Here is a 115,343-nt window from a genome sequence, read left to right on the forward strand (position 1 = left end):
AGCTGGTCGTCATCGACGAGACGGATGCCGCGGCCGGGCTCTGGCGCGTCGAGCAGGTCATCGACGATCCCGCGGGCGACCACGACTGGCGCATCCGCGCCGAGGTCGATCTCGAGGCCTCGGCGGAGGAGGGCACGGCCGTCCTGCGCGTGACCGAGGTCGTGCGGCTCTAGGCCAGCGCGAGCATGGCCGCCGCGGTGAGCGCCAGCACGAGGCCCGCCCACTGCACGGGTGCGATGCGCTCGCGCAGCACGAGGGCCGCGAGCAGGATCGTGCCGGCCGGATACATCGCCCCGAGCACGGCCGCGATCGAGAGGTCCCCTGCCCGGATACCGAACAGCAGCAGCGCGTTCGCCGTCGCGTCGACCAGGCCGCAGGCCACGGCGAGGCGGATGCCGGTGGCGGTCGCTGAGCGATCGGCCCGCGGCATCCGCTCGCCTTCGAGCCCGTCGGCACCCGCTTCGACGCCTCCGCCGGAACGCCCGTCGGCAGACTCGCCTGCGGGGTTGGCGGCGAGCGACTGGATCACGCTGCCCGCGTCGACTCCGACGACGTCGCGGGCGCGCCGCGCACGCAGCGCAGCGAGAATCGCCACGACGGCGACCGCCATGAACATGAGCGCCGCGTTGACGCCGCGGTTCAGGATGAGGGGCACGATGCCCGACTCGTCGCTCGTCTGGTCGATCGCGATGTAGAAGCCGCCGATGGCCGCACCCGAGCCGACCGCCATGACGATGCCGCGAAGCGACGGTCGAACCGCCCCGCGCTCGGGCACGAACCCCACGAGCACGACGGCGACGAGCGCGAGGCCGAGCCCCCAGTACCCGGTCGGGTCGAATCGCTCGCCGGCGAAGACGAGCCCGTAGAGCACGGGCACGATCGCCGAGACCACGGCCGTCGTCGGCGAGAGGATGCTCATCGGCCCGATCGCGAGGCACGCGTAGAGCAGCGCGATGCCGATGCACCCGACCACGCCTGAGATCGCGCCCCACAGCACGTCGTGAACGCTCCACTCGCCGCCGAGCAGCGGCAGCGCGAGGAACAGCAGCACGACCCCCGCCAGCGCGGCGACGGCGGTCGCGAGCAACGCGCTGATGCGCTTCGCGGCGAGCCCGCCCAGGAAGTCGGCGGCGCCGAACACGAGCGCGCCCGTGAGCGAGAAGACGGCGGTGAGCATGAGGCTCCATCGTAGCGACGGACGAGTCGCCGATCGCGGGCGGATGCCCGGCCGAGGGGCACGCCGAGGACACGGCGAAGGCACGGCGACGGCACGCCGAGGGCACACCCCGAGGGAACGGCCTCGGCACGCCGAGGGAACCTCGGTCTTCCGCCCGGGCCGCCCGCGCCGGTAGCGTCGGTCGGGGTTCGACGACGCTCTGGGGGATGGACGACATGACCGATTCGCACGAGACCGCGGTGCCCGCCGGCGCCGCCCTGGTGACCGAGGCCTACCTGTACGGGTTCCCGCTGGTCTTCAACCTCGATCAGGTCGCCCGATACGTCGAGACCGGCGTCGGTGCGAACCCGGCCGCCCCGTTCAACTCGTTCAGCCACGCGCGCACGCTCGCCGGGCCGGAGGACACGTTCGTCACGATCAACAACGACACCGTCTACTCGATGGCCTCGCTCGACCTCAGCGTGGGCCCGGTCGCCCTGCACGTGCCCGACACCGCCGGGCGCTACTACGTGCTGCAGTTCGTCGACGCGTGGACCGACAACTTCGCGTACGTGGGGCATCGCGCGACGGGCACGGGCGAGGGGGACTTCCTGCTCGTACCGCCGGGCTGGCAGGGCGAGGCGCCCACGGGGCACGCCGTGATCCGGTTCCCGACGGTCGTCGCCTCGATCGTCGGTCGATGGGCGGTGGCGGGTGACGACGACCTCCCGACCGTGCATGCGCTGCAGGATGCCACCACGCTCACGCCGCTGGACCCCGCTGCGACGCCGGTCGGGCTGGCGCCGGTGGACCCGACCGTCCCCGACGAGCTCGTCTTCCTCGAGAAGCTCCGCATCTGGTCGCAGCAGTTCCCTCCGGCCGAGCGGGACGTGCCGGTGCAGCATGCGTTCGCCCCGCTCGGGCTGACCGCCGATGGGGCCTCGCCGTTCGCCGCGCTTCCGGCGGACGAGGTGTCGGCGCTCGCTTCGGAGCTCGAGCACGCGCGCGGCGTGCTCGAGCAGGGACTGCGATCGGGCAGCAGCCCGACGCAGAACGGCTGGAAGCTCACCTTCCATGCCTTCGACTACAACCTCGACTTCTTCGAGGTGGGCGCGCTCGACGACCGGCGATTCAAGATCGCCGACCCGAAGCAGCGCATCGTCGAGCGCGCGGCTGCGGCGCTCGGCGGGCTCTGGGGCAACCACGCCTACGAGGCGGCGTACATCATGACCTTCCTCGATGATCGCGGTGACCGACTGACCGGGTCGAACACGTACACCCTGCGACTGCATCCGACTCCGCCCGTCTCCGCCTTCTGGTCGTTGACGATGTACTCGGTGCCCGAGTACTACCTCGTCGCCAATCCGATCGATCGCTACTCGATCGGCGACCGCACCCCGGGCGTGGTGCTCGACGACGACGGCGGGCTCACGATCACGATCAGTCACGAGCGCCCGACCGATGCCGAGGCCGCTGCGAACTGGCTGCCGTGCCCGGCCGGCGAGTTCCGGCCGGTCCTGCGCATGTACGAGCCGGATCCGACGATTCTCGAGGGTGGATACGAGTTCCCGGCAATCATGCGCACTTCCTGAGCGCCGGTCCGCGAGCGCGATCATACCCTGCCGAATCTCGCAAGAGCTTCCTGCGAATCTGCTCATCTGAGCACCCGGAATCGGGCTGACCGCTCGCATGCGCGGCCATCTGTGAACTGCACGTGAAATCGGACGAATGGCTCGCCCCAACCCCTTGGCAGAGCCCTCAGCCGCCTCATAGGCTCGCGCCGTATGCCCCCGACCCAGGGGACATGCTGACGCGTCGTCAGCCGCGGCGCGACACGACTCAGGGGAGTGTCATGCAGGGTGATCGAAGGATCCATCGCCTGTCTGCCGCCGCGGTGACCGCCGCGGGTGCATTGCTCGTCGGGATGCTGGGGGCGCCGCCGGCGTTCGCCGCGACCGACGGCTCGGGCGTCGTCATCAACGAGGTCTACGCGCGGGGCGGCAGTGCCAACCAGCCGTTCGCGAACAAGTTCGTCGAGCTGTACAACCCGACGGACTCCGCGGTCTCGCTCGCGGGCTGGTCGCTGCAATACCGTTCGGCGACGGGCACCGGCGCGGCGTCCGGCGTCGGGGCGCTGAGCGGCTCGATCCCGGCCAAGGGGTACTTCCTGGTCGGCATGAACAGCAACGGACCCACGGGCGCAGCCCTGCCCACCCCCGACGTCACGACGACCCTCGCTCCGAGCGGAACGACCGGCTCGATCTTCCTCGCGAACGTCGCCACCGCCGTCAACCCCGGCACCGGTTCGATCGTGAACGCCCCGAACGTCGTCGACTTCGTCGGCTACGGCGGGTCGAACAGCTTCGAGGGCGCGCTGGTCGTCTACGGCGACGGCGTGGTCGCGCCCGCGAACAACGTTGCCGGCAGCATCAGCCGCACGGGCGGCGTCGACACCGACAGCAATGCGGCCGACTTCGCCTTCAGCGCCACCCCCACCCCGCAGAACTCGGGCGGCGGGTCCGTCGACCCCGAGCCCGAGCCGCTCGAGGCGACCATCGCCGAGGTGCAGGGCGACGCGGCCGACAGCCCCCTCGTCGGCGAGACCGTGACCGTGCAGGGCGTCATCACCGCCGACTACCGCACCGGCGGGTACAACGGCGTGACCATCCAGACCCCCGGCCCCGACACGACGCCCGGCGTCTCCGACGGCGTCTTCGTCTTCGGCATGCCCGCGGTCGGCGCGGTCGGCGACCTGGTGCAGGTCACCGGCGAGGTCAGCGAGTACTTCGGCCTCACCGAGATCACGGTGACGGATGCCGCGGACGCCGAGGTCGTGGCGGCCGGCGCCGGCGTGCCCGACGCCCAGCCGCTGCCCGACACGCTCGTCGGCTCCGACCGCGAGGCGCTCGAGAGCATGCTCGTCGCACCGAGCGGCACCTACCTGCTGTCGAGCACGCACGAGGTCTACAACTACGGCTCGCTGTGGATGGCCGCCGGCAGCTCGCTGCCGGTCAAGAGCACCGAGCAGGTCGACGCCGGCGCCGACGCGAATGCCATCGCCGCAGCCAACCGCGGCAAGCTGCTGATCCTCGACGACGGATGGAACGCCGCCGTGACCTCTGCAGGGCACCCGGCCGACCAGCCGTACCTGACGAAGGACCAGGTCGTGCGCAACGGCGACCGCGTGATCCTGCCCACGACGCCGTACGTGCTGAGCTACGGCTTCGACGCGTGGCGCCTGCAGCCGACCGCTCCGATCGACAGCACCAGCCCGGCCTCGGTGAAGCCGACGTTCGAGACGCTCAACCCCCGTGTCGAGACCGCGCCCGAGGTGGGCGGCGACATCCAGGTCGGCGTCTTCAACGTGCTGAACTACTTCACGACCCTCTCGAGCGAGAACTCCAACGCCCGCGGCGCAGCCACGGCCGAGGAGTTCGCACTGCAGGAGACGAAGATCGTGAAGGCGATCACGGCGCTGAACGCCGAGGTCGTCGCCCTCCAGGAGATCGAGAACTCGTTCAAGCTGGGCGAGGCCCGCGACGAGGCGACCGCGACGCTCGTGGCCGCGCTCAACGAGGCCGAGGGCTCCGACGTGTGGGCGTTCGTCCCGACGCCGGCCGTGCTCACCGCAGCCACGACCGACTTCATCCAGAGCGCCATCATCTACCGCACCGATGCCGTCACCCCCAAGGGCGACGCGCAGACCGTGGTCGACGAGAGCGTCTGGGGCAACGCCCGCGAGCCGATCGGCCAGGTCTTCGAGCTGCCGAACGGCAACGACTTCTCGGTCGTCGCCAACCACTTCAAGTCGAAGAGCGGATCGGGCACGCAGCCCGCAGACGGCCAGGGCTTCTTCAACGCCGACCGCGTCGCGCAGGCGCAGTCGCTCCTGACGCTCGCCGACTCGCTCGCCGACGAGGCGGGCGAGGTGTTCCTGCTCGGCGACTTCAACTCGTACGCCGAAGAGGACCCGATCCAGGTGCTCACCGAGGCCGGCTACAGCGACCTGCTGCCCGACCTCACCGACGACCAGTACACCTACACGTTCGACGGCGAGCTCGGCTCGCTCGACCACGCGCTCGGCAACGCCGCGGCCGTGCAGGGCGTGACCGGCATCGGCCGCTGGGCGATCAACTCGCCCGAGTGGAGCGACCGCCAGTACGAGAACGGCTCGCCCGACGACTCGGTCTTCCGCTCGAGCGACCACGACCCCCAGGTCATCGGCCTCGACAGCTCGAAGCTCACCGACGTGGTCGACATCAGCGTGATGACGATCAACGACTTCCACGGTCGCATCGAGCAGGCCTTCCCGTCGGGAGGTGCTGCAGTGCTCGCGGGCGCAGCCGACTGGGTGCGCGCGCAGAACCCGAACACGGTCTTCGCGGCCGCCGGCGACCTCATCGGCGCCTCGACGTTCACGTCGTTCATCCAGCAGGACACGCCGACGATCGAGTCGTTGAACGCGGCGGGCCTCGACGTGAGCGCCGCGGGCAACCACGAGTTCGACCGCGGATGGGCCGACCTGCGCGACCGCGTGCAGAGCGAGGCGGACTTCGAGTACATCAGCTCGAACGTCTTCCTCAAGGGCACGAACACCACCGCGCTCGCGCCGTACTACACGAAGGAGCTCGAGGGCGTGACCGTCGGCTTCATCGGCGCCGTCACCGAGGACCTGCCGTCGCTCGTGAGCCCCGGCGGCATCACCGAGCTCGACGTGCGACCCATCGTGGAGTCGGTGAACACGCAGGCCGAGAACCTCACCGACGGCGACCCCGCCAACGGCGAGGCCGACGTGCTGATCCTGCTGGTGCACGAGGGCGCCGCGACCGTCGCGATCGACGCCGCGACCGACAACTCGGTGTTCGGCAAGCTCGTCGCGGGCATCGACCCCTCGGTCGACGCGATCGTCTCGGCGCACACCCACCTTGCGTACAACCACGTCGTCGACGGCCGCCCGGTCGTCTCCGCGGGGCAGTACGGCGAGCAGTTCGGGCTCATGCAGATCCGCTTCGACCCGACCACCGATGAGCTCGTCTCGATCTCGAACGAGCTGAAGCCGCTCACCACGCCGGCGCAGGTCGGGCCGCCTCCGGTTCCGGCGAAGGCCAACTACCCTGCCGACCCCGAGGTCGCAGCCATCGTCGCGAAGGCGAAGGCGGATGCCGCGGGTCCGGGTTCGGTCAAGCTCGGCGACATCACGGCCGACTTCAACCGGGCGCGCGAGGCGAACAACGCCGAGGCGCGCGGTGCGGAGTCCACGCTCGGCAACTTCGTCGCCGACGTGCAGCTCTGGGCCGCCAAGCAGGACGGCGCCGCCGACATCGCGTTCATGAACCCGGGCGGCCTCCGCACCGACCTCAAGTTCGCGACGAACACCGACGGCACGCCGAAGGCCCAGCCGGGCGCGGTCACGTACGCCGAGGCGGCGTCCGTGCAGCCGTTCGCGAACACGCTGTTCACGCAGACCCTCACGGGCGCGCAGATCAAGCAGGTGTTCGAGGAGCAGTGGCAGCCGGCCGGGGCGGCGCGACCGTTCCTGAAGCTCGGAGTCAGCAAGGGTCTCGAGGTCGTCTACGACCCCACGGCCGCTGCGGGGTCGCGAGTCGCCCACATCTCGCTCGACGGGGTCGAACTCGACCCGGCCGGCGAGTACCGGGTGGTCGTGAACTCGTTCCTCGCCACGGGTGGAGACAACTTCTTCACCCTCGGCAAGGGCACCGGGCGTGTCGACACCGGCAAGGTCGACCTCCAGGCGATGGTCGACTGGTTCGCGGCGAACAAGACCGCGACTCCCGATGTCGCCCAGCGCTCGGTCGGCCTGGTGCTGCCCGCGCCCGCCGACGGCACCGCGTACCAGCGCGGCGAGTCGTTCGACATCGCGATGAGCTCGCTCGACTTCAGCACCAACGAGGTCGCGGCGGGCCAGGTCACGGTCTCGATCGGCGGCATCGCCGTCGGCACCGCGCCCGTCGACCGCACGCCGGTCGCCACGACCGACGAGGGCGGCCGCGCCACGCTCACGGTCACGGTTCCCGAGGGCGTCAGCGGTGCGACGGCGCTCGAGATCGCGGTGGCGTCGACCGGCACCAGCGTGAGCGTGCCGATCACGGTCGAAGACGAGGAGGTGCCGCCCACGCCGGTCTCGACGATCACCGTCGGCGCACCTACCTCGCTCCTCGTCCGTGCCGGCGGCTCGGTCACGTACAAGGCGCAGGTGTTCGCCACCGACGGGTCGAAGCCGGTCGGCACGGTCTCGGTGTTCGACGGGTCGAAGCTCGTCGCCACGGTCGACCTCACGGCGGCGAAGAACGGTCGCGTGAGCGTCACCGTTCCGAAGCTGTCGCGCGGCCCGCACCTGCTGCGTGCCGAGTTCGACGGAACCGAGCCGTACACCGACTCGCGGATGTTCTCGATCCCCGTTCTGGCCTGGTGAACCGACGGAGGGCGGCGGGCCTCGTGCCCGCCGCCCTTCGGCGTGCCGGGGGCCGTTCCTCGCGGCGGCCCTCGTCTAGGCTGGTGCGCATGACTTCGAGATGGGGCCGCGTCGCGCGCGGCGGCGTGATCGCCGCGTTCGCGACCTTCGTGGCCGCCGTCTCGCACACGGTCGGCGGCGGTGAGGCGCCCGGTGCGCTCGCCGTCGGACTGTCGTTCGCCTTCTCGCTCCTGCTCTGCATCGGCGTCGTCGGCACCCGGCTGTCGACGGGGCGCACGATCGTCGCGGTCTCGATCGCGCAGTTCGCACTGCACGCGCTCTACTCGGTGCAGGGCGCGAGCGGCGCCGGCGGCGCGGCGGCCCAGGGCGCCGCTGGCGGCATGCACCACCACGCATCGCTCGAGCTCGCGGTCGGCGCGGCATCCGTCTCGCCCTTCTCCTACGACCCGTCGATGCTGGCCACCCACGTGGTCGCCGTGGTCGTCACGGTGCTGGCGATCCGCCGCGGCGATGCAGCGCTCCGGGCGGCGTTCCGTGCGGGCGCGCTGGCCGTGGCCTCCGTGCTCCCCTCGATGCCGGCGCTCGAGGTGCACGCACCGCGTGCAGGCGCCGACCGAGTCGCGCGCTTCATCGAGCCGCGCCCGCTCGCCGGGCTGCTCCTCCTCTCCGTGATGCGGCACCGCGGGCCGCCGCAGGGGTTCGTCGTCGCCTGACGCCGTCCGGCGTCTCGACGTCTCCTTTCGGCGTCCCAGACGCCCCGACGTCGCGCGACGCCGTCGGCACGGCCTGCACACCGCATCCGCCGGGCTCGACGGCTCCGAACCACACCTGTACCGCGCCCGCCGTGATCGGCGTACCGGCGCACCCCACGAAGAGGAATCCCCTGCCATGACCATCCGTACCGCACGCACCGTCGCCGTCACCTCGACCGCCCTCGCCGCAGGCGCCCTGCTCGCGCTCGGCGCGCCCCTGGCCGCGAGCGCCCACGTCACGGTGACCCCGACCGACACCGCCGCCGGCAGTTACAGCGTGCTGACCTTCTCGGTCGGCCACGGCTGCGACGGCTCGCCCACCACGAGCCTCACGGTCGACATCCCCGACGAGATCGAGTCGGTCACGCCCACCGTCAACCCGAACTGGACCATCGAGAAGGTCGCCGACGGCGAGCGCACGAGCCAGGTCGTCTACACGGCGATCACCCCGCTCGCCGACGGCTACCGCGACACCATCGCGCTGCAGATGCCGCTGCCGGAGGATGCCGCGGGCACGACGCTCGTGTTCCCGGTGCTCCAGACCTGCGAGACCGGCGAGACGGACTGGAGCGAGCCGATGGTCGAGGGCGAGGCAGAACCCGAGCACCCCGCGCCGAGCATCACGGTGACCGAGGCGGTCGCGGGCGGCCACCACGGCGGCTCGGCCGACGAGGCTGCCGAGGGCGACGAGCACGAGCACGAGGCGGATGCCGCGGCCGACGCGGACTCGAGCGACACCGTCGCCCGCGTGCTCGGCATCGGCGGCCTCGCGGTCGGCGTCGTCGGACTCGTCGTCGCCCTGACCGCTCGCCGCCCCCGCAAGGACGCGTGATGCGGGCCGTGCGCCGCACTCGCGGCGTGCTCGGCGCGGCGCTCGTCGTCGCGGCCTCCGCGCTGTTCGTGACGGCGCCGGCCCTGTCGGCGTCGGCGCACAACTCGGTCGTCTCGACGACGCCCGCCGAGGGCGAGGTCGTCACTGCGCAGCCCGGCGAGGTGTCGCTCACGACGAACGACGCGCTGCTCGACCTCGGCACGGGCGCCGCCCTGCTCGTCGAGGGGCCCGACGGCCTCTTCTACGGCGACGGCTGCGCGGCGATCGACGGGGCGACGGCGTCGTCGTCGGTCGTGCTGGGCGAGGCGGGCACGTACACCGTGATCTGGCAGGTCGTCTCGACCGACGGCCACCCGATCTCGGGGGAGTGGACCTTCGACTGGCAACCGGCCGACGGCACCGAGCTCGGCACCGGCACCGACGCCCCGGCGTGCGGCGGCGACGCCTCCGGTGCTGCCGACCCCGCGGCCGGCGAGTCGTCCGACGAGGCGCAGACCGACGGGGCGGATGCCGCGGCATCCGGTTCGACCGACCTGCTCTGGCTCGGGGCCGGCGTCGTCGTGGCGCTCGTGGCGGGCGTCGCAACGTGGCTCGTGGTGCGCCGCAGGCACGGCGACGACCAGGACTGACGGCACGGCCGCGGACCAGGCATCCGGTGCCGGGTCCGCGGCCTGAGGACGGATCGGCTCACCCGTCGGGGGTGCTCGTTACACTCGACGGGTGAGCCGCAACCCCGAACCCGACCCCTACGACGGCGTGCCCTGGCCGCTCGACGAGCTCGCACCGCCGGCCGACGAGTGGGCCCCGCCGGCCGACGACGACTGGGCGCCTCCGGTCGACGAGGGGTTCCGTGCCGCAGGCGGTTCCCCAGCGGCGTCCGCTCGGCACGCCTCCGCTCGGCCGGTCTCGGTCGGGGCGGGCCCGCGCGGCACGGCGCCCGCGCGGTTCGCGAGCGCCGAGGAGGCGCTCCACACGGTCTTCGGCTACGACAGCTTCCGCGGCGAGCAGGCCGACATCATCGCGCAGGTCGCGGGCGGCGGTGATGCGGTCGTGCTCATGCCCACCGGTGGCGGCAAGAGCCTCTGCTACCAGATCCCCGCGCTGCTGCGCGAGGGCACGGGCATCGTCGTGTCGCCGCTCATCGCGCTCATGCACGACCAGGTCGACGCCCTGCAGCGCAACGGCGTGCGGGCGGCCTACCTCAACTCGAGCCAGCAGTCGTTCGAGCGAGCCGAGGTCGAGCGGGCCTACCTCGCGGGCGAGCTCGACTTGCTGTACATCGCACCAGAGCGGCTGAGCTCCGAGCCGGTCAAGCGGTTCCTCCAGCAGGGCACGGTCGCGCTGTTCGCCATCGACGAGGCGCACTGCGTGGCCCAGTGGGGGCACGACTTCCGCCCCGACTACCTCGCGCTCTCCGAGCTGGTCGAGCGGTGGCCCGACGTGCCGCGAATCGCGCTCACCGCGACCGCCACCGAGACGACCCACCGCGAGATCACCTCGCGGCTGTCGCTCGAGGGCGCGAGGCACTTCGTCTCGAGCTTCGACCGGCCCAACATCCAGTACCGCATCGCCCCCAAGTCCGAGGTGCGCAAGCAGCTGCTCGACTTCGTGCGCACCGAGGGCGTCGACGCCGACGGCACGCCGGTCGCGGGCATCGTCTACGCGCTCTCGCGGGCGAGCACCGAGAAGATCGCGGGGTTCCTCGCCCAGAACGGCGTCAACGCCCTGCCGTACCACGCAGGTCTCGATGCCGAGGTCCGTCGCCGCACGCAGGAGCGCTTCCTCCGCGAAGACGGCGTCGTCGTGGTGGCGACGATCGCGTTCGGCATGGGCATCGACAAGCCCGACGTGCGCTTCGTCGCCCACGTCGACCTGCCGAAGTCGGTCGAGGGGTACTACCAGGAGACGGGGCGCGCGGGCCGCGACGGCCGCCCGGCCACGACGTGGCTGGCCTACGGGCTGCAAGACGTCGTGCAGCAGCGGCGCATGATCGACGAGAGCCCCGGCGACCTCGCGCACCGGCGGCGCATGGCGGCGCACCTCGACGCGATGCTCGCGCTCTGCGAGACCGTGCAATGTCGCAGGCAGAACCTGCTCGCCTACTTCGGCGAGCCGAGCTCGCCGTGCGGCAACTGCGACACGTGCCTCGAACCGCCGACGGCGCTCGACGGCACGGTGCCCGCGCAGAAGCTCATGTCGACGATCGTGCGGCTCGAGCGCGAACGACGCCAGCGCTACGGCGCCGGCCACCTCATCGACATCCTCCGCGGCAAGCCGACGCCTCGGGTCACGCAGTACGGCCACGATTCGCTCACGACCTGGGGCATCGGCGCCGACGTCTCCGAGCAGCAGTGGCGCGGCATCGTGCGCCAGCTGCTCGCGCAGGGGCTGCTCGCGACCCACGGCGAATACGGCACGCTCACCGTGACCGAGTCGGGCAACGAGGTGCTCGCGGGCACGCGTGCGGTGATGCTGCGGGCCGAGCCCGAGCGGGCCGGTTCGCGACGCGGACCCAAGGCCGCCTCGGCCGCCGCCGACCTCAGCCCCGACGACGCCGAGCTGTTCGAGGCGCTGCGCGCCTGGCGCGGCGCCGAGGCCCGAGAGCAGGGCGTGCCCGCGTACATCGTCTTCGGCGATGCGACGCTGCGTGCCGTCGCCACCGAGCGCCCCCGCTCGGTCGCCGGCCTCGACGGCATCTCGGGCATCGGCGCGAAGAAGCGCGAAGCCTACGGCGAGGCGCTCGTCGCCGTCGTCGACGCGCACCTCTCGCGCTGACCCGGCCGCCCGCGGGCGCCGCGTCCACGACATCCGCCCGTTCGCGTCGTCGGCTCGCTACGATCATCGTGGAGCCGGGTCCTCGACCTGCGGCCTGGCGGAGGGGGTCCACCATGTCGCAGCACACCGCTCGCCCGGCCGGCGTCACGATCGTCGCCGTCATCGCCTGGATCTCGGGGGCGATCGACATCGTCGTCGGCACGATCCTGTTCTTCCAGGCCAGTGCCATCGCGATCGCCCCGCAGTGGGGCGGTGCGGGCACCGTCTACACGTCGGCGATCGTGTCGATCATCCTCGGCCTGATCACGGTGATCGTCGCGGGCGGCCTGCTCCGCGGCAACACCGCCGCCCGGCTCATCATCACGGTCGTGCAGGTGCTCTCGATCATCTCGTCGCTGTTCGTCGCAGTCGCCAACATGGGCAACCCGGTCGGCGAGTGGCTGAGCATCCTCGTGTCGTTCATCGCCCTGATGTTCCTCTGGTCGAAGCGCGCGAGTGCCTTCTTCAACAGCTGACTCGGGCCGCCACGACCGGGCTGCCCTTGTCAGCATCGCATAGGCCCGCGGCATCCGATTTGTAGCAATCGCACATGCGCCGTCGAGCACGCTCGACGCCGCTTTGTCGCCGTCGGCATCCCCGCTTCCGCGCTCCGGAACCCGGTCATACCGTGGAATGAGCTGATCCGCCGCGACTGAAGGACGAGACCGACGATGGTTGACACGGCATCCCGCACCACGAAGACCGAGGGCACGAAGCCCGCCGCGACCGTGCCGGCAACGCCCGCGCGCGATGACGTCGCGGCCCCGATCCAGGCCCCCGCGGCGAACGCGCGGCCGACCGGCCCGCGCATCGACGTCGAGTCGCTCGGTCGGCAGCTGCTCGGCACCTGGGGCGACATCCGCCTCGAGGCGCGGAAGCGGGCCGGGCAGCCCGACCTGCAGCGCATCGAGGGCCAGTCGATGGACGAGCACCGGGAGCGCGTGCTCGGGCAGCTGAAGATCCTCGTCGAGCAGGGCGCCGTGCACCGCGCGTTCCCGAAGTCCGTCGGCGGGCAGGACGACCACGGCGGCAACATCGCCGCGTTCGAGGAGCTCGTGCTGGCCGACCCGAGCCTGCAGATCAAGTCGGGCGTGCAGTGGGGGCTCTTCGGCGCTGCGGTGCTGCACCTCGGCACCGAGTACCACCACCAGACCTTCCTACCCGACATCATGTCGCTGAAGGTGCCCGGCGCCTTCGCCATGACCGAGACCGGCCACGGGTCGGATGTCGCGGCCATCGGCACGACGGCGACCTACGACGAGCAGAAGCAGCAGTTCGTCATCGACACCCCGTTCCGCGGGGCGTGGAAGGACTACCTCGGCAACGCGGCCGTGCACGGCACCGCCGCCGTCGTGTTCGCGCAGCTCATCACGAAGGGCGTCAACCACGGCGTGCACGCGTTCTACGTGCCGCTGCGCAACGCCAAGGGCGGGTTCCTCAAGGGCATCGGCGGTGAGGACGACGGCCTGAAGGGCGGCCTCAACGGCATCGACAACGGCCGCCTGCACTTCACCGGCGTCCGGGTGCCGCGCGAGAACCTGCTGAACCGCTACGGCGCGGTCGCCGAGGACGGCACGTACTCGAGCCCGATCTCGAGCCCCGGACGTCGCTTCTTCACGATGCTCGGGACGCTCGTGCAGGGCCGGGTCTCGCTCGACGGAGCTGCGACCGCAGCATCCGCCGCGGCTCTCGCGATCGCCGTGACCTACGGCAACCAGCGCCGCCAGTTCAACGCGGCCAGCGAGACCGACGAAGAGGTGCTGCTCGACTACCAGCGGCACCAGCGCCGCCTGATCCCGAAGCTCGCGACGACGTACGCCCAGGTCTTCGCGCACGACGAGTTCCTCGTGAAGTTCGACGCCGTGTTCTCGGGCAAGGCCGACACCGACGACGACCGTCAGGACCTCGAGACCATCGCGGCGTCGCTCAAACCCCTGTCGACCTGGCACGCGCTCGAGACCCTGCAGGAGGCCCGCGAGGCGTGCGGCGGCTCCGGATTCCTCGCCGAGAACCGCCTGGTCGGGCTTCGTCAGGACCTCGACATCTACGTCACGTTCGAGGGCGACAACAACGTGCTGCTCCAGCTCGTCGCCAAGCGCCTGCTCACCGACTACTCGAAGCAGTTCGCGAAGGCGGATGTCGGGGCCATGGCCCGCTACGTCGTGACCCAGACGGCCGACCGCGCCTACCACGGCACCGGCCTGCGCCGCCTCGGGCAGAACATCGCCGACCTCGGCTCGACCGCCCGCTCGGTCGCCGAGCTGCGCGACGCCGACACGCAGCGCTCGCTCCTGACGGACCGGGTCGAGACGATGATCTCCGAGATCGCCGGCCGCCTCCGCGAGGCCCGCAAGCTCTCGAAGGTCGAGGGTGCCGCGCTCTTCAACCGCAACCAGAACGAGCTCATCGAGGCGGCGCGTGCGCACGCCGAGCTGCTGCAGTGGGAGGCGTTCACGCGCGGACTCGCGCAGGTCACCGACCCCGGTACCAAGCAGGTGCTCACGTGGGTGCGCGACCTGTTCGGGCTCGGCCTCGTCGAGAAGCACGCCGCCTGGTACCTCATCAACGGCCGCCTCTCGCCGAAGCGCGCGCAGTCGGTGAGCGCGTACATCGACCGCCTGATCGAGCGGCTCCGCCCGCACGCGCAGGACCTCGTCGACGCGTTCGGCTACGGCCCCGAGCACCTGCGCGCGAAGATCGCGTCGGGCGCCGAGCAGGAGCGCCAAGACGAGGCGCGTGCGTACTACGCCGCCAAGCGCGCCGACGGCACGCTGCCGGTTCCGGAGAAGAGCAAGAAGTAGCGGCATCCGTCGCGGCGAAGGCCGGGTTCCCGAATCGGGGCCCGGCCTTCGCCATGCGCAGGTGCGGCGGGGTCACCTGCGCAGGTGCCGATAGCCCGTCGCCGCGAGCGGCACGAAGACGAGCGTGATCGCCAGCGGCCACACGGATGCCGCGAGCACGGCGTGCTCGGCGAGCCACCCGCCGGTCGTGCCGGTGGGGTTGCCGAACAGTTCCCGTGCCGCCGTCGCGGTGGCCGAGACCGGGTTCCAGGCGGCGACGACGCCGAGCCAGCCCGGCATCGTCTCGGCCGAGACGAACACGGTCGAGAGGAACCCGAACGGCCAGACGAGCACCTGCACGGCGGTCGTCGCGCCCGTGCCGCGGAACCTCAGGCCGAGGTACACGCCGACCCAGAGCAGGGCGAAGCGCAGCCAGAGCAGCAGCGCGACGCCCGCGGCGATCTCGAGCGGGCCGGTGGTCGGGCGCCAGCCGATGAGCAGGCCGCCGGCCATGAGCACGCCGAGGCTGAGCGCCGAGTTCGCGAGGTCGGCCGCCGCCCGCCCGAGCGCGACCGCGCTGCTCGAGATCGGCAGCGAGCGGAACCGATCGGTGATGCCGCGCTTGGCGTCCTCGGCCATCGCGGTCATGGTGCCCTCGAGGCCGAACAGCATCGTGAGGGCGAACATGCCCGGCAGGAGGTAGGCGATGTAGTCGCCTCCGCCGGGCACCTCGATCGCGCCGCCGAAGAGGAACCCGAACAGCAGGATGAGCATGATGTTGAACGCGAGGCCGAACACGAGGCCCCACGGTTCGCGCACCCAGTGCAGCAGGTCGCGGCCGGCGATGAGCAGCCCCTCGCGGATCGCGTTCGGGCGGCGGTCGCGGAGCTCCGTGGGTGCGGCGATCGGGGAGTGGGCGGGTGCGGTCGTCATCGTGCCTCCTGGTCTTCGGCCGCGCGGTGCGCGGGGGTCTCGGCGGTGAGGTGCAGGAACACCTCGTCGAGCGTCGGGCGACGCAGGGCGAGGTCGTCGACCGGCAGGTCGGCGGCGTCGAGAGCGCGCACGATCGGTGCGAGTGCGGCGGCACCGTCGCTCACCTCCACGGTCACGGTGCGTGCGTCCGGGTCGACGGATGCCTCGGAGCCGACGGCGCCGGCGACGGTCGCCGCCGCGCGCTCGAGGTCGGCGGCGGCGAACCCGGCGATGACGCGGTCGCCGCCGAGCCGTCGCTTCAGCTCGGTGGGGGTGCCTTCGGCGATCACCCGGCCGTGGTCCATGACGCTCACCCGGTCGGCGAGCTGATCGGCCTCGTCGAGCAGCTGGGTGGTGAGCAGCACGGTCGTGCCCGTCGCGGCGACCTCGCGAACGGCCTGCCACACCGTGGCGCGACCCCGCGGATCCAGGCCGGTCGTCGGCTCGTCGAGGAAGAGGATCGCGGGGGTGAGCACGAGGCTCGCCGAGATGTCGAGCCGTCGTCGCATGCCGCCCGAGAATCCGGAGACCGGGCGGTCCGCGGCATCCGCCAGTCCGAACGCCTCGAGCAGCGCGTCGGTGCGCGTGCGGGCCCGGCCCCTGGACAGGCCGCTCAGCCTGGCGAAGAGCATCAGGTTCTGGCGGGCGGTGAGCGCGTCGTCGACGGCGTGGAACTGGCCGACGAGACCGATGCGCTCGCGTACCCCTGCCGGGTCGCGGCGCACGTCGAGGCCGTCGATGCGCGCGGTGCCCTCGTCGAGGTCGGTGAGCGTGGTGAGGCAGCGGACCGCGGTGGTCTTGCCTGCGCCGTTCGGGCCGAGCAGGCCGTGCACGGTGCCCGGTTCGACGCGCAGGTCGAAGCCGTCGAGCGCGAGGCCCCCGCGGTAGCGCTTGCGCAGGCCGACGGCCTCGAGGGCCGGCCTCGGCTCGTGCCCCGAGGAGGGAGTCGGTACTGGTCTGGATCGCATCGGGACCTCTTTCGGCGTACTTCGTACGGAGTTGTGGGGATTAACCGTACACCATACGGAGAATGTAGGCTGGCGTGCATGGCGACCGAATCGACCGGGCGCGGCGAACCCGACCGCACGCTTCGCCTGCTCTGGCGGCATCGACTCGGCGAGCCCGTCGGCTCACGCGGACCGAAGCAGCGCACGAGCGTCGACGCCGTGGTCGACGCCGCGATCGCGCTCGCCGACGAAGAGGGCATCGAGTCGCTCTCGATGCGCCGCGTCGCCGAACGCCTGGGCCTCAAGCCCATGTCGGTCTACACCTACGTGCCCGGCAAGGCCGAGCTCGTCGACCTCATGGTCGACCGGGTCGCCGGCGAACAACCGCTTCCAGACCTCGACGGCGACCTGCGCGCCCGCCTCCGCCGGATCGCCGAGCTCGCGTGGAACGAGTACCTGCGGCATCCGTGGCTGCTCGCGATCGACACGAGCCGCCCGCCGCTCGGGCCCAACGTCTCCGACCGGTGGGAGTGGAGCCTGCGCGCCATCGACGGCCTCGGCCTCGGCGACCTCGACATGGACCACGTCATCACGCTGATCACCGGGTACGTGTCCGCCCCGGCCAGGGCGCACCTCGACGCCGAGCGCCTGCGCCGCACCGTCGCCGAGACCGACGAGGAGTGGTGGCAGCGCAATGCGCCGATCCTCGAGGAGATCATGGACGCCGAGCGCTATCCGGTGTCGGGCCGGGTGGGCAGCGCGGCCGGCGCCGAGTACAACGCCGCGGCCGACCCGCAGCGCTCGTTCGCGTTCGGCCTCGAGCGCGTCATCGACGGCATCGAGGCCTACGTGCGGTCGGCGGCTACTCCGCCGGCGGCTTCATGATCGCGCCGGTGGCGAGGCCCATGACCACGCCCGCCGCGAGCCACAGCCAGAAGCCCGTGACGAAGCTGATCACGAGGCCCACGATGACGCCCATGACGAGTCCGACGATGAGCTGCTTGCGACGCGCGGGCGTGATCGGCTTGGCCATGCCGACCAGCCTACGTCGCCGAGTCTGCGCGTCCGCTAGATGAGGCCGAGCGCGCGCACCGCCTCGCGCTCCTCGACGAGCTCGGAGACGGATGCCGCGATGCGATGCTCGGCGAAGGCGTCGACCTCGAGCCCCTGCACGATGCGCCACGCGCCGTCGACGGACTCGACCGGGAACGACGACACGAGCCCCTCGGGCACGCCGTAGGACCCGTCGGAGACGACGGCGGCGCTCGTCCACCCTGCATCGGTGCCGTGCACCCAGTCGCGCACGTGGTCGATCGCCGCGCTCGCCGCGGAGGCCACCGACGACGACCCGCGCACCTCGATGATCTCGGCACCGCGCTTGGCGACCCGCGGGATGAACGTGTCGACGAGCCACTCCTTGGCCGTGTCGAACCCGCCGAGTCGGGCGGCGAGCAGGTGCGGCACGGGCTCGCCGTCGACGGTCGCGTGCGAGACATCCGGGAACTGGGTCGCCGAGTGGTTGCCCCAGATCGTGACGTCGCGCAGCGACCCGACCTGCGCCCCGAGCGTCGCCGCGAGTTGGCCCAGCGCGCGGTTGTGGTCGAGGCGCGTGAGGGCCGTGAACCGGTCGGACGGGACATCCGGAGCATGCGAGGCCGCGATGAGCGCGTTCGTGTTGGCCGGGTTGCCCACCACGACGACCCGCACGGAATCGGCCGCGCCGGCGTTGATGGCTGCGCCCTGGGGCCCGAAGATGCCGCCGTTCGCCGCGAGCAGGTCGCCGCGCTCCATGCCCGCGGTGCGCGGACGGGCGCCCACGAGCATCGCCACCTCGGTGCCGTCGAACGCCGGCTTCGGGTCGTCGAAGACCTCGACGCCGTGCAGCAGCGGGAACGCGGCATCCTGCAGCTCGAGTGCCGCGCCCTCGGCCGCCCGAACACCCTGCGGGATCTCGAGCAGATGCAGTCGCACCGGGATGTCGGCACCGAGCATCGCTCCCGACGCGATGCGGAACAGCAGCGCGTAGCCGATCTGGCCCCCCGCGCCCGTGATGGTGATGGTGACCGGTTTCACGCTCATGAGCCGAGCCTACGCCGCACTCGGGCGGGTGCTCGCTACCGTTGGGACATGAGAGACCTGTATCCGGAGATCGAGCCGCTCGAGACGGGCATGCTCGATGTGGGGGACGGACAGCACATCTACTGGGAGATCTCGGGCAACCGGGAGGGCAAGCCCGTGGTGTTCCTGCACGGCGGCCCCGGGGCCGGCACCAGCCCGACCCATCGCCGCCTCTTCGACCCCGAGAAGTACCGGATCGTGCTCTTCGACCAGCGCGGATGCGGCCTCTCGATCCCGCACGCGAGCGAGCCGGGCGCCGACCTGTCGGCGAACACGACGTGGCACCTCGTGGCAGACATGGAGCGGCTGCGCGTGCACCTCGGAGTCGACCGCTGGCAGGTGTTCGGCGGTTCGTGGGGCAGCGCGCTGGCCCTCGCGTACGCCGAGACGCACCCCGAGCGCGTGACCGAGCTCGTGCTGCGCGGCATCTTCACCCTGCGCAGGCAGGAGCTCGACTGGTTCTACGAGGGCGGCGCGTCGGCCGTCTTCCCCGATCTGTGGGAGGACTTCCTCGCTCCCGTGCCGCCGATCGAACGGGCCCACCTCATCGAGGCCTACAGCCGCCTGCTGGCCGACCCCGACCCGGCCGTGCACCAGCCGGCCGCGGTCGCCTGGTCGCGATGGGAGGGCACGACGATCACCCTGCTGCCGCAGATCGAGACGATCTCGAAATTCGTCGCGCCCGAGTACGCGACCGCGTTCGCCCGCATCGAGAACCACTACTTCCGGCACGGCGGATGGTGGGAGGAGGGGCAGCTGATCCGCGACGCGCACCGGCTCGCCGACATCCCGACGGTCATCGTGCAGGGCAGGTACGACATGTGCACGCCCGTCATGACCGCGTGGGACCTGCACCGGGCGCTGCCCGGCGCGGAGCTGCGGATCATCGGCGACGCCGGGCACGCCTTCGACGAGCCCGGCATCCTCGATGCGCTCATCGATGCGACCGACCGGTTCGCCGGCGAACGGTACGACCGCGGCACGGCCGGCGGCCCGGGTGCGGACGACGGATTCGCGGGTGCAGGGGTTTCGGGTGACGAGGTCGTGGACGTGGATGACGGCGGGCTCGCCGACGAGGACCTCATCGACGACGTCGACGAGGACGCGTTCGGCGAAGCCGGGCGTGAGGCCGAAGCCGATGCCGATGCCGATGCCGAACTCGAAGTCGAAGCCGAAGCCGACGACGAGGCTGACGGCGACAGTGAGGCGGAGGCCGACGACGAGGCTGACGGCGACGATGAGGCTGAAGGCGACGATGCGTCGGGCGCCGAGGCCGACGGCGATTCGGGCGAGGAAGCCGATGGTGACGGCGTCTCGGGCGACACCGATGACGGCGACGGAAGATCGGGTCGAGAACCCGCGTCATGATCGGGCGTCGGTCGCGTCTCTCGAGTGAAGGGCACGCGGCGGGCGTGCCACGACCGGCAGGAGCCCCTGATGCGTCCGACCTCGAACCCGACCATGCACCGCGAACTCTTCCAGGCCGTCGGCCTCCAGGAGACCGTCGAGATGGCCTGCAGCTGCAGTCGCGGCGCAGACCACTGGTACTCGCGGCCCGGCGGACAGATCACGGCGCCCGGTTCGGATTCCCGGACGCCGGCGCAGCGCACGCGCACCAGCCCGGCATCCGCTTCGCGCCCCGCGATCTGAGCGCGTCGCGCCGGCTCCGTCCCTCGGAGGTGGGACGGCGTGGACCGCGCGGGTATGGCAGCATGTCCCCACGGTCTCCACTCCGTCACGAGAGGACGTTCCCGTTGGACCCCTTCCCGACTCCCGGCCCGGCGCAGCCCACTGCATGAACAGCCGGCTCTCCAAGATCGCGCGCCGTGTGCAGCGCGCACTCGTGCGCGGCATCATGGCGGTGGCGCCGAAGCGGCCGCACCTCGTCATCAACGGGTTCCCCGTCGACGAGGGCAACGCGGTCGAGATGCTGCGCGCGAGCGCCGAACGCTACCCGGGCACGGTCTACTGGCTGGTGCCAGAGGTCGACGAGGCCCACGGCGTGCTCGAGGCGTCGGGCGCCGATCCCGACCGCCGGGTCGTGATCGTGCCGCACCGCTCGTTCGTCGGACTCTGGCGCTTCGCCACGGCGGAGGTGTCGATGTTCACGCACGGGCTCTTCGGCAACCCCGGCCGGGTTCCCCGCAAGACGATGGTCAACCTCTGGCACGGCGGCGGGTTCAAGGGCAACATCATGAGCGACGAACGCGGTCGCCCCACGATCTCGTCCGACTACCTCGTGGCCAGCACTCGCAAGTTCGGAGTCGCCCGGGCACGCGAGTGCCGTCTTCCCGCCGACGGACTCCTCGTGACCGGCAACCCGCGGATCGACCAGTTCGCCCGATCGGGGTCCGCGGCGCTCGACCGGCTCGGCATCGACCGCGCGCGGCCGTTCGTGCTCTGGATGCCGACCTTCCGACGCAACAAGGGCCGTGGGCTCACGGCGGGTTGGTCCGACGTCGCCGGCGGCTCCGCGGTCGACGTCAACGCCGTCATGGCCGGATGCGTGGAGCTCCTGGCCCGCGAGTACGATCTCGCGGTCGTCGTGAAGCCGCATCCGCAAGACGGCGAGAGCCGCTCGATCCCCGGTGCGATCGTCGTCACCAACGAGTCGCTCCGCGACGCGGGCGTGCAGCTCTACGAGCTCATCGGCGAGGCATCCGGTCTCCTGACCGACTACTCGAGTGTCTGGATCGACTTCCTCGCGCTCGATCGCCCGATCGCCTTCGTCGTGCCCGACGAGGCCGGGTACGCGGCGGGGCGCGGGTTCGACCCGCCCGACGCGCTCGACTGGCTTCCCGGGCCGAAGGTCGCCGACGAGGCCGCCGTGCGGGCGTTCGCTGACGACGTGCTGGCGGGCGGTCGCGCATCGGCCGACCGTCGCCGCGAGGTCGCCGACGAGATCGGGCATGCCGGCGGGCCGGGCGTCGCCCACCGTATCCTCGACGAGCTGCAGGCCCGCGGCGTCTTCATCCGGCCGATCCGGCCGCGGGCGTCGACCGTAGCGGACGACGGCGACTGACGGACGACGGCGACTGACGGTCGCCGGCGACTGACCGTCGACGGCGACTGGCCGTCGGGGTCAGCGGGTCGTGGTGACGTCGTGCCCCGCTGATGCGGTCGGGGCGGTATGTCGCCCCTCGGGTGCCGTCGCGGCGGCCGGCCGAACGTCGGATGCCGTCGTGGCGGTGTGCCGCCCCTCGGATGCCGTCGCCGGGGCCTGCCGTTCCTCGAGCGCTCGGAGCAACTGATACCTCGGCTGTCGCGGCGGGCGCGGATAGATCGTGCCCGGCTCCAGGACGAGCGAGATCGTGAGGAAGAGCGCGAAGATCGCACTGGACTCGATGAGCCCGTTCTCGAGGAAGCTGCGCGCGATGACGAGCACCAGCAGCGGCACGGTGAGCGTGCGCAGCATCCGATCGGACCGAATGGCGTCGACCGCGGTCGACAGCACCCAGACGACGAGCAGCAGCGTGCCGATGATGCCCGCCTGCGCGAGCACCGACACCCAGCTGCTGTCGAGCACCTGGGAGTCCCACCAGCGCTGGTTCACGGCGACGGTCTTCTGCGCGAGACCGTCGCCGATCCACTTCGCCCAGGTGTCGAACGGCACGTCGAGCACCGCCGTCCAGGCGATGGTCCGCGAACTCAGGCTGGCGAGCTCCGACGCGCTCTGCCCGCGGATCGCGACCTGTTCGATGAAGTCGGTGAAGGTCGCGATGACGTAGACGATCGGCATGAGCGCGAGCAGGCCGATCGAGGTCGAACGGGGGAGCGGCGCAGCGAGCAGCAGTGCGAGCACCACCGCGATCCCGACCACGAGCAGGGTGGTGCGCGAGCCCGTGGCGAAGACGATCGCCGCGAACGTGATGAAGCCGATCGAGTTGGCCGGCCTGAGGCCCCGGCGCCCCACGTCGACCGCGAGCGCGACCGCCGCCGGACCGGCGAGACCGGCCACCTCGTTCGGCGCCATGTCGGGGATCCCCCCGCCCAGGCGCCCGTCGGCGAGGAATTCGGGGATGCCGGTGATCGCCGAGAGCAGTCCCACCGCGCCGAGGGCGAAGAGGAGGGTCGACAGCACCAGCATCGGGGGCCCGGACGCCACCAGCAGCACGACCGTCGTGGCGACGAGGATGATGCGTGCCGTGAGCACCAGCGACGGCGTCGCGTCTCCGGCGGCCAACGCACCGACGCTCGACGCGCCCACCAGCAGGAACAGCAGCAGCAGCGATCGCGCGCCGACCCGACCGTGGCGGCGCGAGGCCCTGGAGAGGATGGCTGCGCCGATGAAGGCCGCGAACCCGACGAGGGCCTTCGAGATCACGACCGGGTCGACCCCGCCCGTGAAGAGCACGCCCGGTCGCCACGACACGACGCTGAACACGAGGAGGAGCCAGACCGCGAAGAACGCCGCCTGCCTCCCGCTCACCGGTGCGCGGACGCGCATGGCCTCAGATCCGTGCCCGGTCCTGCGAGGCCTTCGTTCCGCCGGTCGACTCCGTCGACCCGCGTGCGGGCGCCTGGGGCTGCTCCGGCTCGGGGCGCATGGGCACCCGTCGAGGCTCGCTCGTGAAATCGTCGGCGTGCCAGTCGGCAGCGAGATCGGCGTGATGGCGACGCGGCACGTCGGCGAAGACCACGCCGATCGGAGGGACGCCCTCGAGCCGGAGGTCGGTCACCATGCGGGCGAGGTCGGCCTCGGTCGTCTTGCCGTGGCGCGCGACGATGACGACCACGTCGGCCACCGGGACGACGGCGTGCAACGTGAGCGGACGGCTCTGCGCCGTCAGCTGGACGATCGTGAGATCGGCGCGGTCGGCGATCGCGAACGCGAGCGGCGGGAAGTGCGCCTCGGCGACCAGTTCGGAGGGCTCGTCGACGCCGTTCGGGATCGCCCACACCTCGCCCGGGCCCTCGACGTGCACGGGGCGGAGCAGGTTGGTCGGATCGGTGCTGCCCGAGGCGAGCAGTTCGCCGACGCCCGGCCGTTCGGCCAAGTCGGAGATGCCGGGCACCGGGGAAGCGGGCTCTGCGGAGGTCTCGAGGAGGACCACCTCGCGTCCGGCCTCGGCATAGGCCTGCGCGAGCCCCACGCGGACGTGATCGGGGGCGGAGTCGCGCGTGGGCGCTGCGAGCAGCAGGAGCGTGGGCACCACGCCGCCGTTCGCCTGTCGGAGGTTCAGCACGGCCTCGACGTACCCGTCGCCCTCTGCGTCGATCACGAGAGCACCGCCGACGCGACGCGGTCGGCGGAGACGGCCGAAGACGGGGAGACCGGCGACGCGCCGAACGTCGTGGCCGGTACGGAGGCGCGTGTCGAGCTGGGCGAGCAGGAGCGCGAGGGCGGCACCGATGGCGAGGCCGCCGACGAGCCCGAGCCCGAGGATGACGACCCGCTGCGGGGCGCTCGGCGACGCGGGAGGATCGGCGGGGATCCGCACGTCGAGATCGACCGTGTAGGTCGAGCCCGGCGAGTTCTCGATGTCGGCCACCTCGGCCGACAGGCCCGCTGCGACCGCGTTGGCGAGGTCGGCTGCGCCGTCGGCGGTTCGGGCCTCGGCGGTGACCTCGACGAGCACGGTGCCGTTCGGGTTGGCGGCCGACACCCGTGAGGCGACCTGGCTCTTGGTGGCGTCGGTGCCGAGGGCGTCGATCGCGTCGGTGAGCACGTCGTCGCTGTAGACCAGGTCGGGGTACGACCCGACGCGGGCGAGGCTGAACTGCGAGAGCTCGGCGAGCGACGCGGTCGGCGACTTCACGCTCAGGAACAGCGTCGCCTTGGCCGTGTAGGTCGACGGGAGCACGACGGAGACCACGGCGGCGAGCAGCAGGCAGGCGGCCACCGAGGTCGCGATGACGACCCAGCGCTGCTGGAACACCTGAAGATAGCCCGGAGCCGCCATTGGGTTCCCTCTGTCGGGTTGAAATCGAAAGATCAGTCGAATCTACCAGCGCGTGCACGTGGCGGTCCCCCGAATCGTCCGGGAGAATCGATTCGGCGGGGCGCATGCCGACCGCACCGAAGCGAGGAGACGGCCATGGTCCCGGCCGAGGAGCAGCCGACCGGGAGCGGTCGCAGACGCTCCCGCGTCTGGATCGCCGGTCTCGCGTGCCTCGCCGGAGTGCTCGTGCTCGTGCTCGCCGCGGTGGCCCTCGTGTTCGCCTTCTCGCCTCCCGACGCCGGACCCCTGCAGGCCATCCCCGACGGACTGGCGGCCGGAGCGTCCGCACCGCCGGACGACCTCGGGGCGCAGGCGGGGGCGGTCGAACCCGGCGGCACCGACTACCCGATCCCCGACGGCGCGCTGTACGTCGACGCGGAGGCGCGGACCGCGGGCGTCGGCACCGAGCACGCCCCGTTCCGCACCATCCAGGGGGCGGTTGACGCGGCATCCGACGACGACACGATCGTGATCCGCGGCGGCGAGTACCACGAGTCGGTCGTGGTGGCCGACACCGACGGGCTCACGCTCCAGGCGTACCCCCACGAGGCCGTCTGGCTCGACGGCAGCGCGGTCGTCGACGGCTGGGTGCAGGACGGATCGCGGTGGCGTCATGACGACTGGTCGGTCGTGCTCGACGCGAGCCCCACGTACGAACGGGGCGCCCCCGACAACGTCGAGGAGCGATGGGCCTTCATCGACGACCGGTTCCCGATGGCGGCCCACCCCGACCAGGTCTGGATCGGCGACGAGCGCCTCGAGCAGGTCGCCCGGCAGAGCGAGGTCGGCCCCGGCCGGTTCGCCGTCGACCACGAGAGCCGCTCGCTCGTGATCGGGTCGGATCCGACGGGTCGGGAGGTCCGCGCGAGCGTGCTCCCGCGCGCCATGCAGCTGCAGGGCGATGACGTGACCGTCCGGGGGATCGGAGTGCGGCGGTACGCGACATCCGTGCCCGACATGGGCGCCGTCACCCTCGAGCGCGACGGGGCGCTGCTCGAGCAGGTCGTCGTCCGCGACGGGGCGACGGGCGGCATCTTCGTCGGTGCGGCGGACGCGACGCTGCGCTCGGTCACCGCCGAGGGCAACGGCATGATCGGCGTGGCCGCCAACTTCGCCGACGACCTGCTGATCGATCGGCTCGCGTCGCGCGACAACAACACCGAGCACTTCAACCGGGCGCCGGTCGCCGGCGGGATGAAGCTCACGCGCTCGCGCGGGGTGACCGTGACCTCGTCGGTGTTCGCCGACAACCTCGGCACCGGCCTCTGGTTCGACCAGTCCTGCCTCGGGATCCGGGTGACCGCGAGCAGGCTCGACCGCAACACGGGGCACGGACTCTTCCTCGAGCTCTCCGGACGCGCGGTCGTCGACGGCAACGTCATCACGCAGAACGACCGGTATGGCGTCAAGGTCAACGACACGAGCGAGGTCGTGCTGCGCGACAACGTGCTGAACGCGAACGCGTCGGGCATCGCCGTGCTGCAGGACGAGCGCAGGCCCGACGCCCCCGACGCCCGCGGTCTCGACCGTCGGATGCCCCAGCCCGACCCCGACCTGCCGTGGGTCGTCTCCGACGTCGTCGTCGTCGGGAACACGCTGGCCGGCGGCGGCAGCGACGAGTTGCTGACCGTGGAGGACTACACCGGCGTCACGGACGCGGACTCCCTCCGGACGATCGTCGACGCGAACCTCTACGTCCGCGACGACGAACAGGCCCCCGAGACCCTCGCGCGCTGGCAGGTCGCGCCGGGGCGGATCGCGACGTTCGCCGCGCTCGCCGAGCTGCAGGAGGAGACCGGTCGGGAGACGCACGGCATCGAGGTGACCGCCGGGCGGACGATCGGCGGGTCGCCGGCCGCGTCGGAGGAGTTCAGCTGGCCCGGGTGGGCGCTGCGGATGTGGCCGGATCTGCCGCAGTAGGCGCGGCGTCGCGCTCGGACCCGATGGCGGGCACCAGGAGGAACCGACGGACGACGAGCCCGCCGATCACGGGGGCGATCGCGATCAGCGCCGGCACGTAGGCCGGTTCTCCGCCTGCGACGAGGAAGCCGACGGCCAGCGCCACGGCGAGGAGCGTGTCGGCCGCACGGACCGCGAACAGCTTGCCCTGCGCGCCCGCCACCGAGGCGAGCGAGCCGTACGGCGCGACGGCGGCGATCGCCGTGGAGAAGACGATCCACCCCGCCACGGCGATGAGGTCGAGCGGCTCGTCGAAGAGCAGCGGGCCGAGCCACGGTGCGAGCGCCAGCATCACCGCGCCGACGACGACCACGAGGCCCACGAGGGCGAGCACGGCCCGGTCGGCGCTGCGGAGCTTGCCCGCGAGGCCGGCCTCGCGGTCGTGCGCGAAATGCACGAACAGGAAGGAGCCGAGCCCGCTGACCATGAGCGTGGCGGGAGCGACGTAGGTGCGTGCCGCCTCGATCATGCCGACCGCGGCGAGCGACGCGGTCATGACGACCACGACGCGGATCACCGTGAGCATGGCCGGACGGAGCACCTGCTGGGCGGCCCGCCAGACGCCGTACCGGAGCACCTCGCGGTGCCCGCCCCGCATGATGCCGACCACGCCGCGTTCCGAGGCGGGCAGCAGCGCGAGACCGACCACGGCGCCCACGAGCTGTCCGGCGGCGACCGCGGCGATGAAGCCGGCCAGGCTCGGCGTCGACCAGAGCCAGATGCCGAGCACCACGCCCATCGAGACGGCGAACGCCGCCGCGTCGACCGTCACCACCCGCCAGAAGGTCAACGACGCCATGAGCATGCGCCGCACGACCTCCTCGACGGCGAACAGGAACGTCGCGAAGGCGAGGGCGATCGTCTCGGGCCCGTCGATGAGCCCGGTGAGCGCGAAGGCGCCCGCCGTGGCCGCGGCGAGCACGAACGGGATCAGCACGCCGAACTGCTCGAGCGCCGAACGCACGCGTGGGTTGCGGCGGTCGAGCACCGCGTAGGCATCTCCGACGAACCCGCCGGTCACCGCCGAGACGATCTGCATGGTGCCGTAGACCACGGCGAAGGCGCCGAGCCCGTCGAGACCGAGCGTACGGGCGACGAGCACCTGGATCGTGAAGCTCGCGAGCGCCTGCATGCCCTGCGACGCCACCGCGCCGACGGCGGAGGACTTCCGCGACCCGCTCGGGCGATCCGTCGGAGCAACGGAACGGCCGTGACCGCGCCGCCCGAGGGCAGCGCGGTCACGGTCGGTGGAACGGCTCATCGGACCGCCTACTCGGACGCGCGGCTGACGAAGTCGTCGTACCTGACCGAGATCGGGATGTTGGTGGCCGAGGCCGAGATGTAGCTCTCGAGCCCGATCGAACCCGGAGCCTGGAGCCCGGCGGTCGTGTCGGTCGTAGTCGCCTGCCAGACGGCGGGCTCCGGGGAACCGGCCTTCCAGATCTTCCCGGAGATCGTCGTCGGGCTCGTGCCGGTGACCGCGACCTTGATCAGGAAGGTGTCGCCCGCCGCGAACGAGACGCCGCCGAGCGTCGTGTTGGTGAGGATCACGGAGGAGCCGCGCACCAGCTGCAGGCCGACGGATCCTCCGGGCTGGAGCCGGATGCGCCCCTGGTAGAAGTCGCCGCCGACCTGACGCCCGACGACGCCCGCGACGATCTGGCCCGCCGAGACATCCTTGTCGACCGTGACTGCGACCTGCGTGACCGAACTGGTCACGCTCACTCCGCCGAGCAGGGCGCGGCGCGTCGAGCCGGTCGCCCCGTGGAGGAACAGGCCCTTGCCGTTCGACACCGTGTAGTTCGCGTTCACCGTCGACTGCCAGGCGCCGCCGGTGGTGGCCGTGCCCCAGCCGGCGCCGACCGTGCGCTCGAAGTCATCGGTGGCGATGGCTGCGGGGACGACCGGGGGTGCGGTGACGGTGACGACGGACGAAGCGGTCGCCGTGGCGCCCTCGTCGTCGGTCACCGTGAGCGAGACGGTGAAGTCCCCGCCCGCGGCGTACGTGTGGCTCGCCGTCACGCCGGTGCCGGTGGCGCCGTCGCCGAAGTCCCACGCATAGGAGGCGATGGTGCCGTCGGAGTCCTCCGAGTCGCCCGCATCGACGCCGACGTCGAGGTCGTCGACCGTGCTCGTGAACGAGGCGGTCGGCGCCGCGTTGGGGATCTCGGGCTCCTCCTGCAGGCCGAGCGTGTAGTGCGACTGGACCGTCTGCGCGTCGAGCGCCGATCCGTACACCGCGAACTCGTCGATGACGCCGTTGAACCACGGGCTCGAGGAACCCCACGTCACGTCGCCGCCTGCCTTCCAGTAGCCGTCGTAGCCCTGCGCCTGCGTCTGCGGGTTGGTGCCCGCCAGCACGCCGTCGACGTAGAGCTTCATGCCGGCCGACGACTGGGTGGCGACGACCTGGTGCCAGTTCCCGTCGTTGTACGGCTGGTCGGTCGTGATCGTGTTCGTGAACCCGGTCCACGTGCCGAAGACGAGCCTGCCGTCGTCCTGCATGTAGACGTGGCGGTCGTAGTTGTCCGACAGCCCGGTGCGGTTGTTGCCGAACCCGGTGATCTTGCCGCCCTGCGTCGTCGTGGTCTTGAACCACGCCTCCGTCGAGTACGTGGTCGGGCCCGAGACGGGTGCCGGCGTCGTGACGAAGCCCGACGTGAACCCGGCCGCGGTGTTCGCGACGTCGACGAGGGCGCCGGCGGCTCCGGTCGTGTACGCGCCGACGTAGCTTCCGTCGGCTCCGGCGGCGCTCGTGTCCTTCGCCACCGCGCTGCCGACCGCGTCTCCGAGCCGGTAGTACACCACCGGGTCCTTCGAGAACACGGCCGCGCCGTACGCGTCGGCGGGCGGGGTCGGGAGGGCCGCGGGCTCGCGGCCGGACTCGGTGTAGTGCTCGACCACCTGGGCCTCGGTCAGCGGGGCCGGGTAGACGGCGACCTCGTCGATCGAGCCGTTGAAGTTCTTGCTGCCGTCCCAGGTGTTGTCACCGCCGATCCGCCAGTATCCCCAGTAGGGCTGGGCCCACGTGACGTCGGGGTTGGATCCGGCGCGGCGGCCGTCGACGTAGAGCTTCATGCCGTCGGAGCCGAGCGTGCCCACGACGTGGTGCCACTCTCCGTCGTTGAAGCTCTTCGACGTCTGCAGCGTCTGCATGCCGCCCGGGTACACGCCGAACGTGACCTTGCCCTGCGGCGTCATGTAGATGTGCCGGTCGTACGAGCCGGAGTCGCCTGCGGCCTCGGATCCGAATCCGACGATCTTGCCGCCGGAGGTCGAGGTGGTCTTGAACCAGGCCTCGACGGCGAAGGTGTCGTCGCGCCACACCCGCTCCTGCGAGATCGCACGGCCCGAGTCGGTTCCGTCGAAGGTCGCCGCGGAGTCCGCGTCGCCGATCACGGCACCGGATGCCCCGAACGTCACGCCCGAGCCCTTCGAGGCGTTCGAGCGGCCCACGCTGTCGCGCGTGCTCGTCGCCGCAGGGCTGTCTCCGAGTCGCCAGTAGTACGTCGGATCGTCGTCGATGACGGTCGAGGCGTAGTCGCTGAGCGTCCCGGTCGTCGACGCCGTCACGGAGAGGGTCGAACCCCATCCGCTGTTGCCGAGCGGGTCGATCGCGCGGAGCCGGTAGGTGTACGTCTGTCCGGGCGTGAGGCCGGTGTCGACGAACGTCATGGTCGGGCGGTCGTAGAACCGCGAGTCCTGCTCGGTGACGTAGACCGGGGTGGCCGTCTTGCCGTCGCGGATCACCTGGTAGGTGAGGCGCTCGTTGTCACGGTCGTAGTTCGCGGGCCAGCTCGCCGTGACGACGCCGCGCGCCGGCGACGCGAGCGTCGGCACGAAGTTGTCGCCGGTGAGGCGCGGGCCGTCGAGGTTCGGGGCGAGCGAGCGCGTCGCGAACCGCACGAGGCCCTGGAACGCCTTGTTGTTGACCGTGGTGAACTCCCCGCCGTAGACCACGTAGCGGCTGTCTGCCGCGACATCCCACGGGCCCTGTCCCTGGCCGGTGAACGTACCGGCGTTGATGGAGGGGAAGAAGTTCAGCAGCTCGGGCGCCGGGGTCCCGGACCACGACGCGTACCCGTAGGGGTCGGGGCGGTTGGTGCCGGTCGCCGCCTTGCTGTAGGCGATGCCGCGGTAGAAGGTCCACGGGTCGGTCTGGGGGTAGCCGCCCATGTTGCCGCAGTAGTGGGCGTGGCCGGCGGTGTAGACGCTGCCGGCGGTCGCCGCCACCGAGTAGGTGTCGCCGTGGCAGTCCGCGACCCACTGCACGCTGCCGGTGGCCCAGTCGCCGCGGAACGTGCCCTCGAGGTTGCCGCCGGAGCCGAAGACGTACCCCGTGCCGTAGAAGCTGTCGGAGTCGGAGTCGAGGCTGTAGATGGCCGCGTCGAGGCCCGCGTTGCGCACCTGTCCGTTCGCACCCCACGGCAGGACGGTCGCGCCGGCGCCGGTGTCGAACGCGGCGAGGCCGTATCCGGGGTTGTCGGTGCCGTTGGCCGTCGTGAAGTCGCCGCCGATGATGACCTTGGAGGCGTCGGGCGCGACCACGAGGTCGTATGCGCGGCCTCCGGCCAGCGCGGGGGCCCACGGGAGGATCGCGCCGTTCGAGGCGTTCGCCGCTGCGGCGAAGCCCGGTCGGGAGTTGCCGCTCACCGAGTTGAAGTGGCCGCTGAAGAACACCGTCGAGTTCGTCGCGTCGAGGGCGTAGACGCGGTTGTTCGCGCTGACGCCGAAGGCCGTGGCGACGTTGCCGCTGGCCGTGTCGAAGGCGACGATCCGGTTGCGGGTGGCGCCGTTCACCTGGGTGAAGTCGCCGCCGGCGTAGAGGCGGGTGCCGTTGGGCGAGGCCGCGATCGTGCGGACCTGCGCGTTGACGGTCGGCGCCCACGGGAGCAGGTTGCCGGTGGTGATGTCGTAGGCCAGCAGGTAGCTGCGGTTCACCTCGTTCACCCCCGCCGCCGAGCCGGCCGGTCGGGCCTTGGTGAAGTTGCCGGCGACGTACACGGTGTTGCCGACGATCTCCTGGTCCCACACGACGCCGTTGATCTGCGGGGCGGGCAGGGGATCGGTCGACACCGTCGTCGACGTGGCCGGGTTGCCCGGCGCGGTATCCGCCGCGGCGGGACCGGCGACGGTCGCCACGGACAGTCCTGAAACGATGACAGCGGCGATCGCCGCGCTCGCGAGGAGACGCAGACGAGACGTCGCGGGGTCGGGTGCACCCATCGGGTCCTCATTCGATCTGGTGAATGGGTCGGCCGGGCTGCCGCCCCTCTGTGGGCAAGGGTAAGTCCGAGGATGCCTCGACTGCGGCCCCAGTGAGGGGGGTACCCGACTCCCAGTTCAGGGGCCAGTCGAGTGGGCCGCCGCGCAGCACGGCGCGCCGCCGGATGCTCGGAGCGCACACCGCGGTGCACGACGCGTCCGGGCGCCCTGGGGGGTGGGCGCCCGGACTCTCCGCTGCAGGGCCGATCCGGTCAGTGCGCCTCTCTGGTGATGAAGTCGTCGAAGGCGACCGTGATCGGCACGTTCGTCGCAGAGCCCGAGATGTAGCTCTCGAGGCCCACGCTGCCGGCGGCCTGCATCGCGGCCGTCGCATCGGTGACGGTGCTCTGCCAGTCGATCGGCTCGGGCGTGCCGGCCTTCCAGATGCGTCCGGAGATGGTCGTCGGGTTGGTGCCGACGACGCTGACCTTGAGCATCAGCGTGTCGCCGGCTGCGAAGGTCAGCCCGCTGACGGTCGTGTTCGTGAGCACGGTCGACGCCCCGCGCATGAGCTGCAGCGAGACCGACCCGCCCGGCTGCACGCGGATGCGGCCCTGGTAGAAGTCCGTCCCGACCTGGCGGCCGACGATTCCGGCCACGGTCTGACCGACCGCGACGTCCTTGTCGATCGTCACGGCGACCTGCGAGGTGGTGCCCGTGGCGGAGACGCCCGGCAGCACGGCGTGCCGCGTGGTGCCCGCCGTCCCGTGCAGGAAGATCCCGCGACCCCCGGTGACGTTGTAGCTCGAGCTCACCGTGGACTGCCAGGCGCCGCCGATCGCTGCCGAACCCCATCCGGCCGCGACCGACCGGGCGAAGTCGTCGGAGGCGAGCACGACGGGCTCGGGCGCGCTCGTCGTGACGGTCGCCGTCTTCGTCGCGGTCGCGCCGTCGTCGTCGGTCACGGTGAGCTTCACCGTGTAGTCGCCGGGGTCGGCGTAGGTGTGCGACGCGGTCGCGCCCGAGCCCGTCTGCCCGTCGCCGAAGTCCCAGGCGTGAGTCGCGATGGTGCCGTCGGAGTCGGCCGACGTCGATCCGTCGAACTGCACGGCCAGGTGGTCGACGGTGCTCGTGAACGCCGCGGTCGGCGGCACGTTCGGCGGGGGCACGTTGCCGTCGCCGGTCGCCACGCGGTAGTGGTCGAGCGACACGGCGAGCGGCACGCTCGTGACCGCGCTCGACACGTACCCGGTGACGCCCACCTTGCCCGCCGTCTGCAGGCCCGCGGCCTGCGAAGTGGTCGTGATCGCCCACGCGGCGGGTTCCGCGGTGCCGGCCGTCCAGGCCTTCGCCTGGATCGTGGTCGGCGACGTCCCGCTGATCTGCACCTTCATCGACACCGCTTGTCCAGCCGTGTAGGTGAGCGGCAGGTTCGCGTTGGCGATCAACGTCGAGTCCCCCTGCATGACCTGGAGGGCGAGCACGCCGCCGGCCTGGAACCGCAGACGTGCCTGGTAGTAGTCGGTGCCGACCTGGCGCACGTTCAGGCCCGCGTAGGCGCTGCCGCCCACGACGGCCTTGTCGACGGCGAAGTCGCCGATGACGGTCACGTCCTTCACGCTCAGGCCGTCGAGGGTCGTCTTGCGCGTCGCGTTCGCGTTGTGGACCAGGATCGCGGTGCCGCCGCTCACCGAGGAGTTGGCGGCGCTCGAGACCGTCCACGCACCGCCGACCGGTGCAGTGCCCCAGCCTCCGGTCACCGAACGCTCGAACTCGTCGCTCGCGAGCTCGATCGACACGGGCGATGCGGTGACGGTGACCTGCGCGGTCTTCGTCGCGACCGCTCCCCGGTTGTCGGTGACGGTGAGGGTCACGTCGTACGTGCCCGCCGCGCCGTACAGGTGCGAGACGTTCGCGCCGGTGCCGGTCTTGCCGTCGCCGAAGTCCCATGCCGAGTCGACGATCGTGCCGTCGGAGTCGGTCGACGTCGACGAGTCGAAGGTGACGGTCTGAGCGGCCACCGTGGCCGTGAAGCCCGCGACGGGCGGGACGTTCGCGTTCACCGCGACGACGGAGTGGGAGGCGGTGCCCGTCGCGCCGTCGTCGTCGGTGACCGTCAGCGTCACGAGGTAGGAGCCGGGTGCCGCGTACTCGTGCGTGGGGTTCGCGCCGGAGCCGGTCTGGCCGTCGCCGAAGTCCCAGGCGAACGAGGCGATCGTGCCGTCGGCATCGCCCGACGCGGAGGCGTCGAACGACGAGGTCCGATCGACCGACGATGCGGTGAACGAGGCCGTCGGGGCGATGTTGGGCACGATGTCGAGTCCGACCTGGTAGTGCGAGCGCACCGTGGTCGGCTCGAGGGCGTACTGGTACACGGCGAACTCGTCGACGGTGCCGTCGAGGTACGAGTTCGTCGAGCCGCCGCCCGTGCGGTCGCCGCCGGCCCGCCAGTAGCCGTTGTACGACTGGGCCGCCGCCACGGTGTTGCTGCCGGCGAGCTCGCCGTCGACGTACAGGCGCATGCCCGCGGAGGACTGCGTGGCGACGACCTGGTGCCAGTTGCCGTCGTTGTACGCGCTCGTGGTCTTGATCGTCGTCGTGGTGCTGCCGTTCTTCGTGCCGAACACGAGCAGGCCGTTGTCCTGCAGGTAGACGTGCCGGTCGTAGGTGGTCGACAGCCCGGTGCGGCTGTCGCCGAACCCGGTGATCTTGCCGCCCTTCGTCGTCGTGGTCTTGAACCACGCCTCGGTCGAGTACGTCGTCACCGACGCCTGCTGCGTCGTGGCGGCGGCGAAGCCCGCGGTGAACTTCGTCGAGGTGTCGGCCACCCCGACGAGCGCGCCCGCCGCACCTCGGGTGTACGTGCCGACGAGGCTGCCGCCCAGCCCCTGCGTGCCGGAGTCGCTCGCGGTCGACCCGCTCGCCTCGCCGAGGCGCCAGTACATGAGCGGACCGGCCCCGTAGACCGCGGCGCCGTAGGCGTCGGCCGGCGCGGACGGCACGGTCGCGACGGTGCGACCCGAGTCGACGTAGTGCTTCTGCACCTGCGCCGCCGTCAGCGGCTTCGGATAGACCGCCACGTCGTCGATGGTGCCCGAGAAGTTCTTGGCTGCCGACCAGGTGTTGTCGCCGCCGATGCGCCAGTAGCCCCAGTACGCCTGCGCGGTCGTGACGCTCGGGTTCAGGGCGACGCGCAGGCCGTCGAGGTAGAGCGCGGTTCCGCCGGAGCCGAGGGTCGCCACCACGTGGTGCCACTGGTTGTCGTTGTAGGCCTTCGGCGACTGCAGGGTCTGCCGGACGTCGGGGTTGACGCCGAAGAGCACGCGGCCCGAAGTGTCCATCCAGACGTGCCGGTCGTAGTTCGACGAGTCGCCCGAAGCCGACGATCCGAAGCCGACGATCTTGCCGCCGAGCGAGGAGTTGGTCTTGAACCAGGCCTCGACCGCGAACGTCTGGTCGCGCCAGACCTTGTCCTGCGAGATCGCACGTCCGCTGCTCGTGCCGCTGAAGCGGGCTGCGGTGTCGGGGTCGCCGACGATGGCGCCGGACTGGGCGAAGGTGACGCCGGAACCGCGCGTCGCGTTCGAGCGACCGAGGGTGTCGGAGACGCTCGTCGCACCGACCGGCTCACCCAGGCGCCAGAAGTTCGTGGGCTGGTCGCCCATCACGGTGGCCGCGTAGGGGCTGAGCGTCCCGGAGGCCGCCGCGGTGATGGTCAGCGTCGAGCCCCATGCGCTGTTGCCCAGCGCGTCGATCGCGCGCAACCGGTAGGTGTAGGCCTGCCCGGGGGTGAGGCCCGAGTCGACGAACGACATCGTGGGGCGCTCGTAGTAGCGGGACTTCTGCTGCGTGACGTAGACCGGAGTGGCGGTCTTGCCGTCGCGGATGACCTGGTAGGTGAGCGCCTCGTTGTCGCGATCCCAGTTCGCGATCCAGCTGGCGGTGACGACGCCGGCCGCGGGGGAGGCCAGCTTCGGCACGAAGTTGTCGCCGGTGAGCCGGGGGCCGTCGGCGTTCGGGGCGATCGCGCGAGTCGCGAACCGGGCGAGGCCCTGGAAGGCCTTGTTGTTGATGTTCTGGAACTCGCCGCCGTAGACGACGTACCGGCCGTCGGTGTCGACGTTCCACGGTCCCTGTCCCTGCCCGGTGTAGGTGCCGGCATCCATCGACGGATACCAGTTGAGCTCGCTCGGCGCGGGCGTTCCCGTCCAGCTCGGGTAGCCGTAGATGTCGGCCGTGTTGGTGCCGCCGACGGACTTCGAGAACGCCATCGCGCGCTGGAAGTCCCACGGGTCGGTCTGCGGGAACCCGCCCATGTTGCCGCAGTAGTGGGAGTGCCCGGCGATGTAGATCACGTCGCCGGCGGCCGCGACCGAGTACGTGTCGCCGTGGCAGTCGGCCACCCACTCGATGGCGCCGGTGTCCCAGCTCGCGCGGAACGTGTTCTCGAGGGTGCCGTTGCCGAACACGTACCCGGACCCGTAGAGGCTGTCGCCGTCGGTCTCGAGGCTGTAGATCGCCGAGTCGAGCCCGCCGTTCCTGACCGAGTCGTTCACGGCGAACGGCAGGATGCTGCTGCCGACCGTCGCGTCGACCGCGCCGAGTCCGTACCCGGGGCGGTCCGAGCCGTTCAGGCTGGTGAAGTCCCCGCCGATCGCGACCTTGGTCTCGTCGGGCGAGACGACCATCGAGTAGGCACGGCCTCCGGCGAGCACCGGCGCCCACGGCAGGATCGCGCCGTTCGCGGCGCTCGCGGCCGCCGTGAACCCGGGTCGCGCGTTGCTGCTCACCGAGGTGAAGTGGCCGCTGAAGTAGACCGTCGTGTTCGTGGCATCCATCGCGTAGACGCGGTTGTTGGCCCCGACGCCGAACCCGGTGGCGACGGCGCCCGTCGCGGTGTCGAACGCGACGATGCGGTTGCGGGTCTCGCTGTTGACCAGCGTGAAGTCGCCGCCCGCGTAGAGCCGCGTGCCGTCGGGCGAGGCGGCGAGCACCCGGACCTGGGCATTGAGCACCGGCGCCCATGGCAGCAGGTCGCCCGTGGTGACGTCGTACGCCAGCAGGTAGGTGCGGTCGACCTCGCTCACGCCGGCGGCCACACCCGTGGGCCTGGCCTTCGTGAAGTCGCCGGCGACGTAGACGACGTTCCCGATGATCTCCTGGTCCCAGACGACGCCGTTGATCTGCGGCGCGGGCAGCGGATCGGACGAGACCGTCGTCGGGACGCCGGTGTCGACCGGGAGTGTGTCCGCCGTGGCGGGTGCGGCGAACGCACCGATCGTCATTCCGGCGGCGAGCAGAGCAAAGGTCGAAATACCGGCGGCGAAGCGCGCTCGCCACGACCTGGGTTCGGGTGTACCCATCGTGTCCTCAATCGGTCGGCGGAGGGGCGACATTGCCCTCCGACAGGCACCGAATATACGACTGGAGCGGGCTGGCCGATGCTCCCCAGTCCGGGGGCCGTCGGTGCATAGGCCGCCCGGAAGTGCCGGTCAGGGCAGGATCGTCGCCACGAGATCGTCGTAACGGACCGCGTTCGGCGCGTTCGTCGCGGCGCCGGAGAGGTAGCCCTCGATGCCGACGACGCCGGCCGACTGCAGCGCTGCGGCGTTCGAGTTCGCGGTGAGCTGCCAGGCCGCCGGCTCGGCGGAGCCGGCCTGCCAGGCCTTGGCCCGGAGCGTGGTCGGGTTCGTGCCCGACGCCTGCACGCGGAGCATCACCTGCTGCCCGCCCGCGCAGCTCAACCCGGCGATGTCGGCGTTCGCGAGCACGACGGTCGAACCCTCGTTGAGCTGGAGCGTGCACGCGCCGTTCGTGAGGAACCTGATCCGCGCCTGGTAGAACGACGAGCCCACCTGCCTGACGACCGTGCCGGCCGTGGCCGCCCCGCCTGCGGCGGTCTTCTCGAGCGACATCCGCACCACGACGTCGACCGAGGCGGTCGGGCTGATCGGGAGCGTCGCGTGCCGCGTGAGACCGGGCGCGTAGGTCGTGATGCCGGCTCCGCCGCCGACCTGGAACCCCGACGAGTCGTTGACCGACCACGAGCCGCCGATCGGCGCGGTGCCCCAACTCCCGCTCAGCGTCCGGGCGAAGTCGTCCTGGGCGACGACGCCGGCGGGCGGCGGCGTGTCGTCGTCGATCACGACCTGACGCGTCGCGACCGCGGTGGCGCCGTCGTCGTCGGTCACCGTCAGGGTCACGGTGTAGGTGCCGGGATTCGCGTACGTGCGGCTCGCGGTCAGGCCCGACCCGGTTGCGCCGTCGCCGAACTGCCAGGCGTACGACTGGATCGTGCCGTCGCCGTCGGAGGAGGCGGTCGCGTCGACCGAGACGGTGGACTCGTCGATCGTCGCGCTGAACGCGGCCGTCGGCGACTGGTTCACGGGCCCGCCGCCCCCGCTGGTGCGCCCGACCTGGTAGTGCTGGGCGATGCGCGACGGAGCCAGCACGGTCTTGTACATCGCCACCTCGTCGAGGTCGCCCGAGAAGTTCTGGTTGCCTCCCGGCGTCGCGTCGCCGCCGATCTTCCAGTAGCCGGGGAAGTTGCGGCCGTAGATCGTCTCGACCCGGTTCGCGACCTGCTGGCCGTCGACGTAGAGGCGCATCCCGTCGGGACCGAGCGTCGCGACGGCGTGGTGCCAGTTGCCGTCGTTGTAGCCGGCCCCGCTCTGCAGCGTGCGGTTCTGGGTGTCGAAGACGGTCCACGACACGCGCCCGCCGTTCAGGTACAGCGATCGGTTGTGCGTGCCCGACGTGCCCGTCGCCGACCCGTTGTCACCGAAGCCGAGGATCTTGCCGCTGCTCGAGGTGGTGCGGAACCAGGCCTCCGCAGTCATCGAGTCGTCGGGCCAGACCGGCACGGTCGTCGCGGCCCGCCCGTTCGAGGTGCCGTCGAATCTCGCGGCGGTGTTCGGGTCGCCGGCGATGCCTCCGGCCACGCCCTCGGTCACGCCGGAGCCGCTCGAGGCGTTGAGCTGGTTGAGCGTGCCGAACGAGAGGGTGGTGTTGGCGGTGGGCCCGGCGGCGTTGACCAGGGTCGACCCCGTGCCGTCGCCCATGCGGTAGTACCACGTCGGGCTATCGGCGAAGACGGAGAGAGCGTAGGCGCTCGGCGCGGCCCCGGTGCCCGCGCTGGTCGAGACGGACTGCGACCACGCCACGTTGCCGAACGGATCCGTCGCGCTCACTCGATACGAGACCCCGGCGCCCGGAGTCCGACCGGTGTCGACGAAGGTGACGGTGGGGCGGTCCCAGAACTGCGAGAAGCCGGGGATCGTCGCGATCGGGCTGGTGGTGTCGCCGTTCCGGTACACGCGGTACACGAGGCGCTCGTTGTCGCGGTCGTGGTTCGACGGCCAGCTCACGCGCACGGCGCCCGATCCGGCCGCCGTCGCGTTCACGGGCCAGCCGGAGCTCTCCCGCGGGCCGTCGGTGTCGGGAGCGACCGCCGAGATCGCGAAGCGGGACAGGCCCTGCTGGCCGACGCCGTTCACCTGCGTGAACTCGCCGGCATAGGCGACGTACTGGTCGTTCGCCTGCACGGTCCACGGGCCCTGGTACTGCCCGGTGAAGTTGCCGAGGTTGATGTCGGGGAAGAACGCCAGGGGCCGCGTCGCGGGCTTGCCGTAGTTGATGTTCTCCCTGACCACGCTGAACGGGGCCTTCGTGAAGGCCAGCGCGCGCTGGAACGTGCGGGGGTCGCGTTCCGGGAAAGACCCGACCCATTCGCACTGGTGCGGGTGGCCTGCGACGTAGACGACGCCGCCCTGCGAGGCCGACCCGTACTCGTCACCACGGCAGTCCGCCATCCAGATGAGGTTCAGGGTGGCCCAGTCCATGCGGAACGTGCCCTCGGTGTTGCCGGTCCCGCTCGACGAGAGCAGCACGTAGCCCGAGCCGTAGACGCTGTCGCCGTCGGAGCTCATCCCGTAGATGGCGGCCGAGTTGCCCGCGTTCCTGATGATGTTGTTGGCCGGGGTCGGCACCGTGGACCCGGTGGTCGAGTTCACGCCGACGAGCCCGAAGCCGGGGTTCGCGCTGCCGTTGGCCGAGAGGAAGCTGCCGCCGATGACGACCTTCGAGCCGTCGGGGGAGACCTCCATCGCATAGGCGCGTCCGTCGGAGAGCACCGGGGCCCATGCGGTGGTCGCGCCGTTCGATGCGGATGCCGCTGCCGCGCGTCCCGGGCGGGACACTCCGCCGGCGCTGGTCAGGTTGCCCGCGAAGAAGGCGGTGGTGCTCGACGCCGCCACCGCGAAGAGCTCGCCGTTCGCCGAGGCGTTGAACCCCGGGATCACGGCCCCCGTCGCGGTGTCGAAGGCGACGATGCGACTGCGCGAGGCGCCGTTGACCGTCGTGAACGCCCCGACCACGTAGAGGATGCTCCCGTCGGGCGACGTGTCCATCGCCCGCACCTGGCCGTTCAGGTTCGGCGCCCACGAGGTGAGCTGGCCGGTGCTCAGGCGGTAGGAGAGCAGGTGCGTCCGCCCCACGGTGCTCGCGCCGGGCGCCGCGCCGGCCGGGCGCGCGGCGGTGAAGTTGCCGCCCACGAACACGGTGTCGCCGACGATCGCCTGATCCCACGCGACGCCGTTCATCTGCGCGGTGGGCAGCGAGTCGCTCGAGACGGTGGCCGGAAGGCCGGGTTCGGGCGCCGTGTCCGCGTGCGCCGGTGAGGCGAAGAACACCGCGGCCAAGGTCGCGATCGTCGCTGCGATCGCGAGTGATGGGGTTCCGAGTCTGCTGCGCATGGGCCAACCTCGATCCGTCGTGACGGGTCCTCGAGAGTAGGGGCGAGTATTCCTCGAATCTAACCGCGGGGTCGGCGAGCCACCTCCCCCCGTAAGAGGGGGACGGATGCGCCGGCGAAGGGAAGCGGGGCCCGAACCGGGCGCGCCGCGGGCCGTCGACAGCGGGCTAGCGCGGCACGGAACCGTGGAACTGGAGCGGCGCGACCTCGAGCGCGTAGTCGACCATGATCGTCACGTCGTCCCGCTCGGACTCCGGCACCGAGAAGATGAACACGGCCTCGGCCGTCTTGCCCGCGGGCACCTCCGCCGGGAACGTCGTGCCGCCGGGCTCCCGCAGCTCGGGCGCCGGCGTCAGGTCCTCGCCGAAGTAGGCGGTGATGGAGGCGTTGGCGAGCGACGACGCGGCATCGGTGTCGTTGGCGATCTCCACGGTCACGCGGATCGACGGCGCCGCCACCTCGCCCGGGCCCTGGGCCTCGCCCTCGACGGCCTCGATCGAGGCGATCCGTGCCGTGAGGTCGGGCGCGATCTCGGCCGGCTCGTCGATCGGCACCGGGTCGGCGGGCGGCGGCTGCTCCACCGGCGACGGGTCCACGGAGGGCACGGTCGGCAGCGGCGCCTTCGTCGGCGGCGCGGTCGTCGCCGGGGCCGGCGAGGCGGAGGCCGTGGCCGAGGCATCCGTCGAGGAGACGACCGGGGCCTTCGGCGAGCCGCCGAGCAGGGGGATCACCACGAAGGCGATCAGGATGATCGCGACGATGATCCCGGCGACGACGAGCACGGTGCGGCGGCTGCCGCCTCCGGTCGGCTGCTCGTCGTCATCGTCGTCGATTCCGATTCGGGGGTCGGTGTTCGGCATCTCGGGCTCCGGGGTTCAGGGATGAGGTAGGGCTCGGGCGATCCGATCGCGGAGCAGGGGTCCGCGACCGGGATCGGTCACTCGGGATCGCCGACGGCGGCCGCGGGTCTGGACGAGACGGCGTCGAGCGCGAGGCGGAGCGCCGTGCTCGACGTGTGGACGGTGTAGGGGAAGTAGACGACCTCGACGCCGACCGCCGAGAACTCCTGTTCGAGCCTCAGGCCCTCCTCGGTGCCGCGCCAGTCGTCGCCCTTGAAGAACCGGTCGAAGCGGAGCTCCCGCCACGTGTCGAGCTTGTCGGGCAGCACCTCGGCGTGCACCCGGTCGACGAAGTCGATGTGGCGCACGATCTCCATGCGCTCGGGGAGCGGCACGATCGGCTTCCGTCCCTTGCGGACCTCGAGCAGCTCGTCGGAGACGACGCCCGCGATCAGGTAGTCGCACTCGCTGCGCGCGTGCTTGAGGATGTTGAGGTGGCCGACGTGGAACAGGTCGAACGCCCCCGCCGCGTACCCGACTCTCATGGACATCCGATCGCCTCCCTGGTTCGGAACGGGTCGGCTTCGACGCCGACGTGCCCGTGCATGCGATGAATGTAGACGATCGCCGAGCCGGGCTGCAGCCCCAGCTCGGGGTACGCGGGGCGACCCCCGCCGCTCGCCGTTCACGAGCCGGCCACCCTCTGTTTGGGGGGGAGCCGGGCGGGCGTCCGGAACCTAGACTCGCAGCACCGATCACCGCGGGTGCCGAACGGCGCCCACTACCCGAATGGTGTCAGGGGAGCTTTCGATGCATGCCGATGAGGTCACCGCCGACCGTCGTCCCGTCGTGCGCATTCTCGGCACGCACGGCATTCCCGCGGCCTACGGCGGCTTCGAGACGGCGGCCGAGAACGTGGCCATCCACCTCCGCGACCACGGCTGGCGACCGGTCGTGTACTGCCAGGCCGACGGAGACGGGCCGATCGTCGAAGACGTCTGGAACGGCATCGACCGGGTCACCATCCCGGTCGGCCGCGACGGATGGCTCGGCACCTCGCTCTTCGACCTGCGCTCGATCCGGCACGCCTGCCGGTTCCGCGACCCGTGCATCACCTTCGGCTACAACACCGCGGTGTTCAACGTCGCGCAGGCGATGCTCGGCATCACCAACGTCATCAACATGGACGGCATCGAGTGGTCGCGTGCGCGCTGGGGATGGCCGAGGCAGGCGATCCTCTACGTCAACGAGCGGATCGCGTGCTGGGTGGGCGATGCCCTCATCGCCGACCACCCGGTGATCGAGGAGTACCTCGCCCGCAAGGCCCGTCGCAGCAAGCTGCACACCATCACCTACGGGGCCCACGCCGTCGCCGAGGCGCCCACCGAGCCGGTGACGGCGCTCGGCCTCGAGCCGGGCGGATACCTCACGATCATCTGCCGTCCCATTCCCGAGAACTCGATCCTCGAGCTCGTGACGGCGTTCTCGCGCCGGCCGCGGGGGGTCAAGCTCGCCGTGCTCGGCACGTACCTCGACGACGACCCGTTCCACCGGGCCGTCCGCGAGGCCGCGAGCGACGAGGTCGCGTTCGTCGGCTCGGTCTACGACCCGGCGGCGCTCGCCGCGGTGCGGTTCCATTCGCTCGCCTACCTGCACGGTCACACGGTCGGAGGCACGAACCCGTCGCTCGTCGAGGCGATGGCCGCAGGCAACCCGGTGCTGGCGCACGACAACCCGTACAACCGGTGGGTCGCGGCCGACGGGGCGCTGGTCTTCTCGACGGTCGACGAGGCCGCCGACCGCCTGGACGACCTGCTCGGCTCGGCCGAGCTCCGGTCGACGCTCAGCGCGAGGGTCCGTGCCCGGCACGCGGCCGAGTTCACCTGGGAGCACGTCGCCGGCCAGTACCAGGACCTGCTCGAAACAGCGTCGGGCATCGCGCCCGAAGATCGCGCCCCAGCAGCGCTGACAGGAGGCATCGCATGATCAGGGTCGGCATCGTCGGTCTCGGCAAGATGGGGTTGTCGCACCTCGCGATGATCAACGCCCACCCCGACGTCTCCGTGGAGGCGGTCGTCGACTCGACCGGCTACATCCTCGACGTGCTCGGCAAGTACACGGGGTTGCCGACCTTCTCCGACTCCGAGCGGATGCTCGACGAGGTCGAACTCGACGCGGTGCTCATCGCGACGCCCACGAGGTTCCATGCGCCGATGGTGCGGTCGGTCCTCGAGCGCGGCATCCACGTCTTCTGCGAGAAGCCGCTGTGCCTCACCTCGGCCGAATCCGTCGAGCTCGCGGCGCTCGCCGCCGAGCGCGGGCTGGTCACGCAGGTCGGCTACCACAACCGCTTCGTCGGGGCGTTCCGCGAGGTCAAGCGCCTGCTCGACCTGGGCGCCATCGGCAAGGTCACCCACCTGCAGGCCGAGGCGTACGGCCCGGTCGTGCTCCGTCCGAAGGGGTCGACCTGGCGCACCCAGCGCACCGAGGGCGGCGGCGCGCTCTACGACTACGCGGCGCATCCGATCGATCTCCTGACCTGGTACGCCGGAGCGCCGATCGGGGTCGGCGGCACGGTGCTCGGCAGCGTCTTCTCGGCCGACACCGAAGACGAGGTGTTCGGCACCCTCTACTTCGAGGACTCGGTCTCGGCGCAGATCTCGGTCAACTGGTCGGATGAGTCGTTCCGCAAGATGACGACCCGCATCACGGTGATCGGCACGGCCGGGCGAATCCAGGCCGACCGGCAGGAGGTGCAGACCTACCTGCGGTCGACCGCACCCGAGATCGAGGGCTACGACCCCGGATGGAACGTCCGCTACACGACCGAGCTCACCGACCCCGTCTGGTACTACCTCCGCGGCGAGGAGTACAGCGCGCAGTTGGACCACTTCGTGCGACGGGTGCACGACCGGTCGGTCGAACCCGCGAACGACTTCGCGAGCGCGGTCGCGACCGACCGCATCATCGAGATGATGACGGCCGATGCCGCGCGAGGCCCGGTCGTGCTCGCAGCCGAGGCGCCGGCTCGGCCGACCGCGGGCGGAACACTGCGACAGCTGCTGAGGAGGCGGGCATGACGATCGAACAGCCGCTGGCGATCCCCGACAGAGTGCGGCCGCTGGACCGCGTGCTCTTCGGCGACAACCAGTTCTTCGGCGTGAACCACATGTCGGAGGAGCGGGCGCGCGCCCAGGCGATGCGCTTCCAGACCACCGACGCGATCATGGAGGTACTCGACGACGCGATCGACGCCGGCATCACGTCGTTCATGTGCACGACCCACGATCGCATCTCCGAGATCGCCGATCGGGTGCGAGCCGATCCGAAGCGCTACGACGGGTTCTCGTTCCTCCCGTGCATGCCGTACGCCCACAAGTACGCCGACGCCGTGACCGAGCTCGGCATGCTGGGCGCGCTGCGGCGGTTCCTTCCCGAGGAGGGCGCGCTCAACGCGATGCTCCGCGGCGGCAAGTCCATCGCGAAGAAAGACGTGGCGGGGCTCGTGACGCTGCTCGTCGACGCCGAGATGGCGATGTTCCGCGGCACGCGCACGCCGGTCGTCTGGCTCCAGAACGTCGTCACCGACCTGCTGCTCGGCCTCGGCTTCGTCGACGCGTTCGCGATGTTCGCGGACCACGTGCGCAGCCGCTACGACGCCGAACCCGGGTTCATCACGATGAACCTCCCGATGCTGCTGCCCGTGCTGGAGCGGGCCGGCATCGAGAACCCGCTCGTGTGCGCGAACATCAACAAGATCGGCTTCCGGATGTCGGGAGGCATGGACGCCTACCACGACGCGCTTGAGCAGCGGCCGTTCCGGGCGGTCGCGATGTCGGTGTTCGCCTCCGGGGCGATCGCCCCGGGCGAGGCCATCGAGTGGATCTTCGAGCAGCCGAACATCGAGTCGATCGTGTTCGGCGCCTCGAGCCGCCGTCACATCGACGACACCGTCTCGCTCGTGCGCAGATACGCCGGGTGACGTTCGATGCGCGTGCTCTTCGACGGCTTCTGGTGGGGCACGGGCCCGCTCTCGAACCGGCAGGTGCTCCGCGAGTTCGTGTTCGCCTGGATCGCGACGTTCCCGGCCGACCAGGTCGCGGTGGCGGTGCGCCGGCGAGACCTGCGGCAGGCCAGGGCCGAACTGCCCGAGCGCGTGGTGGTCGTGCCGACGCGGTTGGCGCCGCAGGGCATCAGCGCCATCGTCGAGCTGCCGTTCCTCGCGAAGCGGATCGGGGCGGACGTCACGATCACGCACAACTTCACGCCGGCCTTCGGCCGCTCGGCGGTCTTCATCCACGACTTCATGTTCCTGACGAGGCCCGAGTGGTTCACCTCGCGCGAGCGCTGGTACTACTCGCTCATGCCGGCCACCGTGCACCTGAGCGAGGTCGTCTTCACCTCCTCCGAGACTGAGGCGGCGCGCATCGCCGCGTTCGCGCGCTCCCGCCCCGTGGTGCCCGTCGGGCTGGCCGTCGGCGGGAGCCTGCTGGGGGCGCCGCTGGTGCGTCCGGAAGGCCTCGACGGCGTGGTGGGGTTCCACCTCACCGTGGGGCGCCTCAACGCGCGCAAGAACCTCGCGAACACCATCATCGGCGCCGTCGAGTCGGGCGTGATCGACCGGCGCTCTCCGCTCATCGTGGTGGGGGAGCCCGGCGGGCGGGCGGCGAAGTTCCCTCCCGCCGTCGCCGAGGCGGTCCGGCACGGCGTGGTCCGCTTCCTCGGTCGCATCGACGACGGCGAGCTGGCGTGGCTCTACGCCCACGCCGACGGGCTGCTGTTCCTGAGCCTCGACGAGGGCTTCGGCATGCCCACGCTCGAGGCGCAGGCCTTCGACGCCCCGATCCTCGCGAGCGACATCCCCGTCTTCCGAGAGATCCTCGGCGACGCCGGTGCGATGTACGTGGATCCGCACGATCCGGCCGCGATCGCCGACGGCCTGCGCCGGCTTCCGCATCGAGGCGCACCCGAGATCGTGCGTCGCGACCACGAGTACTCGTGGGAGCAGAGCGTGCGCACGATGCGCGACACGATCCGCGGAACGCGCACCGCGACGCGGCGCACGGTGTCATCGCACCGGCGTTGACGCGTCGGCCCGTCCGTCCGCCCGGCTGATGCCTCCGCCCGGCTGACGCTTCCACGCCCGGCCGATGCCCGAGTGCCGCCCTCGCGTCACCGCGCGGCCCGAGCGCTCAGTACGCCCCGTCGGCCTTGACGACGCTGCGGACGGTGCGCCAGATGATCATGAGGTCGCCCGTCATCGACCAGTTCTCGACGTAGTAGAGGTCGAGCCTGACGCTCTCCTCCCAATCGAGGTCGCTCCGGCCGCTGATCTGCCAGAGTCCGGTGAGCCCGGGCTTGATCATCAGGCGTCGCGAGACCACTCCGTCGTAGGCCGCGGCCTCCACCTGGAGGGGCGGGCGAGGGCCGACGACGCTCATCTCGCCGATCAGGATGTTCCAGAACTGCGGCAGCTCGTCGAGCGAGTGGGCCCGGAGCAGCCGGCCGATGCGGGTCACCCGCGGGTCGTCGCGCAGCTTGAACAGCAGCCCGGCGCCTTCGTTGTGCGCCTGCAGCTCGGCGAGCCGGTCTTCGGCGTCGATGCACATCGAGCGGAACTTCAGCATGTCGAAGGTGCGGCCGTCGCGCCCGCACCGGGTCTGCCGGAAGAAGACGGGGCCGCCGTCCTCGAGGCGGATCGCGATCGCGATCACGAGCACCAGCGGGGCGATCAGCAGGAGCGCAGCACCGGCGAACAGGATGTCGAATCCGCGCTTCGCGACGTGCCGCACCCCGTCGAAGGCCGGGATCTCGACGTGGAGGAGGGGCAGCCCCTCGACCGGACGGAAGTGGATGCGCGGGCCGGCGACGTCGGTGAGGCGCGACGAGAGCACGAGTTCGGCGTTGGTGCCCTCGAGGTCCCAGCCGAGCCTGCGCAGCCGGTCGCCGTCGTCGCCGAGGTCTCCGGTGACGATGACCGCGTCGGCGCGCGCCGACGTGGCCGCGGGGGCGGCTTCGGCCAGGCCGCCGAGCACGGGCAGCTCACGGGCGCCGAGTTCGAGGCTCGCGGTCGGGGCGTCGTCGGAGATGATGCCGACGACCTCGTAGCCCGCCGCGGCGTTGCGTTCGACCTGCCGCACGACGTAGACGACGTCGGCGAGCGATCCGATCACGATCGCGCGCGACAGGTAGCGGCCGCGGCGGCGCTGCGCGAGCAGCCAGCGTCGCCAGAGCCACCGGGTGAGGAGCAGGCTCACGCCTCCGGCGGGGAGCGCCACGAGGAAGTACCAGCGAGGCGCATCGGCGCCGACCAGGAGCAGCACGAACGCGAGGATGCCGAACGCCGCCGCGGTGGCGTTCGCGACCCGCTTGTACTCGAGGGCGCCTGCGCCCATGAGGAGCACGTCTCGGGTGCGGAACACCGTCAGCGCGATCATCCAGGTCAGGGCGATGAGCACCGGAACGCCGAAGTACTGCAGCGTCGGCTCGGCCATGACTGCCTGCCCCTCGACGAGGAGGCGGACCCAGACCGCGGCCAGCACGGAGCCGGCGATCGCGAGCGAGTCGGTGAACCTGAGCCGGTCGCGGTAGTGCTGGAGCGCCTTCGCTCCAGTCGCGCGCGGAATCGACGAGGCCTCCGTGGAGGCCGCTGCGACGGAACCGGGGAGCGCGGCCGGGGTGAGTCTGGCACCGCCGACGGGATCAGCCGGCGAAGGTACCGAACTCATGGGCGGGTAGGGGGGCGAGTCGGAGGAACGCTGCGGAGCGGCAGCTTTGGCGCGTCACGCGATATGTGCTCATCGGGTCCACATTCGTCTTCGGGTAACGGATCGCAGGGCGCTGAAAATGAAGATCGCGAGGTCGTGCCGGCGGGTGCTCCGGAGGGGTCGCGATCCGCTGAACACCAAGTGAACAGCTCGAGTAGGACTGACTCCGACGCTATTCGCCGGGGGCTCGTCGGGCTTCTCCCAAAAGGGGTGCCACCACTTCGGGGGGTTGCGTCGAATCGCCCGCGAACAGGCGGGCGCGAGCGGTCGCGAAGCACGTCGCGCGAGCTCTCCGCAGCGCGTCGAACGCGTTCGTCTGAGGGTGGCCGGGCGCACTCGTGCGCAGCGCGTCGAACGCGCTCGCACGACGGGTCGGCCGCGTTCGCGCACTACTCGTGCCCGAGTGCGCCGACCCCACCCGGGCCGCAGCTCACCTGGCCGGCCGGCCGCCCGCCCGGCGGGCGAGGCTCAGGCGAGCGCCGCGGCGATCGCCTGCCCGAGCTGCACCGGTTTGGTGAACTGCGGCCAGTGCCCGGTCGGCAGGTCGACGTACTCGACCTGCTTCACGGCCGCGAGCTCGCGCGTGAACGGCGCGTCGGCGGCCAGCCACTCGTGCAGCGCCGAGCTCGGGAACTCGCACGCGATGATCGTGATGGGCACGTCGTAGCGCCGGTCGTCGCGGAGCACGATCGGGTCGAGCGCGACGCCTGCTGGCTCGGGCACGGCCCGGGACCGGAAGGCGGCGCGCAGCCCGTCGTCGAGGTCGACGAGGTCGGCGTCGTCGAACTCCTCCCATGCGGGGAGCGGGATCTCGCCGTCGACCACGGTGAGTCCGTCGTTGATCGGCAGCCCGTCGGCGAGCGGGCCGGCGTCGACGTAGACGACCCGGGCGATGCGGTCGGGCCGCCGGTCGGCGACGCCGTGCGCGATGGCCCCGCCGCCCGAGTGGCCGACGAGCACCACGGGTTCGTCGAAGCCGTCGACGGCGCGCACCACGGCCTCGATGTGCTCGCGCAACCCGATGCGGGAGCGGTCGGCGTCGGCCGACTCGAGCCCGGGCAGGGTCACCGGATGGGTGCGGTGCCCCTGCTCTTCGAGGATGGGGACGACGTCGTTCCAGGAGTCGGCGCCGAGCCAGAACCCGGGGATGAGGATGATGTCCATGCCCTCGAACGTACGTTCGACCACCGACATCCGCTCGAGGCGAGCACGAGGATCCCGACGCCCAGGATCGCGAGCCCGAGCACCGACCCGGCGGCGAGGGTCTCGCCGAGCACGAGCACGCCGAGCAGGCTCGCGGTGAGGGGCTCGGCGAGCGTCAGCGTCGAGACGACGGCGGGCGCGAGTCCGGCGAGGCCGGCGCCGAAGAGCGTGTAGGCGAGGGTCGTCGCGACGAGCCCGAGCCAGAGCGCCATCGCGAGCCCGGGCCCGGTCGCCAGCCACGCGGCATCCGTCAGCAGCAGGATCGGCAGGCTGGCGACGGCGGCCGTGCCGAACAGCGCCCCCATGCTGCCGGTCGGCGACCAGCCGCGGTCGAGCAGGTGCTTGGCCGCGAGCGTGTAGACGGCGTACGACGCGCCGGCCGCGACCGAGGCGGCGATGCCGAGCGGGTTCGACGAGGCCTGCGAGGGGTCGGTCGCCGCGGCGAGCACGGCCACGCCGGTGGTGGCGACGGCGGTCGCGACGAGCCAGCGCCGGCCGGGGAAGCGTCGCCGCAGCGCCCAGTCGAGGGCTCCGGTGATGACCGGTGCCGACCCGAGGGCGACGACCGTGCCGACGGCAACGCCGTTCGAGGCGGTGCCCGCGAAGAAGGCGGGCTGGTACGCGAGCACCCCGGCGGCGCCGATCGCGATCGCGAACGCGACGGAGAGCGGATGCCGCGGGCGGCCGCCCAGAACCCGGCCGGCCGTGGAGCCGGCACCCACCGCGCCCACCGCCCGCCGCCTGCGCCACGCCATGAGCCAGGCGACGAGCGCGAGCGCCCCGCCGCCGATCAGGATGCGCGCCGCACCGATCGAGAGCGGGTCGGCGTCGGGGCCGAGCGCCTGCGCGGCGCCGGTCGTGCCGAAGCACACCGAGGCGAGGAGCACGGCGACGACGAAAGGCATGTGCGAGATTGTTCCACAATCTGCGCGGAACCGACACCCCCGGTCCGCGACCGCAGGCCGAGCGACCTCGCGGCCCGCCGCGGGCCGGTAGGCTCGCATCCTGTCGCCCGCGATGCCGCGTGGCGGAAGCGCGTCCCCCAGCGCCCCGCCGACCCGACGCGCACGCCTCAGCCGCGACATCCGTCGACCCAACGGAGGACCAGTGCGTGCCGTGCTCTTCACCGCGTTCGGCGAGCGACCCGAGCTCGCCGACGTGCCCGAACCCGAGTGCCCGCCGCGCGGCGCCGTGATCCGCGTTCGCGCGACCGGTGTCTGCCGCAGCGACTGGCACGGCTGGATGGGCCACGACGACACGATCTCCCTACCGCACGTGCCCGGCCACGAGTTCGCCGGCGAGATCGCCGAGCTCGGATCCGAGATCCCGGCCGACGCCGGGTGGGCCGTCGGCGACCGCGTGACCGCGCCGTTCATCTGCGCGTGCGGCCGCTGCCCCGAGTGCCTCGGCGGCAACGAGCAGGTCTGCGACGCGCAGTCGCAGCCGGGCTTCACCAGGTGGGGCTCGTTCGCCGAGTACGTCGTCGTCGACGAGGCCGAACTGAACCTCATCCGCCTGCCCGACGCGCTCGGCTTCGTCGAGGCCGCCTCGCTCGGCTGCCGGTTCGCCACCGCGTACCGCGCGATCATGGAGCGCAGCCGGCTCGCCCCCGGCGAGCAGATCGCGGTGCACGGATGCGGCGGGGTCGGCCTCTCGGCCATCATGATCGCCGTCGCGGCGGGCGTCAGGGTCTACGGCGTCGACGTGTCGGATGCGGCGCTCGCCGCGGCCGAGAAGCTCGGCGCCGTGCCGGTGCGCGGCGGCGAGGGAGCCGCGGAGCGCATCCTCGAGGCATCCGTCGGGGGAGTGGATGTCTCGGTCGACGCGTTCGGCAGCAGCGAGACGGCGTTCGCCTCGGTGCAGAGCCTGAAGAAGCGCGGGCGGCACGTGCAGATCGGCCTCATGGTCGGCAGCTCGGCGCTCGCCGCCATGCCCATGGACGCCGTCATCGCGGGCGAGCTCGAGATCCTCGGCAGCCACGGCATGGCCGCGCACGAGTACCCGTCGATGCTCGATGCCGTCGCGTCGGAGTACTTCCGCCCGATCGAGCTCGTGGGCCGCCGCATCGGGCTCGACGAGGTGCCCGACGCGCTCGCCGCGATGGGCACGGCGGGCGCGGCCGGCTCGGGCATGACGGTCGTCGAGCTCTAGGCCCGCCGCGCGCTCAGAGCGCTAGGTCCGCCGCACGCTCAGCGCTCTAGGCGACGTCGCACGCTCAGGGCTCGGAGCCCACGACGCCGCACGCTCAGAGCGCCGAGCCCGCGACGGCGAACGTGTCGCAGGCCGCCGGGCCCTGCTCGTAGCCCGTCGTGAACCACCGCTGGCGCTGCTCGCTCGTGCCGTGCGTGAAGGTGTGCGGCGTCACCTGCCCCTGGGCCGCCTGCTGGATGCGGTCGTCGCCCACCGCCGCGGCCGCGCTCAGCGCGTCGGCGACCTCTGCGGCCGTCGGCTCCTGCAGGAACGCGACGCCCTGGTCGTCGCGGGTCTGCGCCGCGTCGCCGACCCATGCCCCGGCGAAGCAGTCGGCCTGCAGTTCGGTGCGCACGCTGTTCGAGGTCGGTCCGGTCTGGCCGTCCTGCGCGGCCTCGAGCGTGCCGGACAGGTTCTGCACGTGGTGGCCCCACTCGTGCGCCACGACGTACATCTGCGCGAGCGGGCCGCCGCTCGAGCCGAACCGGTTCTCGAGCTCGTCGAAGAAGGTGACGTCGACGTAGAGCGCCTGGTCGGGCGGGCAGTAGAAGGGGCCGGTCGCGCTCGTCGCCGCGCCGCAGCCCGTGTTCACCGACTGCGTGAACAACACGAAGTCCTGCGGGGCCGTGTACGAGATGCCGAGGTCGGCGGGTGCGGCCTGCTCCCAGTACGCCTCGAGCGACGCCGAGGCGCCCCGCATGCGGCAGTCGACCCGCTCGTTCGCGTCTTGACCGGTGAGGCACTGCTCGATGCTCGAGTCGGTCGTCGGTTCCTCCGTGCCGCCGCCGCCCAGCAGGCCGGTGAGGTCGACGCCCAGCAGCTGGGAGATGATCACGATCGCGACCACCCCGAGCCCGCCGCCGACCGCGATGCCGGTGTTGCGACCGCGCTTGGAGGTCTTGCCGCCGCTGATGTCGGCATTCGGGTTGAACGTCATCCTCAGAACGTATCCCACGTGCTTTCGCGCCGTGGATGTGCGTGAGGGGGTTGCCGGGCATCCCCCCGATCGCGTCAGAATGGGCGGATGGACCCGATCGAAGCCCTCGAGGAGATCGCCTTCCTGCTCGAGCGCGACCGGGCGTCGGCGTTCAAGTCGAAGGCGTTCCGCAAGGCCGCCGGCATCATCGGCGAGTACTCGGCCGCCGAGCTGGCCGAACGAGTGCGAGATGGCAGGCTGAAGCGCACCGCGGGCATCGGCGACACCACGTTCACCGTGATCGCCGAGGCGGTCGGCGGCGAGACGCCCGGCTACCTCGTGGCGCTGCGCGAGAAGAGCGGGCCGGCTGCGGGCCGAGCGCCGACGGGGCTCAGGGCGAAGCTGCGCGGCGACCTGCACAGCCACACCGACTGGTCAGACGGCACGACGCCGATCTCGACCATGGCGCGCGCCGCCGAGCTCGTCGGGCTCGAGTACCTCGTGGTCAGCGACCACTCGCCGAACCTCACGATCGCGAACGGGCTCAGCGTCGAGCGGCTGCTCGACCAGCTCGACGTGCTCGACCGCCTCAATCGCGACGGCGCCGACCGCGGCATCCGGCTGCTCTCGGGCATCGAGGTCGACATCCTGCTCGACGGCTCGCTCGACCAGGAGCCCGAGATGCTCGACCGGCTCGACGTGGTCGTCGCGAGCATCCACTCCAAGCTCCGCACCGAGTCGAAGGAGCTGACCGAGCGGATGCTGCGCGCGGTGCGCAATCCGCGCACGAACGTACTGGGGCACTGCACGGGCCGCCTCGTCGAGGGCGCACGCGGCACGAGGCCGCAGTCGACGTTCGACGCGAAGGCCGTGTTCGACGCGTGCGCCGAGCACGACGTGGCCGTCGAGATCAACTCGCGCCCCGAGCGTCAGGACCCGCCAGACGACCTGATCCAGCTCGCACTCGAGGCCGGATGCCGCTTCTCGATCGACTCCGACGCGCACGCGCCCGGCCACTTCTCGTTCCTCGAGCTGGGTGCCGCCCGCGCGGAGGCGAACGGCGTGCCCGCCGAGCGCATCGTCAACACCTGGCCGGTCGAACAGCTGCTCGACTGGGCTGCGGCGCGCTGAGGCATCCGCTCGCCCGGACCGCGCCGAGTGGGGGCGCGCCGGTCGTCGGCGCGCCGATCGTGGGTGCGCCGGTCGGGTGCGCGCTGATCGAGTGCGCGCCGGTCAGACGCCGACGGGCACGCCCGGCTTCGCCGGATCCGCGAGCGGAGCGGTCGGAGGCGTGACCGACGGAGGTGACACCGACGCGGCGGCCGCCGACGCGGGCGCGGTCAGCGGTTCGGGCAGCGCCGAGAGCCCGGCGTTCGACGAGGCCGCTGCGGCGAGCTGGTTGAGCCACGCGCGATTGAGCAGCGGCGAACGGTTGCCCGCGTACACGAACTCGAGCGCGATCGACGGACCGAACCACACGGTGGACTCGCGGCCGGCGACCTCCCAGCTGAACGGGAAGGACTCCTGGCGGCGCAGCTTGTCGATGATGACCACCTGCAGGTGGGCGAGCAGACGGTCGTCGATGGGGATGCTGCCGGTGCCGTTGTAGACGAGCGTGCCCACGCGGGCCTCCGGAGGTGTCGGGATGATCCGCGAGGCCGGGCGGTCTCGGGATCGGGAGGGCCATGGCTCCGTGGGAGCCTCGAGCGCCCACCCCCGGGCTCGATCGTGCGGTCCACCCGCAGGGAGCATCATATGCGCTGCGACGCCCGCTGTGGTGGTTTCCGCACGACGAGACGGCGCGGGGGCCGGATGCCGGCCGGGATCCCCGACTCAGCTTGCGAGGAACTCCAGGAGCGCCGCGTTGACCTCGTCGGCGTGCGTCCAGAGCAGGCCGTGCGGGGCTCCCTCGATCTCGACGACGGTGGCGCCCGGCAGCCGCTTGGCGAACTCGCGCGCGGTCGCGTCGATCGGCAGGATCCGGTCGGCGGTGCCGTGCAGGATGAGGGCCGGCACATCGATGTGCTCGATGTCGCCCCTGAAGTCGGTGAGCCAGGTGTCGACGCAGGCCGATGCCGCGTACCACGACGCCCCCGCGGCGACCTGCCAGCTGCCTCGCACCGCGTCTTCGGAGATGCGGGTGCCGAGGTTCTCGTCGAGGTTGTAGAAGTTCTCGAAGAAGCCCGTGAACCACGCGAACCGGTCGCCGGTCGCGGCGGCCTTCAGGTCGTCGAAGTCGGGGGCGGCGCCAGTGGGGTTGTCGTCGGTCTTGTGGAGGTACGGCTCCAGGCTGCCGAGGAACGCCGCCTTCGAGACGCGCCCGCTGCCGTAGGTGCCGAGGTAGCGGCCGACCTCGCCGGTGCCCATCGAGAACCCGACGAGCGCGACATCCGTGAGCTCGAGCGTCTCGAGCACCGCCTCGAGGTCGGCGGCGAACGTGTCGTAGTCGTAGCCGGTCGTCGGCTTGCTCGAGTCGCCGAACCCGCGCCGGTCGTAGGTGATCACGCGGTGGCCTGCGCCGAGCAGCGCACGCGACTGCTTCTCCCATGAGGCGCCGCTCAACGGATACCCGTGGATCAGCACGACCGGCGAGCCGGTTCCGTGGTCTTCGTAGTACAGCTCGATCGGTGCCGAGTTCTCGGTTCCGACGGTGACGTACGGCATGAGGCCCCCTGCTTCTCGTGACGGATGCCGCAAGTCCACCATCCGCGCGACGGGGTCGCAAGGGGTTGCAGGCGAACAGCGGATGTCGCGGCGCGCCGGCCTCGCGTCAGCGGCCCGTGGTCGGCGTCAGTGTCCGAACTCAGTGCCCGAACAAGGGGCGCTCGGGCGGCTTGCGCCCGGTCTCCTGCTCCCACGCCTCGAGCTGCTGGGTGAGGGCCTTGGCGAGCTCGAACACCTGCTCGGGTGGAATGCGGATGCGGCTCACGATCTGGCCGGGCACCGCGACCGCGCGCGTGCCGTCGGGGTCTTCGACGGTCGACGGCGGCTGCGTGAGGGCGACGTAGTCCATGACGAACACGTTCGGCGTGTGCCAGACGCGGGCGAAGTCGGCGAACACGCCCTGGGCGCGATCGGCGGGCAGGTCGATCTGGAATCGGCGCGGAAGATGGTCGTCGCTCATGCGCCCGACGCTACACGGCGCGATCGGCGCCACGCCCGCCCCGCTGGCAGTTCAGCCCTCGGCGGAACGCAGCCGCTGCTCGAGCTCTTCGAGCTCGAGACGCATCCGAGCCAGCGACGACGGCGAGAAGCGCAGGAGCGATGTCGAATGCACTGCGCGCGCGCCGGTCTCGTCGCACTCGAGCAGATCGGCGATGGCCACAAGCGCCTCCTGCTCGGTCGGCTGCTGCCGCACGAGGTCGAGCACCTCGTGCGATCGTTCTGCAGCAGCGATCATCGTCCGCAGCATCGTCGCCCGCTCGCGTGCGGCTGCGGTGCGCTCGCCGGCCGGCGGCGGGGGCGGCGCATGGCGGAATCGTGGTTGATGCGCGGCGATCTGCTCGGCCGACAGCTCGATCGCGAACGGCGACGCGGTGCGCACGTCGAGCACGGCCAACGCCGCGTCGACCAGGTACCTGCCGGGGGACAGGTCGCGCCAGTGGTTCGCGTCGATCCTCGCGGTCACGCGGGCGTACTCGCCCGGGTCGAGGGCGACCGCCGGGCTCGATCCGGCGACGAATCCGAAGAAGAATCCCTTCGACGCATCGGGGTCGCTCTCGGGCCGGAGCAGCGCGACGGCGTGGAAGGCCGACCCGGTCGGGTCCCACCGGCGCTCGCCGACGTTGACCACGTCGACCGCGAGCGCGTCGACGTCGGGTGCCGAGGTCGTGACCTCCGGCCAGCGCAGTTCGAGGCCGCGCGAGCGCTCCGCGCGTTCGGCGAGCAGTGCGCGTTCGCGTTCGGCGCGTTCCGCCTCGGTCATCGGGTCGTCGCGCGGCGTGCTCACCCCGCGAGCCTGCCACACGGGCGAGGCTCGGCGCACGGATGCCACCGCCATCCGTCGGTCATCGCGGAACGGAACCCGTCGTCGGCTGCTGGTCGCCCGCCCCCAGCGCGCGGATGAGCGACTGCGCATCGTACGGGCCGACGTGCCTGCGGCCGTTCACGAACAGGGTCGGCACCGAGGTGATGCCCATGGCCTCGGCGTCGAGCATGTCGTCGCGCACGCGGCTCGTGACCTTCGGCGAGGTGAGGTCGCGCTCGAACTTCTCGACGTCGAGTCCGAGCTCGCCGGCGAGGTGCACGATGTCGGACGGCATCTGGTTGTCCTGGTCGGCGAAGAGCCCGCGCTCGAACTCGAAGAACTTGCCCTGCAGCGAGGCCGCCTCGGCCGCCTCCGCGCCCGCGAGCGCGTTGGGGTGCACCTGCTCGAGCGGCGCGTGCCGCCACACGTAGCGCAGGCGGTCGCCGAGCTCGGCCTTGACCTCCTGGATCGACCCCGACGCCTTGAGGCAGAACGGGCACTGGAAGTCGCCGTACTCGACGATCGTGAAGGGCGCGTCGGCCGGGCCGAACACGTGGTCGCGGGCGGGGTCGATCGGGCGTGCGAGGGTCTGGCCGGTGTCTTCGTCGGGCCGCGAGGCATCCGAGATCCTGAAGACGACGGTTGCGAGCACGAAGGCGATGACGGATGCGGCGAGCACGCCGACCCTGGCCTCGTTCTGGGCGTCTTCGTCGGTGATCGCGAGGTCGACGATGAAGAGCGAGATCGTGAACCCGATGCCGCAGAGCGCGGCGCCGCCGAGGATGCGGTCGAGCGTGAGGCCCGGCCCGAACTCGCCGAGCTTCAGCACGCGTAGCAGCGCCGTCGAGCCGAAGACGCCGATGAGCTTGCCGAGCACCAGGCCGATCACGATGCCCCAGGTGAGCGACGAGGCGAGCGCGCCCGACAGGATCTCGGGGGTGATCTGCACGCCCGCGTTCGCGAGCGCGAACAGCGGCAGGATCACGTAGGCGACGTACGGGGCGTACGCCGACTGCAGGCGCTCGTTGATCGAGATCGACTCGCGCAGGCTGTTCGCGGCGGCGCGGGCGTACTCGGTGTTCGGCGACTGCCTGAACGTGCGCGCGAGGTCGAGGGCGTGCTCGACGTCTCGGCGGTTCGGCCGGTACACGGGCACGAGCAGGGCGATCGCGACTCCCGCGAGCGTGGGGTGCACGCCCGATGCGAGGAACGCCATCCACACGATGATCGACAGCGTCGCGTACACGGGGCCGCGGCCGCCGCGCAGGTAGCGCGTGAAGTACACGCCGACGAGCCCGAGCGCGGCGATCGCGAGCGGCATGGGGTTGAAGTTCGAGGTGTAGACGAGCGCGATGATGCTGAGCGCGCCGATGTCGTCGACCACGGCCAGGGCGAGCAGGAACACACGCAGACGGCCCGGCACCCGCGGTCCGATGAGCGCGAGCGCGCCGACGAGGAACGCGGTGTCGGTCGAGATCACGACGCCCCATGCGTGCGCCTCGCCCGAGTCGGCGGCGATGAGCACGAACAGCACGGCGGGCACGATGAGCCCCGCGACCGCGGCGATCACCGGCACCACCGCGCGCGACCAGCTCGTCAGCTCGCCGATCGCGAACTCGCGTCGCACCTCGAGCCCGACGGTGAAGAAGAAGATCGCCATGAGGGCGTCGTTCACGAGCGCGTGCAGCGTGAACTCGAGGTTGAGGTCACCGACCCCGATCGACAGGTGCGTCTCCCAGAAGCCCTCGTACGACCCGATCGACACGTTCGCCCAGATGATCGCCGCCGCGGTCGCGATGAGCAGCAGCAATGCGCCGATGCGGTTCTGCCCCATGTCGCGGATCTTCTCCGCGATCGAGCGGCGCTTGCGGGGGTGGCGGGGCGTAGGGCGCGGTGCTTGCTGCGCGCCGGCCCGGCCGCGTTCCGGCTCGGACGACCGGCCGATCATGAGGTTCGTCATCGCCGGTATTCTCGCCGACCCCCGCGGGTGCGACAAGGGAGCGGATGCGGCATCCGCTCGTCGTTCGGGTGCGGCGGTGGTCGGCGGGCAGGTGATCGGCCCGGTCGGCTGGCAGGACTCAGCCGGCCAGGAGGGCCTCGACACTGCACTCGGTGCCGTCCACCGCCTGGCAGGTGAATCCGTCGGCCGTCACGAGCAGGAACCGGGCACCGGATGCGACGAGCCCCGGGAGCGCGAAGTCGGAGCCTTCGACATCGACCGGGGTCGACTCCTTGCCGCTCTGCGCCGTCAGCTGCAACGTTCCGGTCACGGCGGTCGCGCTCAGCAGGTCGATGACGATCGTGCCGTTCTCGCCCGGAGCCAGATTCCACGCGACCGGGGAGTCGGGGCGTCCGTCGCCGCCGAGCGTGTCCCCGCCGAAGTACGCGGTTGCGCTCGGCTGGTCGACGAACAGCCGTGCGGACTGCACGTTCGGGGTCGTCGTCTCGCACACGACCCGAATGCGCACGTCGCCGGTCGCCGCGGCGGTCACCGCTCGGAACTCCGTGAGCGCGAGCATCGACCCCTCGCTCGCGCGATTGCCCATGTCGACGGCGACCCGGTGTGCGAGCGGCTCGGCGTTGGATGCGAGCCACGCGAGCTGCTCGGAATCGCAGGCGGAGCCGACCGGAAACGTGGTCAGATCGGCGTCCGGCGAGAGCGCGAACTCCTGCGGGCCACCCTCGAACGGTGCCGCGGTGACCTCGAGCGACCCGAGCCCCGTCGCATCCCGCAGCAGGATGGGCATGACCCCGATGATTCCCGTGGCAAACGACACCGCGGAGACGACGATCGCGATGACCTTTCCCGTGCGGGTCCAGATGCGCCGCTGGAAGAAGGAGACCGGTTTCTCGGAGGCGGCCGTGTCGGTCTCGACGGTCTGCCCGACGTCGAGCGCGACGCTCTGCCGGCCGTCGGTCGTGACGGCTTGCCGGTCGTCGAGCGCGACGGATGTCTCTGCCTCCACCGTGTGGTGAGCCTCGGCGACGTCGGGCCCTCCAGCCTCGGCCGCCGGCTGTTCTTCAGGGGTGGTGGGCGCCTGCGCGGTGGCTGCCTGCGCTTCGTCAGAGGCTGTGGGCGTCCCCGCCGCGGCTGCCCGGTGCTCGTCCGAGGTCGCTCGATCCGTCATCACTGCGCCCGATATCCGGCGATGAGCTGGTTCGCCTGGTCGGGGGTGCACAACCCCAGGTCGCAGTCGATGCCCTCCTGGAACAGCGTGAACGACCCCATGTGCTCGGCGGTGTAGAAGTCCAGCCCTTCGGCGATCGACACCGTCTCGGTCACGTCGCCCACGGTGACGTCTGCGACGATCGCCCCGGAGAAGCTCCCGGTGAACCCGTCGTGGTTCGCCGAGAGCACAAGTTGCACGAGCTCGCCCGGCGACAGGTTCAGCACGACCGGGCTCCCCGCGGGAGCGACGCCGGCCGTCGAGTCGCCCCACGGGGGCTCGCCGTAGACGGCAGGCCCGCCGGCGAGCGGCACATCGACGAACTGGATGCCGGCATCGCCCCCGTAGCCGGCGCACTGGAACGAGACGACGCGCGTGCTCTCGCTCGTGCGCTCCCCTTCGAACCGGATCTCATCGATCGTCATGGCGGTGCCGTCGGTCGCATCGTTCCGCAGCGTGACCGCCGGCGGGATGGAATCCTTCAGGTCGTTCTCGAGGAACCATTCCATGCGCTCGGGCGTGCATCCGTTGCCGTCGATCGGCATCGACTCCATCGCATCGAGGGGGATGTACCAGACATCGTCGACGCTGTCGCCGGTCTGGTCGTAGGCGTTGAAACCTCCGTCGAGCTTGATGCCGACGGTCGTGATCGCCGGCGCAGCTTCGGCCGTGGCCTCGGCTGTTGCCGCGGGCTCACGGGTCTCGACGACGAGCGTGTCAGTTGAGCTGTCGCGTCGGTTGGCATCGGCGACGAGGGGGATGACGATGGTCACCGCCGTGATGACGGTGACCAACGCGCCTCCGAGGGCGATGAGGGTTCGCGGTATCTTCCGGCGCGGCGAACCTGCGGGGGAATCTGACATTCCTCCACTTTGGTGCAGCTGGGCGTCGCCACCCCAGTCCCCCGTTGAGGGGCAGCCTTCCTCCTCGACCGCGCCGCGGAGGACCCTGTTGAGCACAAGACATCCGGTCTCACCGGCTCTGATCGTGGCTCCGATCTGATTGATCCGGTGACCTTTCGATTTTCAGTGAGCCTGGGCGGTTTTCGCTCAATTCTTATGGTCACGATATCGCGCTGATCAGGGATTCTTTGAAACGGTCACAGTTGGTTTCAGATGGTTTTCGCGCATTTAATGGCACATTAATGGCACAAGATTCGATAGCCGATGCAGTAACGCCGTCTCGAAGCATGGGCTTGGGCAACCGATGAATCGGGCCTCCGTCGATTCGGGTGGGAGGATCGGCAGATGAACGGCACGCAATACGACGAGCGCCGCATTCGGATCGCGACCAAGGCCTTCAACCTCATCGAATCGGAGGTGCGCCCGCTGCTCGCCACAGGCGGTCGGCTGTGGTCAAAGGGGTCTGGTGGTTACCCGAGTCGTTTGCGCCAGATCCTGCGCGGGCTCGATAAGGCCCACGGTGTGACCTACGCAACCCACGATGCGATGGAGCTACCTCCCGGCCAGAGGCGAGTGGAACATGTGATTCCGGTCAAGCGGATCATCATCGAGATCGTCGATCCGAGTCAGGCAGATCCCAGATCGAACACGCAAAGTGCGCCGATCGCAGGCGGCCCCGCTGCGTCCCCGACGCACCTCATCGCGATTTACGACCGGCTCGTCCAGTTGTGCTGGGTCACTCCCGAGGAGCACGACCGACTGAACCGTGCCGAGCGCAGTTTCCAATGGGACGCACCAGATGGCGACGGCTGGTCACGCTACCGCCTCGCAGGAGTGGTCGCGCATCGGTTGCCATTGGCCGACGGCTGAGTCCCGCGCCATAATCATTGCGGCGAGGTCCACTCGCCGTGACGGGTGAAGTCGAACTCAGTCAGCTCCTGCTGCCCGTCGCTGATCGAGACGATCTTGCCCTCGGGGTCCTCATGGCGGCCGAGCGCCGTGAACTGGTAGTGAGCGACGCCGCGAGCGCGACGCGGACCGTCGTTCTCAACAGCAACGCGGATCCGCGGGCTCGGCAGTACGAGATCGATGGATATGCCCTTCTGCCTGAGTACCCCAAGAAGTCCCGGGTGCTCCTTCCAGTCGGTGCGACGCGACGCGGCTGCGAGCACCTCTGACTTCACGAGCGCGAATGAGCGATCGCCCACGCGGTATGCAGAGAGTCGGCCGCTGTCGATCATCTGCCGAACGGCCTGTGGGCTGCGGCCGAGCAGACGTGCTGCTTCGGTCACGCCAACGAGCTCCGGCACGACCGCTGAACCATTGCGCAATTCTGACTCGGCTTCGCTCGTCAACTCGATGCTTACTATCGAGCCCCACTCGATGGCGAAGCCGTGCTGCACAGTCAACAGCACCTGCGATGCGGCGGTCGCAATGTTCTCGGTCTCGACCTTGATTCTCGCCGTTTGATAGCCGCGCTGGCTCAAGCCCAAGCGCACATCATGGCCTGGCAACCTTTCCATGATGCGGCTGACCTCGTCGCCCGTCATAGGTCCGCGTCGCGAAACTTCGACTGTTGCTATGTACTTCATGCTTCCTCCGACCATTGGCCTCGCAGGCTCGGGAGGTGGTACTTGGCCATTCCCAGCCCGCCTTGATGCTTTGTCATGCAGCAAGTGAAGAGTATCGCGCAGCTTGCGATATAGCAAGGTTCAAGATGTCGCGGGGTCGGCCGATCAGCAGTGGGTGCGAGGCGAGCACGCTCGCGCGCACGTCCACCGCCGCGGCATTCCCACGTACACCTCGATAAGCACTCAGCCATGGGCGACCTCGGCGTGCAGGTAACTCTGCTAACGGCACCCCGTGCAGTGCCTGTGCATCAGACGAGAATGGGCTCTACGAGCTGACGGTTGAAGGTGCCGCTCCGTGGATCCCGACTGTGTAATCCAGAGTGGATTCTCTGACGCGTCGGACGGGCATAATTCTGATGGATCCGACGGGGACGGTGGGAGCAAGCCACGTTGCACCGGCCGCGTGGACGAGCCCAGCGACGGTGTGGGCATCTACTTCGAGGACAGACACAGCGGAGCGTTGACGTCGTGCCGCGTCCACCGCCACTTGACATGATTCCGTCAAGTGGACCCAATTGCGCCCGCTCGGCCTAAGGCCCGCACGCGCCTCGAACACAGAAGCTAGATTCCGAGTTGGTGTCGCGTGGAAGAGCACTTGGGGGGCTCGACGGACTTCGTAAGCAATCTGTGTCGGTATGGAGTGGCCGTATGCGGCACGAACATCATGACCGTCCAGCTCGAATCGTGGCTCTCCGAGCGCCCCCGCGATTAGGAGAAGCTGGTCCGAGGAGACCTTATGACCAGACGCTCGCAGGAGCTGCGCCAATTCGTCTACGTGAACCCAGCCTGATTTGGTGGCGAGGGCTTCACGATCGTGCCTCAGATGGTGAGACATCGCACGGCTGATTCGGCGGCGATCCGCTTCCGAAAGTCTCCGGGACTCCTCTTGCCCAACTCGACCGGTCATTCGGTTCCAACGTTTCGCGAGCTCTGCCGCCAGCTTTTGGACTGGTTCACCAGCGGCTTGCTCCGCAAGTACCGCCAGCAGCTCTCCGCCATAAGCGCGGTGCTCGGAGCTCGCGTTCGGCTGCGATATCGCCCGGACGGCACGCGCGAGTGCGCCTGCGTCGTACCACTCTCGCAGCTTGCCGGAGTCGACCGGTTCTCCCGTCAAGCGTGCCCATGAATGCGCGTATGCATCCAGGATCGGTTGTCGTCCTTCGTAGTACGTCGGAGGCAGAACCTGGCCGTCTTCGACCAGCTGTGCCAATTCGTATCCGAACGGGCGCGAACCCCTCGATTCAAGGTCCACGGCGCGAATCTTGTCGTCCGAGCTTATGAGCCAGTTGAGCGGATGAGCGTCGCGACGCGGGACTAGCGGTGCCGTCTCGACCACGGTCCACCATCGACCGAAGAACGATGCGCGCTCGTCATCCGAAAGCTGAAGGGCACGCAGCCAGCGCCCAAGTTCTGCCTCCTTGAGGCTGACTCGAGTGCCGCTAACGTCATGCATCCCGAGACCCGCAAAGTGAATATGTGCAAGGAACTCGGCCACGTCGACGAGAGTTGCCGTCGCGCCGCCTGGCTCCTGCACCCGCAGATGGTCGAGAAGCGGAACTCCATCAGTAAATCGCCGTACCGAGACAATCAGCTCGGGATCTCCGGTGGCTCGCTTCACATCCGGAATGCTGGTCAGATGCTCGATAAGCCCGAAACGATGTTGGAGATCACGGATATCCAGCTCTTCTGCGACAGCTCTGGAGTACGTTTCGTCTCGAGCCTTAGCCTCTGGCCGCGTTCGCTTGTAAACAAAAGTCTGCCCGGCGATCCCGTCCGAATCGCGCAGTGTCACCACATCTCCTCGTCCCCCTAGCGGGACCTGGGTTAGGTCAGCGCTGCTGTAGGCGGCACGTGCGGCGGCCTCGAAGATCGCTGTCGCGTCACCGCGACGGATGGCAAGCGTCACATCCTCTGGACCGGGAACGAACCCGCCCGCGAGAGCGCCGTGCTCCTCGACTTCCTTCGCGATCATTGTCAACAGACGAGGGCGGAGGTCGTCTGGCCCGGCGGCTTTGGCAAGCTCGATAAACCCGAGGCGGCGAGTTTCGGCGTTGCTTGTGAGATGCGCAAGCAGGAATCGGTCGCCCGCTTGCTCAACTTCGATGCCAACGCGTCGAATTGGCCGCCCTCGTTCCTTGCCGCTACCCTCGCGGGTCGCGATCGCGTCCTCAAGTGCGCGAATCGCATCCGGCGCTTCGATGGCGGGGCCACGTGCAAGCATCGAAAGGAAGGTGGCGATGAGGTCGCGGAACACGAAATCGCCGCACTTGTCTGAGTTCTTGAGGACCTCTGTGAAGCGAGGAAGGCATCGCTGAAAGAGCGGCGCGGTCGGAGTATCTGGTCGGCGGTGCCCGAACGGAAACAGAAGCCCGCGTGTAGAAAGGTCAGCGTTGCCTTCATGGAGGTCTTCCTCCAACTGGTCGAAGGCTGCTTGTAGGAGCACGAGGGCCGCGTCCTCGTAACGGTTCGTGACCCAGCCATGCCACCGAGCTGTGACCTCTCTCCCACGCGCGATGAATCCTTCGACTCCATGCGGTCGTGATGCAATCCCTGAGAGGCGAAGCCATAGATGTGCCGCCATGATCGATTCGGCAGCGTCTGAGCCGGGGCTCGTGTTCAGTTGTTGGGCTGCTTCCTGAATCGCCGACGGATCGTCGAAGAGGTCGTAGAGCCAGATCGATGCCTCGACGTAGTACTCCAGGCCTTTCTCTGCGCCCTGAACATGTGAGTCGAGCAACATCTGACGGGCGCCTCGAAGCTCGTGTTCAGAAATAGGCCCAAACCTGGTGGCCAACACCGCGGCGATTCCCAGTCGAGTTTGAGTGCCGCGCCGAGGTTCGGAGCCTTCGAGGATTTGCTCTTGGCGTGTCCACTCCAGGTAGGCGCGCGCGGCCGTGAGCAGCCTTGCAAACACTGCCGGACGTTGCCATGTCACTGAGAACGCGGCGTCCAGGAAAGCTTCGCCGAGTCGATCTGCCAGCTGGGAGAGGACTCGCTTGAGCGACGTTCCTGAGGAACGCAGGTATCCCGCTACCGATGCCGAGCGAGTGTTGAGAATGGCTTCTGCAACCAGATATGCAAGAAGGGGAAGGCCCTGGCGATCAACCACGTCCCGAACCGCGGCGGCCACTTGGAAAGGCGACGCATCGAGAGACACAAGTACGGTCACTTGGGCGGGCTCGGAGAGCTCTTCCCATTGCTCAACAGAGCGAGGGACGTCCACGCCGAATAGCGCAGCCTCCTCCGTCACCTGGGGAAAAGACGCTCGGAGGCTGGCCAGCGCTTGGCCTGGCACGTGTGAAGGCGGTTGCCGCCAGTATGCGCGCGCAACGATCGCTGGTGATGGCCGCTCTACCATGTGGCGAGTCTACGGATGGACCTGAACTGCAGAGCGTGTCTGGAGGCGTGATTCGGTCGAAGGTTTCTCTCGAAGGCTTCGGTAGTCCATGGTCGCGGAGGGTTCTCGTGCCTACTCTTCGTCGTTCGTGGAGCCGTTCAGCGATCCAACCGTGGCTTCGTGGCTCTCTTGGATGAATCGATCCGATTGAGCTGGCCCCAGTTCGCCGGAGCTACTCCGTTACTCCATCCCTCAGCGATGGCGGCAAGTCCGTGCACATTCGCCCGTGCAGTCGCCGTAGCCCTGGTCAGCCCCCGATCAGCGCGATCCCGATTCATCGCCGCAACAAACTGTTCCCGCGCCTCACCAACTTCTGCCGCCACGAGATGCGCGCGGTTCACCTTCCGCCCCCGGGTCATCCCCACGTAGACACTGGCTGCACCCATCGCATCGCTGAGCACCGTGTGCGACCCATGCACCGTGATGCCCTGCACCCCGTGGGCCGTCGCGGCGTACGCGAGATGCGTGTACTCACCGACGTACCCGGCGGGCAGCCGCACTGATCGCTGCCAATGGCCGGCGGCACGGTCCGTCGCCCACACCGCGCCATCCTCGCCCACGCTCCGAACGACCCACACCTGCCGATTCGCCACACGCAGCCCCGAGTCGTTCCGCCGAGTCTGAATCACATCGCCGCGCCCGATGCTCAGCCCATCGCTCCCGATCACCGTGCCGCTGTCATCGACATCGCCCGCGCGCACCCGCTCCTCGCGAATCCGCGCATTCAGTTCGCGTGCCTCGTCGTTCGTCGCAACGGTCATCGCGCAACCCTCGCGCCACTCGCGCGCAAGCGCCTGGAGCTGCGCATCGGGGCTCTCGTGAATCGCCACGAGACCGAGCGCGCAAAGTCGATCGAAGACCGCATCCGGATGATCCCCGCGCCGCATCTGCACGGTGAGCGCGGCGTACTCGGGGTCGACGAATCGGTGCACGGCCGTCATCTGATGCACGCGGGGGAGTAGCTGCGCGGCCATGTCGAGCACGCCGCCGCGGCCAACTGCCGAGAGCTGCGCAGGGTCGCCGACCAGGGCGACCGTGGCGCCAGCCTCATCGGCGATGGTCAGCAGCGTAAGAGCGGTGTCCTGATCGAGCATGCCCGCCTCGTCGACGACGATTCGCTCGGCGCTGCGCAGCCGAGAGGATGCCGCAGGGCCGGCATACGCGGCATCCGTGTCGGGGTCGTGGTCGCCGATGGCGAGCCGCGACCACACGCCGTCGCGATTCCACCGCCACCCGTGCTCGTGCACGAGCTTGGCGACGCTGTCGGCCGCAACCCCGAGCTCCTGGCGCGCAACGTCGGCCGCCTTCTTCGTCGGCGTGACCACGCGCGTCCTGCGACCCTGCATCGCCGCCGCCTTGATCGCAGCGGCGAGCATCGTCGTCTTGCCCGCGCCGGCCGCACCCTCCACAACGACGAGCGATTGAGCGGATGCCACGGCCGCAGCCGCGCGCGCCTGTGCAGGGTCGAGTCGGAGTCGCTGTGCAATGCGCGACAGGTCAGGCGTGCCCAGCTGCGGCCGCTCGGCCCGGGCCGTGAGTAGATCGCGCAGCCGCGTCTCGACGGCGATGACGTGCACGCTCGTCAGGTGTGCGACGTGCTCGGGATGCGGCCCATCGGGCGGCAGCACCGACAGGCAGTTCTCCTCGGCGAGCTCTGTGGCGAGCATGACGAACTCGCGTAGCGGCGTCGGGCCGGCACGCACGCCGGCCTCGGTCACGAGGTGCGACACGCGCTCCTGGATGTCGTGCACCGTCCACGTCGACGCGGCGGCCGCGCATCGATCGAGCGCGCGGGACGCGACATCCTGCACGCTCAGCTCGTCGAGCGCGACAGCCCGTTGCGCTCGCACGCGGTCGAGATCAGGTCGATAGCCGGATGCCTCGAGTTCGCGTCGCCACGCATCCTCGCTGCCGAGCCGGGTCGGCTTCTTGTGCGGCCGCTCGTGATCCCACGCCATCGCGGTCAGCCGAGACATCGCGGCTGGTCCGGGTTCCTGCCTCGGATGCGCCGCGTGCCACTCCTTCTCGAACTGCGCCAGGTTGCGCGCAACCTGCTCGGCGCGCTTGCTCATCGCCGCATTGAACCGCTGCAGCTCGGTGACCTCGGCCGTCACCGGATCGAGCGTGAGGCCGCGCGCATCGAGCGCGGCCTCGAGCTGTGGGTGCGCCGCGATCACAGCCGTGCCGAGCGCGCGGATCGCGCCTTGCTGCCGGAACAGGGCCGCCGTGTCGAGACCTCGCCACGCGGCATCCGCCCACACTCGTGTGCCGATCTGGAGGTGGATGTGCCGGTGCGGGTCGCCCGCTCGCGAGGTCTTGTGCGAGACCGCGACCGTCTCGAGTTGCTCGACCGGCACGACGCGCTGCGCTCCACGCGGGCCGACGCGCGTGACCGAGAGCTCGCCGAGCCAGACGCGGATCTCGGCGACCGCGTCCTGCTGCGCCGCATCGAGCGCATCGGATACCTCGGGGTGCAGCGCCGCGGCGATCGACAACGACTTCGGCGCGTTGACGACCATCTCCGCAAACCGCGGCGATCCGTGGCGAGCGTCGCCGGCGTGGCGGGGCGTGCCCATCGACTCGCCGGTGAGCGGGTTGATCCAGTCGACCCATTGGGCGTACTGGTCGGGGGTGAGCGCGCCCTCGCCGAACAGGTCGCCGTTGCCGTCAACGACGGAGAACTCGGCCAGCGCTGTGCCGCCTTCGAGGTAGTAGTCGTCGGCGCGGGAGCGATCTGACTCGAGGTACCGGCGCGCGTCGGCCCCGGAACCCCGGTACAGGATCACTCCACCACACATCGCCTTCCTCCGAGCTAACTCAGGTTCTTGCAACTACCTACGGTAGCATACGTCCATTCGAGATTGAAGGTGTGAAGTGCCCTGCTTGCGGCGTGCGTTGTGTGACACGGGCGGGGGCGTCCGTCTACGCACGAGTCGTTCACGGTCGGGCCCGATCTGTAGAGTCCAGCATCAGGAGGTAGTCAGTTGCAGCTCAGCGATTCACAGGTCTTTGGCTCGGGCCAAGAGGAAGTCTTCGTCGATTACGAACCGTCCCCGGGAAAGGTCACGTACTTCGTCGGCCGAAATGGCAGTGGCAAATCCCGAGTGGCTCGAGCGCTTGCTCAAGGTTTCGGTGGGCGCTATCTATCAACCGACCGCCTGATGGGCATCATGTCCGTAACTCAGTGGGCGTGGGGAGCGGCGCCCAGTGACTACAAGGGCCCGCCGATTGGAGACAACAGGAGCCTTGTAGAGAACATCTCGCGGGAGCATGGAATGGCAACCGACACGTTGCTATCCCTCCGTGAGGACCCAGTTGTGGGATTGAAGGTCGCTGCCTTCCTGCGTAAGTCGCTCGGGCGAACCATTGAGTTCCGCGAGAGTGCTGGATTCTTTGATCCGTACGTTCGATTGGGCGGCACTGAGTATTCTCTCCTCCGCGACGAAGGCCATGGGCTACGAGAGCTGACGATCCTGCTGGCTGCGGTCTATTCGACCGACTGGACGACTCTCGTGGTCGATGAGCCGGAGCTGCACCTCCATCCTGCGCTCGCCCAGCTTTGGATATCGGAGTTGAATCGTGAGTGCGAGGAACGAGGGGTGCATGCGATCGTAGTGACGCATGAGCCTTCGATGATCCGTCCGATCTCCGTGTCTGACCTGGATTATGTGTGGCTATTTCAGCCTGGGCAGAAGCCCACGGCGTATTCAAGTGCAGTGATTCCCGGAACGGAGTCACGAATCGATGCCACCCTTCTCAAGAACCCGCAACTCGTGAGTCAGCTGTCGTTCGCTCCCCGCCCAGTTCTTGTGGAAGGCGCGCACGACGTCGCTGCAATTACAGCCGCGCTGGCGCGGAGTCAAACCGCGGCTGTAGTAGCGCAAACCGAGTTGGCTCAATGCGGGTCGTCGGGCGAGGTCGGACTCTGGTTTGAGCTGGCGCTGACGATGGGCCTTGATGTGAGAGCGATCGCAGATCTTGATGCACTCTTCAGTTCAGATGTCCAACGAACTATCGACCGCAATCCAAGCGTTCAATCCCGCCTGAGATCGGAACTATTGGCGGAGCCTCCCCGCGCACACGTCGCGCTTCGGCCCCTTATCGATGCTGCCAACTTGGCGGGTGTGGAGAAGAATGAGAAGGCGCGAGCTCGATGGCTCGCGGACGATGTCGCCGCAGATAGTGGCAACGGACAGCGTCGCGAGAAGCTCCTCGACATGCTTCGGGAGACTGGCCTCTGGCTGCACCCCCAAGGCACGCTTGAGGACGTATTGGGCATTGTAAAGGGAGAATCGAATCCGGCATTGGCTGCTGCCACCCCGGGGGCAATCGACTCCGCTGCGGAGTGGTGTTCCTATGATCTTGACCCGCTTGGGGACTTGGAACACCTTCTCAACTTGGCGATTGAGAGGATTGCAAACAACCTGACGCAAGCTATCGGCGTCACTCCGGGCGTCGTGTTGAGCGGACCAGTCGGCCCGATGAGTCAGTCGGATGCGAAGCTAGTGGGCGTCGAGCATGTGGGGTCGGACCGGTACAGGATCACGGTGAAGGCGCCCACAAAGTATGCAGGATGTTTTGTTGAAGTTGACCGCCTCACCCCTCCGTCCCAGATCGTCCTCTCGACGCCGAACGATGGAAGTGCCGCGGGCCTCTAACTTGATCCGCGAGTGTCTTTGGAGCTGACTACTCGTTAACGGAGTATGCCGCGGCGCGAGATGACTCGAAACTGGTCGATGGGTATGCCCACGTTCGTTGTGGTCGACGGGTTCGTCAGCACGCCCGGGCGTGCCTGGCCGGGCGGCAATAGACCAGGATGATGTCGCGCCCTCGTGACCCAAACTCAGGGCAGTCGTCAGGGCGACGTCGTTGATTTCCGCCATTTCGGTGGTCGGATTAGGTAGCCCGCCGGGCGAGGTGTCCGCGCTAGAGCGCGACCAGCTCGTAGAAGTCCGCCACCTTCTTCGGGTCGCCGAAGGGCTTGAGCGGTTGCGCAGGCTGGTCTTGTGGCCCGAGGGCAGCATGATCGTGCCGCCGGCGATCATCCCGGTGCGCCTTATCGCGAAGAGGCTCTGGCTAATCGCCGGTTCGATGCGGGCGGTGGCAGTTCGCGGAGAAACCGGCTCGCAATCGCGTCGCGCGGACGCTTGGGGACGTAGATCACGCCGGTGATGCGCCTCCTCGGGCACGGCGAATAGCTGGCGTTGCAGGCGATTCACCCTGCGGGATGAGCGTGGCCTCGTGCTCGATACAGCGACAGCGACAGCGGCCGTCGACCGGTTCGTTCCGATCGGACTCCGGGTGTCCCCGTTGCGTGTAATCGGTGTTGCCTCAGTCGTCGTGGTCGAGGAGCTCGTCGACCTGCGAACTCTTCGCCGTCCGTCACCGGGAACGGCGATGTATGACCTTAGCGAAGATCACGTACCGAGGTAGACGTGCAGCCGAGCCGGGCCTATCGGGGAAACTTTGGGACCGGCTTGCGCGTGTGGCTGCTCCTTGTCGGCGGCGGGTACTAGAAATGAGTTGGGTAAACGCTGGATGTCAACTGGGAGTCAAATGAGCTACCGCAACAAGACGTACGTCGCCTTCGCGAGCGAGAACATCCACCTCTATCGGATGATGGAAGCTTGGCGCGACAACGACAATATCGACTTCGATTTCTACGATGCGCACGACCTGTTCATTTCGCGAGATTCGAGCAAGCCAGAGACAATCAAGAACAACCTCCGGCAGCGAATGAAGAACGCGAAGCAAGTCGTGCTTATCGGAACCCCGGAAGCAAAGGCGAAGGGCTCGGACGGAGGTTCGTTCCTGGCGCACGAGATCGAGGTCTTGATGGAGTTCAACGTTCCCGTCGTGGTTGCCAACCACGACGGCGACCGAACCGTCGACACTCGTTTCATTCCTAATCCGCTCCTGACCGCGGACTACTACACCTTGTCGGTTTCTTTTCAGCCTGCCATCATCATGTACGCACTTAACAACTACGCCACGAGCTTTGCATCGAGCTCGAACAAGGGGCCGCACCAGTACAAGCCCGAAGTCTACGAGCAGCTTGGGATTTGACGGCAGCCGTGAGCCACCTCAAGCGATGGCGCTTTTGGCGCCGATTCTTCGTTAATTTGTTCGCCGCGCTCGGCGTGGCCTCAGCGATCGCCGGGCTGGTCGCTTTATTCGTCGGAACGCTGAAAGCGGAGCACGCGTGGGTCGCGTGGCCGTGTTTGATCTTCGCGATCGGGTTTGGGCTGTGGAGGGCCTGGCCGCGGCCGGTCGAGGCAGCATTCAGCGCGCCGAATACAACGATCAAAGTAGTTCGAGGTGACCTCTTTGAGCAGGACACCCATTTGGTGGTCGGCACCTGCGACACCTTCGATACGCGTTCGCCGCAGATATCGCCGAGAAGCGTGCAAGGTATTTACCTCTCACGGAAGTGGCGCGGTGACGCAGATGGACTTGATGCGGCGATCGACGCTCACCTCGCCAAACTCGCGCCAATCGATACAGTGGCAAAGTCAGGGCGAACTGCGCGCTTTGAACTCGGTACTGTTGTCCCACTCGAGTCTCACGGAACTCGTGATTTCTTCGTTGCGTACACGACTATGGACGTTCACAACAAGGCCCACGGAACTGCAGATGGCCTGTGGCTCAGCCTGGGAAATCTATGGGCCTCGGTTCGCCGCCACAGCAACGGTGAGGCGCTCTCAATTCCCGTGCTGGGCGGTGGTCAGTCCGGGCTCTCCCCGGTGCTACCCGCCGAAGATGCCATCCGCTTCATCGCATTGTCGTACATCATCGCTGCCCGGCAGAGCCCGGTGTGCCATGAATTGCGGATTGTTGCGCTTCCCGAACTTTACGACCGGCTAAACCACTTGGAACTTCAGGCTTTTCTGTCGGGATTGGCGCGCGCATGAGCGACGGGATCGCGATGCCCGAGGCCGATCGCTGCGCGTTCTGTGACTACCTTTCGGGAGCTCGACCCTACGTATTCGTCGATCGGAATTCCGTCGTCGCGGTCGCAGTCACGCTGGAGCAGCGAGGCCGTGCGCATCTGCTCGTCCTGCCGGTCGGGCATTTCGCAACCATTATGGACATCCCGGACGGCGTTACGGGTCCTTTGATGCGGGCGCTGCGGGGCGCGGCCAGAGCGGTTGCCTGCGCAGAGAAACCCGAAGGGATCGCGGTGTGGCAAAACAATGGGCTCGCCGCGGCGCAGCGAATACCGCACCTGCATTTTCATGTGGCCGGCACTCTTCCTGGTGGAGGGACTGACTTCGGGCCCGTCCCGGAGATCTCACTTGATCAGGCGCGTGATATCGCTCAGCGTCTCGCGCCATTCTTAGATCTGACTGCGTCGGAGGGCACTGCGCAGTTCTGATATGAGCAACGACCGTGTCTGGTAGGGCGAAGTCGGGCCGAAACGGACGGGCCGGTGCTTCGGTGCTCGATAACCCGGCCAGCGTCGCAGCTGGCTTCTTCTGGTTGACGTTCGAACGGCCCGGTCACCTGATCGCGACCACAGGCTTATCCTGCACTGAGGGCGGCGTCGGCGTCATCCCGCCCGCCCTCGCCTTCCCGGCGGCAGCAGCCCGCGCTCGCGGGCCTTCGTGATCCAGCCCTGAGCGGTGGAGAGGGCAACCCCGTTGATCTCCGCCATCGTCGCGCTCGGGTTCCTGTCGCCCTCCCGTGTGAGCTGTCCGTGCTGCAGGGCGACCAGCTCGTAGAAGTCGGGCGACTTCTTCGGGTCGCCGAGGGGCTTCAGCAGGTCCCGCCGGCCGATCTTGTGGCCCGAGGGCAGCACGATCTTGTCGCCCATGATCGTCGCGGTCCACGTCATCGCGAAGAGGCGCTTGTTGATCGCGGCCTCGATGCGGGCGGTCGGCAGCTCGCGGAGAAGCTGGCTCGTGATCGCGTCACCCGGGCGCCAGGGGAGGTAGATCACGCCCGTGATGCGTACCTCCTCGGGCACGGCGAACATCTGGCGCTGCAGGCGGATCATCACACGGGTGTGCGTGGCTGCGTGCTCGATGTAGCGCCAGCGGCCATCGATCGTCTCGTTCTGATCGGACTCCTGTTGGTCCCGAATCTGGGACTCCAGGTTGTTCCAGTCGTCGTAGCCGAGGAGCTCGTCGATCTGCGCGCTCGCGTCGTCACTTCGCTCGCCGGGGAATCGGTGCGGGAGGTGCCAGCCCTCGGGGAGGTCGTCGGCAACCAGGAGTCCGTCCCGCGACTGGTCCCCCCACGGGGAGGGCTCGGGTAGGCGCATGGCATGAGTCTAGCGACACAACTCAGATACTTGCCGAAACCCGCGCGCAGTGATAATCTCAGGTACTTGCAAATAGCCGCGCGTGGGTCGGCATGCACGAGATGCCAGCCGGCGGCCGATGAGTCGAGGGGGAGCGTCATGGCCGATACTGCGTTGAGGGTCGAGTACCTGAGCCGAGTCGAGGCGGCCGAGCGATGCCGCATCCCGGTCTCGAGCTTCGACAAGCTGCGCCACGACGGACTCATCCCCGAGCCAGACGCCCGCATGGGCAAGCACCTGCTCTGGAGCGCCGACACCATCGACGAACTGCTCGCGCGGGGTGGAACGGAACACTGATGGTCGGGCGGCCGACGAGAGACACCCCGTCGCGGGTCGATCCGCGCACGGGCAGTCCGCTGCCTGAGGGCATCCGTTGGCGCGCCGACCGCCAGCGCTACCAGATCCGCGTCGTTGGCCCGAGCGTCGAGGGCGGCGCAGCCGAACGCTCCAGCACGTTCCTCACCCTCACCGAGGCGAAGCGCGAGCTGGCGAAGATGGTCGCCGGCCGCAACCCGAACGGATCGATGACGCTCGACCAGTGGTACGACAAGTACTGGCCGGCGATCGAGTCATCCATCCGCCCGGCGACGGCCCGCAGCTACGGAGTCGCCTGGCGGCTCCGGGTCAAGCCGAGCCTCGGCCGGCACCGGCTCGACGAGATCACCTCTCCCATGATCGAGTCGGCGATGGTCGCGTGGTCGGGCGGGGCATCCGCCAAGAATGACGCGCTTGCGGTGCTCTCCCGGCTGCTCGACGGCGCCCGCCGCTCGCGGTTCATCGGCTACAACCCGGCCCGCGAGGTGAAGCGGCCGAGCATGCGCGAGTCGATCTCGCCCGTCTCGCGGGCGCTCACGCTCGAGCAGATCAGCGCCCTCCTCGAGCTCATTCCCGACGGCGTGTACCGCCGCTACTTCGCCGCCCTCGTCTACACGGGCATGCGTGCGGGTGAGGCGACCGCGCTGCGCGTCGGCGACGTCGACTTCGGGCGCGGCGTCATCCGCGTCAGTCGCTCGCTGAGCCCGGGCATGCGCGGCGAGCTCATCGAGCAGTCCCCAAAGAGCCACAAGTCACGGGATGTCCCGCTGATCGACGCGCTGCGTCCGTACGCCGAGGCGGCGGCGCACGGCAAGCGGGGGAGTGATCTGCTCTTCGACGGACCCGACGGCGGACGCCTCACGAATCACAACGCCCGGCGCGCGGTGAACTGGGAGGAGCTGCGCGAGGCGATCGGTCGACCCGACCTCCGCATCCACGACCTTCGGCACACGTTCGCCACGATCCTGTTCGACGCCGGCGCCACGGCACCCGACGTGCAGGCGACCCTCGGCCACTCGAGCCTGCAGGTCACCGAGCGCTATTCACGCGCTCGCGAAGGCGTTGCGATCCGAGCCGGCGCAGCACTGAACGATGCGCTCAAGCGAGCCGACGAAAGCACGGGCAAGAGCGTCGACAGAAGCGCCGGCCAGACCGCCGACAAGGGCACCGCCAAGCCAGCCCATCCAGAACCAGAAATGGCACAACGCCGAACCAGGCGAACCGTTAATGGCACATTAATGGCACAGCCTCACCGGCGGCCTCGCGGAATGACCCGCTGACACGAAAAAACCCCCGGTAAACCGGGGGTTTTGACTGTGGCTCCGACCGGCATCGATCCGGTGACCTTTCGATTTTCAGTCGAACGCTCTACCAACTGAGCTACAGAGCCTCGAGGTGAAACACCCCGAATAAGGAGAAAGCCCCTTCTCTCGTAAGGGAAAGGGCTTGTCGCCTGAGCGACCCTGACGGGACTTGAACCCGCGACCTCCGCCGTGACAGGGCGGCACGCTAACCAACTGCGCTACAGGGCCTCGATGCGCTTTCGCGCGGTGAAGCTATTCAATTGTACGTGATGTTCCGAGTGGTTTTGACCGCTTGGAACTTGACCTTCGTAGTGACCCCAACGGGATTCGAACCCGTGCTGCCGCCGTGAAAGGGCGGTGTCCTAGGCCACTAAACGATGGGGCCGGAGGTCTTGCCTGGGGCATGACCGCCGAGAAGCAAGCATACGAGACGTTTCGCAGAATGGCAAAACGAGCGAGCGGATGCCCCGGCGAACGGCGCACGAGCCCCCGGAACGGCCGCCCGCGGCATCCGCCACACGCGCTGCGAAATGCCCGATTCGCGCGCGAGCCGTGCCTAGGGTGAGGCTGCCACCCTGCATCAGAACTGAGGAGCGACAGGCCTCGCACGCCTGCACGACCACCGATGACACGCACCGAATCACGCACGTCGACCGCCCGCACCCGTCGTCTCGTCGCGGGGCTCGCGGTGATCGCCGCTGCGCTCGTCGGCGCCGTGCAGCCGGTCTCGTCGCCGCAGGCCGCGTATGCCGCCGACTACCCCACGTGGGACGAACTGCAGGAGGCGAAGGCCAATACCAAGGCGGGCGCCGCGGCCGTGACCGAGATCACCGGGCTCATCGCCCAGCTCGAGGACAACGTGGCGGCCACCCGCGCCGAGGCCGAGCGCCGCACCGACGAACTCATCGCAGCACAGCAGGCGTACGACGACGCGGTGTACCGCGCGAACCAGATCCAGGCGCAGGCCGATGCCGCCGCGCAGAAGGCGGCGGAGGCCGAGGCGAACGCCGGCCAGGTCGCCGCGCAGCTGTACCGTGCGGGCACGGGCGACGTCGGGGTCAGCCTGTTCCTCGATGCGGGCGACTCGGTCGCGACCGAGACCCTGCTCGGCAAGCTCGGCAGCATGGAGAAGATGGTCGAGCGCACCTCGGCGATCTACGACGGCGCGAACGAGGCCGCGAACACGGCGACCGCGTTGGCGGGCCAGGCCGACGTGGCCGCGGCCGAGCGCGAGAAGTTGCGCATCGCCGCTGAAGAGGCGCTCGCGGCCGCGCAGGCCGCCCAGGCAGCCGCGGAGGCTGCGCTCGCCGAGTCCGAGGCGAAGAAGATCGAGCTCGAGCAGCAGCTGAAGTTCCTGAAGGACACCGAGGCGAAGACGTCGAAGGCCTACGAGGAGGGCGAGCGCATCCGCAAGGAGGAGGAGCGCAAGCGCCGCGAGGCCGAGGAGAAGCGTCGGCAGGAGGCCCTCGCGAACGGTTCGCCCGGCACCGTCGCGAGCTCGGGCTGGGCATCGCCGGCGTGGGGCGGCATCACGGGCACCTACGGCCCGCGCTCGTCGATCTGCTCGTCGGGCGGCTGCTCGGGCAGCTTCCACTACGCGGTCGACCTCGGCACCGGATGCGGCGCCCCCATCTACGCGGCGAACAGTGGCGTCGTGCGCTTCGCCGGCTGGTCGGGCACCTACGGCAACTACGTGCAGATCGACCACGGCGGTGGCGTCTGGACCGGATACGCCCACATCGTCGACGGCGGCACCCTCGTGGGCTACGGCCAGTGGGTCTCGGCGGGCCAGCAGATCGCGTGGAGCGGCACGACGGGCGCCTCGACGGGCTGCCACCTGCACTTCGAGGTCTACACCGACGGCTACCGTATCGACCCCATCCCGTTCATGGCTGCGAGGGGGGTCGGCCTTGGTTGACAACCGCACCCGCCCCATCTCGCGCGTGAAGCCCGCGACCGTGTTCTCGACCGTCGCGATCGGTGCGGTCGCGGCATCCGTCGCCGCTGCGGGCGGCCCGGCGTTCGCCGACCCCGACTACCCATCGTGGAGCGACATCGAGCAGGCGAAGGCCAACGAGCAGACCAAGCAGGCCGAGATCGACCGCGTCGGCGCGCTGCTCACGGGGCTGCAGTCGGCAGCGGATGCCGCGGCGGAGGCCTCGATGAAGGCCGACGAGGCGTGGCGGGTCGCCGTCGACGAGCGCGACCGGGCCGCCGAGCGCGAGCAGAAGCTCGGTGCGCAGGCCGACGAGGCCGACGCCGTGGCCGAGATCTCGAAGATGCGGGCCGGGCTCCTCGCCGCGCACCTGGCGAAGTCGGGCGGCGGCGACCTGTCGGCCGAGCTCATGCTCTCGGGCGACGACGCGAGCAAGCTCCTGCGCCAGCTGGGCATGGCGTCCAAGCTCGGCGAGCAGGCCAACGAGGTCTACGAGCAGGCGACCGTCGACCGCAACACGGCCGACGCACTGCGTGCGCAGGCTGCGGATGCCGCGGCCGAACGCGAGCGGCTCGCGGCCCTCGCCGAGACGCGCGCCGACGAGGCGGCTGCCGCAGCGGATGCCGCGAACGCGGCGGTCGCCGAGCAGCAGCAGCGGTCGCAGGAGCTCTACGCGCAGCTCGCGAGCCTGCAGGGCACGACCGCCGAGCTCGAGCGCGAACGGGCCGAGGGCCAGGCGCGCGAGGCGGCCGAGGCCGCGGCGGCCGCGCGGGCGGCGGCGGAGGCCGCGGCGGCCGCAGCAGCTGCGGCGGCGGCCGAGGAGGCGGCGAACGGCGGTGGTGACGGCGGCGGCGACAGCGGCGGCGACGCCGGCGGGGGAGGCACGCCCGCTCCGGCTCCCGGACCGCCCAACGCGGGAGCGGTCGAGACGGCGATCTGGTTCGCGAGCCAGCAGCTCGGCGAGCCCTACGTGCTCGGCGGCGCGGGCCCCGACGTCTGGGACTGCTCCGGCCTCACCCAGGCGGCCTACGGCTCCGCGGGCATCGGCATCGGCACGCACTCCGCGACGAATCAGTACTACACGCTCGCCGCACGCGGCAAGGCCGTGCCGCTGTGGGACATCCAGCGCGGCGACCTGCTCTTCTGGGGCGGGGGCGGCGACTACTACCACGTCGCGATCTACCTCGGCGGGGGTCGCATCCTCGAGGCTCCGCGCGAGGGCGTGCCCGTGCGCGAGTACTTCATCTGGGGCTCGCCCGCCGCGGCGGCCCGGCCCGCCGGCTGACCCGCGGGCATCGCCGCGGCGCCTGCCCGCGGCATCCGCTCGACCGGTGCCGTTCGGTCACCTGTCGTCGATCTCGTGTTCGCGCTCACCTCCGCGCACCGCTCCGCCCGACCCGACTCGCACCGCGGGAGGAGTTCGCGCTGAGTGGAGGGCCCATTCGGCGAAACGATCCTCCCGTCGCGGGATTCTCCTCCCCTCAGGTGCAGCAGCAGCAGCGGCGTGCGCGCGACCGGCGCCGCGCACGAAGAAGGGGCGAGCCGCAGCCCGCCCCTTCGACTCACGGATGCCGCGGCATCCGTTCGTGCTGCACTCCGGTCAGTGACCGGGGAACGCCTCGATGCCGGCCTGGATGATGGCCTCGGCCTCAGCGGCGTCGCCCCAGCCCTCGGTCTTGACCCACTTGCCGGGCTCGAGGTCCTTGTAGTGCTCGAAGAAGTGCTCGATCTCCTTGCGCGTGAACTCGGGGATGTCGTTCACGTCCTGGATCTGGTTCCAGCGGGGGTCGCCGGCGGGCACCGCGATGACCTTGGCGTCGCTGCCGCCGTCGTCGGTCATGTTGAAGACGCCGACGGGGCGCACCTTCACGCCCACGCCCGGGAACAGCGGGTAGTCGAGCAGCACGAGCACGTCGACGGGGTCGCCGTCGAGGCCGAGGGTGTTCTCGAAGTAGCCGTAGTCGGTGGGGTAGACGAACGTCGTGTAGAGCACGCGGTCGAGGAACACGCGACCGGTCTCGTGGTCGACCTCGTACTTGTTGCGGCTCCCCTTGGGGATCTCGATGACGGCGGCGTACTCGCCCATGTGGGTTCTCCTCGGTTGGTGGATGCGCTGTGCGCGTGCGCCGTCGCCCGCCTCGGGGCCGGTCGCGATCGGCGGAATAAGGTTACTTGATGCCTCCTGCCACCGAACCGAGCGATCCGAGCACGCGCGATCAGGGCGAACGAGCGGATGCCGCGGCCCGCCGCCCCCGCCTGACCCCGCCGATCGCCGACGTGCGCCGGGCGGTCCGCGCCGTGCTCGACGGGGTGCCCGCCGACGGTCTCGTGCTCGTCGCGCTCTCTGGCGGGCCCGACTCGCTCGCACTCGCCGCGGGCGTCGCGTTCGAGGCGCCGCGCGCCGGCCTCCGCGCCGGAGCGGTGGCCGTCGACCACGGGCTGCAGGCCGGCTCCGCCGAGGTCGCGGCGCGCGCGGCCGAGCAGGCGCGCGGCCTCGGGCTCGATCCGGTGCTCGTCACGCGCGTCGACGTCGGCGGCGAGGGCGGCCCCGAGGCATCCGCCCGCCGTGCCCGCTACGCCGCGCTCGACGAGGCCGCGAGGCAGACGGATGCCGCGGGCGTGCTGCTCGGGCACACCCTCGACGACCAGGCCGAGACCGTGCTGCTCGGGCTCGCGCGTGGATCGGGGGCCGCGAGCCTGGCCGGCATGCCCGCACGCTCGGGGCGCTACGCGCGGCCGCTGCTCGGCATCCGCCGTTCGACGACCGTGCAGGCGTGCGCCGACGCCGGGCTCGAACCGTGGACCGACCCGCACAACGCCGACCCCTCGTATGCGCGGGTGCGGGTGCGCGAACGCGTGCTGCCCGTGCTCGAGGCCGAGCTCGGCCCCGGCATCGCCGAGGCGCTCGTGCGCACCGCCGAGCAGCTGCGCGAAGACGACGACGCGTTCGAGGCCCAGATCGACGAGCTCATCGAGGAGATCTGCGAGCCCGCCGAGGCCGGCATCGCCGTCTCGGTCGGCGCGCTCGCTGCGAACCCCGCGGCCCTGCGCCAGCGCATCATCCGCCACGTGATCGGCAGCGAGTTCGGCGTCGCGCTCTCGCGCGTGCAGACGCTCGAGGTCGCCCGCCTCGTGACCGACTGGCACGGGCAGGGGCCGCTCGAGCTGCCCGACGGCGTGCGTGCGACCCGCGCCGGCCGCTACGTCGTGTTCTCGACGACCGGCTCGACCGAGATCCTCCCGCACGACCACTGACGCGCGCGGCGGTGCCGTGGCGGTCTTGGCGGTGCCGTGCTGGTCGTGCCGTGCCGGTCGTGCCGGTGCCGTGGCGGTCGTGCCGGTGCCGTGGCGGTCGGCGAAGTGCGCCCCGATCAGGGGCGACGGGGCCGGGCGGGTGCGATTAGGCTCGATGCATCCGTTTCGCCGCGCACCCACGGCAGACGTGCCCCGACCACCACCGCACCGGAGGAGCGCCCATGTACGCGAGCGAGATCGAAGCCGACCTGACCGAAGTCCTCGTCACCGAAGCCGAGATCCACGCGAAGCTCGCCGAGCTCGCCCGCCGCATCGAGGCCGACTACGAGGGCAAGGACATCCTGCTCGTCGGCGTGCTGAAGGGCGCCGTCATGGTCATGGCCGACCTCGCGCGCGAGCTGCGCTCGCACATCAGCATGGACTGGATGGCCGTCTCGAGCTACGGCGCCGGCACCAAGTCGTCGGGCGTGGTGAAGATCCTGAAGGACCTCGACACCGACCTCACCGGCCGGCACGTGCTCATCGCCGAAGACATCATCGACTCCGGCCTGACGCTCTCGTGGCTGCTCGAGAACCTCGAGTCGCGCGGTGCGGCCTCGATCGAGATCTGCGCGCTGCTGCGCAAGCCCGACGCCGCCAAGGTCGAGATCGACGTCAAGTACCTCGGATTCGACATCCCGAACCAGTTCGTCGTCGGCTACGGCCTCGACTACGCCGAGCGCTACCGCAACCTGCGCGACGTGGCGATCCTCGCGCCGCACGTCTACTCCTGATCCGGCGCGCGGCGGGTCTGCGCTGATCCGGCGCGCGGCGGCGCCCGAGTCCTAGAGTTCTCCTCATGGGCGATGGTCGTCGCCGCGGCAGGCTGCACGACGCTGCCGCCGCGTTCACGAGCAACTGGCGGAACCCCAACCTGCGTCGCGCCCAGCTGAGCTTCCTCGGGGCCTGGACCGCCGAGTGGGCGTTCACGGTCGCCCTCGGCATCGTCGCCTATCGCGACGGCGGGGCCGCGGCCGTCGGGCTCGTCGGACTGCTGCGCATGCTCCCGTCGGCGATCCTCGCCCCGCTGCTCTCGCCCATCGCCGATCGCGGGCGCCGTGAGCGCGTGCTGGTGCTCGTCTCGATCGTGCGCGGCGTCGCGACGGCCGGAGCCGCGGTCGTCGTCGCGCTCGCCTGGCCGACCGTCGTGGTCTACGTGCTGGCGGTGCTCTCCACGATCGCGGCGACGCTCTACCGGCCGGCCCACTCGGCGCTGCTGCCGTCGCTCTGCACCACCGGTCACGAACTCGCGAGCGCGAACATGGTGCGCGGGCTGCTCGACTCGGCCGCGACCCTCGTCGGCCCGCTCCTGGCCGCGGTGCTGCTGCAGTTCACCGGGGTCGACGTCGTGTTCGCGGTCGCCGCGGCGGCCTCGTTCCTCGCGGCTGCGCTCCTCGTGGGCCTGCGCTACGACGCGCCTCCGCGGCCTCCGGCGCCGAGCCGTCCGAACCTCGTCGCCGAGGCGGTCGAGGGCGTGCGCGCGGTCGCGCGGGATCGCGACCTGCTGCTGATCCTCGGGCTCGCTGCGGCGCAGGCCCTCACCCGCGGGGCCCTGACCGTGCTCTCGGTCGTCGTCGCGATCGAACTGCTCGGCACCGGCGAACCGGGGGTGGGCGCCCTCATGACCTCGGTCGGCGTGGGCGCGGTGCTCGGGTCGCTCGGCGCCTCGTTCCTCGTCGGCACCGGGCGGCTCGGGGCGTGGTTCGCGGTCGGCGTCGCGCTCTGGGGCCTGCCGCTGGCGCTCGTCGGGCTCGTGCCGCAGCAGTCGGCAGCCCTCGGACTGCTCGCCTTCATCGGCGTCGGCAACGCGCTCATCGACGTCGCCGGGTTCACGCTCATCGCCAGGCTCACGCCCGACGAGGTGCTCGGGCGGGTGTTCGGCGTGCTCGAGAGCCTGGTCGCCGTCTTCATCGGCATCGGAGCGGTCGTGGCGGGCGTGCTGGTCGACGGGTTCGGCGTGCCGGCCGCCCTCATCGCGGTCGGACTGGTCTGCCCGGTGCTCGCGATCGTCTGCTGGCCGCGGCTTCGCACCCTCGACCGGTCGGTCGACGTGCTCGATGCGGATGTCGGGCTGCTGCGCAGCGTGCCCATGTTCGGCAGCCTGCCGCTGCCCTCGATCGAGCAGCTGGCCCGGAGCCTCGAGCCGGTCGCCGTCGACGCGGGCGCCGACGTGTTCCGGCAGGGCGATGCCGGCGACCGCTACTACGTCGTCGAGTCGGGGGCCGCCGACGTGCTCGGCGACGGCCGCGTCATCACGACGCTCGGCCCCGGCGACGGGTTCGGCGAGATCGCGCTGCTGCGTCGAACGCCCCGCACCGCCACCGTGACGGCGCGGACCGCGCTCTCGCTCCGGGCGCTCCGGCCGGAGCGTTTCCTGACGGTGGTGCTGGGGTACACGGCCAGCGCGCGGGCCGCGTCCGACGAGGTCGACGGCCGGCTCGGCCGGTACTCGCCCGAGGAACCGCCCGACGGGGGCCCGACGCCCGGCACGTGAGCGGCGGCCCGGGTCTGCGTCGCCACCCCCGAACTGAGTATTGAGAAACCTTCAACTTGGTGGGATCGTGTGCCCATGACCTCGGGCCGTGCCGTCCTGCTGATCGCCGACATCGGTGGGTACACCGACTACATGAGCTCCCATCGCATGAGCCTCGCGCACGCCGAGGTGAACACCGCGCGCATGCTCGAGCGCATGATCGACGCGGCACCCGGCTACGACCTCATCGAGGTCGAGGGCGACGCCGCCTTCCTCTCGCGCTCGGTCGCATCGGGCGACTCGAGTGGCGCGGAGGCGGGCGACGCCGAGATGGCCTCGCTGCTCTCCGCCGCGGCGGCCATGCACCGGGCCTTCCACCAGGAGCGGCGGTACGTCGCGGCGAACCTCTGCCCGTGCTCGGGCTGCAAGGGGCCAGACGGGCTCAAGCTCAAGTTCGTGGCGCATATCGGCGACGTCGCCACCCAGCGCATCCGCGATCGCACCAAGCTCGTCGGCATCGACGTGATCCTCGTGCACCGCATGCTCAAGAACCCCGTCGACATCCCCGAGTACGTGCTGCTCTCCGAGGAGCTCTACCGCACCAGCGAGACTTCGGTGCCCGGCACCGTGCGCGAGGTCGAACCCGACCTCGAGGGATTCGGTCCGACGCGCGCCTACTTCGTCGACGTCGGCGACCTCGACTACCCCGCCGAGTCGCCTCCCGCACCGACCTGGCGCGGACGCCTCGGGCGCACGTTCGCGGCCGTCGGCCGCGGGCTGCCCTACATGATGGGCACCCGCAAACCGCAGCACCTCGTGCCGACGGAGGCCGTTCCGGCGGGTTGAGACAGCCCACAGCGAACATTCGGCCGACGTCCGGCGACGCCGGGGTAGCCTTGCAAGACCATGAACATGAAGAAGATCCTGCGCGGGCCGATCATCTACATCCTGCTGGCGATCGTCGCCGTCTGGATCGGGACGAGCCTGATCACGGCCTCCGGCTTCAAAGAGGTGTCGACGCAGCAGGGACTCGAGTTTCTGAAGGACGACAAGGTCGCCTCGGCCAAGATGGTCGACGGCGAGAACCGGGTCGACCTCACGCTCACCTCGGCCGACGACGAGTACGGCAAGCAGGTGCAGTTCTACTACGTCACGCCCCGCGGCGCCGACGTCGTCGCCGCCATCGACGAGGCGAACCCGAAGGACGGCTTCAACGACGAGGTGCCGCAGCCGAACTGGTTCCTCTCGATGCTCGGCATCCTCCTGCCGCTCGTGCTCATCGGCCTCTTCTTCTGGATCATGCTCTCCGGCATGCAGGGCGGCGGCAACCGCGTCATGCAGTTCGGCAAGTCGAAGGCGAAGCTCGTCTCGAAGGAGAGCCCCAAGGTCACCTTCGACGATGTCGCCGGCAGCGACGAGGCCATCGAGGAGCTCGAGGAGATCAAGGACTTCCTCAAGGAGCCCGCGAAGTTCCAGGCCGTCGGCGCCCGTATCCCGAAGGGCGTGCTGCTGTACGGCCCTCCCGGCACCGGCAAGACGCTGCTCGCCCGCGCGGTCGCGGGTGAGGCCGGCGTGCCGTTCTACTCCATCTCCGGATCCGACTTCGTCGAGATGTTCGTCGGCGTGGGCGCCAGCCGCGTGCGCGACCTCTTCGACCAGGCCAAGCAGAACGCGCCGGCCATCATCTTCGTCGACGAGATCGACGCGGTCGGCCGCCACCGCGGCGCCGGCCTCGGCGGCGGTCACGACGAGCGCGAGCAGACGCTGAACCAGCTGCTCGTCGAGATGGACGGCTTCGACCCGAAGACCAACGTCATCCTCATCGCAGCGACGAACCGCCCCGACATCCTCGACCCCGCACTGCTGCGCCCCGGTCGCTTCGACCGGCAGATCGGCGTCGACGCGCCCGACCTCAAGGGCCGCCAGCGCATCCTCGAGGTGCACTCGAAGGGCAAGCCGCTCGCCAAGGGCGTCGACCTCGAGGTGCTCGCGCGCAAGACGCCCGGCTTCACCGGCGCCGACCTCGCGAACGTGCTCAACGAGGCCGCGCTCCTCACCGCGCGCTCGAACGCGCAGCTCATCGACAACCGCGCGCTCGACGAGGCCGTCGACCGCGTGATCGCCGGCCCGCAGCGCCGCTCCCGCGTCATGAAGGACAAGGAGAAGCTCATCACGGCCTACCACGAGGGCGGACACGCGCTCGCGGCTGCGGCGATGAACTACACCGACCCCGTGACCAAGATCACGATCCTCCCGCGCGGGCGCGCCCTCGGCTACACGATGGTCATGCCGCTCGAAGACAAGTACTCGGTCACCCGCAACGAGCTCCTCGACCAGCTCACCTACGCCATGGGCGGCCGCGTCGCCGAAGAGATCGTGTTCCACGACCCGTCGACCGGAGCCTCGAACGACATCGAGAAGGCCACCTCGACGGCCCGCAAGATGGTCACCGAGTACGGCATGTCGGCTAACGTCGGCGCCGTGAAGCTCGGCCAGTCGCAGGGCGAGGTCTTCCTCGGCCGCGACATGGGCCACCAGCGCGACTACTCCGAGGAGATCGCCGAGCGCGTCGACGGCGAGGTGCGCACGCTCATCGAGCAGGCGCACGACGAGGCGTGGCAGGTGCTGAACGACAACCGCGACATCCTCGACAAGCTGGCCGCCGAGCTGCTCGAGCACGAGACGCTCGACCACAACCAGATCGCCGAGATCTTCAAGGACGTGAAGAAGCTCCCCGAGCGCCCGCTGTGGCTCTCGAGCGACAAGCGCCCCGTGTCGGACATCCCGCCGATCACGTTCCCCGAAGACCGGCTGCCCATCGACGAGGGCATGGTCGACGGCGGCGTGGACTCCCAGGACACCCCGATCGAGGAGCCCGCGCCCAAGCGCACGCCGCGTCAGAACCCGCGACCCGCGACGGCCTAGCCGCCGCGGGCGCCGCGCCGACCTGGGAGGGTGGACATGGCCGGTGTCGACACCGAGCGCATCGAACGCGCCGTGCACGAGATCCTGCTCGCCATCGGCGAAGACCCGGAGCGTGCGGGCCTGCAGCGCACGCCTGCACGCGTGGCCGAGGCCTATGCGGACTTCTTCGGCGGCCTGGCCGTCGACCCGCTGAGCCACCTGGCCGACGCGGTGCCCATCGGCACCTCCGACTCCGGGGCGCCCGCGACCTCCGACGCCGTGGTGCTGCGCGACCTCGCCTTCCGATCGGTCTGCGAGCATCACCTGCTGCCGTTCGTCGGCACCGCCCATGTGGCGTACCTGCCCGGCGACCGGGTCGTCGGCCTCGGGCGCATCCCCGCGGTGGTCGACACGCTCGCGGCACGTCCGCAACTGCAGGAGCGCCTCGCCGAAGAGATCGCCGACACCCTCGAGACGGGCCTCGACCCGCGGGGCGTGCTCGTGGTGCTCGACGCCCAGCACCGGTGCGTGACGACCCGCGGCTCGCGGCAGGAGCGCAGCTCGACGATCACGATCGTCGCCAGGGGCGAGCTCTCAGAGCCCGCGGCCCGCGCCGAGATCATCGCCCTCATCGGGGGCGGCGCAGCGTGAACGCCGCTGCCGGCACGCTCGTCATGGGCGTCGTCAACGTGACGCCCGACTCCTTCAGCGACGGCGGCGAGTGGTTCGACGTCGACCGCGCGGTCGCGCACGGGCTCGCCCTCGTCGCCGACGGCGCCGACATCCTCGACGTGGGGGGCGAGTCGACCAGGCCCGGTGCCGCTCGGGTCGAACCCGCGGAGGAGCTGCGCCGGGTGGTGCCCGTCGTGCGCGAGTTCGCGAGCCGCGGCATCCGCGTGAGCGTCGACACGATGCGGGCCGCGACCGCCGTGGCGGCCGTCGAGGCCGGTGCCGAGATCATCAACGACGTCTCGGCGGGGCTCGCCGATCCCGCCATGGTGCCGGCCGTCGCCGACACAGGGGCGGTCTACGTCGCGATGCACTGGCGCGGCCACTCCGACCGTATGGACGTGCTGAACGCCTACGCCGACATCGCCGTCGAGGTGCGCGACGAGCTCGCGCAGCGCGTCGACGTGCTGCACGCCGCGGGCGTCGCGCACGAGCGCATCATCCTCGACCCGGGCCTCGGGTTCTCGAAGACCGGCGACCAGAACTGGGAGGTGCTCGCCCGCCTCGACGTGCTCGCCGCGCTCGGGCTGCCCGTGCTCATCGGCGCCTCGCGCAAGCGGTTCATCGGGTCGCTGCTGCCCGACGACGCGACCATGGCCGAGCGCGACCTGCCGACGGCGGTCGTCAGCGCGCTCTCGGCCCAGGCCGGCGCATGGGGCGTGCGCGTGCACGACGTGCGCTCCACGCGCCGCGCCCTCGACGTCGTCGGAGCGTGGCAGAGTGGACGACGTGGCTGAGCAGCGCAACCGACGACCGGGCGATCGCATCACCCTGACCGGCCTCAGGGTCGTGGCGCATCACGGCGTCTTCGACTTCGAGCGCGAGCAGGGCCAGGAGTTCGTCATCGACGTCTCGGTCGAGGTCGACCTGCGTGCGGCGGCCTCGGGCGACGACCTCTCGCGGACCGTGCACTACGGCGAGCTCGCCGAGGCGGTGGTCGCCGCGGTCGAACGCGACCCCGTCGATCTCATCGAGACGCTCGCCGAACGGGTCGCCGCGGTCGCGCTGTCGTACCCCGCGGTCGAGCTGGCCGAGGTCACTGTGCACAAGCCGCAGGCGCCGATCACGGTTCCCTTCGCGGATGTCTCGGTCTCGATCGTGCGGGCTCGAGCATGAGCCGCGCGGTCGTGGCGTTCGGGGCCAACCTCGGCGACCGCGAGGCGACGATCGCCGGAGCCGTGCGCGACCTGGCCGAGGTGCCGGGCGTCGAGCTCACCGCGGTCTCCCCGGTCTACGAGACCCCCGCGATCACCGACGAGGGCGTCGACCGCGATGCGCCGGGGTACCTGAACGGCGTGGTCATCGTCGAGACCTCGATCACCCCGCACGCGCTGCTCGCGGCCCTGCACGAGATCGAGGCCGCGCACGGTCGGCAGCGGCTCAAGCACTGGGGCGATCGCACGCTCGACCTCGACCTCATCGACGTCGACGGGCTCGTCATCGACGACACCGGGCTGCAGCTGCCGCATCCGCGGGCCTGGCAGCGCGCGTTCGTGCTGCAGCCGTGGCTCGACCTCGAACCCGACGCCGTGCTGCCCGGCCGCGGGCCCGTCGCCGCGCTGCGCGCCGAGGCCCACGACGAGGTGACCAGGCGATGAAGCGAACCCATCCGAGCGCGGTCGTCGCGGCCGTGGTCGCCGGGGTCGTCATCGGCTATCTCGTCGACCTCGCCATCGTCTCAGCCGGCGGCAAGGCGCTCGTTCCGCCGATCTCGCTCGCGATCACGCTCGTCGGCATCGCCGCGATCGTCGTCGCGCTGGCCTGGCCCATCCGCAAGGCGGTCAAACAGCAGTCGACCAAGCACCTCGATCCCTTCCGGGCCATGCGCACGGCCGTGCTCGCGAAGGCGAGTGCGCTGAGCGGGGCGCTGCTGCTCGGCCTGGGGCTCGGCGTCGCGGTGTTCCTGCTCACGCGCAGCGTGGTGCCGCCGGCCTCGACCGTCTGGCCCGCGTTCGCCACCGCCATCGGCGGGGCCGTGCTGCTCGTCGGCGGCCTCGTGGCCGAGCACTTCTGCAGCCTTCCGCCCGACGACACCGACCCCGAGCACGAGGAGCACGCACATGCCTGAGGCACCCGACCTGCCTGAGGCGCCTGCGGCTGCGCCGGCTCCTGACGCCGCACCTGTTCCGGAGGCCGCGCCCGCGGCCGAGGCTGCGCCGGTTGCCGAGGCCGCTCCCGGTGCCGAGGCTGCACCCGTTGCCGAGGCCTCGCCCGTTCCGGAGGCAGCGCCCGTTCCCGACGCGGCGCCGTCCGCAGCGGCCGGCGAAGATCCGACGAGCACCGTCGAGCACGCCGTGCCGATCGACGACGACTGGCGCCGCGTCTCGCCGAAGTACGTCGTCGTCGAGGTCGTCGGGTCCTTGGTGGGCATGGTGGTCTTCGTCGCCGCGTTCCTCGTCGCCTACTTCGTGTTCGGCTGGTGGTGGGCCGTATGGGCCGCCGTGGCGGTCGGCGTGATCTCGCTCGTCACGATCGCGTTCGAGCCGCGCCGCGTGCGTTCGATCGGCTACCGCCTGCGCGCCGACGACCTGCTCTTCCGCCGGGGCATCATGTACCAGCGCCAGGTGGCGGTGCCGTACGGCCGCATGCAGCTCGTCGACGTCACGCGCGGGCCGGTCGCCCGGGCGCTCGGACTCGCCGACCTCAAGTTCGTGACCGCCGCCGCGGCTACTGCGGTGACGGTGCCCGGCATCCCGTTCGAAGACGCCGAGCGCCTGCGCGACGAGCTCGTGGCCCTCGCCGAGACCCGACGGGCGGGGCTGTGACCGCTCCGGCCGCGCCGGTCACCGCACTCGCCGACGGCGAGTGGCACCGGTTGCATCCGGCGAGCCCGCTGCTGCGAGGCGGCCTCGTGTTCATCGCGGTGCTCGGCTTCGTGCTCGCGAACCTGCGCGAGCGCCTCGTCGACATGTTCCTGGTGATCTTCGTGCCCGACGCGGGCGACGAGCTCGACGGGCGCTACGGCGAGTGGCAGAACGACTGGGCCAACGACCCGGTCGGCGCGATCGTCGTGAACGGCGCGGTCGGCTGGGCCCTCCTCGCCGTCGTGCTCGTCGTCATCGGCGTGATCGTCGGCTTCTGGCTCTCGTGGCGCATGCACACGTTCCGCATCACGCCCGAGGCCGTCGAGGTGCGCAGCGGCATCCTCTTCCGCTCGCATCGGTCGGCACGGCTCGACCGCGTGCAGGGCGTCAACATCAACCGGCCGGTGTTCGCCCGCCTGTTCGGCACGGCCAAGCTCGACGTCTCGGTCGCGGGCGAGTCGGGCAACGTGCAGCTCGCCTACCTCGGCTCGGCCCTCGCCGACGGGTTGCGCGCCGACATCCTGCGGCTCGCATCGGGCGCCAGGGCCGCGAAGTCCCGGGGCACGGCGCCGCAGGCGCAGCACCCGGTGACGGATGCCGCGGGCCCCGCCCCCGCGTCGACCCTCGCCGGTGCCGCAGACCCTGACTCCGCGGCATCCGTCTCGCGATCGGGTCAGGTCTCCGCGGCATCCGTCTCGCGATCGGGTCAGGTCTCCGCGGCATCCGTCTCGCGATCGGGTCAGGTCTCCGCGGTGCTGAACCGCCGCGTCGACGAGTTCCTCGCGCCAGAGCTCGATCCGACCCTCGCGGCTCCCGAGTCGGTCGTGCACCTCTCGGTCGGGCGCGTGCTCGGCTCGACGATGCTCGGCGGCACGACCATCTCGATCATCGTGTTCGCGGCGATCATCGTCACGGGCATCGCCGCAGGCCAGGAGTGGGTGATCTTCTCGTTCATCCCGGCCGTGATCGGCCTCGTGGGCTACCTGTGGTCGCGCATCACGAAATCTCTGCGGTACTCGATCGCCGGCACGCCCGACGGCGTGCGCATCGGCCACGGGCTGCTCTCGACCGCGAACCAGACGATCCCGCCGGGGCGCGTGCACGCCGTCGAGGCGACGCAGTGGATCCTCTGGCGGCCGTTCGGCTGGTGGTCGGTGCGCGTGAACCTCGCGGGCCAGGCAAGTGCGTCGAGCGAGGCCGTGCAGCGCACGATGGTGCTTCCCGTCGGCCGCGCCGACGACGTGCGACGGGTGCTCGAGCTGCTGCTGCCCGGTGCGGCCTCCGCGATCGACCCGGTGTTCTCGGCCGGGCTGACGGGGCGCGGGGCGACCGGCGGGTTCTCGACCACGCCGAGGCGTGCGGCGTGGCTCCGCCCGTTCTCGTGGCGGCGCATCGGCTGGTCGGCGACGGGCGGCGTCGCACTGTTCCGCCGGGGTGCCCTCACGCGATCGCTCGCGGTCATGCCGCTCGCGCGCGTGCAGTCGGTCGCGCTCAGCCGCGGTCCGGTGCGCCGGATGCTGCGTCTCGCGTCGGTGCGGGTGCACACGCTCGCCGGCCCGGTCACCGTCGAACTGCCCGTCGCCGATGCCGACGAGGCCGCCACGCTGTTCGAGCGGCTCGCCGCCGACGCCGTCGTGTGGGCCGGGGCCGACGAGAGCCACCACTGGGGCGCGGCACGCGACGAGGTCGCGGAGGCGGTGTCGTGAGCGACCGCGCGGGGCGCCTCGGGGTCGGCACGATCGGCGCCGGGCGGGTGGGCGCCGTGCTCGCCTCCGCCCTCGCGGGGGTCGGCCATGCGCTCACCGGCATCTCGGCGGTGTCCGAGGCGAGCCGCGAACGCGCGGCCGTCATGCTCCCGCAGGTGCCGGTGCTGCCGGTGCCCGAGATCATCGAGCGCAGCGAACTCGTGCTGCTCGCCGTGCCCGAGCCCGAACTGGCGCCGCTGGTGGCCGGCCTCGCCGACGCGGGCGTGTGGCAGCCGGGGCAGCTCGTGCTGCACACGAACGCGCGGCTCGGCACGTCGGTGCTCGACCCTGCCAGACGAGCGGGCGCGATCCCGCTCGCCGTGCATCCGGCGATGACGTTCACGGGCACGAGCATCGACCTCGCCCGGTTGCCGGGCACGTGGTTCGCCGTGACGGCCCCGGGGCCGGTGCTTCCGATCGGGCAGGCGCTCGTCGTCGAGATGGGCGGCGAGCCCTTCGTCGTCGCCGAGTCCGACCGTGCCGCCTACGGCGAGGCCATCGAGACCGCCGTCTCGTTCTCGAGCGCGATCGTCGACCAGGCGAGCGGAATCCTCGAGGGCATCGGCATGCCGAGACCGGGCGCGGTGCTCGCGCCGCTCGTGCGCAGCGCGGTCGAGAACGCGCTGGCCCGCCACGACCCCGGCCCGCGTCCCGAAGGTGCGAGTACGATCGACGGGGCCGCAGACGAGCGGCCGCTTGGAGGTGCCACGTGACCGACGCGGCCAGTGCGGCGACGCTCGCCCCGGCGACCGGCACTCGCACGGTGAACACCATCGCCGGGCTGCGGGCCGTGCTCGACGAACGACGCCGCGCCGGGGCATCCGTCGCCCTCGTGCCCACGATGGGCGCGCTGCACGACGGGCATCTCGCACTCGTGCGACGCGCTCGCGAACTCGCCGACGTGGTCGTCGTGTCGATCTTCGTGAACCCGCTCCAGTTCGGCCCGGCCGAAGACCTCGACCGCTACCCCCGCACGCTCGAGGCAGATGTCGCGGCACTCGCCGGCCTCGGCGTCGAGGTTGTGTTCGCGCCCGACGTCGCCGAGATGTACCCGCACGGCCAGTCGGGCACCCGGGTCGGCGCAGGCGAGGCCGGCGAGCGCTACGAGGGCGCGCACCGCCCCGGCCACTTCGACGGCATGCTCACGGTCGTCGCCAAGCTCTTCTCGATCGCCCAGCCCGACGTCGCCGTGTTCGGTCAGAAGGACGCCCAGCAGGTGTTCCTCGTGACCCGCATGGTCGCCGACCTCGACCTGCGCCTGCGCATCGAGGTCGTGCCGACGGTGCGCGAGGCCGACGGGCTCGCGCTCTCGAGCCGCAACCGGTTCCTCGACGAGCGCGAGCGCGTCGCGGCCCTCGTGCTCGCCGAGTCGCTCGACGCCGCCCGCACGGCCGCCGCCGACGGCACGTCCGAGCTGCTCGCCGAGGGCGTCGCCGCGTTCGGCGACCACGACGGCGTCGACCTCGACTACTTCGTCGTCGTCGACCCCGCCACGTTCCTCCCGATCGAGGGTGCGTTCACCGGCCGGGCGCTCGTGCTCGTCGCCGCCCGGGTCGGCGCGACGCGCCTGATCGACAACGCCTTCGTCGAACTCGGCGCCGGCTCGAGCGTCGGCGCAGTCGCAGGGGACGCCGCCGGCGATGCCGATTCCCAGGCCGCTGCCGACGCCACCTCCGACGCCACCTCCGACGCCGCCGACGCCTCCGCCGACCGCGCGAAGCAACCGCCCAGCCCGGCTGAGTAGGCTTGACGGGCACGTGCCCCGCGACGAGAGAGAACGATGGCCGAGACCCAGACGGATTCCGCCCTGCCCGCCGACGAGCCCACCGCGGCCGAGATCAGTGAGCAGAAGGCCGTGCGCCTCGCCAAGCGCGAGCGCCTGATCGCGGCATCCGAAGACCTGGGCGGCGGCGCCTACCCGGTACGCCTGCCGATCACGACCACCATCCCGCAGGTGCGCGCGCAGTTCACCGACCTCGAGGCCGACGTCGCCACGGGCGAGCAGGCGGGCCTCGCCGGCCGCGTGGTGTTCTCGCGCAACACGGGCAAGCTGTGCTTCGCGACCCTGCAGTCGGGCGACGGCAGCCGCATCCAGGCCATGGTCTCGCTCGCCGAGGTGGGCGAGGAGTCGCTCGCCGCCTGGAAGGAGCTCGTCGACCTCGGCGACCACGTGTTCGTCGCCGGCGAGGTCATCACGAGCCGCCGCGGCGAGCTGTCGATCATGGTGAACGCGTGGCAGATCGCGGCCAAGGCGATCCTGCCGCTGCCGAACCTGCACAACGACCTCAACGAAGAGACGCGCGTGCGCAGCCGCTACCTCGACCTCATCGCCCGCGAGCAGGCGCGCAAGAACGTGCTCGACCGTGCCAAGACCAACGCGAGCCTGCGCTCGACGTTCGCGGGGCTCGGCTTCGTCGAGGTCGAGACGCCCATGCTGCAGGTGATGCACGGCGGCGCATCCGCCCGCCCGTTCGTGACGCACTCGAACGCGTTCGACACCGAGCTCTACCTGCGCATCGCGCCCGAGCTCTACCTCAAGCGCGCGGTCGTCGGCGGCATCGAGCGCGTGTTCGAGATCAACCGCAACTTCCGCAACGAGGGCGCCGACTCGACGCACTCGCCCGAGTTCGCGATGCTCGAGGCGTACGAGGCCTACGGCGACTACACGACGATGGCCGACCTCACGCAGCAGCTCATCCAAGATGCGGCGATGGCGACGAGCGGCTCGCACGTCGTGACCTGGGCCGACGGCACCGAGTTCGACCTCGGCGGCGAGTGGGACCGCATCTCGATGTACGGCACGCTCTCCGAGGCGGTCGGCGAGCAGATCACGGCCGAGACCCCGATCGAACGGCTCAAGCAGCTCGCCGACGAGGCCGGCATCGAGATCGAGCACCCGCTGCCCGGCAAGTACGTCGAAGAGCTCTGGGAGCACCACATCAAGGGCGACCTCGTGCGTCCGACGTTCGTCATGGACTTCCCGCTCGACACGTCGCCCCTCGTGCGCGCGCACCGCAGCACCCCGGGCGTCGTCGAGAAGTGGGACCTCTACGTGCGCGGCTTCGAGCTCGCCACGGGCTACTCCGAGCTCGTCGACCCGGTCGTGCAGCGCGAGCGGTTCGTCGAGCAGGCCAAGCTCGCGGCCGGCGGCGACCCCGAGGCCATGCGCCTCGACGAGGAGTTCCTGCGCGCGCTCGAGTTCGGCATGCCGCCGTCGGGCGGCATGGGCATGGGCATCGACCGGCTGCTCATGGCGCTCACGGGCCTCGGCATCCGCGAGACCATCCTCTTCCCGCTGGTCAAGTAGCGCCCGGCGAACCGGCCGCGCCACCCCGATACGAAGAGCGGATGCCGCAGATGAACGACCACCTCCCCAAGAGCGAGCTCGAGCCCGACCCCGACCCCAAGCGTCCGTCGAACACGCGCGTCGCGATCTGGATCATCGTGGGCGCGGTCGGCGCCTACCTCCTCGGATCCGGCATCTGGGGCCTGCTCACCTGACCCGAGAGGATGCCGCGGCACGGCCCCCGAACGGGCGCCGCGCCGCGGCATCCGATTTCCCAGCCTGACCACGTATCCTGAAGGCCTATGGACGATTTCTGGGCCAACGCGATCTGGTCGCTCGCACCGACGGTGCTCATCGGACTCATCTTCTGGTTCGTGATGCGCGCGATCCTGCGTGCCGACCGCACCGAGCGTGCGGCGTACGCCCAGATCGAGGCCGAGGAGCGCGCGAAGCTGGGCCTGCCGCGGCGCGACCGCAGCCCCGAGCGTTCCACCGACTGACCCGATGACCGCGGAGGAGACGGCCACGGTCACGGCGATCGTGACCTTCACGCTGCTCGCCGTCGACCTGATCATCCGCATCATCGCGATCATCGTGGTGCCCCGCAACCGGCGCCCGACCGCGGGCATGGCGTGGCTGCTGGCGATCTTCTTCATCCCGTACCTCGGGGTGCTCTTCTTCATCCTCATCGGCAATCCGAAGCTCCCGAAGCGGCGTCGCGAGAAGCAGGCCGAGGTCGACAAGGTCATCCGCGAGGCGACGCACGGCGTCGAGCGGGTGAGCGACTCGACCTCGTGGCCGTCGTGGTTCGCGGGCGTCGTGCGCCTGAACCGCAACCTCGGAGCGATGCCGCTGATCGGGTCGAACAGTGCGAGCCTCATCGGCGGCTACCAGGACTCCCTCGACGCGATGACCGAGGCCGTCGCCGGGGCGAAGCGGTACGTGCACGTCGAGTTCTACATCCTCGCGCTCGACAAGACCACCGAGCCGTTCTTCGCGGCGCTCGGCGACGCGGTCGCGCGGGGCGTGCAGGTGCGGGTGCTGCTCGACCACATCGCGTCGCTGCGGTCGAAGGGGTACCGGCGCACGCTACGCCGGCTCGAGGCCATCGGCGCGAACTGGCAGCTCATGCTGCCCGTGCAGCCGTTCAAGGGCAAGTACCAGCGCCCCGACCTGCGCAACCACCGCAAGATCCTCGTGGTCGACGGAGAGGTCGCGTTCATGGGCTCGCAGAACCTCATCGACCGCAGCTACAACAAGCGCGGGAACATCCGTCGCGGGCTCAAGTGGAAGGAGCTCGTCGCGCGGCTCGAGGGGCCGATCGTGTCGGGGCTCGACGTGATCTTCCGCACCGACTGGTACCTCGAGACGGGTGAAGAGCTCACCGGCGACATCACGGACTCGTTCGACCAGCCGGGCGAGGCCCAGGACCTCGACTGCCAGGTCGTGCCGAGCGGCCCCGGGTTCTCGACGCAGAACAACCTGAAGCTGTTCCTCGCGCTGCTCTACGCGGCCAAGGAGAAGCTCATCATCACGAGTCCGTACTTCGTGCCCGACGAGTCGATGCTCGTCGCGATCAGCGGTGCGACCCAGCGCGGCGTGCACGTCGAGCTGTTCGTCTCCGAGATCGGCGACCAGGCGCTCGTCTACCACGCGCAACGCTCGTACTACGAGGCGCTGCTGCGGGCGGGCGTGAAGATCTACATGTACAAGGCGCCGTACATCCTGCACGCGAAGCACTTCACCATCGACGACGACGTGGCCGTCATCGGCTCGAGCAACATGGACATCCGCTCGTTCGAGCTGAACATGGAGATCTCCCTGCTCGTGCGCGGCCGCTCGTTCGTGCAGGAGATGCGCGCCGTCGAAGACGGGTACCGCGACGACAGCCGCGAGCTCACGCTCGACGAGTGGATGCGCCAGCCGATCCGCTCGACCGTGCTCGACAACCTCGCCAGGCTCACCTCCGCGCTGCAGTAGCGGGGCGGATGCCGCGGGCGGGCGCGCTGCGTCGGGCGCGCGGCTTCGAGGCGCGGGGAGTCAGGCGCGCGGCTTCAGGCGCACCGTCGGCAGCTCGGGCGCAGGCAGCGGATCGCCGTCGAAGCCGTCGACCGTGCCGAAGCGCCCGTCGGCGTCGCCGCGCGCGATGACGTCGGCCTGCCAGGCGCGGCGGAACTCGGCGACCTCGTCGTGGCTGCGGCCGATGAAGTTCCACCACATCACGAGCTCCTCGCCGAACGGCACTCCGCCGATGAGGATCACGCGGGCCGGCCCGTGGTCGCCCGCGCGCAGGCGCACCCCCTCGTGGCCGGGCGCGATGTGCCCGAGCTCGTTCGCCGAGAGATGCGAGGTGTGGCCGGCGACCTGGAGCGGGTCGGCGTCGGCCGAGCCGTCGTCGTGCTCGCCCTCGAGCAGGGCGATCGTCGCGGTCACCGGGCCGAGATCGACGAGCACGCCGTGCTCGAACGCGGGATCGAGCTCGATCCACGCCTCGCCGCCCGCCGGCAGCTCGACCTGCGCGCCGACGAGCGGGGAGAAGACGGTGACCGACGCCTCGTCGTCGATGCCGGGCAGTGCGCCGGCGAACACGCGCACGACCGCGTCGTCGACCTGCACGGGCACGGTGTCGGCATGCTCGAAGAACGGTGCGACGTCGCGCGTGGCGTTCGGCAGCGCGACCCAGAGCTGCACGCCGTGCAGGCGGGTCGTCGCGGGCGTCGACACCTCGGAGTGGGCGATGCCCCGGCCCGCGGTCATGAGGTTGACCGCGCCGGGGCGCACGAACTCGGCGCTGCCCGTGCTGTCGTGGTGCTCGATCTCGCCCTCGAAGAGCCAGCTCACGGTCTGCAGTCCGGTGTGCGGATGCGGCGGCACGACCATTCCGCCCGACGCGGCGACCTCGTCGGGGCCGTAGTGGTCGACGAAGCACCAGGCGCCGATCGTGGTGCGCCCGCGCTGGGGGAGCGTGCGCCGCACCTGCATGGCCCGAGGGCCGCCGAGCGGCACGTCGCGCGGCTGGAGCACCGTGATCGACGCGGCGCCCGAGCGCTCGGGCGGACACACGAGCTCGACGGGATCGCGTTCGAGATTGCTCATGTCCGCATGCTAGCCCCGGGTCGTCGACGTCTCGACGCGCGCCGTGCGCGGGTGAACCGATACCATTACCGCATGCACTCCTCCCTCACCCTTCGTCGTGCCGGTCTGGCAGCCGTCGCCGTGGCATCCGTGTTCCTCCTCTCCGCGTGCAACCCGAGCCCGCGTCCGATCGAGAACTTCAGCGGCGAGCCGGTGAGCGACCACGAGGGCGACGCCGAGGGCCACACCGACGAGAGCGCCGCCGACGAGGGCCTCTCGGCCACGTGGCTGCAGCAGGGCGGCCAGATCGCGATCACGATCTCGGGCAGTTCGACCTGCCCGGTCGTCGGCACGCGCATCAACGTGGTCGACCGCGCCGGCGAGGGCAACCGCGTCTCGGTCGACGTCGAGGGCCCGGCCGACGACGAGGTGTGCACCATGGACTTCGTGCCGCACACGACCGTCTTCTGGAGCCCCGTCTTCGTCACCGACACCGAGCCCCTCGTGGTCGAGGTCGGCGAGCAGTCCTACACGCTCGCCATCAAGTAGCGGCAGCACTCCTCACGACGAACCGGTCGTGCGCCCACGGCGAACACTCGCATATCGGGCGCCTCTGCTGGTTACGCTCGATGTATCGGCGCCCCCTGCCCAGAGGGGGTCGTGAGGAGTAGAGCATGTTCGAGAGATTCACCGACCGAGCCCGTCGTGTCGTCGTCCTGGCCCAAGAAGAGGCCAAGATGCTCAACCACAACTACATCGGCACCGAGCACATCCTGCTCGGGCTCATCCACGAGGGTGAAGGCGTCGCCGCCAAGGCGCTCGAATCGCTCGGCATCTCGCTCGACGCGGTGCGCGAGCAGGTGCAGGACATCATCGGCCAGGGCCAGCAGCAGCCGACGGGCCACATCCCGTTCACGCCGCGCGCCAAGAAGGTGCTGGAGCTCTCGCTCCGCGAGGCGCTGCAGCTGGGCCACAACTACATCGGCACCGAGCACATCCTCCTCGGCCTGATCCGCGAGGGCGAGGGCGTCGCCGCCCAGGTGCTCGTGAAGCTGGGCGCCGACCTCAACCGCGTGCGCCAGCAGGTCATCCAGCTGCTCTCGGGCTACCAGGGCAAGGAGCAGGTGCAGGTCGGCGCGAACGACCAGCAGCAGCCGCAGGGCGGCTCGCAGATCCTCGACCAGTTCGGCCGCAACCTCACGCAGGCCGCGCGCGAGTCGAAGCTCGACCCCGTGATCGGCCGCGAGAAGGAGATCGAGCGGGTCATGCAGATCCTCTCGCGCCGCTCCAAGAACAACCCCGTCCTCATCGGCGAGCCCGGCGTCGGCAAGACCGCCGTCGTCGAGGGCCTCGCGCAGGCGATCGTCAAGGGCGAGGTGCCCGAGACGCTGAAGGACAAGCAGCTGTACTCGCTCGACCTCGGTTCGCTCATCGCGGGCTCCCGCTACCGCGGTGACTTCGAGGAGCGCCTGAAGAAGGTCACCAAGGAGATCCGCACGCGCGGCGACATCATCGTCTTCATCGACGAGATCCACACCCTCGTGGGCGCCGGTGCCGCCGAGGGCGCGATCGACGCGGCCTCGATCCTGAAGCCGCTCCTGGCCCGTGGCGAGCTCCAGACCATCGGTGCGACCACGCTCGACGAGTACCGCAAGCACTTCGAGAAGGACGCCGCGCTCGAGCGCCGCTTCCAGCCGATCCAGGTGCAGGAGCCGTCGCTGCCTCACGCGATCAACATCCTCAAGGGGCTGCGCGACCGCTATGAGGCGCACCACAAGGTCTCGATCACCGACGGCGCGATCGTCGCCGCGGCGAACCTGGCCGACCGCTACATCAGCGACCGGTTCCTGCCCGACAAGGCGATCGACCTGATCGACGAGGCCGGCGCACGCCTGCGTCTGTCGATCCTCTCGAGCCCGCCCGAGCTGCGCGAGTTCGACGAGAAGATCGCCGTCGTGCGCGCCGCGAAGGAGACGGCGATCGAGGAGCAGGACTTCGAGAAGGCCGCCTCGCTCCGCGACGAGGAGAAGAACCTCCTCGGCGAGCGTCTGCGCCTCGAGAAGCAGTGGAAGGCCGGCGACGTCAAGACCACCGCGGTCGTCGACGAGGGCCTCATCGCCGAGGTGCTGGCGCAGGCCACCGGCATCCCCGTGTTCAAGCTCACCGAAGAGGAGTCCTCGCGACTCGTCTTCATGGAGAAGGCGCTGCACGAGCGCGTCATCGGCCAGGAAGAGGCGATCTCCGCCCTGTCGAAGACGATCCGCCGCACCCGCGCCGGCCTGAAGGACCCGCACCGCCCGTCGGGCTCGTTCATCTTCGCCGGGCCCACGGGTGTCGGCAAGACCGAGCTCGCGAAGGCGCTCGCGGAGTTCCTCTTCGACGACGAGGCCGCCATGATCTCGCTCGACATGTCGGAGTACGGCGAGAAGCACACCGTCTCGCGCCTGTTCGGCGCCCCTCCCGGATTCGTCGGATTCGAAGAGGGCGGCCAGCTCACCGAGAAGGTGCGCCGCAAGCCCTTCAGCGTCGTGCTCTTCGACGAGATCGAGAAGGCGCACCCCGACATCTTCAACTCGCTCCTGCAGATCCTCGAAGAGGGGCGCCTGACCGACGGTCAGGGTCGCGTGGTCGACTTCAAGAACACCGTCATCATCATGACGACGAACCTCGGCACGAAGGACATCTCGAGCGGCCCCGTCGGGTTCGCGCTCGAGGGCGACACTCGCACCGGATACGACCTCATGCGCGGCAAGGTGAAAGAGGAGCTGAAGAAGCACTTCAAGCCCGAGTTCCTGAACCGCGTCGACGAGATCATCGTGTTCCCGCAGCTCAGCAAGCCCGAGCTGCTGCAGATCGTCGACCTCTTCGTCAAGCGTCTCAGCGAGCGCATGCTCGACCGCGACATGACGATCGAGCTGACGACCCCCGCCAAGGAGCGTCTCATCGAGCTCGGCTACGACCCCGCCCTCGGTGCGCGACCGCTGCGTCGCGCCGTGCAGCGCGAGGTGGAGGACACCCTGTCGGAGAAGATCCTGCACGGCGAGCTCAACGCGGGCGACCACGTGCACGTCGACTTCCAGGACGGCCAGTTCGTGTTCACGACCACCCAGCGGGCACTCCCCGTCGGCGTCGGCGTCAACACGGGTGCGGCGATCGGCACCGGTCCCGCCACGCCCGATCTGGCGGTGACCTCGGACTAGCGCTTCACCGGGCGCGGCAGCCGTCCGCGACCGCACGACGAAGGGTCGGACCTCCGGGTCCGGCCCTTCGTCGTCTGCGCACGAGATGTTCAGGCTCGCGATCCATGGTTTGGCATAGGCTCCACACATGGAGCAGAAGAAGGCGTCCGAGCAGCACGCCGTCACCGAGGTCATCGACCGTCTCGCAGAGAAGTACCCGTCGGTCGACCGCGATGAGATCGCCCGCATCGTCGCCGACGAGTACTCGAGCCTCGACGGCAAGCCCGTGCGCGACTTCGTTCCCGTGCTCGTCGAGAAGAGTGCGAAGAAGCGCGTGAAGCAGGCCGCGAACGCCTGACCACGCCTTCGAGCCGGCCACCGGTCGTCGGCACCGGTGGCCCCACCGCGGCGCCTGACGCCTGGCGTCGGCGACTGCCGTCTCGCCGCGGGTCGATAGGGTTGCATGGTGAACAACCCGGTCAGCGTGCGCGCCGCACGCACCAGCGACGTGCCGCACATCCTCGCGCTCGTGGAGCCGCTCGTCGCCCGACGCATCCTGCTCGGCAAGGAGCGCGTCGACCTCTACGGCGCGATCCAGGAGTTCCGGGTCGCCGAACTCGTCGAGACCGGCGAGATCATCGGCGCAGGCGCCCTGCACGCCATGTGGGAAGACCTGGGCGAGGTGCGCACGCTCGTCGTCGCCGACGCCTGGCTCGGCCACGGCGTCGGGCACGCGATCGTCGACCGGCTCGTGCACGACGCCCGCGAACTCGGCCTCAGCCGGCTGTTCTGCCTCACCTTCGAGGTCGACTTCTTCGCACGCCACGGCTTCGAGGACATGGGCGCCGAGACCGTCGCCCCCGAGGTCTACGCCGAACTCGTGCGCTCGCACGACGACGGCGTCGCCGAATTCCTCGACCTCGCTCGTGTGAAGCAGAACACCCTCGGCAACACGCGCATGCTCAAGATGCTCTGATCGGCGCGTTGATCGGGCATTTCGGCACGCCGGGCGCGCGCCACCGGCATCCGTCGCCCGGCCGTACCCTGTGAGCATGTCGACGAACCAGACACCGGCACGACGGCACTCGCCGCAGGTGTACCGTCGGCGACGGCTGGTCGTGCTCCTCGGGCTGGTCGCCGTGATCGTGGCCGTCGTGCTCATCATCGTGCGCCCCGGCGGCGCCCAGGGCGACACCGACCAGACGCCGGCGACCTCGGCGCCCGCATCGCCGCCCACGACGACCATCCCGACCGAGGCCGTCGCGGCCGACGGCGACCCGTGCTCGCCGGAGCAGATCATCGTCGAGCCCGTCACCGACAAGAGCGTCTACGAGGCGGGCGAGCAGCCGCAGCTCACCGTCACCATCACGAACACGGGCCGGAACATCTGCGTGCTGAACGCCGGAACCGCGGCGCAGGTCTTCACGATCACGAGCGGCGACGAGCAGTACTGGGTCTCGACCGACTGCCAGACCGAGCCGGTCGACGCCGAGGTGTCGCTGACCCCCGGCACCCCGGTGAGCTCGGCCGCCCCGATCGTCTGGGACCGCACGCGCTCCGCACCCGACACGTGCGACGGTGCGCGTGAGACGGTGCCCGCGGGCGGTGCGTCGTACCATCTCTCGGTGTCGGTCGACGGATTCGAGAGCGCCGACCTGACCAAGCAGTTCCAGCTGTTCTGAGCCTTCGGGCGGATGCAGCGGCATCCGCCGGGGCAGATCCGGGCCCACCTCGGCGGCCGGTCACGCGGGCCTCCTCACGGTGCACCCGCGCGGCCGGGGCTCGGTAGGCTGGAGGGATGGCGCAGCGCAAGAAGTCGGGCAGGTCTGGCAAGGGCGGGGAGCCGCTGGTGTTCCGCTCCGAGGCGCTCGCGGCGGCGCTCGAGAAGCAGGACATCGCGGCTGTCGCGCTCGCGCTCCGGCACGGCAACACCGTGGTGCCCCTCATCAAGCCGGGGCCGCGCGACAAGCCGCTCGACGGCGGCGAGGTGTGGACGTATCGCGATCCGAACACCGGCGAGGTCGCCCTGCTGCTGTTCAGCGACGCCGAGCACAAGCCGGCGAACCTTCCGCCGGCCGTCGGCCTGCAGAGCCCGGCGTGGCTGCGCACCTTCCTCAAGCGGCACGAGTCGACGATCACGACGGTCTTCCTCGACATCGCCGGCCCGCACCCGATGCAGGCTCCGCCGGCCGAGCTTCTGAAGGCCCTCGAGGCCTGAGCGTCAGAACGCGGCGTCGAGCTCGCGTTCGCGTTCTGAGGTCGCGGCCGCGAGGGCTCGCCCGACGGCCGCCTGCACGCTGCCGGCCTCGACATCGAGGATCGTCGAGTAGCCGAGCCTGCGAGCCTCGCTGCCGCGCTGCTTGGCCGAGCTCACTGGACGCACTTCGCCGGCGAGGCTGATCTCTCCGAACGCGGCGAGATCGTGCGGCACGGCGCGGTCGCGCATGGCCGACGCGATGGCGATGGCGATCGCCAGGTCGGCGCCGGGTTCGACGAGTCGAACGCCGCCGACCGTGGAGACGTAGACGTCGTGCTCGCCGATCTGGCGGAGCCCGGCTCGCCGTTCGAGCACGGCGAGGATCATCGCGACGCGCGAGGGATCGACGCCGTTGACCACTCGGCGCGGCTGGGGAGCCTTGGTCGCCACGACGAGCGCCTGCACTTCGACGGGCAGCGCGCGGCGGCCCTCGAGCGCGACCGTGACGCAGGTGCCGCTCACGGCGGCGCCCCGGCTCAGGAAGAGCCCGCTCGGGTCGGGCACCTCGGCGATGCCGTCGCCGGTCATCTCGAAGCAGCCGACCTCGTCGGTGGGCCCGAAACGGTTCTTGAGCGCTCGCACGAAGCGCAGCGCGGTCTGCCGGTCGCCCTCGAACTGGCACACGACGTCGACGAGGTGCTCGAGCAGTCGGGGGCCCGCGATGGTGCCGTCTTTCGTGACGTGACCCACGAGCAGCACGGGCAGTTCGCGCTCCTTCGCGAGGCGGATGAGCGTCGACGCGACCTCGCGCACTTGGCCGGGCTGACCGGCGATGCCGTCGTTCATCGAGCTCGAGACCGTCTGCACTGAGTCGACGATGAGCAGTTCGGGCTGCACGGCGTCGACCTGCCCGATGACGGTCGCGAGATCGGTCTCGGCGGCGAGGAACAGCTCGGGCTGCAGGGCGCCCGTGCGGCCGGCTCGCAGGCGCACCTGGGCGACCGACTCTTCGGCGCTCACGTAGAGCACGCGGCGACCCGACGCCGCGACGCGCGCCGCGACATCGAGCAGCAGCGTGGACTTGCCCACGCCGGGCTCGCCGCTCAGCAGGATGGCCGCGCCGGGCACGATGCCGCCGCCGAGCACGCGGTCGAACTCGCCGACGCCGCTCGCCCAGTGGCCCCGCTCTTCGGTCGTGACCTCGGTGATCGACCGCGCGACCTGGGAGGCGCCGATGGCCACGGGCTTCAGCGCGCGCGTGATGCCGGTCTGCCCGCCGGCCTCGACGACGGTGCCCCACTGCTGGCACTCGGCGCACCGGCCGACCCACTTGACGGTGCTCCAACCGCATTCGGTGCAGCGGTACGCGGACGCGGGCTTGGCCATGCTGCGAGGGTACGGGCTGCCGCCGACATCCGCGGGTGCGGCGGGTGCGGCTGAGGGCTAGCCTGTGCGCATGTCCGCAGACGTGGACGTGCTCGTCGTCGGAGCCGGTCAGGCCGGACTCGCGGTCAGCCACGAGCTGTCGGAACGCGGGGTCGAGCACGTCGTGCTCGAGCGCGATCGCGTCGGGTCGACCTGGGCCGGCCGGTGGGACTCGTTCCGGCTCGTGACGCCGAACCACGGCATCCGGATGCCCGGCGGTGCCTACTCGGGCGACGACCCGTGCGGGTACCTTCCGCGCGACGGGATCGTCGACCACCTCACCGCGTACGCGTCGTCGTTCCGGGCGCCGGTGGCCGAGCGGCACGGGGTCGACCGGCTCGAGCCCGATGAGGCGGGGTTCGTCGCCAGGTCGGCGATGGGTGACATCCGGGCCCGTCGCGTCGTCGGCTGCACGGGGGCGTACCAACGGCCGCACCGGCCGGGGTTCGTCGACGGCCTGGCGCGGGAGGTGCCCGTCGTCATGTCGGCCGACTACCGGTCGCCCGGGGCGCTGCCCGACGGGCCCGTGCTCGTGATCGGCGGCGGCCAGAGCGCCTGCCAGATCGCCGAGGAGCTGCACGCCGCCGGGCGACAGGTGACGCTCGCGCCCGGACGCGCGCCCTCGATGCCGCGCCGCATCGCCGACCGCGACGGGTTCGACTGGCTCGAGGACGCCGGATTCTTCGAGCAGCTGCTCGCCGACCAGCCGTCGCCCGCGGTGCGACTGGCCGCGAATCCGCTCGCCACCGGCGCCGGCGGAGGGCACGACCTCAGCCTGCGCACGCTCGCGGCCCGCGGCGTCGGCCTCGTCGGGCGGGTCGTCGGCGTCGACGACGGCAGCCTGGTGGTCGCCGATGACCTCGACGAGTCGCTGGCCGCCGGCGATGCTGGGTTCCGCATGGTGTGCGGGCTCGCCCGCAAGGCCGCCGCGGCTCGGGGCCTGCCCGACCCCGACCCGCCCGAGCCGCTCGACGACCCCGTCGCCGCTGCCGAGGTGCCCAGCCTGCGCGACCTCGGAGCCGTGGTCGTCGCGTGCGGCTACCGCCCGGCGTACGACTGGGTCGAGGTGCCGGGGGTGTTCGACGACATGGGCTTCCCGGTGACGGATGCCGGTGCCAGCCGTGCGGTCGACGGGCTCTGGTTCGTCGGGGTGCCGTGGCTGCGCCATCGCAAGTCGCCGCTGCTCATGGGGGTCGGCGAGGACGCCGCGATCGTCGCCGAACAGCTCGCCTGATCGCGCCCGATCCGGTGCCCGGTCGCTCGTTTTGGTCGATTCGGCAGTGTCGCCTACTATTGACCTCGGTACCGTGTCCGAGCGGCCGAAGGTGCAACTCTCGAAAAGTTGTGTGCGTGAAAGCGCACCGTGGGTTCAAATCCCACCGGTACCGCCATCAGAACCCCCGATCTCCTCGCAGGAGGTCGGGGGTTCTCCCGTTCGGTCGAGAACGGAGTCCGTCGACAGGGCCCGCATCGCAGACCTAGGCTCGGTATCGTGATCGAGCCGATCAGCTCCGCTCCGCCGCACCGCATCGATCGCGTCATCGCGAGCCAGCGCTGGAGCGACGTGCTGTTCGTGCACTGGCGTCTGGCGCCCGAGCGCGTCGTGCCGCTCCTGCCTCGAGGCACCGAGCCCGACGTGTACGACGGCGGCACTTGGGTCGGTCTCATCGCGTTCCGGCTGGAAGACGCGCGGTTGGGCCCGGTCGGGCCGGTTCCGCTCATCAGCGATTTCGTCGAGGTCAACGTGCGCCTCTACGCGGTCGACGAGCATGGCCGGCGAGGCGTCGTCTTCCGGTCGCTCGAGGCTGCGAGCTCGGCCGCCGTGGTCGCAGCCCGGGCGGGCTTCGCGCTGCCGTACCAGTGGGCGGCGACTTCCGGAGGGATCGTCGACGACGTCGTCTCCTATCGGTCGCGCAGGCACGGCAGCGGGTCACGCTCGTCGATGTCGGCACAGGTCGACCGCACCCGCGTCGTGGATGATCCGCAGTCGGTGTTCCTGACCGCCCGGTGGTCGATGTTCACCAGCCGGGTCGGGCGCACGAGGTGGCATCCGAACGTGCATGAGCCGTGGGTGCTCCATCCGGCGACGCTCCTGACGCTCGACGACGAGCTCGTCACGGCCGCCGGGCTCGACGGCGTCGCTGACGCGGTCCCGGAGTCGGTGCTGTTCAGCGACGGGGTGTCGGCGCGGTTCGGCCAGGGTGTCGGGGAATGACGGCTGTCTCCGGCATCCCCTCGGACTCGGTCTGCCGGGCATCGGGCAGGCCCTGGTCGCAGCCTCTCACCGCCATCGAGAACCTCGCATCGCATCTTCTGCTCGACGGCCCCCCGCGGTACGCTCCGATCAGGGAGCGCGCTCGCCACCGGGCGCGTTCGGACGCTGGGGGTGTCGGTGTTCCGGTCGACGTCGTTCGCCCACCCGGTCCGCCGCCCCACGGGCGACGTGGAGACGTGCTGGTTCGATCGGACGCGCGAGGTGGTGGAACGATGAGCGATGACCAGGTGCGGCCCCCCGCAAGGCTCGAGCCCAAGTCCGAGGACTTCGAGGCCCGTCGCGAGTCCGGGCGCGCGGCACGTGCGAAGACCCCTCGTCGAAGCCACGCCGTCTGGGCTCCGACTGCGACTCGGCCCGACCCGGTCGCGCTGCTCGAAGAACAGGCGCTGACGCGCGACCCGCTGCTGATCCCGCTGCGGCACGCACGCATGAGCGTCTCGCCGTTCACGTTCTACCGCGGCGCCGCGGTCATCATGGCGGCCGACCTCGATGCCGCGACCGACAGCGGCATCGTGGTGCAGCTCTGCGGCGACGCGCACCTGTCGAACTTCGGCGTGTTCGGCTCGGCGGAGCGACGGCTCGTGTTCGACATCAACGACTTCGACGAGACGTTGCCCGGCCCGTTCGAATGGGACGTGAAGCGGCTCGTCGCGAGCATCGAGATCGCGTGCCGGCATCGCGGCTTCGACGACGAGGACCGCCGCACCGCACGTCTCGCGGCGGTGCGCGGGTACCGCGAGCAGATCCTGAGATCCGCGGATGCCTCGGTGCTCGACGCCTGGTACGACACGGTGCCCGTCGAGCATGTGCAGGAGCTCCTGCGCCGCGAGTTCGAGGAGGACCGCGTCGGCAAGAAGCAGGTGAAACGGTTCGAGTCGGCCGTGGCCAAGGCCCTCACCCAGGACCGCAGGAAGGTCTTCTCGAAGCTCGTCACGACCGAGGGCGGTCGGATGCGCATCGCCGCGGACCCGCCGCTCATCGTGCCGGTCGAGGACATCCTCACGATCGATCACGAGGACACCGAGGCGAGGATGCAGGAGGCGTTGGGTGCATACCAGAGCACGCTGACCACCGAGCGGCATCCGATCGCCGAGTACTCGTACGTGCACATGGCGCGAACGGTGCCCGGGGTCGGCAGCGTCGGCACCCGCACCTGGGTCGTGCTGCTGCGAGGCCGTGACGACGCGGACCCGATCTTCCTGCAGGCCAAGGAGGCCCAGGCGTCGGTGCTCGAACGCTTCGTCGGCCCGAGCGAGTACGAGCAGCACGGAGAGCGGGTCGTGCGCGGACAGCGGGTGATGCAGGCGACGAGCGACATCTTCCTCGGGTGGCAGCGCGGGTTCCCCGACAGCAGCGGCAGGCAGCGCGACTTCTACGTGCGTCAGCTCAAGGACTGGAAGGGGTCGCTCGACCCCGAGATCATGGTGCCGCGCGGGGCGGCGCTGTACTCGCGGGTCTGCGGCGAGACGCTCGCGCGGGCGCACGGACGCAGCGGAGACCGTGTGCAGCTCGCGGCCTACCTCGGCACGTCGCAGGTGTTCGACGAGTCGATCTCCGCGTTCGCCGAGGCGTACGCAGACCAGAACGAGCTCGACTACCGCGCCTTCATGGCTGCGATCGCCGAGGGGCGGATCGAGGCGGCGCAGTCCTGAGAGGCCGCGCCGCCCGTCGGCGTGAGGTGCTCCCTACCTCGGGTCGATGCGCAGCGTGGTCGCCCGGGCCTCGGGCGTCATGAGCGACTGCGTCGACGCGCCGCGGCCGTACTTCGCGAAGTACGCGTCGTCGAGGGCGGCGTCGTGCGAGTCGTCGTGCGTGTAGGCGACCTCGCGCGTCTGCCCGCCCCAGCTCACCGTGCCCTCGGCATTGCGCGTCACCCCGCGGTACCAGCCGCCGGACGGGCCGCGCACCGAGCGGGCGTAGAGGGCGCCGTCGACGACGGCGTGCCAGATGATGACGGGCGTGCGGAGGGTCCCGTCGTCGCGGCGGCCGGCGACGCGGATCTCCGAGGCGCGGTCGAGGGCGGTGAGTTCTTCGGCGGTCCACGTGCTCATGAGGGTTCCTCCCGACATCCGTACAGTTCAATGATCGTCGCGGACCGGTTCGTGAGACAGGGCCTGCGAGTACCGGTCACGGCAGGGACTCCCGTGCGCCCGCAGGCGAGCGTTCGATGGAGAGCATGAAGGCAACACTCATGTACGGCGCCGGCGATGTCCGCGTCGAGACCGTTCCGGACCCGGAGCTCCTCCACGACACCGATGCGATCGTGCGCGCCGTGCGCGCCTGCGTGTGCGGCAGCGACCTGCACCCCTACCACTCCATGCCCCACGGCGAGCACGGCACCGCCATGGGCCACGAACTCATCGCCGTCGTCGAACGCGTCGGCTCGGCCGTCACGACGGTGAAGCCCGGCGACTTCGTGATCGCGCCGTTCGCGTTCCAGGACAACACGTGCGTCTTCTGCCGCGAGGGCTTCCAGACCTCGTGCGTGCACGGCGGATGGTACGGCGGTGCGAACGGCGGACTGCAGGCCGAGCTCGCGCGCATCCCGCAGGCCGACGGCAGCCTCGTCGTCGTGCCGGGCGTCGACCCCGCGACCGCCGACGAGTCGCTGCTCGCCTCGCTGCTCGCGCTCTCGGACGTCTACCTGACCGGATACCACGCGGCGCACATGGGCCGGGTGGAACCGGGCAAGACGGTCACCGTGATCGGCGACGGCGCGGTCGGCCTCTCGGCCGTGCTCGCCTCGAAGCTGCTGGGCGCCGAGCGCATCATCCTCATGGGCCGCCATGCCGTGCGCACCGATCTGGGCGTCGAGTGGGGCGCGACCGACGTCGTCGCCGAGCGCGGCGCCGAGGGCATCGCGAAGGTCATGGAGCTCACCGGAGGCGAGGGCAGCCACGTCGTGCTCGAGGCCGTCGGCCACATGCCGGCGTACGAGCAGGCGGTCGGCATCGTGCGCCCCGGCGGCGTGATCTCGCGCGTGGGCGTGCCGCAGTACGAGGAGGCCCCGATCGGGTTCGGCTCGCTGTTCGGCAAGAACGCGACCCTCACCGGCGGCCCCGCACCCGTGCGCGCCTACCTCGATTCCGCGATCCGGCAGGTGCTCGACGGCGTGATCGAGCCCGGTCGCGTGTTCGACCGCACGGTGTCGATCGACGACGTGCCGTCAGCGTACGCCGCCATGGACGCCCGCGAGGCGCTGAAGGTCATGGTCGCGTTCTGATGCCGGGCGTGCAGCAGGCCGAGACGGGGTCGGTTCGGGCGACGGATGCCGCGGCATCCGCTTCGCGTCGGGTGACGGATGCCGCGGCATCCGTCGCACGGCCGACCCGCCGGACGGGCGCGATCCTCGTGATCATCCTGCTCAGCTACTTCATGATCCTGCTCGACAACTCGGTGATCTTCACCGCGCTGCCGAGCCTCGAAGCGGATCTCGGGCTGAGCGCCGGCGAGTTGTCGTGGGTGCAGGACGCCTACACGCTCGTGTTCGGCGGCCTGCTGCTGCTCGGCGCGCGTGCCGGCGACCTGCTCGGCCGCCGGCGCGTGTTCGTCTTCGGTCTCGTGGTGTTCTCGGCGGCGTCGCTGCTGGTCGGCCTCGCGACCACCGACTGGTGGATCATCGGCGCCCGTGCGCTGCAGGGCGTCGGCGCGGCGATCGTCGCGCCCTCGTCGCTGTCGCTCATCACCGCGAGCTTCCCGGCCGGTCGCGAGCGCGCCCGCGCGGTCGCCCTCTACGGCGCGACCGCCGGCATCGGCGCGAGTCTCGGACTCGTCGTGGGCGGCGCGTTCGCGACGTGGATCTCGTGGCGCGCCGGGTTCTTCATCAACGTGCCCATCGGCCTGGCGATGATCCTGCTCGCGCCGCGGTTCCTGCCCGAGACCGAGCGTGCTCGCGGCCGCTTCGACGTGATCGGCGCGCTGACCGCGACGCTCGGCATCGGGGCGATCGTCTTCGGCGTGATCAACGCGGCCGAGAAATCGTGGGGGTCACCGGTCACGGCCGCCTCGCTCGTGGTCGGCGCGATGCTGCTCGTCGTGCTCGTGCTGACCGAGGCGCGCGTCGCGCAGCCGATCATGCCGCTGCGCCTCTTCGCCAGCCGCGTGCGCACGGGCGCCTACGTCGGCCGCATGCTCTACATGGGCGCGATGATCGGCTTCTTCTTCTTCACGACCCAGTTCCTGCAGGGCGTGCTCGGCATGAGCCCCATCCAGGCGGGCGTCGCGTTCCTGCCGATGACCGTGGTGAACTTCGGCGTCGCGATGTTGATCCCGCGCATCACGCGCCGCTTCGGCGAGGGCCTGCCGCTCGTGGTCGGCGTCGCGCTCACGGCGGCCGGCATACTCTGGCTCAGTCGCCTCGCGCCCGAGACCGTCTACCTCACCGGCGTCGCGCTGCCGATGATCGTCATCGGCGCCGGGCAGGGGCTCGTCTTCGCACCGCTCACCTCCGCCGGCATCGCCGGGGCGACCGCACAGGATGCCGGTGCCGCATCGGGGCTCGTGAACACGTTCCACCAGGTCGGCATGTCGCTCGGCCTCGGGGTGCTCGTGGCGGTGGCCGCGGCATCCGGAACCGGAACCGGCGTCGTGGCCCTCGCGGGCGAGGTCTCGGCGGCGTTGACCGGGGGCAGTGCGATGCTCGGGCTCTGCCTCGTCGTCTGCACGGCACTGATCCTGCCCCGGATGCCGCGGGCGGCCTCCGTGCCCGAAGCGGGCGTCGCGACATCCGCTCGCCCCGAAGCCCGAACCGAACACCGCACCGAACGAAGGAGCAGCTGATGCACACGCGCACACTCGGCCAAGGCCTCGAGGTCTCGGCCGTCGGACTCGGCGCCATGGGCATGTCGCAGAGCTACGGGCCGAACCCCGGCGACCGCGACGACATGATCGGCGTGCTGCGATACGCCGTCGACCAGGGCGTGACGTTCATCGATACCGCAGAGGTCTACGGGCCGTGGGTCAACGAGGAGCTCGTCGGCGAGGCGATCGCGCCGATCCGCGACCGGGTCGTGGTCGCCACGAAGTTCGGGTTCGACCTCCGCGACGGGCAGATGCGCGGCGTGGACTCGCGGCCCGAGCAGATCCGTCGGGTGGCGGATGCCTCGCTCCGCCGTCTCGGCGTCGAGGCCCTCGACCTGTTCTACCAGCACCGGGTCGACCCGGAGGTGCCGATCGAAGACGTCGCCGGGACGGTCGGCGAGCTCATCGCCGAGGGCAAGGTGCGCCACTTCGGGCTGTCGGAGGCGGCGGCCTCGACGATCAGGCGCGCTCACGCCGTGCAGCCAGTCACCGCGGTGCAGAGCGAGTACTCCCTCTGGACCCGCGACCCCGAGGCCGACGTGCTGCCCACGTGTGCGGAGCTCGGCATCGGGTTCGTGCCGTTCAGCCCGCTGGGCAAGGGATTCCTGACCGGCACGGTCGCGGCCGACGCGACCTTCGCCGAGGGCGAGATCCGGGCGCGGGTGCCGCGCTTCGAGCGCGAGAACCTGCTCGCGAACCAGGCGCTCGTCGATCACGTGCGCGCGCTCGCCGAGGCCCGTGGAGCCACCCCCGCGCAGGTCGCGCTCGCGTGGCTGCTGGCGCAGCATCCGTTCATCGTGCCGATCCCCGGCACGCGCCGTCGCGAGCGCGTCGACGAGAACGCGGCATCGACCGCCGTGGCGCTCTCAGCCGACGACATCGCCGACCTCGACGGGCTCGCCGACCGCATCGGCGTGGCCGGCGACCGCTACGACGAGGCCGGCATGGCGGCCGTCGGGCTCTGAGCGGCCTCGGCCTCCCACCCGCAGATCGCGGGCCACCGACATCCATCACCGAACGATCAGGAAGAACATCATGAGCACGAAGATGCAGCCGAAGACGCCGACCGTGAAGGGCCCCGAGGCCTGGTTCTCGGGCGACGTGTACTTCAACGCCTACTACGCGGGCGAGGAGCCGTCGCGCACGCGACTGAACCTCGTGCGCTTCACGCCCGGAGCGCACACCGCGTGGCACCGGCACGCCGTCGGCCAGACCCTGCACGTGACCGAGGGTCTCGGCTACGTGCAGAGCCGCGGCGAGGAGCTCATCGAGCTGCACCCCGGCGACACGGTGTACACGCCGGCCGGTGAATGGCACTGGCACGGCGCCACCGCTTCGAACTTCATGTGCCATCTCGCGCTGTGGGAGGCACCGGGCGGCGGCGAGCCCGAGACCGAGTGGGGCGAGCTGCTCACCGCAGAGGAGTACCCGGCGAGTTGAGGTGAACTACTCGACGGGCGTCGCGGGGGCGGCCGGCGCAGGGTCGGCGAGGGCCTCCGCGTTCGTCGCCGCCCACGACGCGAGCAGCTTGAGGGCGTCGGCCGACGCAGAGTCGGCGGGCGCGGTGTAGACATTCAGCACGAGTCCGGGTTCGCTCGGCAGATCCATCGACTCGTAGTTCAGGTCGAGGTCGCCGACGACGGGGTGGTGCAGGCGCTTCAGCCCGCTGCGGTGGAACTTCACGTCGCGCGACGCCCACCGTTCGCGGAACAGCTCGCTCTGCGTCGACAGCTCGCCGACGAGGGTGATGAGCTCGGGGTCGTGCGGGTTGCGCCCCGCCTCGAGCCGCAGCATCGCCGCGGCGTCGTGCGTGATCTGGTCGTAGTCGCGCCAGAACTCGCGCGCCGCGGGGTTCAGGTAGGCGAAGCGCGTGGTGTTCACGGGTCGCCGGGGGTCGTCGAACACGGGGGAGTACAGCGCGCGCGCCAGCCGGTTCGCGGCGAGGATGTCGTGGCGCCCGTTGCGCACCCACGCGGGCGCGTCGCCGATGGCGTCGAGCACCTGCTGCACCGCCGGTCGCACCGACGTCTTCGGCTTCGGGGCTCGTCGCGGCGCCGGGCCTGCGGCTCTGGCGAGGTCGAAGAGGTACTCCCGCTCGGCGTCGTCGAGCTGCAGCGTGCGGGCGAGCGAATCGAGCACGCTCTCGGAGGCCCCGGCGAGGTCGCCGCGCTCGAGGCGCACGTAGTAGTCGACCGAGACGCCCGCGAGCATCGCGACCTCCTCGCGGCGGAGCCCGGGAACGCGCCGGTTGCCGCCGTAGGCCGGGAGCCCGGCCTGGTCGGGCGTGATGCGGGCGCGCCTGGAGCTCAGGAACTCCCGGATGTCTGCGCGCACGTCTCCCATGCATCCACGGTACGTCGCGACGGGCGCGCGAGGGAGGCCCTGCGGGTACCGGTCTCGGGCGGCAGGCGGCTCGCGGGCGATGGCGCGGCGGCGGATGCCGCGACGGCCGGCCGCTCGGAACGGCTGCTAGCGTGGGTCGCTGCCGCGCGGCATCCGTTCGTCCGGCGCCGGAGGTGACGCGTGGTCGAACCGGTCGAGCTCGACGGGGGAGTCGTCGTTCGCGCGCTGGCCGAGGGCGACGGGCCGGCGCTCGCCGCGGCCTACCTGCGCAATCGCGAGCATCTCGCGCCGTGGGAGCCCGAGCGCGCCGAGTCGTTCTTCTCGGTCGCGACGCACGAGCGCGAGGTGGCGACGCTGCTGCGCCGGGTCGAGTCCGGTACGGCGATCCCGCTGGTGCTGGCCGACGGCGACGAGATCATCGGCCGGGTCAACCTCTCCGACCTGGTGCACGGGGCATTCCAGAACGCGCACCTCGGCTACTGGATCGACGGCGCGCGCACGGGCGAGGGCCTGGCGACGATGGCGGTCGGCGTGGCCCTGCATGCGGCACGCGAGGCCGGGCTGCACCGGGTGCAGGCGGGCACCCTCGTGCACAATGCGGCGTCGCAGGCGGTGCTCGTGCGCAACGGGTTCGAGCGCTTCGGCCTCGCGCACCGGTATCTCCGGATCGCGGGCCGCTGGCAGGACCACGTGCTGTTCGAGCGGTTGCTCGAGGACTGACCGGCGGGCCCGCCTACCGGCGCCTCGACCGGGGTGCGCGCGTCAGCGTAATATGTCACCCATTACACGGTGCGGCCGAAGGAGAACCCCCACGATGAACGAACCGGGCACGCTCGAGCACGTGCACCCCGTCGAAGCGCCCGCGGCCGCCTCCATGCCGACGCCCGAGACGCGCGATCCGCGCCTGCCGCGCCTGCGGGAAGTGCCCGCGTTCCTCGAGTACATGGCCACCGGATGGGAGGCGCCCGACCGCACGCCGCCCGTCGAACCCGGCGTCGCCGCGGCATCCGCGGCCCATCGCGCGCGCCTCAGCGCCGCGCTGCCCGGCCGCACGATCGTGGTCGAAGCCGGCCGCGCCCCGGTGCGAGCGAACGACTCGTACTACGGCTTCCGGCCCGACAGCGACTTCTTCTGGCTGAGCGGATGCGACGCCGAAGACGCCGTCGTCGTGCTCACACCCGCCGGGTCGGGCCACGACGCCACCCTGTTCGTGCCCGCCCCTGCGTACCCCGGCGACCCCGACTTCTTCGCGAACGCGGCGCACGGCGAGCTCTGGGTCGGATCCGCGCCCGGTGCTCCCGACTGGGCCGCCGCGC

93 protein-coding genes, 4 tRNA genes and 2 pseudogenes (2 of these 99 cut by a window edge) are annotated in these 115,343 nt (G+C 70.5%); 63 read left to right on the forward strand and 36 right to left on the reverse strand.

All coding sequences use genetic code 11. The features are described from left to right. On the forward strand, positions 1-173 hold the 3' end of the coding sequence (locus tag ACFVS8_RS14540; protein WP_387063571.1) for a DEAD/DEAH box helicase. Its footprint begins 2,368 nt before the window's first position; the window shows 173 of its 2,541 coding nt (coding positions 2,369-2,541); its start codon lies beyond the left edge, outside the window; it ends in the stop codon at positions 171-173. Here ACFVS8_RS14540 and ACFVS8_RS14545 read toward each other — a convergent pair. Next, the gene (locus tag ACFVS8_RS14545; protein WP_387063574.1) at positions 170-1,177 is read right to left on the reverse strand and encodes an EamA family transporter; all 1,008 of its coding nucleotides are present in this window, start codon (positions 1,175-1,177) and stop codon (positions 170-172) included. The genes ACFVS8_RS14540 and ACFVS8_RS14545 overlap by 4 nt on opposite strands. 215 nt (positions 1,178-1,392) lie before the next feature. Here ACFVS8_RS14545 and ACFVS8_RS14550 point away from each other — a divergent pair, with 215 nt between their 5' ends. From ACFVS8_RS14550 to ACFVS8_RS14585, 8 genes are all read left to right on the forward strand, one after another. After that, positions 1,393-2,748 carry a DUF1254 domain-containing protein gene (locus ACFVS8_RS14550; RefSeq protein WP_387063577.1) on the forward strand — a complete coding sequence of 452 codons (1,356 nt, stop codon included), beginning with the start codon at positions 1,393-1,395 and terminating at the stop codon, positions 2,746-2,748. 260 nt (positions 2,749-3,008) lie between these two features. Next, positions 3,009-7,589: an ExeM/NucH family extracellular endonuclease gene (locus tag ACFVS8_RS14555; protein WP_387063580.1), complete on the forward strand. Its 4,581-nt coding sequence runs from the start codon at positions 3,009-3,011 to the stop codon at positions 7,587-7,589. A gap of 89 nt (positions 7,590-7,678) precedes the next feature. After that, positions 7,679-8,302 carry a hypothetical protein gene (locus tag ACFVS8_RS14560; protein ID WP_387063583.1) on the forward strand — a complete coding sequence of 208 codons (624 nt, stop codon included), beginning with the start codon at positions 7,679-7,681 and terminating at the stop codon, positions 8,300-8,302. Positions 8,303-8,477: 175 nt separating this feature from the next. Next, complete coding sequence (locus tag ACFVS8_RS14565; protein ID WP_387063585.1) at positions 8,478-9,173, forward strand: YcnI family protein; 696 nt, start codon at positions 8,478-8,480, stop codon at positions 9,171-9,173. Then, positions 9,173-9,802 (forward strand): copper resistance protein CopC, encoded by a 630-nt coding sequence (locus ACFVS8_RS14570; protein ID WP_387063588.1) that lies wholly within the window; start codon positions 9,173-9,175, stop codon positions 9,800-9,802. Before ACFVS8_RS14565 ends, ACFVS8_RS14570 begins: the two co-directional genes overlap by 1 nt. Before the next feature lie 91 nt (positions 9,803-9,893). Further along, positions 9,894-11,948 carry a DNA helicase RecQ gene (gene recQ / locus ACFVS8_RS14575; protein ID WP_387063590.1) on the forward strand — a complete coding sequence of 685 codons (2,055 nt, stop codon included), beginning with the start codon at positions 9,894-9,896 and terminating at the stop codon, positions 11,946-11,948. Between the two features lie 113 nt (positions 11,949-12,061). Continuing rightward, entirely contained in the window at positions 12,062-12,463 is a 402-nt protein-coding gene (locus tag ACFVS8_RS14580; protein WP_387063592.1) for a hypothetical protein, read from the forward strand. A gap of 195 nt (positions 12,464-12,658) precedes the next feature. Continuing rightward, entirely contained in the window at positions 12,659-14,788 is a 2,130-nt protein-coding gene (locus tag ACFVS8_RS14585) for an acyl-CoA dehydrogenase (protein WP_387063593.1), read from the forward strand. A 72-nt stretch (positions 14,789-14,860) separates the two neighbouring features. Here the strand turns inward: ACFVS8_RS14585 and ACFVS8_RS14590 are convergent, their stop codons facing one another. Next, positions 14,861-15,700, reverse strand: coding sequence for an ABC transporter permease (locus tag ACFVS8_RS14590; protein WP_387063595.1), 840 nt, complete (start codon positions 15,698-15,700; stop codon positions 14,861-14,863). Next, entirely contained in the window at positions 15,697-16,707 is a 1,011-nt protein-coding gene (locus ACFVS8_RS14595) for an ATP-binding cassette domain-containing protein (protein ID WP_387063598.1), read from the reverse strand. Before ACFVS8_RS14595 ends, ACFVS8_RS14590 begins: the two co-directional genes overlap by 4 nt. 78 nt (positions 16,708-16,785) lie before the next feature. Between ACFVS8_RS14595 and ACFVS8_RS14600 the strand changes: the two genes are divergently transcribed. After that, positions 16,786-17,571, forward strand: a complete 786-nt coding sequence (locus tag ACFVS8_RS14600) for a TetR/AcrR family transcriptional regulator (RefSeq protein WP_387063601.1) — start codon at positions 16,786-16,788, stop codon at positions 17,569-17,571. On the opposite strand, the gene ACFVS8_RS14605 is transcribed toward ACFVS8_RS14600, so the two are convergent. Together ACFVS8_RS14605 and ACFVS8_RS14610 are read right to left on the reverse strand one after the other, a co-directional pair. Further along, positions 17,549-17,719: an HPP family protein gene (locus ACFVS8_RS14605; protein WP_387063604.1), complete on the reverse strand. Its 171-nt coding sequence runs from the start codon at positions 17,717-17,719 to the stop codon at positions 17,549-17,551. The genes ACFVS8_RS14600 and ACFVS8_RS14605 overlap by 23 nt on opposite strands. Positions 17,720-17,754: 35 nt before the next feature. After that, entirely contained in the window at positions 17,755-18,765 is a 1,011-nt protein-coding gene (locus ACFVS8_RS14610; RefSeq protein WP_387063606.1) for a malate dehydrogenase, read from the reverse strand. A gap of 48 nt (positions 18,766-18,813) precedes the next feature. Here ACFVS8_RS14610 and pip point away from each other — a divergent pair. The 3 genes and pseudogenes from pip to ACFVS8_RS14625 form a co-directional block, all read left to right on the forward strand. Further along, positions 18,814-19,764: pseudogene (pip, locus tag ACFVS8_RS14615) on the forward strand (prolyl aminopeptidase); the annotation flags it as partial. A gap of 477 nt (positions 19,765-20,241) precedes the next feature. Next, a complete protein-coding gene (locus tag ACFVS8_RS14620; protein WP_387063609.1) occupies positions 20,242-20,454 on the forward strand; it encodes a hypothetical protein in 213 nt (70 codons plus the stop codon). 145 nt (positions 20,455-20,599) lie between these two features. Further along, the gene (locus ACFVS8_RS14625; protein WP_387063612.1) at positions 20,600-21,826 is read left to right on the forward strand and encodes a CDP-glycerol glycerophosphotransferase family protein; all 1,227 of its coding nucleotides are present in this window, start codon (positions 20,600-20,602) and stop codon (positions 21,824-21,826) included. Positions 21,827-21,886: 60 nt separating this feature from the next. Here ACFVS8_RS14625 and ACFVS8_RS14630 read toward each other — a convergent pair whose 3' ends face one another. Beyond that, positions 21,887-23,251: an O-antigen ligase family protein gene (locus ACFVS8_RS14630; protein WP_387063614.1), complete on the reverse strand. Its 1,365-nt coding sequence runs from the start codon at positions 23,249-23,251 to the stop codon at positions 21,887-21,889. Between the two features lie 4 nt (positions 23,252-23,255). Next, positions 23,256-24,707 carry a hypothetical protein gene (locus ACFVS8_RS14635; RefSeq protein WP_387063617.1) on the reverse strand — a complete coding sequence of 484 codons (1,452 nt, stop codon included), beginning with the start codon at positions 24,705-24,707 and terminating at the stop codon, positions 23,256-23,258. A gap of 135 nt (positions 24,708-24,842) precedes the next feature. Here ACFVS8_RS14635 and ACFVS8_RS14640 point away from each other — a divergent pair, with 135 nt between their 5' ends. Further along, entirely contained in the window at positions 24,843-26,666 is a 1,824-nt protein-coding gene (locus ACFVS8_RS14640) for a right-handed parallel beta-helix repeat-containing protein (protein ID WP_387063619.1), read from the forward strand. Here the strand turns inward: ACFVS8_RS14640 and ACFVS8_RS14645 are convergent. The 6 genes from ACFVS8_RS14645 to ACFVS8_RS14670 form a co-directional block, all read right to left on the reverse strand. Beyond that, positions 26,617-27,966 (reverse strand): hypothetical protein, encoded by a 1,350-nt coding sequence (locus tag ACFVS8_RS14645; RefSeq protein WP_387063622.1) that lies wholly within the window; start codon positions 27,964-27,966, stop codon positions 26,617-26,619. The genes ACFVS8_RS14640 and ACFVS8_RS14645 overlap by 50 nt on opposite strands. Positions 27,967-27,974: 8 nt before the next feature. Further along, entirely contained in the window at positions 27,975-31,847 is a 3,873-nt protein-coding gene (locus ACFVS8_RS14650; protein WP_387063624.1) for a LamG-like jellyroll fold domain-containing protein, read from the reverse strand. Between the two features lie 335 nt (positions 31,848-32,182). Continuing rightward, positions 32,183-37,195 (reverse strand): PKD domain-containing protein, encoded by a 5,013-nt coding sequence (locus ACFVS8_RS14655; protein WP_387063627.1) that lies wholly within the window; start codon positions 37,193-37,195, stop codon positions 32,183-32,185. A gap of 207 nt (positions 37,196-37,402) precedes the next feature. Then, positions 37,403-40,663: a PKD domain-containing protein gene (locus ACFVS8_RS14660; protein ID WP_387063630.1), complete on the reverse strand. Its 3,261-nt coding sequence runs from the start codon at positions 40,661-40,663 to the stop codon at positions 37,403-37,405. A 166-nt stretch (positions 40,664-40,829) separates the two neighbouring features. Then, positions 40,830-41,522 (reverse strand): hypothetical protein, encoded by a 693-nt coding sequence (locus ACFVS8_RS14665; protein WP_387063633.1) that lies wholly within the window; start codon positions 41,520-41,522, stop codon positions 40,830-40,832. Positions 41,523-41,599: 77 nt separating this feature from the next. Further along, entirely contained in the window at positions 41,600-42,052 is a 453-nt protein-coding gene (locus ACFVS8_RS14670) for an adenylyltransferase/cytidyltransferase family protein (protein WP_387063636.1), read from the reverse strand. 259 nt (positions 42,053-42,311) lie between these two features. On the opposite strand from ACFVS8_RS14670, the gene ACFVS8_RS14675 reads away from it, so the two are divergent. Genes ACFVS8_RS14675 through ACFVS8_RS14690 form a run of 4 tightly spaced genes read left to right on the forward strand, consistent with a single transcriptional unit; the run spans position 42,312 to position 46,587 of the window. Then, complete coding sequence (locus ACFVS8_RS14675; protein WP_387063639.1) at positions 42,312-43,487, forward strand: DUF1972 domain-containing protein; 1,176 nt, start codon at positions 42,312-42,314, stop codon at positions 43,485-43,487. Further along, positions 43,484-44,581 carry a Gfo/Idh/MocA family protein gene (locus ACFVS8_RS14680; RefSeq protein ID WP_387063642.1) on the forward strand — a complete coding sequence of 366 codons (1,098 nt, stop codon included), beginning with the start codon at positions 43,484-43,486 and terminating at the stop codon, positions 44,579-44,581. Before ACFVS8_RS14675 ends, ACFVS8_RS14680 begins: the two co-directional genes overlap by 4 nt. Continuing rightward, positions 44,578-45,483, forward strand: coding sequence for a hypothetical protein (locus ACFVS8_RS14685; protein WP_387063645.1), 906 nt, complete (start codon positions 44,578-44,580; stop codon positions 45,481-45,483). Before ACFVS8_RS14680 ends, ACFVS8_RS14685 begins: the two co-directional genes overlap by 4 nt. A gap of 6 nt (positions 45,484-45,489) precedes the next feature. Further along, positions 45,490-46,587 (forward strand): glycosyltransferase family 4 protein, encoded by a 1,098-nt coding sequence (locus ACFVS8_RS14690; protein WP_387063648.1) that lies wholly within the window; start codon positions 45,490-45,492, stop codon positions 46,585-46,587. Between the two features lie 106 nt (positions 46,588-46,693). Here the strand turns inward: ACFVS8_RS14690 and ACFVS8_RS14695 are convergent, their stop codons facing one another. The 3 genes from ACFVS8_RS14695 to ACFVS8_RS14705 form a co-directional block, all read right to left on the reverse strand. Continuing rightward, the gene (locus tag ACFVS8_RS14695; protein ID WP_387063651.1) at positions 46,694-48,229 is read right to left on the reverse strand and encodes a sugar transferase; all 1,536 of its coding nucleotides are present in this window, start codon (positions 48,227-48,229) and stop codon (positions 46,694-46,696) included. Positions 48,230-48,736: 507 nt separating this feature from the next. Beyond that, on the reverse strand, positions 48,737-49,432 hold the full coding sequence (locus ACFVS8_RS14700; protein ID WP_387063654.1) for an alpha/beta fold hydrolase: 696 nt from the start codon (positions 49,430-49,432) through the stop codon (positions 48,737-48,739). Further along, a complete protein-coding gene (locus ACFVS8_RS14705) occupies positions 49,333-50,376 on the reverse strand; it encodes a DMT family transporter (protein WP_387063656.1) in 1,044 nt (347 codons plus the stop codon). Before ACFVS8_RS14705 ends, ACFVS8_RS14700 begins: the two co-directional genes overlap by 100 nt. A 202-nt stretch (positions 50,377-50,578) precedes the next feature. On the opposite strand from ACFVS8_RS14705, the gene ACFVS8_RS14710 reads away from it, so the two are divergent. Continuing rightward, the gene (locus tag ACFVS8_RS14710; protein ID WP_387063659.1) at positions 50,579-51,622 is read left to right on the forward strand and encodes a zinc-dependent alcohol dehydrogenase family protein; all 1,044 of its coding nucleotides are present in this window, start codon (positions 50,579-50,581) and stop codon (positions 51,620-51,622) included. 94 nt (positions 51,623-51,716) lie between these two features. Here the strand turns inward: ACFVS8_RS14710 and ACFVS8_RS14715 are convergent, their stop codons facing one another. Then, the gene (locus ACFVS8_RS14715; RefSeq protein WP_387063662.1) at positions 51,717-52,598 is read right to left on the reverse strand and encodes a neutral zinc metallopeptidase; all 882 of its coding nucleotides are present in this window, start codon (positions 52,596-52,598) and stop codon (positions 51,717-51,719) included. 87 nt (positions 52,599-52,685) lie between these two features. Between ACFVS8_RS14715 and ACFVS8_RS14720 the strand changes: the two genes are divergently transcribed. Further along, entirely contained in the window at positions 52,686-53,708 is a 1,023-nt protein-coding gene (locus ACFVS8_RS14720; RefSeq protein ID WP_387063665.1) for a PHP domain-containing protein, read from the forward strand. A gap of 102 nt (positions 53,709-53,810) precedes the next feature. Here the strand turns inward: ACFVS8_RS14720 and ACFVS8_RS14725 are convergent, their stop codons facing one another. The 7 genes from ACFVS8_RS14725 to ACFVS8_RS14755 all read right to left on the reverse strand — a co-directional run bounded on the left by ACFVS8_RS14725 (position 53,811) and on the right by ACFVS8_RS14755 (position 60,505). After that, on the reverse strand, positions 53,811-54,200 hold the full coding sequence (locus ACFVS8_RS14725; RefSeq protein ID WP_387063668.1) for an ATP-dependent DNA ligase: 390 nt from the start codon (positions 54,198-54,200) through the stop codon (positions 53,811-53,813). A gap of 210 nt (positions 54,201-54,410) precedes the next feature. Beyond that, positions 54,411-55,241: an alpha/beta fold hydrolase gene (locus ACFVS8_RS14730; protein WP_387063670.1), complete on the reverse strand. Its 831-nt coding sequence runs from the start codon at positions 55,239-55,241 to the stop codon at positions 54,411-54,413. A 139-nt stretch (positions 55,242-55,380) separates the two neighbouring features. Next, positions 55,381-55,701 (reverse strand): DUF3467 domain-containing protein, encoded by a 321-nt coding sequence (locus tag ACFVS8_RS14735; RefSeq protein WP_387063673.1) that lies wholly within the window; start codon positions 55,699-55,701, stop codon positions 55,381-55,383. A gap of 51 nt (positions 55,702-55,752) precedes the next feature. Continuing rightward, a complete protein-coding gene (locus ACFVS8_RS14740) occupies positions 55,753-56,526 on the reverse strand; it encodes a hypothetical protein (RefSeq protein WP_387063676.1) in 774 nt (257 codons plus the stop codon). Between the two features lie 58 nt (positions 56,527-56,584). Then, positions 56,585-58,504: a Na+/H+ antiporter NhaA gene (gene nhaA / locus ACFVS8_RS14745; RefSeq protein WP_387063678.1), complete on the reverse strand. Its 1,920-nt coding sequence runs from the start codon at positions 58,502-58,504 to the stop codon at positions 56,585-56,587. Positions 58,505-58,622: 118 nt separating this feature from the next. After that, positions 58,623-59,510 carry a hypothetical protein gene (locus tag ACFVS8_RS14750; RefSeq protein WP_387063680.1) on the reverse strand — a complete coding sequence of 296 codons (888 nt, stop codon included), beginning with the start codon at positions 59,508-59,510 and terminating at the stop codon, positions 58,623-58,625. Between the two features lie 161 nt (positions 59,511-59,671). Continuing rightward, complete coding sequence (locus ACFVS8_RS14755; protein ID WP_387063683.1) at positions 59,672-60,505, reverse strand: hypothetical protein; 834 nt, start codon at positions 60,503-60,505, stop codon at positions 59,672-59,674. A gap of 453 nt (positions 60,506-60,958) precedes the next feature. Here ACFVS8_RS14755 and ACFVS8_RS14760 point away from each other — a divergent pair, with 453 nt between their 5' ends. Continuing rightward, positions 60,959-61,483 (forward strand): hypothetical protein, encoded by a 525-nt coding sequence (locus ACFVS8_RS14760; protein ID WP_387063686.1) that lies wholly within the window; start codon positions 60,959-60,961, stop codon positions 61,481-61,483. 14 nt (positions 61,484-61,497) lie between these two features. On the opposite strand, the gene ACFVS8_RS14765 is transcribed toward ACFVS8_RS14760, so the two are convergent. The 3 genes from ACFVS8_RS14765 to mobF form a co-directional block, all read right to left on the reverse strand. Beyond that, entirely contained in the window at positions 61,498-62,163 is a 666-nt protein-coding gene (locus tag ACFVS8_RS14765) for a helix-turn-helix domain-containing protein (RefSeq protein WP_387063689.1), read from the reverse strand. A 346-nt stretch (positions 62,164-62,509) separates the two neighbouring features. Continuing rightward, a complete protein-coding gene (locus ACFVS8_RS14770) occupies positions 62,510-65,413 on the reverse strand; it encodes an RNA 2'-phosphotransferase (RefSeq protein ID WP_387063692.1) in 2,904 nt (967 codons plus the stop codon). 326 nt (positions 65,414-65,739) lie between these two features. Further along, entirely contained in the window at positions 65,740-68,427 is a 2,688-nt protein-coding gene (gene mobF / locus ACFVS8_RS14775; RefSeq protein WP_387063694.1) for a MobF family relaxase, read from the reverse strand. Positions 68,428-68,625: 198 nt separating this feature from the next. Here mobF and ACFVS8_RS14780 point away from each other — a divergent pair, with 198 nt between their 5' ends. The 4 genes from ACFVS8_RS14780 (at position 68,626) to ACFVS8_RS14795 (ending at position 73,016) form a co-directional block, all read left to right on the forward strand. Then, positions 68,626-70,299, forward strand: coding sequence for an AAA family ATPase (locus ACFVS8_RS14780; protein ID WP_387063697.1), 1,674 nt, complete (start codon positions 68,626-68,628; stop codon positions 70,297-70,299). Between the two features lie 898 nt (positions 70,300-71,197). After that, positions 71,198-71,707 (forward strand): TIR domain-containing protein, encoded by a 510-nt coding sequence (locus ACFVS8_RS14785; RefSeq protein ID WP_387063700.1) that lies wholly within the window; start codon positions 71,198-71,200, stop codon positions 71,705-71,707. Between the two features lie 8 nt (positions 71,708-71,715). Beyond that, the gene (locus ACFVS8_RS14790; RefSeq protein ID WP_387063703.1) at positions 71,716-72,552 is read left to right on the forward strand and encodes a macro domain-containing protein; all 837 of its coding nucleotides are present in this window, start codon (positions 71,716-71,718) and stop codon (positions 72,550-72,552) included. After that, positions 72,549-73,016: an HIT domain-containing protein gene (locus tag ACFVS8_RS14795; RefSeq protein ID WP_387063707.1), complete on the forward strand. Its 468-nt coding sequence runs from the start codon at positions 72,549-72,551 to the stop codon at positions 73,014-73,016. Before ACFVS8_RS14790 ends, ACFVS8_RS14795 begins: the two co-directional genes overlap by 4 nt. Positions 73,017-73,190: 174 nt before the next feature. Here the strand turns inward: ACFVS8_RS14795 and ACFVS8_RS14800 are convergent, their stop codons facing one another. After that, entirely contained in the window at positions 73,191-73,904 is a 714-nt protein-coding gene (locus ACFVS8_RS14800; protein ID WP_387063710.1) for a hypothetical protein, read from the reverse strand. Between the two features lie 138 nt (positions 73,905-74,042). Here ACFVS8_RS14800 and ACFVS8_RS14805 point away from each other — a divergent pair, with 138 nt between their 5' ends. Both ACFVS8_RS14805 and ACFVS8_RS14810 read left to right on the forward strand, forming a co-directional pair. After that, positions 74,043-74,240 carry a hypothetical protein gene (locus tag ACFVS8_RS14805; RefSeq protein WP_387063713.1) on the forward strand — a complete coding sequence of 66 codons (198 nt, stop codon included), beginning with the start codon at positions 74,043-74,045 and terminating at the stop codon, positions 74,238-74,240. Beyond that, the gene (locus ACFVS8_RS14810; protein WP_387063716.1) at positions 74,240-75,538 is read left to right on the forward strand and encodes a tyrosine-type recombinase/integrase; all 1,299 of its coding nucleotides are present in this window, start codon (positions 74,240-74,242) and stop codon (positions 75,536-75,538) included. The genes ACFVS8_RS14805 and ACFVS8_RS14810 overlap by 1 nt, the downstream gene beginning before the upstream one ends. A 37-nt stretch (positions 75,539-75,575) precedes the next feature. Here ACFVS8_RS14810 and ACFVS8_RS14815 read toward each other — a convergent pair. The 3 genes from ACFVS8_RS14815 to ACFVS8_RS14825 form a co-directional block, all read right to left on the reverse strand. Further along, positions 75,576-75,648 (reverse strand) — tRNA-Phe (locus tag ACFVS8_RS14815). 68 nt (positions 75,649-75,716) lie between these two features. Beyond that, a tRNA-Asp gene (locus ACFVS8_RS14820) sits at positions 75,717-75,790 on the reverse strand. Between the two features lie 84 nt (positions 75,791-75,874). Then, positions 75,875-75,947, reverse strand: a tRNA-Glu gene (locus ACFVS8_RS14825). Between the two features lie 240 nt (positions 75,948-76,187). Between ACFVS8_RS14825 and ACFVS8_RS14830 the strand changes: the two genes are divergently transcribed. Together ACFVS8_RS14830 and ACFVS8_RS14835 are read left to right on the forward strand one after the other, a co-directional pair. Next, on the forward strand, positions 76,188-77,480 hold the full coding sequence (locus tag ACFVS8_RS14830; RefSeq protein ID WP_387063718.1) for a M23 family metallopeptidase: 1,293 nt from the start codon (positions 76,188-76,190) through the stop codon (positions 77,478-77,480). Further along, on the forward strand, positions 77,473-78,783 hold the full coding sequence (locus ACFVS8_RS14835; protein WP_387063721.1) for a C40 family peptidase: 1,311 nt from the start codon (positions 77,473-77,475) through the stop codon (positions 78,781-78,783). Before ACFVS8_RS14830 ends, ACFVS8_RS14835 begins: the two co-directional genes overlap by 8 nt. 315 nt (positions 78,784-79,098) lie before the next feature. Here the strand turns inward: ACFVS8_RS14835 and ppa are convergent, their stop codons facing one another. After that, positions 79,099-79,584 (reverse strand): inorganic diphosphatase, encoded by a 486-nt coding sequence (ppa, locus tag ACFVS8_RS14840; RefSeq protein ID WP_387063724.1) that lies wholly within the window; start codon positions 79,582-79,584, stop codon positions 79,099-79,101. 89 nt (positions 79,585-79,673) lie between these two features. Between ppa and tilS the strand changes: the two genes are divergently transcribed. The 18 genes and pseudogenes from tilS to cls all read left to right on the forward strand — a co-directional run bounded on the left by tilS (position 79,674) and on the right by cls (position 96,713). Continuing rightward, positions 79,674-80,753 carry a tRNA lysidine(34) synthetase TilS gene (tilS, locus tag ACFVS8_RS14845; RefSeq protein WP_387063727.1) on the forward strand — a complete coding sequence of 360 codons (1,080 nt, stop codon included), beginning with the start codon at positions 79,674-79,676 and terminating at the stop codon, positions 80,751-80,753. Positions 80,754-80,974: 221 nt separating this feature from the next. Beyond that, positions 80,975-81,526 (forward strand): hypoxanthine phosphoribosyltransferase, encoded by a 552-nt coding sequence (gene hpt / locus ACFVS8_RS14850; RefSeq protein WP_387063729.1) that lies wholly within the window; start codon positions 80,975-80,977, stop codon positions 81,524-81,526. A 65-nt stretch (positions 81,527-81,591) separates the two neighbouring features. Further along, the gene (locus tag ACFVS8_RS14855; RefSeq protein WP_387063732.1) at positions 81,592-83,286 is read left to right on the forward strand and encodes an MFS transporter; all 1,695 of its coding nucleotides are present in this window, start codon (positions 81,592-81,594) and stop codon (positions 83,284-83,286) included. A 75-nt stretch (positions 83,287-83,361) separates the two neighbouring features. After that, complete coding sequence (locus ACFVS8_RS14860; protein ID WP_387063734.1) at positions 83,362-84,111, forward strand: DUF2652 domain-containing protein; 750 nt, start codon at positions 83,362-83,364, stop codon at positions 84,109-84,111. Between the two features lie 60 nt (positions 84,112-84,171). Next, on the forward strand, positions 84,172-86,190 hold the full coding sequence (gene ftsH / locus ACFVS8_RS14865; protein WP_387063737.1) for an ATP-dependent zinc metalloprotease FtsH: 2,019 nt from the start codon (positions 84,172-84,174) through the stop codon (positions 86,188-86,190). Positions 86,191-86,226: 36 nt separating this feature from the next. After that, entirely contained in the window at positions 86,227-86,820 is a 594-nt protein-coding gene (gene folE / locus ACFVS8_RS14870) for a GTP cyclohydrolase I (RefSeq protein WP_387063739.1), read from the forward strand. Positions 86,821-86,843: 23 nt separating this feature from the next. Beyond that, complete coding sequence (gene folP, locus ACFVS8_RS14875; RefSeq protein WP_387063905.1) at positions 86,844-87,635, forward strand: dihydropteroate synthase; 792 nt, start codon at positions 86,844-86,846, stop codon at positions 87,633-87,635. Beyond that, positions 87,628-88,014, forward strand: a complete 387-nt coding sequence (folB, locus tag ACFVS8_RS14880; RefSeq protein ID WP_387063742.1) for a dihydroneopterin aldolase — start codon at positions 87,628-87,630, stop codon at positions 88,012-88,014. Before folP ends, folB begins: the two co-directional genes overlap by 8 nt. Continuing rightward, complete coding sequence (folK, locus tag ACFVS8_RS14885; protein ID WP_387063744.1) at positions 88,011-88,496, forward strand: 2-amino-4-hydroxy-6-hydroxymethyldihydropteridine diphosphokinase; 486 nt, start codon at positions 88,011-88,013, stop codon at positions 88,494-88,496. Before folB ends, folK begins: the two co-directional genes overlap by 4 nt. Beyond that, the gene (locus ACFVS8_RS14890) at positions 88,493-88,966 is read left to right on the forward strand and encodes a DUF3180 domain-containing protein (protein ID WP_387063747.1); all 474 of its coding nucleotides are present in this window, start codon (positions 88,493-88,495) and stop codon (positions 88,964-88,966) included. The genes folK and ACFVS8_RS14890 overlap by 4 nt, the downstream gene beginning before the upstream one ends. Then, complete coding sequence (locus tag ACFVS8_RS14895; protein WP_387063749.1) at positions 88,959-89,663, forward strand: PH domain-containing protein; 705 nt, start codon at positions 88,959-88,961, stop codon at positions 89,661-89,663. Before ACFVS8_RS14890 ends, ACFVS8_RS14895 begins: the two co-directional genes overlap by 8 nt. After that, the gene (locus tag ACFVS8_RS14900) at positions 89,660-91,408 is read left to right on the forward strand and encodes a PH domain-containing protein (RefSeq protein WP_387063752.1); all 1,749 of its coding nucleotides are present in this window, start codon (positions 89,660-89,662) and stop codon (positions 91,406-91,408) included. Before ACFVS8_RS14895 ends, ACFVS8_RS14900 begins: the two co-directional genes overlap by 4 nt. Then, the gene (locus tag ACFVS8_RS14905) at positions 91,405-92,160 is read left to right on the forward strand and encodes a Rossmann-like and DUF2520 domain-containing protein (RefSeq protein ID WP_387063754.1); all 756 of its coding nucleotides are present in this window, start codon (positions 91,405-91,407) and stop codon (positions 92,158-92,160) included. Before ACFVS8_RS14900 ends, ACFVS8_RS14905 begins: the two co-directional genes overlap by 4 nt. A 50-nt stretch (positions 92,161-92,210) precedes the next feature. Continuing rightward, a pseudogene (gene panC / locus ACFVS8_RS14910) lies at positions 92,211-93,041 on the forward strand (pantoate--beta-alanine ligase); the annotation flags it as partial. Between the two features lie 186 nt (positions 93,042-93,227). Further along, positions 93,228-94,754, forward strand: coding sequence for a lysine--tRNA ligase (gene lysS, locus ACFVS8_RS14915; RefSeq protein WP_387063757.1), 1,527 nt, complete (start codon positions 93,228-93,230; stop codon positions 94,752-94,754). 50 nt (positions 94,755-94,804) lie between these two features. Next, positions 94,805-94,948 (forward strand): hypothetical protein, encoded by a 144-nt coding sequence (locus ACFVS8_RS14920; protein WP_387063760.1) that lies wholly within the window; start codon positions 94,805-94,807, stop codon positions 94,946-94,948. Positions 94,949-95,035: 87 nt separating this feature from the next. Then, positions 95,036-95,233, forward strand: coding sequence for a hypothetical protein (locus ACFVS8_RS14925; protein WP_387063763.1), 198 nt, complete (start codon positions 95,036-95,038; stop codon positions 95,231-95,233). A gap of 4 nt (positions 95,234-95,237) precedes the next feature. Further along, positions 95,238-96,713, forward strand: a complete 1,476-nt coding sequence (cls, locus tag ACFVS8_RS14930) for a cardiolipin synthase (protein ID WP_387063766.1) — start codon at positions 95,238-95,240, stop codon at positions 96,711-96,713. A 60-nt stretch (positions 96,714-96,773) separates the two neighbouring features. On the opposite strand, the gene ACFVS8_RS14935 is transcribed toward cls, so the two are convergent. Beyond that, positions 96,774-97,829, reverse strand: coding sequence for a pirin family protein (locus tag ACFVS8_RS14935; protein ID WP_387063768.1), 1,056 nt, complete (start codon positions 97,827-97,829; stop codon positions 96,774-96,776). A 72-nt stretch (positions 97,830-97,901) separates the two neighbouring features. Here ACFVS8_RS14935 and ACFVS8_RS14940 point away from each other — a divergent pair, with 72 nt between their 5' ends. The 6 genes from ACFVS8_RS14940 to ACFVS8_RS14965 all read left to right on the forward strand — a co-directional run bounded on the left by ACFVS8_RS14940 (position 97,902) and on the right by ACFVS8_RS14965 (position 103,205). Next, on the forward strand, positions 97,902-98,357 hold the full coding sequence (locus tag ACFVS8_RS14940) for a hypothetical protein (protein WP_387063771.1): 456 nt from the start codon (positions 97,902-97,904) through the stop codon (positions 98,355-98,357). Between the two features lie 125 nt (positions 98,358-98,482). After that, a complete protein-coding gene (locus ACFVS8_RS14945; RefSeq protein ID WP_387063774.1) occupies positions 98,483-101,008 on the forward strand; it encodes an ATP-dependent Clp protease ATP-binding subunit in 2,526 nt (841 codons plus the stop codon). 127 nt (positions 101,009-101,135) lie between these two features. Then, positions 101,136-101,345 (forward strand): three-helix bundle dimerization domain-containing protein, encoded by a 210-nt coding sequence (locus ACFVS8_RS14950; RefSeq protein WP_387063777.1) that lies wholly within the window; start codon positions 101,136-101,138, stop codon positions 101,343-101,345. A 105-nt stretch (positions 101,346-101,450) separates the two neighbouring features. Continuing rightward, positions 101,451-101,963 carry an amino-acid N-acetyltransferase gene (locus ACFVS8_RS14955; RefSeq protein WP_387063780.1) on the forward strand — a complete coding sequence of 171 codons (513 nt, stop codon included), beginning with the start codon at positions 101,451-101,453 and terminating at the stop codon, positions 101,961-101,963. 76 nt (positions 101,964-102,039) lie between these two features. Further along, the gene (locus tag ACFVS8_RS14960; RefSeq protein ID WP_387063783.1) at positions 102,040-102,669 is read left to right on the forward strand and encodes a hypothetical protein; all 630 of its coding nucleotides are present in this window, start codon (positions 102,040-102,042) and stop codon (positions 102,667-102,669) included. Between the two features lie 116 nt (positions 102,670-102,785). Beyond that, entirely contained in the window at positions 102,786-103,205 is a 420-nt protein-coding gene (locus tag ACFVS8_RS14965; protein WP_387063785.1) for a dehydrogenase, read from the forward strand. Positions 103,206-103,208: 3 nt separating this feature from the next. Here the strand turns inward: ACFVS8_RS14965 and radA are convergent, their stop codons facing one another. Further along, positions 103,209-104,570 (reverse strand): DNA repair protein RadA, encoded by a 1,362-nt coding sequence (gene radA / locus ACFVS8_RS14970; protein WP_387063788.1) that lies wholly within the window; start codon positions 104,568-104,570, stop codon positions 103,209-103,211. Positions 104,571-104,640: 70 nt separating this feature from the next. Here radA and ACFVS8_RS14975 point away from each other — a divergent pair, with 70 nt between their 5' ends. The 4 genes from ACFVS8_RS14975 (at position 104,641) to ACFVS8_RS14990 (ending at position 108,536) form a co-directional block, all read left to right on the forward strand. Further along, entirely contained in the window at positions 104,641-105,843 is a 1,203-nt protein-coding gene (locus ACFVS8_RS14975; RefSeq protein WP_387063790.1) for a flavin-containing monooxygenase, read from the forward strand. Positions 105,844-105,910: 67 nt separating this feature from the next. Then, positions 105,911-106,000: transfer RNA gene (locus tag ACFVS8_RS14980), tRNA-Ser, on the forward strand. A 101-nt stretch (positions 106,001-106,101) separates the two neighbouring features. Further along, entirely contained in the window at positions 106,102-106,824 is a 723-nt protein-coding gene (locus ACFVS8_RS14985) for a YqjF family protein (RefSeq protein ID WP_387063793.1), read from the forward strand. A 272-nt stretch (positions 106,825-107,096) separates the two neighbouring features. Beyond that, on the forward strand, positions 107,097-108,536 hold the full coding sequence (locus ACFVS8_RS14990) for a DUF2252 domain-containing protein (protein WP_387063795.1): 1,440 nt from the start codon (positions 107,097-107,099) through the stop codon (positions 108,534-108,536). A gap of 33 nt (positions 108,537-108,569) precedes the next feature. Here the strand turns inward: ACFVS8_RS14990 and ACFVS8_RS14995 are convergent, their stop codons facing one another. After that, a complete protein-coding gene (locus ACFVS8_RS14995) occupies positions 108,570-108,935 on the reverse strand; it encodes a DUF2255 family protein (RefSeq protein ID WP_387063797.1) in 366 nt (121 codons plus the stop codon). 125 nt (positions 108,936-109,060) lie between these two features. Here ACFVS8_RS14995 and ACFVS8_RS15000 point away from each other — a divergent pair, with 125 nt between their 5' ends. The 4 genes from ACFVS8_RS15000 (at position 109,061) to ACFVS8_RS15015 (ending at position 113,124) form a co-directional block, all read left to right on the forward strand. Further along, a complete protein-coding gene (locus ACFVS8_RS15000; protein WP_387063799.1) occupies positions 109,061-110,107 on the forward strand; it encodes a zinc-binding dehydrogenase in 1,047 nt (348 codons plus the stop codon). Between the two features lie 8 nt (positions 110,108-110,115). After that, on the forward strand, positions 110,116-111,663 hold the full coding sequence (locus tag ACFVS8_RS15005; protein WP_387063802.1) for an MFS transporter: 1,548 nt from the start codon (positions 110,116-110,118) through the stop codon (positions 111,661-111,663). Then, on the forward strand, positions 111,663-112,649 hold the full coding sequence (locus ACFVS8_RS15010) for an aldo/keto reductase (protein ID WP_387063804.1): 987 nt from the start codon (positions 111,663-111,665) through the stop codon (positions 112,647-112,649). The genes ACFVS8_RS15005 and ACFVS8_RS15010 overlap by 1 nt, the downstream gene beginning before the upstream one ends. A gap of 70 nt (positions 112,650-112,719) precedes the next feature. Continuing rightward, positions 112,720-113,124, forward strand: coding sequence for a cupin domain-containing protein (locus ACFVS8_RS15015; RefSeq protein ID WP_387063806.1), 405 nt, complete (start codon positions 112,720-112,722; stop codon positions 113,122-113,124). 6 nt (positions 113,125-113,130) lie between these two features. Here the strand turns inward: ACFVS8_RS15015 and ACFVS8_RS15020 are convergent, their stop codons facing one another. Further along, complete coding sequence (locus tag ACFVS8_RS15020) at positions 113,131-114,027, reverse strand: helix-turn-helix transcriptional regulator (RefSeq protein WP_387063809.1); 897 nt, start codon at positions 114,025-114,027, stop codon at positions 113,131-113,133. Between the two features lie 180 nt (positions 114,028-114,207). Between ACFVS8_RS15020 and ACFVS8_RS15025 the strand changes: the two genes are divergently transcribed. Together ACFVS8_RS15025 and ACFVS8_RS15030 are read left to right on the forward strand one after the other, a co-directional pair. Next, a complete protein-coding gene (locus tag ACFVS8_RS15025; RefSeq protein ID WP_387063812.1) occupies positions 114,208-114,747 on the forward strand; it encodes a GNAT family N-acetyltransferase in 540 nt (179 codons plus the stop codon). A 94-nt stretch (positions 114,748-114,841) separates the two neighbouring features. Then, positions 114,842-115,343, forward strand: partial view of an aminopeptidase P N-terminal domain-containing protein gene (locus ACFVS8_RS15030; protein ID WP_387063815.1) — the 5' portion only. Its footprint extends 155 nt past the window's final position; the window shows 502 of its 657 coding nt (coding positions 1-502); it begins with the start codon at positions 114,842-114,844; its stop codon lies beyond the right edge, outside the window.

The sequence above is a fragment of the Agromyces sp. NPDC058110 genome, assembly GCF_042884735.1.
Lineage (GTDB): Bacteria > Actinomycetota > Actinomycetes > Actinomycetales > Microbacteriaceae > Agromyces.

Excerpts from the sequence above, each read along its gene's own strand:
- ACFVS8_RS14810 (WP_387063716.1), top strand. The coding sequence starts at position 74,240 with ATGGTCGGGCGGCCGACGAGAGACACCCCGTCGCGGGTCGATCCGCGC.
- hpt (WP_387063729.1), top strand. The coding sequence starts at position 80,975 with ATGTACGCGAGCGAGATCGAAGCCGACCTGACCGAAGTCCTCGTCACC.
- ACFVS8_RS15015 (WP_387063806.1), top strand. The coding sequence starts at position 112,720 with ATGAGCACGAAGATGCAGCCGAAGACGCCGACCGTGAAGGGCCCCGAG.
- folE (WP_387063739.1), top strand. The coding sequence starts at position 86,227 with ATGGCCGGTGTCGACACCGAGCGCATCGAACGCGCCGTGCACGAGATC.
- ACFVS8_RS14760 (WP_387063686.1), top strand. The coding sequence starts at position 60,959 with ATGAACGGCACGCAATACGACGAGCGCCGCATTCGGATCGCGACCAAG.
- ACFVS8_RS14620 (WP_387063609.1), top strand. The coding sequence starts at position 20,242 with ATGCGTCCGACCTCGAACCCGACCATGCACCGCGAACTCTTCCAGGCC.
- ACFVS8_RS14890 (WP_387063747.1), top strand. The coding sequence starts at position 88,493 with ATGAAGCGAACCCATCCGAGCGCGGTCGTCGCGGCCGTGGTCGCCGGG.
- ACFVS8_RS14955 (WP_387063780.1), top strand. The coding sequence starts at position 101,451 with ATGGTGAACAACCCGGTCAGCGTGCGCGCCGCACGCACCAGCGACGTG.
- ACFVS8_RS15010 (WP_387063804.1), top strand. The coding sequence starts at position 111,663 with ATGCACACGCGCACACTCGGCCAAGGCCTCGAGGTCTCGGCCGTCGGA.
- ACFVS8_RS14720 (WP_387063665.1), top strand. The coding sequence starts at position 52,686 with ATGGACCCGATCGAAGCCCTCGAGGAGATCGCCTTCCTGCTCGAGCGC.
- ACFVS8_RS14940 (WP_387063771.1), top strand. The coding sequence starts at position 97,902 with ATGCACTCCTCCCTCACCCTTCGTCGTGCCGGTCTGGCAGCCGTCGCC.
- ACFVS8_RS14995 (WP_387063797.1), bottom strand. The coding sequence starts at position 108,935 with ATGAGCACGTGGACCGCCGAAGAACTCACCGCCCTCGACCGCGCCTCG.
- ACFVS8_RS14545 (WP_387063574.1), bottom strand. The coding sequence starts at position 1,177 with ATGCTCACCGCCGTCTTCTCGCTCACGGGCGCGCTCGTGTTCGGCGCC.
- ACFVS8_RS14935 (WP_387063768.1), bottom strand. The coding sequence starts at position 97,829 with ATGAGCAATCTCGAACGCGATCCCGTCGAGCTCGTGTGTCCGCCCGAG.
- ACFVS8_RS14945 (WP_387063774.1), top strand. The coding sequence starts at position 98,483 with ATGTTCGAGAGATTCACCGACCGAGCCCGTCGTGTCGTCGTCCTGGCC.
- ACFVS8_RS14695 (WP_387063651.1), bottom strand. The coding sequence starts at position 48,229 with ATGAGTTCGGTACCTTCGCCGGCTGATCCCGTCGGCGGTGCCAGACTC.
- ACFVS8_RS14830 (WP_387063718.1), top strand. The coding sequence starts at position 76,188 with ATGACACGCACCGAATCACGCACGTCGACCGCCCGCACCCGTCGTCTC.
- ACFVS8_RS14550 (WP_387063577.1), top strand. The coding sequence starts at position 1,393 with ATGACCGATTCGCACGAGACCGCGGTGCCCGCCGGCGCCGCCCTGGTG.
- ACFVS8_RS14580 (WP_387063592.1), top strand. The coding sequence starts at position 12,062 with ATGTCGCAGCACACCGCTCGCCCGGCCGGCGTCACGATCGTCGCCGTC.
- ACFVS8_RS14645 (WP_387063622.1), bottom strand. The coding sequence starts at position 27,966 with ATGAGCCGTTCCACCGACCGTGACCGCGCTGCCCTCGGGCGGCGCGGT.
- ACFVS8_RS14785 (WP_387063700.1), top strand. The coding sequence starts at position 71,198 with ATGAGCTACCGCAACAAGACGTACGTCGCCTTCGCGAGCGAGAACATC.
- ACFVS8_RS14605 (WP_387063604.1), bottom strand. The coding sequence starts at position 17,719 with ATGGCCAAGCCGATCACGCCCGCGCGTCGCAAGCAGCTCATCGTCGGA.
- lysS (WP_387063757.1), top strand. The coding sequence starts at position 93,228 with ATGGCCGAGACCCAGACGGATTCCGCCCTGCCCGCCGACGAGCCCACC.
- ACFVS8_RS14655 (WP_387063627.1), bottom strand. The coding sequence starts at position 37,195 with ATGACGATCGGTGCGTTCGCCGCACCCGCCACGGCGGACACACTCCCG.
- ACFVS8_RS14965 (WP_387063785.1), top strand. The coding sequence starts at position 102,786 with ATGGCGCAGCGCAAGAAGTCGGGCAGGTCTGGCAAGGGCGGGGAGCCG.
- ACFVS8_RS14735 (WP_387063673.1), bottom strand. The coding sequence starts at position 55,701 with ATGAGCGACGACCATCTTCCGCGCCGATTCCAGATCGACCTGCCCGCC.
- ACFVS8_RS14700 (WP_387063654.1), bottom strand. The coding sequence starts at position 49,432 with ATGGACATCATCCTCATCCCCGGGTTCTGGCTCGGCGCCGACTCCTGG.
- ACFVS8_RS14640 (WP_387063619.1), top strand. The coding sequence starts at position 24,843 with ATGGTCCCGGCCGAGGAGCAGCCGACCGGGAGCGGTCGCAGACGCTCC.
- ACFVS8_RS14590 (WP_387063595.1), bottom strand. The coding sequence starts at position 15,700 with ATGACGACCGCACCCGCCCACTCCCCGATCGCCGCACCCACGGAGCTC.
- ACFVS8_RS14635 (WP_387063617.1), bottom strand. The coding sequence starts at position 24,707 with ATGGCGGCTCCGGGCTATCTTCAGGTGTTCCAGCAGCGCTGGGTCGTC.
- ACFVS8_RS14600 (WP_387063601.1), top strand. The coding sequence starts at position 16,786 with ATGGCGACCGAATCGACCGGGCGCGGCGAACCCGACCGCACGCTTCGC.
- ACFVS8_RS14610 (WP_387063606.1), bottom strand. The coding sequence starts at position 18,765 with ATGAGCGTGAAACCGGTCACCATCACCATCACGGGCGCGGGGGGCCAG.
- ACFVS8_RS14565 (WP_387063585.1), top strand. The coding sequence starts at position 8,478 with ATGACCATCCGTACCGCACGCACCGTCGCCGTCACCTCGACCGCCCTC.
- ACFVS8_RS14715 (WP_387063662.1), bottom strand. The coding sequence starts at position 52,598 with ATGACGTTCAACCCGAATGCCGACATCAGCGGCGGCAAGACCTCCAAG.
- ACFVS8_RS14920 (WP_387063760.1), top strand. The coding sequence starts at position 94,805 with ATGAACGACCACCTCCCCAAGAGCGAGCTCGAGCCCGACCCCGACCCC.
- ACFVS8_RS14795 (WP_387063707.1), top strand. The coding sequence starts at position 72,549 with ATGAGCGACGGGATCGCGATGCCCGAGGCCGATCGCTGCGCGTTCTGT.
- ACFVS8_RS14800 (WP_387063710.1), bottom strand. The coding sequence starts at position 73,904 with ATGCGCCTACCCGAGCCCTCCCCGTGGGGGGACCAGTCGCGGGACGGA.
- ftsH (WP_387063737.1), top strand. The coding sequence starts at position 84,172 with ATGAACATGAAGAAGATCCTGCGCGGGCCGATCATCTACATCCTGCTG.
- ACFVS8_RS14860 (WP_387063734.1), top strand. The coding sequence starts at position 83,362 with ATGACCTCGGGCCGTGCCGTCCTGCTGATCGCCGACATCGGTGGGTAC.
- ACFVS8_RS14705 (WP_387063656.1), bottom strand. The coding sequence starts at position 50,376 with ATGCCTTTCGTCGTCGCCGTGCTCCTCGCCTCGGTGTGCTTCGGCACG.
- ACFVS8_RS14555 (WP_387063580.1), top strand. The coding sequence starts at position 3,009 with ATGCAGGGTGATCGAAGGATCCATCGCCTGTCTGCCGCCGCGGTGACC.
- ACFVS8_RS14685 (WP_387063645.1), top strand. The coding sequence starts at position 44,578 with ATGACGATCGAACAGCCGCTGGCGATCCCCGACAGAGTGCGGCCGCTG.
- ACFVS8_RS14675 (WP_387063639.1), top strand. The coding sequence starts at position 42,312 with ATGCATGCCGATGAGGTCACCGCCGACCGTCGTCCCGTCGTGCGCATT.
- ACFVS8_RS14950 (WP_387063777.1), top strand. The coding sequence starts at position 101,136 with ATGGAGCAGAAGAAGGCGTCCGAGCAGCACGCCGTCACCGAGGTCATC.
- ACFVS8_RS14805 (WP_387063713.1), top strand. The coding sequence starts at position 74,043 with ATGGCCGATACTGCGTTGAGGGTCGAGTACCTGAGCCGAGTCGAGGCG.
- ACFVS8_RS14680 (WP_387063642.1), top strand. The coding sequence starts at position 43,484 with ATGATCAGGGTCGGCATCGTCGGTCTCGGCAAGATGGGGTTGTCGCAC.
- ACFVS8_RS14925 (WP_387063763.1), top strand. The coding sequence starts at position 95,036 with ATGGACGATTTCTGGGCCAACGCGATCTGGTCGCTCGCACCGACGGTG.
- ACFVS8_RS14990 (WP_387063795.1), top strand. The coding sequence starts at position 107,097 with ATGAGCGATGACCAGGTGCGGCCCCCCGCAAGGCTCGAGCCCAAGTCC.
- radA (WP_387063788.1), bottom strand. The coding sequence starts at position 104,570 with ATGGCCAAGCCCGCGTCCGCGTACCGCTGCACCGAATGCGGTTGGAGC.
- folP (WP_387063905.1), top strand. The coding sequence starts at position 86,844 with ATGGGCGTCGTCAACGTGACGCCCGACTCCTTCAGCGACGGCGGCGAG.
- ACFVS8_RS14670 (WP_387063636.1), bottom strand. The coding sequence starts at position 42,052 with ATGTCCATGAGAGTCGGGTACGCGGCGGGGGCGTTCGACCTGTTCCAC.
- ACFVS8_RS14690 (WP_387063648.1), top strand. The coding sequence starts at position 45,490 with ATGCGCGTGCTCTTCGACGGCTTCTGGTGGGGCACGGGCCCGCTCTCG.
- ACFVS8_RS14855 (WP_387063732.1), top strand. The coding sequence starts at position 81,592 with ATGGGCGATGGTCGTCGCCGCGGCAGGCTGCACGACGCTGCCGCCGCG.
- ACFVS8_RS15020 (WP_387063809.1), bottom strand. The coding sequence starts at position 114,027 with ATGGGAGACGTGCGCGCAGACATCCGGGAGTTCCTGAGCTCCAGGCGC.
- ACFVS8_RS14630 (WP_387063614.1), bottom strand. The coding sequence starts at position 23,251 with ATGCGCGTCCGCGCACCGGTGAGCGGGAGGCAGGCGGCGTTCTTCGCG.
- folK (WP_387063744.1), top strand. The coding sequence starts at position 88,011 with ATGAGCCGCGCGGTCGTGGCGTTCGGGGCCAACCTCGGCGACCGCGAG.
- ACFVS8_RS14895 (WP_387063749.1), top strand. The coding sequence starts at position 88,959 with ATGCCTGAGGCACCCGACCTGCCTGAGGCGCCTGCGGCTGCGCCGGCT.
- ACFVS8_RS14730 (WP_387063670.1), bottom strand. The coding sequence starts at position 55,241 with ATGCCGTACGTCACCGTCGGAACCGAGAACTCGGCACCGATCGAGCTG.
- ACFVS8_RS14765 (WP_387063689.1), bottom strand. The coding sequence starts at position 62,163 with ATGACGGGCGACGAGGTCAGCCGCATCATGGAAAGGTTGCCAGGCCAT.
- ACFVS8_RS14595 (WP_387063598.1), bottom strand. The coding sequence starts at position 16,707 with ATGCGATCCAGACCAGTACCGACTCCCTCCTCGGGGCACGAGCCGAGG.
- ACFVS8_RS14585 (WP_387063593.1), top strand. The coding sequence starts at position 12,659 with ATGGTTGACACGGCATCCCGCACCACGAAGACCGAGGGCACGAAGCCC.
- cls (WP_387063766.1), top strand. The coding sequence starts at position 95,238 with ATGACCGCGGAGGAGACGGCCACGGTCACGGCGATCGTGACCTTCACG.
- ACFVS8_RS14660 (WP_387063630.1), bottom strand. The coding sequence starts at position 40,663 with ATGCGCAGCAGACTCGGAACCCCATCACTCGCGATCGCAGCGACGATC.
- ppa (WP_387063724.1), bottom strand. The coding sequence starts at position 79,584 with ATGGGCGAGTACGCCGCCGTCATCGAGATCCCCAAGGGGAGCCGCAAC.
- ACFVS8_RS14960 (WP_387063783.1), top strand. The coding sequence starts at position 102,040 with ATGTCGACGAACCAGACACCGGCACGACGGCACTCGCCGCAGGTGTAC.
- ACFVS8_RS14560 (WP_387063583.1), top strand. The coding sequence starts at position 7,679 with ATGACTTCGAGATGGGGCCGCGTCGCGCGCGGCGGCGTGATCGCCGCG.
- ACFVS8_RS15000 (WP_387063799.1), top strand. The coding sequence starts at position 109,061 with ATGAAGGCAACACTCATGTACGGCGCCGGCGATGTCCGCGTCGAGACC.
- ACFVS8_RS14570 (WP_387063588.1), top strand. The coding sequence starts at position 9,173 with ATGCGGGCCGTGCGCCGCACTCGCGGCGTGCTCGGCGCGGCGCTCGTC.
- tilS (WP_387063727.1), top strand. The coding sequence starts at position 79,674 with ATGCCTCCTGCCACCGAACCGAGCGATCCGAGCACGCGCGATCAGGGC.
- nhaA (WP_387063678.1), bottom strand. The coding sequence starts at position 58,504 with ATGACGAACCTCATGATCGGCCGGTCGTCCGAGCCGGAACGCGGCCGG.
- ACFVS8_RS14975 (WP_387063790.1), top strand. The coding sequence starts at position 104,641 with ATGTCCGCAGACGTGGACGTGCTCGTCGTCGGAGCCGGTCAGGCCGGA.
- ACFVS8_RS14665 (WP_387063633.1), bottom strand. The coding sequence starts at position 41,522 with ATGCCGAACACCGACCCCCGAATCGGAATCGACGACGATGACGACGAG.
- ACFVS8_RS14625 (WP_387063612.1), top strand. The coding sequence starts at position 20,600 with ATGAACAGCCGGCTCTCCAAGATCGCGCGCCGTGTGCAGCGCGCACTC.